The sequence below is a fragment of the Vannielia litorea genome (genome assembly GCF_900142295.1).
Taxonomy (GTDB): domain Bacteria; phylum Pseudomonadota; class Alphaproteobacteria; order Rhodobacterales; family Rhodobacteraceae; genus Vannielia; species Vannielia litorea.
Genome location: NZ_FSRL01000001.1, coordinates 3,375,386 through 3,486,848 on the forward strand (window position 1 = coordinate 3,375,386; position 111,463 = coordinate 3,486,848).

111 protein-coding genes and 1 tRNA gene (2 of these 112 cut by a window edge) are annotated in these 111,463 nt (G+C 66.2%); 44 read left to right on the forward strand and 68 right to left on the reverse strand.

The genetic code is table 11. The annotated features are described in order from the left end of the window. Positions 1–481: the 5' portion of a DUF4198 domain-containing protein gene (locus tag BUR94_RS16475; RefSeq protein WP_074257256.1), read on the reverse strand. It extends 320 nt beyond the left edge of the window; only the first 481 of its 801 coding nucleotides appear in the window; its start codon is at positions 479–481; its stop codon lies beyond the left edge, outside the window. Between BUR94_RS16475 and BUR94_RS16480 the strand changes: the two genes are divergently transcribed. Continuing rightward, the gene (locus BUR94_RS16480) at positions 480–1,619 is read left to right on the forward strand and encodes a HupE/UreJ family protein (RefSeq protein WP_074257257.1); all 1,140 of its coding nucleotides are present in this window, start codon (positions 480–482) and stop codon (positions 1,617–1,619) included. The two genes, BUR94_RS16475 and BUR94_RS16480, sit on opposite strands and share 2 nt — an antisense overlap. Before the next feature lie 4 nt (positions 1,620–1,623). Here BUR94_RS16480 and BUR94_RS16485 read toward each other — a convergent pair whose 3' ends face one another. From BUR94_RS16485 to BUR94_RS16495, 3 genes are all read right to left on the reverse strand, one after another. Beyond that, positions 1,624–2,532: a DMT family transporter gene (locus BUR94_RS16485; protein ID WP_074257258.1), complete on the reverse strand. Its 909-nt coding sequence runs from the start codon at positions 2,530–2,532 to the stop codon at positions 1,624–1,626. A gap of 58 nt (positions 2,533–2,590) precedes the next feature. Beyond that, a complete protein-coding gene (locus tag BUR94_RS16490; protein ID WP_074257259.1) occupies positions 2,591–3,007 on the reverse strand; it encodes a hypothetical protein in 417 nt (138 codons plus the stop codon). 74 nt (positions 3,008–3,081) lie between these two features. Continuing rightward, complete coding sequence (locus tag BUR94_RS16495; protein ID WP_074257260.1) at positions 3,082–3,951, reverse strand: branched-chain amino acid aminotransferase; 870 nt, start codon at positions 3,949–3,951, stop codon at positions 3,082–3,084. 161 nt (positions 3,952–4,112) lie between these two features. Here BUR94_RS16495 and BUR94_RS16500 point away from each other — a divergent pair, with 161 nt between their 5' ends. Both BUR94_RS16500 and BUR94_RS16505 read left to right on the forward strand, forming a co-directional pair. Continuing rightward, positions 4,113–4,619, forward strand: a complete 507-nt coding sequence (locus tag BUR94_RS16500; RefSeq protein WP_074257261.1) for a MarR family winged helix-turn-helix transcriptional regulator — start codon at positions 4,113–4,115, stop codon at positions 4,617–4,619. Then, positions 4,619–5,329: a response regulator gene (locus BUR94_RS16505; protein WP_074257262.1), complete on the forward strand. Its 711-nt coding sequence runs from the start codon at positions 4,619–4,621 to the stop codon at positions 5,327–5,329. Before BUR94_RS16500 ends, BUR94_RS16505 begins: the two co-directional genes overlap by 1 nt. A gap of 20 nt (positions 5,330–5,349) precedes the next feature. On the opposite strand, the gene BUR94_RS16510 is transcribed toward BUR94_RS16505, so the two are convergent. The 8 genes from BUR94_RS16510 to BUR94_RS16545 form a co-directional block, all read right to left on the reverse strand. After that, entirely contained in the window at positions 5,350–5,817 is a 468-nt protein-coding gene (locus tag BUR94_RS16510) for a hypothetical protein (protein ID WP_139301301.1), read from the reverse strand. Beyond that, a complete protein-coding gene (queG, locus tag BUR94_RS16515; protein WP_074257264.1) occupies positions 5,814–6,863 on the reverse strand; it encodes a tRNA epoxyqueuosine(34) reductase QueG in 1,050 nt (349 codons plus the stop codon). Before queG ends, BUR94_RS16510 begins: the two co-directional genes overlap by 4 nt. Positions 6,864–6,902: 39 nt before the next feature. Continuing rightward, positions 6,903–7,571, reverse strand: a complete 669-nt coding sequence (fzlA, locus tag BUR94_RS16520; RefSeq protein WP_074257265.1) for an FtsZ-binding protein FzlA — start codon at positions 7,569–7,571, stop codon at positions 6,903–6,905. A 55-nt stretch (positions 7,572–7,626) separates the two neighbouring features. After that, positions 7,627–8,373 carry a monofunctional biosynthetic peptidoglycan transglycosylase gene (gene mtgA / locus BUR94_RS16525; RefSeq protein WP_074257266.1) on the reverse strand — a complete coding sequence of 249 codons (747 nt, stop codon included), beginning with the start codon at positions 8,371–8,373 and terminating at the stop codon, positions 7,627–7,629. Positions 8,374–8,413: 40 nt separating this feature from the next. Beyond that, positions 8,414–9,322 (reverse strand): Hint domain-containing protein, encoded by a 909-nt coding sequence (locus tag BUR94_RS16530; RefSeq protein WP_074257267.1) that lies wholly within the window; start codon positions 9,320–9,322, stop codon positions 8,414–8,416. Positions 9,323–9,497: 175 nt separating this feature from the next. Then, entirely contained in the window at positions 9,498–14,039 is a 4,542-nt protein-coding gene (gltB, locus tag BUR94_RS16535; protein WP_074257775.1) for a glutamate synthase large subunit, read from the reverse strand. Between the two features lie 11 nt (positions 14,040–14,050). Next, positions 14,051–14,755, reverse strand: coding sequence for a hypothetical protein (locus BUR94_RS16540; protein WP_074257268.1), 705 nt, complete (start codon positions 14,753–14,755; stop codon positions 14,051–14,053). A 169-nt stretch (positions 14,756–14,924) separates the two neighbouring features. Beyond that, a complete protein-coding gene (locus BUR94_RS16545; protein WP_074257269.1) occupies positions 14,925–16,361 on the reverse strand; it encodes an NAD(P)-dependent oxidoreductase in 1,437 nt (478 codons plus the stop codon). Positions 16,362–16,571: 210 nt separating this feature from the next. Here BUR94_RS16545 and BUR94_RS16550 point away from each other — a divergent pair, with 210 nt between their 5' ends. Beyond that, on the forward strand, positions 16,572–17,375 hold the full coding sequence (locus BUR94_RS16550; RefSeq protein WP_074257270.1) for an undecaprenyl-diphosphate phosphatase: 804 nt from the start codon (positions 16,572–16,574) through the stop codon (positions 17,373–17,375). A 3-nt stretch (positions 17,376–17,378) separates the two neighbouring features. On the opposite strand, the gene BUR94_RS16555 is transcribed toward BUR94_RS16550, so the two are convergent. Further along, the gene (locus BUR94_RS16555) at positions 17,379–18,362 is read right to left on the reverse strand and encodes a complex I NDUFA9 subunit family protein (protein WP_074257271.1); all 984 of its coding nucleotides are present in this window, start codon (positions 18,360–18,362) and stop codon (positions 17,379–17,381) included. Positions 18,363–18,491: 129 nt separating this feature from the next. On the opposite strand from BUR94_RS16555, the gene BUR94_RS16560 reads away from it, so the two are divergent. From BUR94_RS16560 to BUR94_RS16605, 10 genes are all read left to right on the forward strand, one after another. Next, positions 18,492–18,578 (forward strand) — tRNA-Leu (locus tag BUR94_RS16560). A 120-nt stretch (positions 18,579–18,698) separates the two neighbouring features. Next, positions 18,699–19,421 carry a lysozyme family protein gene (locus BUR94_RS16565; RefSeq protein ID WP_074257272.1) on the forward strand — a complete coding sequence of 241 codons (723 nt, stop codon included), beginning with the start codon at positions 18,699–18,701 and terminating at the stop codon, positions 19,419–19,421. 82 nt (positions 19,422–19,503) lie between these two features. Next, positions 19,504–20,118 carry a ribonuclease D gene (locus BUR94_RS16570; protein ID WP_245794507.1) on the forward strand — a complete coding sequence of 205 codons (615 nt, stop codon included), beginning with the start codon at positions 19,504–19,506 and terminating at the stop codon, positions 20,116–20,118. Positions 20,119–20,127: 9 nt separating this feature from the next. After that, positions 20,128–21,105, forward strand: a complete 978-nt coding sequence (locus BUR94_RS16575) for a KpsF/GutQ family sugar-phosphate isomerase (protein ID WP_074257274.1) — start codon at positions 20,128–20,130, stop codon at positions 21,103–21,105. A 13-nt stretch (positions 21,106–21,118) separates the two neighbouring features. After that, complete coding sequence (gene lptC / locus BUR94_RS16580) at positions 21,119–21,724, forward strand: LPS export ABC transporter periplasmic protein LptC (protein ID WP_074257275.1); 606 nt, start codon at positions 21,119–21,121, stop codon at positions 21,722–21,724. 20 nt (positions 21,725–21,744) lie between these two features. Next, positions 21,745–22,245, forward strand: a complete 501-nt coding sequence (lptA, locus tag BUR94_RS16585; RefSeq protein ID WP_074257276.1) for a lipopolysaccharide transport periplasmic protein LptA — start codon at positions 21,745–21,747, stop codon at positions 22,243–22,245. After that, on the forward strand, positions 22,242–23,018 hold the full coding sequence (gene lptB / locus BUR94_RS16590; RefSeq protein WP_281249216.1) for an LPS export ABC transporter ATP-binding protein: 777 nt from the start codon (positions 22,242–22,244) through the stop codon (positions 23,016–23,018). Before lptA ends, lptB begins: the two co-directional genes overlap by 4 nt. An 11-nt stretch (positions 23,019–23,029) precedes the next feature. Then, the gene (locus BUR94_RS16595) at positions 23,030–24,340 is read left to right on the forward strand and encodes an RNA polymerase factor sigma-54 (protein WP_074257277.1); all 1,311 of its coding nucleotides are present in this window, start codon (positions 23,030–23,032) and stop codon (positions 24,338–24,340) included. A gap of 109 nt (positions 24,341–24,449) precedes the next feature. Next, positions 24,450–25,022 (forward strand): ribosome hibernation-promoting factor, HPF/YfiA family, encoded by a 573-nt coding sequence (hpf, locus tag BUR94_RS16600; RefSeq protein WP_074257278.1) that lies wholly within the window; start codon positions 24,450–24,452, stop codon positions 25,020–25,022. Between the two features lie 39 nt (positions 25,023–25,061). Then, the gene (locus BUR94_RS16605) at positions 25,062–25,526 is read left to right on the forward strand and encodes a PTS sugar transporter subunit IIA (protein WP_074257279.1); all 465 of its coding nucleotides are present in this window, start codon (positions 25,062–25,064) and stop codon (positions 25,524–25,526) included. A gap of 3 nt (positions 25,527–25,529) precedes the next feature. On the opposite strand, the gene BUR94_RS16610 is transcribed toward BUR94_RS16605, so the two are convergent. The 9 genes from BUR94_RS16610 to cysQ all read right to left on the reverse strand — a co-directional run bounded on the left by BUR94_RS16610 (position 25,530) and on the right by cysQ (position 35,844). Further along, complete coding sequence (locus tag BUR94_RS16610) at positions 25,530–26,966, reverse strand: nodulation protein NodH (RefSeq protein ID WP_074257280.1); 1,437 nt, start codon at positions 26,964–26,966, stop codon at positions 25,530–25,532. Between the two features lie 7 nt (positions 26,967–26,973). Next, on the reverse strand, positions 26,974–28,674 hold the full coding sequence (locus tag BUR94_RS16615; protein WP_074257777.1) for a DUF5927 domain-containing protein: 1,701 nt from the start codon (positions 28,672–28,674) through the stop codon (positions 26,974–26,976). Continuing rightward, positions 28,671–29,705, reverse strand: coding sequence for a glycosyltransferase family 2 protein (locus BUR94_RS16620; protein WP_175570484.1), 1,035 nt, complete (start codon positions 29,703–29,705; stop codon positions 28,671–28,673). The genes BUR94_RS16615 and BUR94_RS16620 overlap by 4 nt, the downstream gene beginning before the upstream one ends. A 15-nt stretch (positions 29,706–29,720) precedes the next feature. Continuing rightward, the gene (locus BUR94_RS16625; RefSeq protein ID WP_074257282.1) at positions 29,721–30,947 is read right to left on the reverse strand and encodes a glycosyltransferase family 4 protein; all 1,227 of its coding nucleotides are present in this window, start codon (positions 30,945–30,947) and stop codon (positions 29,721–29,723) included. Further along, positions 30,937–31,920 carry a UDP-glucose 4-epimerase GalE gene (galE, locus tag BUR94_RS16630; protein ID WP_074257283.1) on the reverse strand — a complete coding sequence of 328 codons (984 nt, stop codon included), beginning with the start codon at positions 31,918–31,920 and terminating at the stop codon, positions 30,937–30,939. The genes BUR94_RS16625 and galE overlap by 11 nt, the downstream gene beginning before the upstream one ends. 12 nt (positions 31,921–31,932) lie before the next feature. Then, entirely contained in the window at positions 31,933–32,823 is an 891-nt protein-coding gene (galU, locus tag BUR94_RS16635; RefSeq protein ID WP_074257284.1) for a UTP--glucose-1-phosphate uridylyltransferase GalU, read from the reverse strand. 178 nt (positions 32,824–33,001) lie between these two features. Next, positions 33,002–34,246: a glycosyltransferase family 2 protein gene (locus BUR94_RS16640; protein ID WP_074257285.1), complete on the reverse strand. Its 1,245-nt coding sequence runs from the start codon at positions 34,244–34,246 to the stop codon at positions 33,002–33,004. Further along, positions 34,243–35,043 carry a 3-deoxy-manno-octulosonate cytidylyltransferase gene (locus tag BUR94_RS16645; protein ID WP_074257286.1) on the reverse strand — a complete coding sequence of 267 codons (801 nt, stop codon included), beginning with the start codon at positions 35,041–35,043 and terminating at the stop codon, positions 34,243–34,245. Before BUR94_RS16645 ends, BUR94_RS16640 begins: the two co-directional genes overlap by 4 nt. 3 nt (positions 35,044–35,046) lie before the next feature. Continuing rightward, positions 35,047–35,844 (reverse strand): 3'(2'),5'-bisphosphate nucleotidase CysQ, encoded by a 798-nt coding sequence (gene cysQ / locus BUR94_RS16650; RefSeq protein ID WP_074257287.1) that lies wholly within the window; start codon positions 35,842–35,844, stop codon positions 35,047–35,049. Between the two features lie 132 nt (positions 35,845–35,976). On the opposite strand from cysQ, the gene BUR94_RS16655 reads away from it, so the two are divergent. Next, on the forward strand, positions 35,977–36,798 hold the full coding sequence (locus BUR94_RS16655; protein ID WP_074257288.1) for an ABC transporter permease: 822 nt from the start codon (positions 35,977–35,979) through the stop codon (positions 36,796–36,798). A gap of 134 nt (positions 36,799–36,932) precedes the next feature. On the opposite strand, the gene BUR94_RS16660 is transcribed toward BUR94_RS16655, so the two are convergent. After that, on the reverse strand, positions 36,933–38,102 hold the full coding sequence (locus tag BUR94_RS16660; RefSeq protein WP_074257289.1) for a mandelate racemase/muconate lactonizing enzyme family protein: 1,170 nt from the start codon (positions 38,100–38,102) through the stop codon (positions 36,933–36,935). Positions 38,103–38,222: 120 nt separating this feature from the next. Then, positions 38,223–38,831 (reverse strand): alpha-ketoglutarate-dependent dioxygenase AlkB family protein, encoded by a 609-nt coding sequence (locus BUR94_RS16665; protein ID WP_074257778.1) that lies wholly within the window; start codon positions 38,829–38,831, stop codon positions 38,223–38,225. A gap of 195 nt (positions 38,832–39,026) precedes the next feature. Here BUR94_RS16665 and dnaK point away from each other — a divergent pair, with 195 nt between their 5' ends. Further along, a complete protein-coding gene (gene dnaK, locus BUR94_RS16670; protein WP_074257290.1) occupies positions 39,027–40,940 on the forward strand; it encodes a molecular chaperone DnaK in 1,914 nt (637 codons plus the stop codon). Between the two features lie 78 nt (positions 40,941–41,018). Next, the gene (gene dnaJ / locus BUR94_RS16675) at positions 41,019–42,173 is read left to right on the forward strand and encodes a molecular chaperone DnaJ (protein WP_074257291.1); all 1,155 of its coding nucleotides are present in this window, start codon (positions 41,019–41,021) and stop codon (positions 42,171–42,173) included. Positions 42,174–42,188: 15 nt separating this feature from the next. Here dnaJ and BUR94_RS16680 read toward each other — a convergent pair whose 3' ends face one another. Together BUR94_RS16680 and BUR94_RS16685 are read right to left on the reverse strand one after the other, a co-directional pair. Then, positions 42,189–42,656 carry a hypothetical protein gene (locus BUR94_RS16680; protein WP_074257292.1) on the reverse strand — a complete coding sequence of 156 codons (468 nt, stop codon included), beginning with the start codon at positions 42,654–42,656 and terminating at the stop codon, positions 42,189–42,191. Continuing rightward, positions 42,649–43,131: a hypothetical protein gene (locus BUR94_RS16685; RefSeq protein WP_074257293.1), complete on the reverse strand. Its 483-nt coding sequence runs from the start codon at positions 43,129–43,131 to the stop codon at positions 42,649–42,651. The genes BUR94_RS16680 and BUR94_RS16685 overlap by 8 nt, the downstream gene beginning before the upstream one ends. A gap of 70 nt (positions 43,132–43,201) precedes the next feature. Between BUR94_RS16685 and radC the strand changes: the two genes are divergently transcribed. Beyond that, positions 43,202–43,957: a RadC family protein gene (gene radC, locus BUR94_RS16690; protein WP_074257294.1), complete on the forward strand. Its 756-nt coding sequence runs from the start codon at positions 43,202–43,204 to the stop codon at positions 43,955–43,957. Between the two features lie 76 nt (positions 43,958–44,033). Here radC and BUR94_RS16695 read toward each other — a convergent pair whose 3' ends face one another. Continuing rightward, positions 44,034–45,203 carry a hypothetical protein gene (locus BUR94_RS16695; RefSeq protein ID WP_074257295.1) on the reverse strand — a complete coding sequence of 390 codons (1,170 nt, stop codon included), beginning with the start codon at positions 45,201–45,203 and terminating at the stop codon, positions 44,034–44,036. A 214-nt stretch (positions 45,204–45,417) separates the two neighbouring features. Continuing rightward, on the reverse strand, positions 45,418–48,126 hold the full coding sequence (gene secA / locus BUR94_RS16700) for a preprotein translocase subunit SecA (RefSeq protein ID WP_074257296.1): 2,709 nt from the start codon (positions 48,124–48,126) through the stop codon (positions 45,418–45,420). A gap of 181 nt (positions 48,127–48,307) precedes the next feature. Here secA and BUR94_RS16705 point away from each other — a divergent pair, with 181 nt between their 5' ends. The 4 genes from BUR94_RS16705 to BUR94_RS20785 all read left to right on the forward strand — a co-directional run bounded on the left by BUR94_RS16705 (position 48,308) and on the right by BUR94_RS20785 (position 51,114). After that, positions 48,308–49,207, forward strand: a complete 900-nt coding sequence (locus BUR94_RS16705) for a peptidylprolyl isomerase (RefSeq protein ID WP_074257297.1) — start codon at positions 48,308–48,310, stop codon at positions 49,205–49,207. Then, positions 49,207–50,430, forward strand: coding sequence for a bifunctional glutamate N-acetyltransferase/amino-acid acetyltransferase ArgJ (gene argJ, locus BUR94_RS16710; RefSeq protein WP_074257298.1), 1,224 nt, complete (start codon positions 49,207–49,209; stop codon positions 50,428–50,430). The genes BUR94_RS16705 and argJ overlap by 1 nt, the downstream gene beginning before the upstream one ends. Beyond that, complete coding sequence (mutT, locus tag BUR94_RS16715; protein WP_074257299.1) at positions 50,427–50,825, forward strand: 8-oxo-dGTP diphosphatase MutT; 399 nt, start codon at positions 50,427–50,429, stop codon at positions 50,823–50,825. The genes argJ and mutT overlap by 4 nt, the downstream gene beginning before the upstream one ends. Before the next feature lie 151 nt (positions 50,826–50,976). Next, positions 50,977–51,114 (forward strand): hypothetical protein, encoded by a 138-nt coding sequence (locus BUR94_RS20785; protein WP_175570485.1) that lies wholly within the window; start codon positions 50,977–50,979, stop codon positions 51,112–51,114. Positions 51,115–51,215: 101 nt separating this feature from the next. Here the strand turns inward: BUR94_RS20785 and BUR94_RS16720 are convergent, their stop codons facing one another. The 6 genes from BUR94_RS16720 to pip all read right to left on the reverse strand — a co-directional run bounded on the left by BUR94_RS16720 (position 51,216) and on the right by pip (position 58,542). Next, a complete protein-coding gene (locus BUR94_RS16720; RefSeq protein ID WP_074257300.1) occupies positions 51,216–51,767 on the reverse strand; it encodes a pyridoxamine 5'-phosphate oxidase family protein in 552 nt (183 codons plus the stop codon). Between the two features lie 115 nt (positions 51,768–51,882). Further along, positions 51,883–54,420, reverse strand: coding sequence for a translation initiation factor IF-2 (gene infB / locus BUR94_RS16725; protein WP_074257301.1), 2,538 nt, complete (start codon positions 54,418–54,420; stop codon positions 51,883–51,885). A gap of 4 nt (positions 54,421–54,424) precedes the next feature. Further along, positions 54,425–55,048 carry an RNA-binding protein gene (locus BUR94_RS16730; protein WP_074257302.1) on the reverse strand — a complete coding sequence of 208 codons (624 nt, stop codon included), beginning with the start codon at positions 55,046–55,048 and terminating at the stop codon, positions 54,425–54,427. A 21-nt stretch (positions 55,049–55,069) separates the two neighbouring features. Beyond that, a complete protein-coding gene (gene nusA / locus BUR94_RS16735) occupies positions 55,070–56,827 on the reverse strand; it encodes a transcription termination factor NusA (RefSeq protein ID WP_074257303.1) in 1,758 nt (585 codons plus the stop codon). After that, positions 56,827–57,414, reverse strand: a complete 588-nt coding sequence (rimP, locus tag BUR94_RS16740) for a ribosome maturation factor RimP (RefSeq protein ID WP_074257304.1) — start codon at positions 57,412–57,414, stop codon at positions 56,827–56,829. Before rimP ends, nusA begins: the two co-directional genes overlap by 1 nt. Before the next feature lie 138 nt (positions 57,415–57,552). Continuing rightward, positions 57,553–58,542 carry a prolyl aminopeptidase gene (gene pip, locus BUR94_RS16745; RefSeq protein WP_074257305.1) on the reverse strand — a complete coding sequence of 330 codons (990 nt, stop codon included), beginning with the start codon at positions 58,540–58,542 and terminating at the stop codon, positions 57,553–57,555. Between the two features lie 58 nt (positions 58,543–58,600). Between pip and ubiG the strand changes: the two genes are divergently transcribed. Further along, complete coding sequence (gene ubiG, locus BUR94_RS16750) at positions 58,601–59,344, forward strand: bifunctional 2-polyprenyl-6-hydroxyphenol methylase/3-demethylubiquinol 3-O-methyltransferase UbiG (protein ID WP_074257306.1); 744 nt, start codon at positions 58,601–58,603, stop codon at positions 59,342–59,344. 41 nt (positions 59,345–59,385) lie between these two features. On the opposite strand, the gene BUR94_RS16755 is transcribed toward ubiG, so the two are convergent. Genes BUR94_RS16755 through BUR94_RS16770 form a run of 4 tightly spaced genes read right to left on the reverse strand, consistent with a single transcriptional unit; the run spans position 59,386 to position 61,693 of the window. Further along, on the reverse strand, positions 59,386–59,838 hold the full coding sequence (locus tag BUR94_RS16755) for a MarR family winged helix-turn-helix transcriptional regulator (RefSeq protein ID WP_074257307.1): 453 nt from the start codon (positions 59,836–59,838) through the stop codon (positions 59,386–59,388). Between the two features lie 13 nt (positions 59,839–59,851). Then, positions 59,852–60,682: a carbon-nitrogen hydrolase family protein gene (locus BUR94_RS16760; RefSeq protein WP_074257308.1), complete on the reverse strand. Its 831-nt coding sequence runs from the start codon at positions 60,680–60,682 to the stop codon at positions 59,852–59,854. Continuing rightward, positions 60,682–60,939: a glutaredoxin 3 gene (grxC, locus tag BUR94_RS16765; RefSeq protein WP_074257309.1), complete on the reverse strand. Its 258-nt coding sequence runs from the start codon at positions 60,937–60,939 to the stop codon at positions 60,682–60,684. The genes BUR94_RS16760 and grxC overlap by 1 nt, the downstream gene beginning before the upstream one ends. 28 nt (positions 60,940–60,967) lie before the next feature. Next, positions 60,968–61,693 carry a ComF family protein gene (locus BUR94_RS16770; RefSeq protein ID WP_074257310.1) on the reverse strand — a complete coding sequence of 242 codons (726 nt, stop codon included), beginning with the start codon at positions 61,691–61,693 and terminating at the stop codon, positions 60,968–60,970. Between the two features lie 29 nt (positions 61,694–61,722). Here BUR94_RS16770 and BUR94_RS16775 point away from each other — a divergent pair, with 29 nt between their 5' ends. Continuing rightward, entirely contained in the window at positions 61,723–62,547 is an 825-nt protein-coding gene (locus BUR94_RS16775) for an SAM-dependent methyltransferase (protein ID WP_074257311.1), read from the forward strand. Between the two features lie 45 nt (positions 62,548–62,592). Next, complete coding sequence (gene hemH / locus BUR94_RS16780; RefSeq protein WP_074257312.1) at positions 62,593–63,624, forward strand: ferrochelatase; 1,032 nt, start codon at positions 62,593–62,595, stop codon at positions 63,622–63,624. A gap of 112 nt (positions 63,625–63,736) precedes the next feature. Here the strand turns inward: hemH and BUR94_RS16785 are convergent, their stop codons facing one another. Further along, positions 63,737–64,330 (reverse strand): L,D-transpeptidase, encoded by a 594-nt coding sequence (locus tag BUR94_RS16785; RefSeq protein ID WP_074257313.1) that lies wholly within the window; start codon positions 64,328–64,330, stop codon positions 63,737–63,739. A gap of 184 nt (positions 64,331–64,514) precedes the next feature. Between BUR94_RS16785 and dalA the strand changes: the two genes are divergently transcribed. After that, positions 64,515–65,015 carry a divisome-associated lipoprotein DalA gene (gene dalA, locus BUR94_RS16790; protein ID WP_074257314.1) on the forward strand — a complete coding sequence of 167 codons (501 nt, stop codon included), beginning with the start codon at positions 64,515–64,517 and terminating at the stop codon, positions 65,013–65,015. A gap of 63 nt (positions 65,016–65,078) precedes the next feature. On the opposite strand, the gene BUR94_RS16795 is transcribed toward dalA, so the two are convergent. The 6 genes from BUR94_RS16795 to hslO form a co-directional block, all read right to left on the reverse strand. Further along, positions 65,079–65,579: a L,D-transpeptidase family protein gene (locus BUR94_RS16795; protein ID WP_084193162.1), complete on the reverse strand. Its 501-nt coding sequence runs from the start codon at positions 65,577–65,579 to the stop codon at positions 65,079–65,081. A gap of 91 nt (positions 65,580–65,670) precedes the next feature. Next, on the reverse strand, positions 65,671–66,879 hold the full coding sequence (locus BUR94_RS16800) for a class I SAM-dependent RNA methyltransferase (RefSeq protein ID WP_074257315.1): 1,209 nt from the start codon (positions 66,877–66,879) through the stop codon (positions 65,671–65,673). A gap of 10 nt (positions 66,880–66,889) precedes the next feature. Then, complete coding sequence (locus tag BUR94_RS16805) at positions 66,890–68,737, reverse strand: ABC transporter ATP-binding protein (RefSeq protein WP_074257316.1); 1,848 nt, start codon at positions 68,735–68,737, stop codon at positions 66,890–66,892. Between the two features lie 52 nt (positions 68,738–68,789). After that, positions 68,790–69,926, reverse strand: coding sequence for a CCA tRNA nucleotidyltransferase (locus tag BUR94_RS16810; protein ID WP_074257317.1), 1,137 nt, complete (start codon positions 69,924–69,926; stop codon positions 68,790–68,792). After that, positions 69,923–70,516 carry a CoA pyrophosphatase gene (locus BUR94_RS16815; RefSeq protein ID WP_074257780.1) on the reverse strand — a complete coding sequence of 198 codons (594 nt, stop codon included), beginning with the start codon at positions 70,514–70,516 and terminating at the stop codon, positions 69,923–69,925. The genes BUR94_RS16810 and BUR94_RS16815 overlap by 4 nt, the downstream gene beginning before the upstream one ends. Then, entirely contained in the window at positions 70,509–71,498 is a 990-nt protein-coding gene (gene hslO, locus BUR94_RS16820; protein ID WP_074257318.1) for an Hsp33 family molecular chaperone HslO, read from the reverse strand. The genes BUR94_RS16815 and hslO overlap by 8 nt, the downstream gene beginning before the upstream one ends. Before the next feature lie 77 nt (positions 71,499–71,575). Between hslO and BUR94_RS16825 the strand changes: the two genes are divergently transcribed. Beyond that, positions 71,576–72,022: an NUDIX hydrolase gene (locus BUR94_RS16825; RefSeq protein ID WP_074257319.1), complete on the forward strand. Its 447-nt coding sequence runs from the start codon at positions 71,576–71,578 to the stop codon at positions 72,020–72,022. Here the strand turns inward: BUR94_RS16825 and BUR94_RS16830 are convergent. Beyond that, on the reverse strand, positions 72,019–73,341 hold the full coding sequence (locus BUR94_RS16830; RefSeq protein ID WP_084193076.1) for a SpoIIE family protein phosphatase: 1,323 nt from the start codon (positions 73,339–73,341) through the stop codon (positions 72,019–72,021). The genes BUR94_RS16825 and BUR94_RS16830 overlap by 4 nt on opposite strands. A 105-nt stretch (positions 73,342–73,446) precedes the next feature. On the opposite strand from BUR94_RS16830, the gene BUR94_RS16835 reads away from it, so the two are divergent. The 3 genes from BUR94_RS16835 (at position 73,447) to BUR94_RS16845 (ending at position 75,435) form a co-directional block, all read left to right on the forward strand. After that, a complete protein-coding gene (locus tag BUR94_RS16835) occupies positions 73,447–73,764 on the forward strand; it encodes an Hpt domain-containing protein (protein ID WP_074257321.1) in 318 nt (105 codons plus the stop codon). Positions 73,765–73,836: 72 nt separating this feature from the next. Continuing rightward, positions 73,837–75,063 carry an argininosuccinate synthase gene (locus tag BUR94_RS16840; RefSeq protein ID WP_074257322.1) on the forward strand — a complete coding sequence of 409 codons (1,227 nt, stop codon included), beginning with the start codon at positions 73,837–73,839 and terminating at the stop codon, positions 75,061–75,063. Between the two features lie 78 nt (positions 75,064–75,141). Further along, the gene (locus tag BUR94_RS16845) at positions 75,142–75,435 is read left to right on the forward strand and encodes an SCP2 sterol-binding domain-containing protein (protein WP_425445241.1); all 294 of its coding nucleotides are present in this window, start codon (positions 75,142–75,144) and stop codon (positions 75,433–75,435) included. Here BUR94_RS16845 and BUR94_RS16850 read toward each other — a convergent pair. Further along, positions 75,432–76,151, reverse strand: a complete 720-nt coding sequence (locus tag BUR94_RS16850; protein WP_074257323.1) for a sulfotransferase-like domain-containing protein — start codon at positions 76,149–76,151, stop codon at positions 75,432–75,434. The genes BUR94_RS16845 and BUR94_RS16850 overlap by 4 nt on opposite strands. Further along, on the reverse strand, positions 76,148–77,047 hold the full coding sequence (locus BUR94_RS16855) for a D-amino acid aminotransferase (protein WP_074257324.1): 900 nt from the start codon (positions 77,045–77,047) through the stop codon (positions 76,148–76,150). Before BUR94_RS16855 ends, BUR94_RS16850 begins: the two co-directional genes overlap by 4 nt. Before the next feature lie 127 nt (positions 77,048–77,174). On the opposite strand from BUR94_RS16855, the gene msrA reads away from it, so the two are divergent. After that, on the forward strand, positions 77,175–77,834 hold the full coding sequence (gene msrA / locus BUR94_RS16860) for a peptide-methionine (S)-S-oxide reductase MsrA (RefSeq protein WP_425445242.1): 660 nt from the start codon (positions 77,175–77,177) through the stop codon (positions 77,832–77,834). 9 nt (positions 77,835–77,843) lie between these two features. On the opposite strand, the gene BUR94_RS16865 is transcribed toward msrA, so the two are convergent. Then, positions 77,844–78,722, reverse strand: a complete 879-nt coding sequence (locus tag BUR94_RS16865; protein WP_074257326.1) for a ribokinase — start codon at positions 78,720–78,722, stop codon at positions 77,844–77,846. A gap of 13 nt (positions 78,723–78,735) precedes the next feature. Continuing rightward, the gene (locus BUR94_RS16870; protein ID WP_074257327.1) at positions 78,736–80,991 is read right to left on the reverse strand and encodes an NADP-dependent malic enzyme; all 2,256 of its coding nucleotides are present in this window, start codon (positions 80,989–80,991) and stop codon (positions 78,736–78,738) included. A gap of 138 nt (positions 80,992–81,129) precedes the next feature. Between BUR94_RS16870 and mutS the strand changes: the two genes are divergently transcribed. Then, positions 81,130–83,745, forward strand: a complete 2,616-nt coding sequence (gene mutS / locus BUR94_RS16875; protein ID WP_074257328.1) for a DNA mismatch repair protein MutS — start codon at positions 81,130–81,132, stop codon at positions 83,743–83,745. 81 nt (positions 83,746–83,826) lie between these two features. On the opposite strand, the gene BUR94_RS16880 is transcribed toward mutS, so the two are convergent. After that, positions 83,827–84,390, reverse strand: coding sequence for a nucleotide exchange factor GrpE (locus tag BUR94_RS16880; RefSeq protein ID WP_074257329.1), 564 nt, complete (start codon positions 84,388–84,390; stop codon positions 83,827–83,829). Positions 84,391–84,393: 3 nt separating this feature from the next. Beyond that, positions 84,394–85,461 carry a heat-inducible transcriptional repressor HrcA gene (gene hrcA / locus BUR94_RS16885; protein ID WP_074257330.1) on the reverse strand — a complete coding sequence of 356 codons (1,068 nt, stop codon included), beginning with the start codon at positions 85,459–85,461 and terminating at the stop codon, positions 84,394–84,396. Between the two features lie 97 nt (positions 85,462–85,558). On the opposite strand from hrcA, the gene rph reads away from it, so the two are divergent. From rph to BUR94_RS16905, 4 genes are read left to right on the forward strand one after another with little or no spacing between them, the layout of a single operon-like run. Beyond that, positions 85,559–86,272 carry a ribonuclease PH gene (rph, locus tag BUR94_RS16890; protein ID WP_074257331.1) on the forward strand — a complete coding sequence of 238 codons (714 nt, stop codon included), beginning with the start codon at positions 85,559–85,561 and terminating at the stop codon, positions 86,270–86,272. Next, entirely contained in the window at positions 86,269–86,880 is a 612-nt protein-coding gene (rdgB, locus tag BUR94_RS16895) for an RdgB/HAM1 family non-canonical purine NTP pyrophosphatase (protein ID WP_074257332.1), read from the forward strand. Before rph ends, rdgB begins: the two co-directional genes overlap by 4 nt. Next, entirely contained in the window at positions 86,870–88,021 is a 1,152-nt protein-coding gene (gene hemW / locus BUR94_RS16900; RefSeq protein ID WP_074257333.1) for a radical SAM family heme chaperone HemW, read from the forward strand. The genes rdgB and hemW overlap by 11 nt, the downstream gene beginning before the upstream one ends. 1 nt (position 88,022) lies before the next feature. Next, positions 88,023–88,376: a YbaN family protein gene (locus BUR94_RS16905; protein ID WP_074257334.1), complete on the forward strand. Its 354-nt coding sequence runs from the start codon at positions 88,023–88,025 to the stop codon at positions 88,374–88,376. On the opposite strand, the gene BUR94_RS16910 is transcribed toward BUR94_RS16905, so the two are convergent. From BUR94_RS16910 to hemJ, 7 genes are all read right to left on the reverse strand, one after another. Then, a complete protein-coding gene (locus BUR94_RS16910; protein ID WP_074257335.1) occupies positions 88,351–89,238 on the reverse strand; it encodes a ParB/RepB/Spo0J family partition protein in 888 nt (295 codons plus the stop codon). The two genes, BUR94_RS16905 and BUR94_RS16910, sit on opposite strands and share 26 nt — an antisense overlap. 28 nt (positions 89,239–89,266) lie before the next feature. Further along, positions 89,267–90,067 carry a ParA family protein gene (locus BUR94_RS16915; RefSeq protein WP_074257336.1) on the reverse strand — a complete coding sequence of 267 codons (801 nt, stop codon included), beginning with the start codon at positions 90,065–90,067 and terminating at the stop codon, positions 89,267–89,269. Further along, complete coding sequence (rsmG, locus tag BUR94_RS16920) at positions 90,060–90,680, reverse strand: 16S rRNA (guanine(527)-N(7))-methyltransferase RsmG (RefSeq protein ID WP_074257337.1); 621 nt, start codon at positions 90,678–90,680, stop codon at positions 90,060–90,062. Before rsmG ends, BUR94_RS16915 begins: the two co-directional genes overlap by 8 nt. Next, positions 90,677–92,551, reverse strand: a complete 1,875-nt coding sequence (mnmG, locus tag BUR94_RS16925; protein ID WP_074257338.1) for a tRNA uridine-5-carboxymethylaminomethyl(34) synthesis enzyme MnmG — start codon at positions 92,549–92,551, stop codon at positions 90,677–90,679. The genes rsmG and mnmG overlap by 4 nt, the downstream gene beginning before the upstream one ends. A 2-nt stretch (positions 92,552–92,553) precedes the next feature. Then, entirely contained in the window at positions 92,554–93,834 is a 1,281-nt protein-coding gene (gene mnmE, locus BUR94_RS16930; RefSeq protein ID WP_074257339.1) for a tRNA uridine-5-carboxymethylaminomethyl(34) synthesis GTPase MnmE, read from the reverse strand. A gap of 27 nt (positions 93,835–93,861) precedes the next feature. Continuing rightward, positions 93,862–95,133, reverse strand: a complete 1,272-nt coding sequence (gene rho, locus BUR94_RS16935; protein ID WP_074257340.1) for a transcription termination factor Rho — start codon at positions 95,131–95,133, stop codon at positions 93,862–93,864. A 129-nt stretch (positions 95,134–95,262) separates the two neighbouring features. Further along, positions 95,263–95,718: a protoporphyrinogen oxidase HemJ gene (gene hemJ / locus BUR94_RS16940; protein WP_074257341.1), complete on the reverse strand. Its 456-nt coding sequence runs from the start codon at positions 95,716–95,718 to the stop codon at positions 95,263–95,265. Between the two features lie 387 nt (positions 95,719–96,105). Between hemJ and BUR94_RS16945 the strand changes: the two genes are divergently transcribed. From BUR94_RS16945 to dnaQ, 4 genes are read left to right on the forward strand one after another with little or no spacing between them, the layout of a single operon-like run. After that, positions 96,106–96,705 carry a Maf family protein gene (locus tag BUR94_RS16945; RefSeq protein ID WP_074257342.1) on the forward strand — a complete coding sequence of 200 codons (600 nt, stop codon included), beginning with the start codon at positions 96,106–96,108 and terminating at the stop codon, positions 96,703–96,705. Continuing rightward, the gene (locus BUR94_RS16950) at positions 96,702–97,535 is read left to right on the forward strand and encodes a shikimate dehydrogenase (RefSeq protein ID WP_074257343.1); all 834 of its coding nucleotides are present in this window, start codon (positions 96,702–96,704) and stop codon (positions 97,533–97,535) included. Before BUR94_RS16945 ends, BUR94_RS16950 begins: the two co-directional genes overlap by 4 nt. Beyond that, positions 97,532–98,128 carry a dephospho-CoA kinase gene (coaE, locus tag BUR94_RS16955; protein ID WP_074257344.1) on the forward strand — a complete coding sequence of 199 codons (597 nt, stop codon included), beginning with the start codon at positions 97,532–97,534 and terminating at the stop codon, positions 98,126–98,128. The genes BUR94_RS16950 and coaE overlap by 4 nt, the downstream gene beginning before the upstream one ends. Beyond that, a complete protein-coding gene (gene dnaQ, locus BUR94_RS16960; RefSeq protein WP_074257345.1) occupies positions 98,121–98,813 on the forward strand; it encodes a DNA polymerase III subunit epsilon in 693 nt (230 codons plus the stop codon). Before coaE ends, dnaQ begins: the two co-directional genes overlap by 8 nt. Here the strand turns inward: dnaQ and secB are convergent. Both secB and BUR94_RS16970 read right to left on the reverse strand, forming a co-directional pair. Next, complete coding sequence (gene secB / locus BUR94_RS16965) at positions 98,810–99,316, reverse strand: protein-export chaperone SecB (RefSeq protein WP_074257346.1); 507 nt, start codon at positions 99,314–99,316, stop codon at positions 98,810–98,812. The genes dnaQ and secB overlap by 4 nt on opposite strands. 58 nt (positions 99,317–99,374) lie before the next feature. Next, positions 99,375–99,848 (reverse strand): FxsA family protein, encoded by a 474-nt coding sequence (locus BUR94_RS16970; RefSeq protein WP_074257347.1) that lies wholly within the window; start codon positions 99,846–99,848, stop codon positions 99,375–99,377. 103 nt (positions 99,849–99,951) lie between these two features. Here BUR94_RS16970 and BUR94_RS16975 point away from each other — a divergent pair, with 103 nt between their 5' ends. From BUR94_RS16975 to BUR94_RS16985, 3 genes are read left to right on the forward strand one after another with little or no spacing between them, the layout of a single operon-like run. Continuing rightward, the gene (locus BUR94_RS16975) at positions 99,952–100,614 is read left to right on the forward strand and encodes a Tim44/TimA family putative adaptor protein (RefSeq protein WP_074257348.1); all 663 of its coding nucleotides are present in this window, start codon (positions 99,952–99,954) and stop codon (positions 100,612–100,614) included. A gap of 6 nt (positions 100,615–100,620) precedes the next feature. Beyond that, positions 100,621–101,523 carry a murein transglycosylase A gene (gene mltA / locus BUR94_RS16980; protein ID WP_074257349.1) on the forward strand — a complete coding sequence of 301 codons (903 nt, stop codon included), beginning with the start codon at positions 100,621–100,623 and terminating at the stop codon, positions 101,521–101,523. Next, positions 101,520–102,104, forward strand: a complete 585-nt coding sequence (locus tag BUR94_RS16985; protein WP_074257350.1) for a Smr/MutS family protein — start codon at positions 101,520–101,522, stop codon at positions 102,102–102,104. The genes mltA and BUR94_RS16985 overlap by 4 nt, the downstream gene beginning before the upstream one ends. Here BUR94_RS16985 and BUR94_RS16990 read toward each other — a convergent pair. From BUR94_RS16990 to hslV, 5 genes are read right to left on the reverse strand one after another with little or no spacing between them, the layout of a single operon-like run. Next, on the reverse strand, positions 102,087–103,310 hold the full coding sequence (locus tag BUR94_RS16990) for an MFS transporter (RefSeq protein ID WP_074257351.1): 1,224 nt from the start codon (positions 103,308–103,310) through the stop codon (positions 102,087–102,089). The two genes, BUR94_RS16985 and BUR94_RS16990, sit on opposite strands and share 18 nt — an antisense overlap. Before the next feature lie 39 nt (positions 103,311–103,349). Continuing rightward, on the reverse strand, positions 103,350–104,465 hold the full coding sequence (locus tag BUR94_RS16995; RefSeq protein WP_074257352.1) for an alpha/beta hydrolase: 1,116 nt from the start codon (positions 104,463–104,465) through the stop codon (positions 103,350–103,352). A gap of 39 nt (positions 104,466–104,504) precedes the next feature. Beyond that, positions 104,505–105,815, reverse strand: a complete 1,311-nt coding sequence (hslU, locus tag BUR94_RS17000) for an ATP-dependent protease ATPase subunit HslU (RefSeq protein ID WP_074257353.1) — start codon at positions 105,813–105,815, stop codon at positions 104,505–104,507. Next, a complete protein-coding gene (locus BUR94_RS17005) occupies positions 105,812–106,882 on the reverse strand; it encodes a hypothetical protein (protein WP_074257354.1) in 1,071 nt (356 codons plus the stop codon). The genes hslU and BUR94_RS17005 overlap by 4 nt, the downstream gene beginning before the upstream one ends. Next, the gene (gene hslV / locus BUR94_RS17010; protein WP_074257355.1) at positions 106,879–107,436 is read right to left on the reverse strand and encodes an ATP-dependent protease subunit HslV; all 558 of its coding nucleotides are present in this window, start codon (positions 107,434–107,436) and stop codon (positions 106,879–106,881) included. The genes BUR94_RS17005 and hslV overlap by 4 nt, the downstream gene beginning before the upstream one ends. Before the next feature lie 86 nt (positions 107,437–107,522). Here hslV and BUR94_RS17015 point away from each other — a divergent pair, with 86 nt between their 5' ends. Beyond that, positions 107,523–108,428, forward strand: a complete 906-nt coding sequence (locus BUR94_RS17015) for a hypothetical protein (RefSeq protein WP_074257356.1) — start codon at positions 107,523–107,525, stop codon at positions 108,426–108,428. A 47-nt stretch (positions 108,429–108,475) separates the two neighbouring features. Here the strand turns inward: BUR94_RS17015 and trxA are convergent, their stop codons facing one another. Both trxA and addA read right to left on the reverse strand, forming a co-directional pair. Beyond that, the gene (gene trxA / locus BUR94_RS17020; RefSeq protein ID WP_074257357.1) at positions 108,476–108,796 is read right to left on the reverse strand and encodes a thioredoxin; all 321 of its coding nucleotides are present in this window, start codon (positions 108,794–108,796) and stop codon (positions 108,476–108,478) included. Positions 108,797–108,857: 61 nt separating this feature from the next. After that, positions 108,858–111,463, reverse strand: partial view of a double-strand break repair helicase AddA gene (gene addA, locus BUR94_RS17025; protein ID WP_074257358.1) — the 3' portion only. 748 nt of this gene lie beyond the right edge of the window; 2,606 of the gene's 3,354 nt are visible here — the last part of the coding sequence; its start codon lies off the right edge, out of view; the stop codon is at positions 108,858–108,860.

Sequence of the window (111,463 nt, forward strand, 5' to 3'; positions counted from 1 at the left end):
CGAACCGGTCTCTCCCCGCGCCGCTGCCGGCCGACATCAGGCTCTTGGCATAGCGCACATAGGTTTCGGTGAAGACCTCGGCAGGCAGGCCCCTCTGCGCATGGACGGCTTCGAGGTCGTCCCAGTCCTTGTGGTCAAGAAACCGCCGGAAGGCGTCCATGTCGGTGTAGGTCACCTTCAGCGGCGTGGTCTGGTGCACCGCCACGTTCAGCCCTTCTGCCGGGCTCGGCACGTTGAGCGCGGGCCGGTCGCCCACCCGGGGAGAAAGCTCCACCACCCCCTCCGGCGTGACCAGCTCGAACCGCTCCGACCGCCCCGGCACAAACACGTAGCCCGCGCCCGCAAACTCTTGCCCTACCCTGAACTCCGCCGTTAGCGTGCCGCCGGGTGGCACCTGATAGGCGTCGGGCGATATCCAGAACTCATGCGCCACGGCCGGAAGCGCGGGCAGAAGAGCAAGAACAAGAGGCAGCAGACGCATGGCACGAACCCTTTGGCAGACATTGAGAACACTGGCCGCCGCGTTGCTGCTGTCAACCCACGGCTCCGCGAGCATGGCCCACGAGCTCAACCCCGCGGTGGCCGATGTGACTGTGGCGCCCGACGCCGTGCAACTGGTAGTGACCCTCACCGCCGAGGCCATGCTGGCCGGCATCGACCGCACCCAGGAGCTCGACACCGACGACCTGCCCGAGGGCGATCTCTACACTCAGATCCGCCGGTTGCCCTCCGAGGAGATGATTGCCCGCTTCCGCGCCGAATGGCCGGCGCTGCGGGAGGATTTCAACGTGCTGGCCGGGGATACGCCGGTGGAGCTGGAGATCACCGACATCCGGGTCATGGCGGAGATGCCGCTCAGCGTGCCGCGCGACACCCGGGTGACCCTGATCGGCCGCCTGCCGGAGGGCGACTCCCCGGTGAGAGTGGGCTGGAAGGCCGGCTTCGGCCCGCTGATTCTGCGCCAGGTCGGCGGCGGCGAGGATGCCTACAGCGATTTCCTCAATGCCGGTGCGCAGAGCCAGCCTCTGCCCCGCACCGGCGAGGTCATCACCGAGGGCTGGCTGCCCTTCTTCGGCCGCTACATCGTGGTGGGATTCGAACACATCGTGCCCAAGGGGCTCGATCACATCCTCTTCGTGCTGGGCCTGTTCTTCTTCTCGCTGCACCTGCGCCCGCTGTTGCTTCAGGTCACCGCCTTCACCCTCGCCCATACCGTCACCCTCGCGCTGGCGAGCCTGAGAATCGTCACTGTTCCGGCTGCGATCGTCGAGCCGCTCATCGCCGCCTCCATCGTCTACGTCGCGGTCGAGAACATCCTCGGCGGCAGGCTGGGCTGGTGGCGCATCGTCATCGTCGGCTGCTTCGGGCTCCTCCACGGGCTCGGCTTTGCCTCGGTGCTGGGCGAGATCGGGCTGGAGCCCGGGCGCTTTGTGACCGGTCTGATCGGCTTCAACATCGGGGTCGAGCTTGGCCAGCTCGCGGTGATCGCCGTGGCCTTCCTGACCCTCGGGTACTGGTTTGGCGCAAAGCCCTGGTATCGCGCGGCCATCGCCATCCCGGCCTCGCTGGGGATCGCCGCCATCGGCGCCTACTGGGTGGTCGAGCGCACGCTGCTTTGAGCCGTCACCGCATTGTCGCGTTGATCTTGCCTTCAGCCGCGTTGGTCTTGCCCAGTTTGCGCTCGCGCCAGACGATGAAGATGCCTGCGCAGATCACCAGCGCGGCCCCGGCCAGCATCTGCACCGTGGGCACCTCGGCGAAAACGAAGTAGCCCAGCACCAGCGCCCAGATCATCGAACTGTAGGTATAGGGCGCCAGCAACGAGGCATCGGCGTAGCGGTATGAGGAAGTGACAAGGATCTGCCCCGCCCCGCCCGTGAGCCCCGCGCCCACCAGAAGCACCCATTCCAGCGGCGTCGGCCAGACCCAGCCCCAGGGAATTGTCAGCAGCGAGAGCACAGTCGCCGTGCCCGAGAAGTAGAACACGATCGCCGCCGTCGACTCCTTGGCGGCCATCGCCTTGACGAAGATCTGTGCCAGCGAGGCCATGAGGGCCGAGGTTAGGATCATCGCCGTACCGATGAGCTCGCGCTCGCCGCCCTCCAGGTTGAGGCGCGGCCACATGATGATGAGCACGCCCACGAGCCCGACCGAGACGGCGCTGATCCGGAGCAGCCGCACCCGCTCCTTGAGCAGCAGCGCCGCGAAGATCACGATCAGGATCGGGGTGATGAAGCGGAGCGCCGTCACCTCGGGCAGGGGCAGGTAGCGCAGGCCCAGAAAGCCGAGGCCCATGGCCGCCGAGCCCACGATGGCGCGCACCGCGTGGCTCTTGACACTCAGCACCTTGAGCCCACCCGGCATGTCGCCCCTCATCCAAAGCCAGATCACGATCACCGGCAGGGCGCATCCCGCCCGGAAAAACACGGTTTCGCCTACGGGGATCCGGTCCGCCGCCTTTACCAGGGCGCCCATGATGGAGAAGAAGAAGATGGCGCTCAAAGTGAGCGAAATGCCGAGTAAGGGTCTCATTGCGCGGTCTGTCCGGGTCTTGCGCCGTTAGAGCATGGCTCTACGGCAGACGCGACCGTTAAATGCCCCGGGCCATGCGGTAAGCCGAGACGGCGGCATTGATCCCCTCCGAGGCGCGCGACAGCGGCAGCGGCCCGATCCGGTTGCGCGCAACCACGAAGGCCACGCTCGCCGGCTCGTCGAGGGGCACGTCGTAGATCACCACCTGAGCGTCGATCCCCTTGGCCGACAGGGTCCGCTGCAACTGTCGCGCCATGTTCAGCCCCTGCTCCCGCGTCGGGGCATGGAGGCGGAGCTGCACCTGCATGTCGCTCTGCTCGTCCTGCGCTGGGCCAAAGATGACCGGCGCGATCGTCTGCGCCAATGGCCGCAGCGAAGGGTCGCCTGTGATCCGGTGGTATGCCAGCATCACCACCGAGGGCATCGCCAGCAGCGACGCGATGAAAAGCCCGTAGAGCAGCTGCCTGGCCCACATGATCCGCCCTCCCAAACGAAAAAGGCAGCGCCAGTCTCCCCGCGCTGCCTTTCGATCCGGTTAAGAGCTGGGGGTCAGGCCCGAACCAGCTTCTCGTAGCTGTCGCTCATGTCGCGGGTCAGCGCGCCCACCTCGAACCGCCAGTCTCCGATTTCGCCCACCGGGGTCACCTCGGCGGCGGTGCCGGTCAGCCAGCACTGCTCGAAGCCTTCCAGCTCCTCGGGCATGATGTGCCGCTCGTGCACCTTGATCTGGCGGTCATTGAGCATGCCGATCACGGTCTGCCGGGTGATCCCGTTGAGGAAGCAGTCGGGCTTAGGCGTGTGCACCTCGCCATCCTTCACGAAGAAGATGTTGGCGCCGGTCGCCTCGGCCACATAGCCTCGATAGTCCATGAACAGCGCGTCCGAGCAGCCCTTCGACTCGGCAACGTGCTTGCTCATGGTGCAGATCATGTAAAGCCCGGCCGCCTTGGCATGCACCGGAATGGTTTCGGGCGAGGGGCGCTTCCACTTGGCCACGTCGAGCCTGGCTCCCTTCATCTTGGCGTCGCCGTAGTAGTTGCCCCACTCCCAGCCGGCGATTCCCACGCGCACCGGGTTGCGCCGTGCCGAAACGCCCATGTCTTCGCCGGAGGCGCGCCAGGCCACCGCCCGCACGTAGGCGTCGGTCCAGCCGTTGGCCTTGAGCATTTCGTATTTCGCGGCTTCGAGTTCGTCGACCGTGTAGGGGATTTCAAAGTCGAGCCACTTGGCGCTGGCGATCAGGCGCTCGCTGTGGCGGCGGCTCTCGAAGATCTTGCCGTTGTAGCAGCGCTCGCCCTCGAACACGCTCGAGGCATAGTGCAGGCCGTGGGTCAGCAGGTGAACATTGGCGTCGCGCCACTCCACCAGCTTGCCGTCCATCCAGATCTTGCCGTCGCGGTCGTCATAGGCTCCAGCCATCGGACCCTCCTCCCAATTTTTCAAATGTTGCGCGCGTTAGGTCCACTTCGGACACAATCTTGCGCAAAACCCTGCGACTCGCTACCAATCCAGCCTTGGAAAGTCAACAAGGCTGACATAATATTCCGGACCAAGAGGAGAAATCCAGCAAGGACAACATCATGGCCGACGGCCCCGGAAACCCGGCTACCAGCGAGAGCCTGCTGTTTCTCACCGACGAGCAGCTGCGCAAGGGAATCGAGGCGATGTTCTTTGCCTATCGCGGCTTCACCGCCGACCCCGACCGCATCCTCGGCGAGCTGGGCTATGGCCGGGCGCATCACCGCGCGGTGCATTTCATCCACCGCAGCCCCGGCACCACCGTCAACAACCTGCTCTCCATTCTCGGCGTCACCAAGCAATCGCTCAACCGCGTGCTGCGCACCCTCATCGAGGATGGCCTCGTGGAGAGCCGCGTCGGTCGGCAGGACCGCCGCGAACGCCACCTCTTCCTCACCGAGGCCGGCACCAAGCTCGAGCGGCGGCTCTCCGACGCCCAGCGCGACCGCATGCGCCACGCCTTCCGCCAGGCCGGTCCCGATGCCGTGATTGGCTTTCGCACCGTTCTCGAGGCCATGATGGACCCGGAACTGCGGCACCGGTATACCGCGCTCAAGGAGGGGAGCTGATGAACCCGGTCGACCAGTGCGACGCACACCTGCTCATCGTCGATGACGACGAGCGCATCCGCGGGCTTCTGCAGAAGTTTCTGCTGCGCCACGGCTTCATCACAACCTCGGCCCGCGACGCCGCCCATGCCCGCCGCCTTCTGTCCGGGCTGGAGTTCGACCTGATCGTGATGGACGTGATGATGCCCGGCGAAACCGGTGTCGAGCTGACCCGCGCGCTGCGCGAAAAGCTGACGACCCCGATCCTGCTGCTCACCGCCAAGGGCGAAACCGAGGATCGCATCGCCGGTCTGGAGGCCGGGGCCGACGACTACCTGCCCAAGCCCTTCGAGCCCAAGGAGCTGCTGCTGCGCATCAATGCCATCCTCCGCCGCGTGCCCAACGAGGTCGCGGTCGATACCGGCCCCAAGGTGCTCTCGCTCGGCCCGGTCCGCTACGATATCGCCCGCGGCGAAATGTGGAAGGGCGAGGAGATGGTGCGCCTGACCGCCACCGAGTCTGCCCTCATGCGGATCTTCTCCGCCCAGCCCGGCGCCGCCGTCACCCGCAACAAGCTGGTCGAGGATCTCGGCCGCGACGGCGGCCAGGCCCAGGAACGCGCGGTGGACGTGCAGATCACCCGGTTGCGGCGCAAGATCGAGGCCGACCCCAAGCAGCCCCGTTACCTGCAAACCGTGCGCGGCGAAGGCTACATGCTGGCGCCGGATTGAAGGCCAGGCACACCCCCGCCCTAGCGCAAAATGGTGTAGCCGATGAAGCCTGCAACGACGCCCGGGATCATGATGACGGCAAAATCGGTGCTGAAGCCTTCACCGATACCGAGGAACGACCGTCCCACCATCATCCCGACGCCGATCAGCACCAACAGAGTGTACTCATTGCTTCCGGAGCCGTGAGGCCGCGCGACCCGCAAGGCCAGCCAAGTGATGAGCGCGATGACGAGGCCCTCCGCGAGTGGAAGAAGACGTATGAACAGCGCGACCCTGTCCACGGACTCGTCGCTCACCTTGCCCGTGGCAAGCGCACTCAAGCCGGGGTTCAGCAAGGCAAATAGACGATCCATCGCGCCCACCCCAAGCAGGCTGATGACAAGCGCCAAACCCGTCTTCGACAAGAAGCCGCTGTCCCTCCGCGTCACCCTGCTCATGGTCCCTTCACCAGCCAGACTTGGCATCGCCACCCCGTCCACATCCGTCACCCCAACCGCGCCATCGCCCAGCGCGCCGCATCCGCCACCACCGGATCTTCGTCCTCGCACAACTCCTGCGCCACCGCCCTCAGCCGCCCCGCCCCGCTGTTTCCAATCGCATAGAGCACATTGCGCACAAACCGCGCCCGCCCGATCCGCTTGATCGGCGAGCCCGAAAACCGCGCACGAAACGCGGCATCATCGAGCCCCGCCAGCTCCTCCAAGGCGGGCAAATCCGTCTCTGTTCCACCCCGATACCGCATGTCCGCCGCCGCCACGGCGAACTTGTTCCAGGGGCACACCGCAAGGCAGTCGTCGCAGCCATAGATCCGGTTGCCCAGCTTGCTCCGCAGATCCTCGGGCACCGGCCCCGCGTGTTCGATGGTCAGGTAGGAAATGCACCGCCGCGCATCGAGCTGATAGGGCGCCGGAAAGGCCTCGGTCGGGCACACGTCAAGGCACCGCCTGCACCCGCCGCAATGGTCGGATTCCGCCGGATCAGGCTCTATGTCCAGCGTCGTGAAGATGCTCCCGATAAAGAACCACGAGCCCATCTCGCGGCTGACGAGGTTGGTGTGCTTGCCCTGCCAGCCCAGCCCCGCCGCCTGCGCCAAAGGCTTCTCCGCCACCGGCGCGGTATCGACAAAAACCTTGATTTCGCCGCCGAACTCCTCGATCAGCCAGCGCCCCAGCCGCTTCAGCCGCTTCTTGACGATGTCGTGGTAATCCCGCCCCCGCGCATAGGCCGAGATCAGCCCGCGCTCGCGCGCCTCCAGCCCGGCGAGCGGGTCATACTCCGGCCCGTAGCTCTCTCCGAGCACGATCACGCTCCGCGCCTCGGGCCAGAGCGCCGACGGATCCTCGCGCCACTCCAGGCGCTTTTCCATCCAATCCATCTCCCCGTGCCGTCCCTCGGCCAGGAACGCCCGCAGCCCCTCCGGCACGCCGGGCAAGGGCCCTGCCCGCGCCACCCGGCACAGCGAGAATCCCTCCTCCAGCGCGCGCGCCACGACCGCGTCCTTCACACGCCTGCCCCATTTTCTTGCTGCAAACATCCCGAGGGATGTGGGGGGCTGGCCCCCCACCGGCCGATCTCAGAAATCGAGGTCGGCATAATGCGGCGGCGGCGGAAAACCCGGCACCTGGTCGGCCAGCAGGCCACGGAACGCGGGCCGCGACTTGATCTTGGCGTACCAGTCCTTCACGTTCTCGCTCCGGTTCCAGTCCACGTCGGAGATGTAATCGAGCGACGACAGATGCGCCGCGGCGGCAAAGTCGGCCATCGTCATCGCGTCGCCCGCGAGCCAGCGCCGCTGATCGAGCAGCCAGGCCATGTAATCGAGGTGATACTTGATCGCCTTGGCCCCGGCCTTGACGTTGCGGCTCTCCGGGTAGCCCTGCCCCATCACCTTCTTGTTCACCCGCTCGTAGAGCAGGTTGGCGGTGACCTCGTGGTGGAACTTGTCGTCGAACCACGCGCAGATCCGCCGCACCTCGTAGCGCCCCTCGGGGTCGCGCGGCAGCAGCGGCGGCTCCGGGTGCTTCTCCTCGAGGTATTCGCAGATCGGCTGGCTCTCGGCCATCATCACGCCGTTCATCCGCAGCACCGGCACCTTGCCGGCCGGGTTGCGGCGCAAGAAGTCGGGCTCCTGGTCCCAGTAACGCTCCTCCACCAGCTCCACCTCCAGCCGCTTCTCGGCCATGACAAGGCGCACCTTGCGGCAGAAGGGTGACAGCGGCACGTGGTAAAGGCGGTGGCTCATGGGGCTCCCCGATCTTGGTCAGTGCCCCCGTGATAACGCGGGCCAGCCCCGACCTTCAATCCTCGAAACAGGCAGCGCGCCCGTCGGCGGCGATGGTCGCGGCGCCATCGGCGATCCGCGCGGCGCGTTTGCGCTGGGTGCCGCTGGGCCGCGACGCCGAGCGTTCCTTGGGGTTGGGCAGCACCCCTGCGAGCAGCGCGCCCTGCATCGGCGTGAGCTTGCCGGGCGGCACCCCGAAGTAGTGGTGCGAGGCCGCCTCGATGCCAAAGACCCCCTCGTCGAACTCGGCGATGTTGAGATAGATTTCCAGCATCCGCCGCTTGGTCCAGACCGCCTCGGCGGCCGGGGTGATGAGCGCCTCCAGCGCCTTGCGCAGCCAGCTTCGGCCCTGCCAGAGAAACACGTTCTTCACTGTCTGCTGGCTGATCGTCGAGGCGCCCCGGGTGCCGCCGTCTTCCAGCGCATCGCGGATCGCGTCCACGTCGAAACCCCAATGCAGGCAGTAGTTGGCATCCTCGGCGGCCACCACGGCCCGCACCGCGGCGGGGGAGACCTCCTCGATCCCGATCCACTGGTGATCCACCGCGCCCAGCCGGCGCTTCTCGGACCAGATCGTGTGGGTCGTCGGCGGATCGACGAAGCTGTAGAGCAGCACCAGAAGCAGGAGCAGCACCACCGGAACGGCGCAGACCAGGGCCAGACGGCGCAGGAACCAGCGCCACGCCCGGCGCACCGCAGGCGGTTGCGCCTTCGCCTTCCGGCCCTTGCCGGTGCCCTTCTTCGCTGTGCTCGCCCGCGCCATCGTTTCTGCTATACGCCGCTGCCGCGGGTTGGAAAACCCGTCAGGCAAAAAGCGCAGCCGCGTCGCGCGCCCGCATCACCGGGCGGCTCACAGGCCCGGCGGGCTGGCCCATCATCTCGGGAAAGAGCGCCTCGAGCTCGGCCCTTGTCTCGCAATCCTCGCGGGCAAAGGCCCCGCAGGGGTCAAAGCTCTCGGTCGGCACGCCCTCGGCCTCCAGAATCTCGTGGTGGTCGAGCAGAATGTGCCAGTAGCTCACCTCGCGGCAGGGCGCGAGATGCACGCCGTCATGGCCCAGCAGGCTCTTGGCCGGCACCAGCACCTCGGTCTCGCCAAAATACATCTCGGCGCGCCAGCCCTCGACCAGAATGCGGTGCTGCTGCGACACCACGAGATCGCGGGCATTGCCCAGCGTCCCGGCGCCGATCCGCACCGGCGCGAAGTTGCGCACCCCCGGCACCCGGCGCTCCCCGATCCAGCGGATCGGCTGGTGGCCGCGATCCCGGGTCTTGACCCAGTCGCCCGGCTCGAGGCTCTCGACCCGGCGCAACCCGCCCAGGCAGGCAATCTGCGTGCCGGTCACAAAACAGGGCGGGCCAAGGTCCTCCACCTCCAGCGGGCCCTGCCCGTTCACGAAGGAGCTGCCCACGAACACGCCATCCTGGAGCGTCTGCCCATCGGTGGGCGTAAACACCCGCCCGCCGTTCTGCAGGTAGAAGGTGATGCCCGTGTAGGTCACGTTGCCCACGCCGGTCACGTAGATCGTCACCGTGTCGCCCGGATAGGAGGCGGTCACATCGCTGCCGTTCACACTGTCGCCGTTGAAGCGGTCCACGTCGCCGTCGTCGTTGTTGTCGACCAGGTCCATGACCGAGAAGTTCACGAAGGTGCCCGGTGACGGCGGGTTCGCCGGGTCGAAGGTGTAAAACTGGTCTGTATATGTCGTCGGCATCGCGGACTCGCATAACTGCCCGCCCCCACGGCGGTTACAGATTGTTTCTCGCAAGGAAACAGGACCTCCCAACGGCCGAATGTGGGCATTTTCGCCGCAATTCGGCACCTGGCCGGAAAAGCAGAAGGGGCGACCCGAAGGCCGCCCCTGCGTTTTCCTGGCGTCGAAACCGGCTCTATTCTGCCGGAACCGCGCCTTTTTCGAGCGTGAGCGGATGCGGCAGTTTGTTCAGCATCTCCTTGGGACAGACCTGCACGAAGTTCGGCAGCTCGCTCTCCCAGTGCTGAAGGATCGTTTCCGCCCGGCGGCTCCGGGTCTCCTCGAAGTGGTTGGTCACGAGGCGGTGCAGCTGCTCGATCCAGTGGTCCACCGTCACCGGGTTGGTGACCAGGGTTTCCATGTTCATCATGTCAGCCGCCTTGCCCTCCGGGTCGTAGAGATAGGCCATGCCGCCGGTCATGCCCGCCCCGAAGTTGGCGCCGATGGACCCGAGGATCACCGCCACACCGCCGGTCATGTACTCGCAGCCGTTCGAGCCGCAGCCCTCGATCACCGTCGTGGCGCCCGAGTTCCGCACGGCAAAGCGCTCTCCCGCACGGCCGGCGGCATAGAGGTAGCCGTCGGTTGCGCCATAGAGCACCGTGTTGCCGATGATGGTGTTGGCCGAGGCCTCCAGCGGGCTCGACATGGTCGGGCGCACCACGATGGTGCCCCCGCTCAGGCCCTTGCCGACGTAGTCGTTGGCGTCGCCCGCCACTTCGAGCTTCAGGCCCGGCGCGGCAAAGGCACCCAGCGACTGACCGGCGGAGCCCGAGAGCTTTACCGTCAGGTGGTCGGGCAGGAAGGCGTTGCGCATGCCGAAGTTCTGCACGATGTGGCTCGACGTGCGCGTGCCCACCGTCCGGTGCGTATTCTGCACCGCGTATTGCAGCTGCATCTTCTCGCCGTCCTTCAGGAACCGACGGGCATCCCGCACGATCTGGGCATCCAGCGTGTCGGGCACCGGGTTGCGCGGGCGCTCCTGCGTGTAATCCACCTTGTCGGCACCATCCACGCAGATCAGCAGCGGGTTCAGGTCCAGGTCATCGAGATGGGCGGACCCGCGCGAGACCTGGCCCAGCAGGTCGGCCCGGCCGATCACCTCGGCCAGCGAGCGCGCACCGATCGACGCGAGTATCTCCCGCACCTCCTGCGCATAGAAGGTGATGAGGTTCACCACCTTGTCGGCATTGCCGGTGAACTTGGCACGCAGGCGCTCGTCCTGCGTGCACACGCCCACCGGGCAGGTGTTGGACTGGCACTGGCGCACCATGATGCAGCCCATGGCGATCAGCGCCGCGGTGCCGATGCCATATTCCTCCGCGCCCATCATCGCGGCCATCACGATGTCACGGCCGGTGCGCAGCCCGCCATCCGTGCGCAGCGTGATCCGCGAGCGCAGGTTGTTGAGCGAGAGCACCTGGTGCGCCTCGGTCAGCCCCATCTCCCACGGCAGGCCAGCATACTTGATCGAGGTCGCCGGAGAGGCCCCCGTGCCGCCGTTGTGGCCCGAGATCAGGATGTTGTCGGCCTTGGCCTTCGCCACGCCGGCGGCAATCGTGCCGACGCCGGAGGAGGCCACGAGCTTCACCGTCACCTTCACCGTCGGGTTGATCTGCTTCAGGTCGTAGATCAGCTGGGCCAGATCCTCGATCGAGTAGATGTCATGGTGCGGCGGCGGGCTGATCAGCGTCACGCCCTTGGTCGAGTGCCGCAGCCGGGCAATCAGGTCTGTCACCTTCATGCCGGGCAGCTGGCCGCCCTCGCCGGGCTTGGCGCCCTGCGCCACCTTGATCTCCAGCTCTTCGCAGTGGTTCAGGTACTCGGCGGTCACGCCAAAACGCCCCGAGGCCACCTGCTTGATCTTGGCCGACGGGTTGTCGCCGTTCGGCTCGGGCACGAAATGCGCCGGATCCTCGCCGCCCTCGCCCGAGTCGGACTTCGCGCCGATCCGGTTCATGGCCACGTTCAGCGTCTTGTGCGCCTCCGGGCTGAGCGCCCCGAGCGACATGCCCGGCGTCACGAACCGCTTGCGGATGGCCGTCACGCTCTCGACCTGCTCCACCGGGATCGGCGCGCCAAGCGGCTTGATCGCCAGCAGGTCGCGCAGATGAATCGGCGGGTTGGCCTGCATCTTGGCCGAGTACTGCTTCCAGATCTCGAACGAGCCCCGGTCGCAGGCACTCTGCAACAGGTGCATCGAGGAGGCCTCCCAGGCATGGGTCTCACCCGAGCGCCGCGCCTTGTAGAACCCGCCCACCGGCAGCACCGGGGTCGCGCCCTTGAGCCAGCCGTGGGCGTGAATCTCCTCCGCCTTCTTCTGGATGCCGGGCACGCCGATGCCGCTGATGCGGCTGGTCATGCCGGGGAAATACTCGGCCACCATGGCGCGGCTCAGCCCCACGGCCTCGAAGTTCAGCCCGCCGCGATAGGAGGAGATCACCGAGATCCCCATCTTCGACATGATCTTGAGCAGGCCCTGGTCCACCGCCTCGCGGTATTTCTTCACCGCGTCGTTGAGGCTCATGTCGAGCAGGCCGCGCTCGATCCGGTCGGCCAGGCTGTCCTCGGCGAGATAGGCGTTCACGATGGTCGCACCGCAGCCGATGAGCACCGCAAAGTAATGCGGGTCAAGGCACTCCGCCGAGCGCACGCCGAGCGAGCAGAAGGTCCGCAGGCCCTTTGCCGTCAGCCCGCTGTGCACGGCGCTGGTGGCAAGGATCATCGGCATCGCGATCCTGTTCTCGTCCGAATGCTGGTCGGTCAGCACGATATGCCCCGACCCCGAGCGCACCGCGTCCTGCGCCTCGGCCCTGATCCGCTCCAGGCCTTCCTGCAACGCATGGGGCCCACCGTCGCGCGGGAAGGTGCAGTCGATCTCGCACATCTCGACGTTGAAATGCCCAATCAGCTCCTCGAACTGCGCGTTGGCCACAAAGGGGCTCTCCAGCACGATGATCTCGGTCTGGCTGCTGTCTTCGTCCAGCACGTTCTTCAGGTTGCCGAACCGGGTCTTGAGGCTCATCACCCGGTATTCGCGCAAGGAGTCGATCGGCGGGTTGGTCACCTGGCTGAAGTTCTGCCGGAAGAAGTGGCTCAGCGGCCGATACTTCTTGGAGAGCACCGCGGAGGGCGTGTCGTCGCCCATGCTCGCCACCATCTCCTTGCCGTCCTCGGCCATCGGCGCCAGAACCTGCTCGAGATCCTCGATGGAGTAGCCCGCCGCGATCTGCCGCTTGCGCAGCTGGTCGCCGGTGAACAGCGGCTTTTCCTTGATCCCGTTCAGCGCCTCGTCGAGGTCGTTGATCTTGCCGACCCACTCGCCGAAGGGCAGCGCCTTTGCGAGCTTGTCCTTGATCTCGGTGTCGTGAAACAGCAGGCCCTTCTTGGTGTCGACGGCAATCATCTGCCCCGGCCCGAGGGCGCCCTTCTCGCGCACCACCGACTCGTCGATCGTCACCATCCCGGCCTCGGAACCGGCAATCAGCAGCCCGTCGCCGGTGACCACGTAGCGCATCGGGCGCAACCCGTTGCGGTCGAGCCCGCCGCACACCCAGCGCCCGTCGGTCATGGCCAGGGCGGCGGGGCCGTCCCACGGCTCCATCACCGAGTTGCAGTAGGAGTACATGTCGCGCCAGGCCTCGGGCAGCTCCACCGCCTGCTTGCTCCAGCTTTCGGGCACCAGCATGGTCTTGGCCATCGGGGCCGACCGACCGGCCCGCACCAGCACCTCGAACACCGCGTCCAGCGCCGCCGAGTCGCTCGCGCCCTGCGGCACGATCGGCTTGATGTCCTCGGCCAGCTCTCCGAAAGTGCTCGATGCCATCCGGATCTCGTGGCTCTTCATCCAGTTCAGGTTGCCCTTCAGCGTGTTGATCTCGCCGTTGTGGGCCAGCATGCGGAACGGCTGCGCCAGCCACCACTGCGGGAAGGTGTTGGTCGAGTAGCGCTGGTGATAGATCGCAAAGGTGCTCTCGAAGCGTTCGTCCATCAGGTCGGGGTAGAACTCGGCCACCTGCTCGGCCAGCATCATGCCCTTGTAGATGATGCTGCGGCAGCTCAGCGAACACACGTAGAAGGCCGGCAGATGCGCCGCCGCGGCGGCCTTCTCGATCCGCCGCCGGATCACGTAGAGCTCGCGCTCGAAGGTCTCTTCGTCCACGTCCTTGATGTTGGAGATCAGGATCTGCTCGATCTCGGGCCGGGTCGCGTTGGCCTTTTCGCCGAGGCAGGTGATGTCCACCGGAACGTGGCGCCAGCCATAGATGTAATAGCCCATCCGAAGCACCTCGGCCTCGACGATGGTCCGCGCGCGCTCCTGCGCCCCGAAATCGGTGCGCGGCAAAAAGATCTGGCCCACGGCGATGAGCTTGTTCTTGTCGGGCAGGTGGCCGGTGCGCTCGATCTGGTCGTAGAAGAAGCTCACGGGGATCTGCACGTGGATGCCCGCGCCATCGCCGGTCTTGCCGTCGGCGTCCACCGCGCCCCGGTGCCAGATCGCCTTCAGCGCCTGGATCCCGCTCTCCACCACCTTGCGGCTCGGCTTGCCGTCGATCGACACCACCAGCCCCACGCCGCAGGAGGATTTTTCCTCGCTCTCGTGGTACATGCCGTTCTCGCTGAGCCACTTGCGCTGCTGTTCGTGCTCGGCAGCCCAGGCCTCGTCATACTTGGTCATGGTGGTCTCCATCACTGGCTCGCAGGCGGCTCGAAGCTCGCCTGTAGCGCGTTGCATCCGTAACGGGGCTTGAAGTCCTCGAACCCCTTTTCGCCAGGGAAGATGAACTCCCTTGGCGTGTTGTCTTCCTGCCATTCCTCGGTGCCGTCGAAGTAGCTCTCCTGCCCGAGCATGAAGAGCCGTTCCTCGCGGTAGACGTATTGCTTGCCGCTGGCCGAGAACACGAGATCGCCGTTCTCGTCGCGCGTCTCCGAGTTGACGGTGTAGGTGTGCAGCGTCACCCCGTCGATCACCTCGGTCTTGCCGGTGGCCTCGTCACGGCCTCGAGTGTTGAGCTTGACCACCTCTTCGCCGGTCTGCTCGATGGTGGTGAAGTCGTAGGTATCGACGCCGGTCTCCAGCAGCTCGGTCATGCTCACCGGGTCCGGGCCGGGCTCGTAGAGCCGCTCGCTGGTGCCGGTCTGAAAGTAGAAGGCATCGACCCACTGGAACTCGCGGTCATAGACATGCTGGCTCACCGGCCCGTCGATGTCATGGCTGACCTCCCAGGTGGTGCCCTCCGGTGCAGCCTCGCAGCGCCAGTAGTGCGACACGGTGCAGGCCCGCGTCTGGACGGTCAGAAACCCCGCACAGCCCGCCGGCGGGCTGGTGGTCTGTGCCACGGCCCCGCCGGCGGCGGCGAGGGCGAGGGCGAGAGAGAGGAGCGCGGTCTTCACGGGTCGTTATCTCTTTCAGCTCGTCAGGTCAGCCGGGCTGACCCATTGGGGGGCGGCAGGCCTGTCAAGGTGTTGCGTCACCAAGGCTGACCTTTAACGTTTCGCGTATGCATGGGTTGTGCATGGGTTGTGCATCACTTGTGCCTGCGACGTTTTGCCTTTTTCGTCCTTATTCTGCAGCCACCGCACGGGCGGCGTCGAACTTGTTCAGAATGGCCTCTGCGGCCTCCCGCCCGTCGCGGATCGCCCAGACGACAAGGCTCGCGCCCCGCTGGATGTCACCCACCGCGTAGACGTCTTCCATCGGGGTTTCATGGGTCAGGAAATCGGCCTTCACCGTACCCCAGCGCGTCACCTGAAGCTCCGGCTGGCCCCACAGCTTCGGCAGGTCCTCCGGCTCGAAGCCGAGCGCCTGAATCACCAGGTCGGCCTTTTCGATGTAATCCGCACCTTCAATGATTTCAGGGCTTTGGCGGCCGCTGGCATCGGGGGCACCGAGCCGCATCTTCTGCACCATCACACCCTCGACGGCCTTCTCGCCGACAAACCCCTTGGGCGCGGAGAGCCAGACGAACTCCACACCTTCCTCCTCGGCATTGGCCACCTCGCGCTGGGACCCCGGCATGTTGGCCCGGTCCCGGCGATACAGGCATTTCACGCTCTTCGCGCCCTGCCGGATCGAGGTGCGCACGCAGTCCATCGCGGTGTCGCCGCCGCCGATGACCACCACGTTCTTGCCTTCCGCATTCAGCGTTCCGTCCTCGAACTCCGGCACCGTGTCGCCAAAGCTCTTTCTGTTGGAAGCGGTAAGGAAATCAATGGCTTTCACGATCCCCTTGGCGCCCACGCCGGGCGCCTGAAGCTCGCGGGTCTTGTAGACGCCGGTGGCGATGATGACCGCCCCATGGGCCTGCCGGATCTCCTCGAAAGAGATGTGCTCGCCCACGTTGCAATCGAGCCTGAAGGTCACGCCGCCGTCTTCCAGCTGCTTGTTGCGGCGCATCACCACGTCCTTCTCCAGCTTGAAGCCGGGGATGCCGTAGGTCATCAGCCCGCCCGCGCGGTCGTAGCGGTCATAGACCGTCACCTGCACGCCCGCCCGACGCAGCATGTCGGCCGCCGCAAGGCCACCGGGGCCAGCGCCGATGATGCCCACGCTCTCGGGCCGCTCCTCGAGCGGTTTCGGCGGCTCGACCCAGCCGTTTTCCCAGGCGGTATCCGTGATGTATTTCTCCACCGAGCCGATCGTCACCGTGCCGTGGCCGGACTGCTCGATCACGCAGTTGCCCTCGCAGAGCCTGTCCTGCGGGCAGATGCGACCGCAGATCTCGGGAAAGGTGTTGGTCGCCTGGCTCAGCTCGTAGGCCTCCCGCAGACGGCCCGTGGCGGTCAGGTTCAGCCAGTCGGGGATGTTGTTGTGGAGGGGGCAGTGGCTCTGGCAATAGGGCACGCCGCACTGGCTGCAGCGGCTGGATTGTTCCGCCGCGCGCTCTGCCGCAAACTCCGCGTAAATCTCTTTGAAATCATTCGAGCGTACCTTGGCCTCCCGCTTCTCGGGCATCTGGCGTTCTAGCTCGACGAATTTCAGCATGGGCTGCTTGGCCATGACGTCTCCTTGTCTGTCCCCGCATCCGTACACGCAACGCGGATCGAATAAAAGTCAACTGAGCTGACCTATTTTCGCCTTCAGAGATAGCTGGTGAACCCTTGGCGCGTCAATTCCCCAGATTTTGTGTCAGTATAGCTTACCTATTTTCCGGCTTCCCTCCGCTTGCCTCTTCTGTAGGCTGCAAAAAAACCAGCCGGGCAGGGCACCATGGAACTTTGGCAACTTCTGATTATCGCCATAATTCAAGGCATTACCGAGTTTCTGCCGATCTCGTCCTCCGGCCACCTCATTCTTCTGCCGGGCCTCACCGGCATGAAGGACCAGGGGCAGGTCATTGATGTCGCAGTTCACGTCGGCACCCTTTTTGCCGTCGTGCTCTACTTCCGGCGCGATGTCGCCGCCGCCGCGGTCGGCTCGCTCCGCCTCATGCGCGGCAAGGCCGACACGCCCGGCGCCCGCCTCGCAGGACTGCTGATCCTGGCAACGATTCCCGTCATCCTTTTCGGCCTCGTGCTCAAGCTCACCGGCCTTGATGACCACCTCCGCTCGATCGCGGTCATCGGATGGACCATGCTGATCTTCGGACTTGTGCTCTACTGGGCCGACCAGAACGGCCCCGAGGTGAAGGAAGACAAGGACTGGAACCTGAAGGACGCACTCGTCATGGGGTTCTGGCAGGCCGTCGCGCTGATCCCCGGCACCTCCCGCTCCGGCATCACCATCACCGCGGCCCGACAGCTTGGCTACAAGCGCGAGGACGGGGCGAAGCTGGCCATGCTGATGTCGATCCCCACCATCGCCGCCTCGGGCATCCTGCTCGGAGCCGAGGTGATCGCCACCGCCGATGCACAGGCTGCGCGCGATGCCGGCATCGCCGCGCTCTTCGCCTTTCTATCGGCACTGCTTGCCCTGACGCTGATGATGCGCCTGCTCAGATCCGTCAGCTTCACGCCCTACGTGATCTACCGCGTCGTGCTTGGCGTCTTCCTGCTGTGGTGGGCCTACACCTGAGCGTCAGGTCTTCAGCTTTGCCGCCGATTCCTTGATCGCGTCATACTGGCCTGAGGGGCGGAACTTCCACATGTAGTCCGGCAGCTCGGCTTCCATCGGGGTCGGCTCGATGCCCAGGGCCTCCAGACCCTTGGCGCCCTTGCTCACCACGTTGTCGACAGCGAGGCTTTTCAGCTGGTCGCGGTTGATCAGGCTGTTGGTGAAGAGCCCGCCCGTGACCGTTTGCGCGAGATCCAGACTGCCCGCCAGCAGGCGCGAAACGAAGGCCGGTTGCGGCAGGATGATCTTCTTGCGGCGGATGATCCGGAGGATCTTTTCCACCAGCGCCCGAATGGTCAGCACCTCCGGCCCACCAAGCTCGTAAACGCCTGCAGCGGCCTGCCCCAGCGCGGCCTTTTCGGCGGCCGCGGCCACATCGTCCACGAAGACCGGCTGCACGCGGGTGCCCGCGCCGATCACCGGCATGACCGGTCCGAAGCGCGACATCGAAGCGAAGAGGTTGATGAACCCGTCCTCGGGGCCGAACATCAGCGAGGGCCGCAGGATCACCGCCCCCGGAAAGGCCTCCGTCACGGCCGCTTCGCCCTTGCCCTTGGTCCGGTAGTAGGCGCTCGGCCCGTCCACGTCGGCGCCGATGGCCGACACATGCACCAGTCCGCCGACGCCCTGCTCGGCGGCCATCCGGGCAATCCGGCCCGCGCCATCGACATGCACGGCGTCCATGTTGTTCTTGCCGTAGGTGCCACCCACGCCGACGCAGTTGATCACCAGGTCCGCGCCCTGCATCGCCTGCGCAACCGAGGCGTCATCGCGGATGTTGCAGAAGATCGGCTCGACCTGCCCCACCACGCCATAGGGGCGCAGGAACCCGGCCTCGTTGGGCCGCCGCACTGCCGCGCGCACGCGCCACCCCTGCTTGGCCAGCCTGCGGGCGATATACCGCCCCAGAAAGCCGGAACCGCCGTAGATGGTAACGAGCTTGGACATGTCGGATGTCTCCCTTGCTGGTTGCTTTGCTGATAGCCCCACCCGCCCCGTGCGGCAAGGCGCGAATGGCCGCAGAACTGTGGTTGACAGCCCCGGGCGGCGCATATATCTGCCCCTCTCACGACACCTGCCCAGGTGGCGGAATTGGTAGACGCGCCAGCTTCAGGTGCTGGTGTTCGCAAGGACGTGGAGGTTCGAGTCCTCTCCTGGGCACCACCGTCGAAAGGCCCCCGGAAGCACCGCTTTCCGGGGGCCTTCGTTTTCGGGCGGGTAACCGAACTTCAAGACATTGCCGGTTTAAGGGTGCGCGACGGACCGCACTCAGAACGAGGCCACATGCTCTTCCGCACGCCCCTGCTTGTTCTCGGGATCCTTGCCCTTCTTCCTGCCGAGGGGCTGGCCGCCGGGCCGCTCCTGGGCGGCGCACGTCCGCTCGGCACGCAACAGGGGGCCCGCGCGAGCGATGGGCCGAGCCTCTTTGCCGGGCTCGAGCAAGGCGGGCTCTTCGCGCCACTGCCTCCGCGCCGGGAGCGGGGGGGCCAAGTCCAGCTTGCCCCCCGGCGCGACCTCACCACCGAGGCTGTCTACTCGGAATGGATTCGGGGGTTGATCGCCAGGGCCGAGGCGGGGGCCGCCGGTTACGATGCCGTGGTGCTCAGCGCCACGGTCAAGCCCGCGCGCCGACCCACCGAGCTGACGCTGGCCGAGATCTACACCTGGATCGACGACACCCCCGGCCAGAACCACGCGATCGGGCGCTACCAGTTCATTCCCGTCACGCTGCGCCGCCTCGTCGAGCAGATCGGAGCGCCGCTCGATGCGCAGTTCTCTCCCGAGGTGCAGGATGCGCTGGCCGACCAGCTCCTGCGGGAGGCCGGCCTGGCCGAGCTGCTCGCCGGCACCATGCCGCGAAGGACTTTCATGAATCGCCTCGCAGCCATTTGGGCCGGGTTGCCCACCTCCTCCGGCAAGTCGCACTACCACGGGCACGCGGGCAACAAGGCAACGATGAGTTGGGCGCACTTCGAGGCCGAGATGGCAAAGTTCTTTCCTGAATGATCCCGTTAGCCAACTGCGCAACATTTGCTTTCGTCCCGCCAAGAGCCTATCTCGGCGCAAACGGAACATGAGGCACAGGCGCGTGGCAAAGACCCATCTCTACAAGAACGACCTTCCCGACGGGCTCGAGCTTGGCCCGGTCGTGGCCATCGACTGCGAAACCATGGGCCTGAACCCGCACCGCGACCGTCTCTGCCTCGTCCAGATGTCGGGCGGCGACGGCAACGCGCATCTGGTCCAGATCGACAAGGGCCAGACCGAGGCTCCCAACCTGGCCGCCATGCTGGAAAACCCCGAGGCGCTGAAACTCTTCCACTTCGGTCGTTTCGACATCGCCGCCATGTATCACGCCTTCGGCGCGCTCGCGGCGCCTGTCTACTGCACCAAGATCGCCTCCAAGCTGGTGCGCACCTTCACCGACCGCCACGGGCTCAAGTACCTCTGCCAAGAGCTGATCGGCGTAGACATTTCCAAGCAGCAGCAGACCTCCGACTGGGGTGCAGCCGAGCTGTCCCAAGCGCAGCAGAGCTATGCCGCCTCCGATGTGCTTCACCTGCACCAGCTGCGCGAGGTGCTGAACGGCATGCTCGAGCGCGAGGGCCGCACCGACCTGGCCCAGGCCTGCTTCGATTTCCTGCCGACCCGCGCTCGTCTCGACCTCGCGGGCTGGCCCGAAATCGACATATTCGCCCACTAGGCCGCCGCGATGAACAGCCATGAGCCCATCAACCCCGCCGCGCTCATCGAGGCCGGAAAACGGGTGATCGCCCTCGAGACCGAGGGGCTGAGCCGCCTTGCCGATGGTCTCGGGCCGGGCTTTGCCGAGGCTTGCGAGATGATTCTCACGGCACCGGGCCGGGTGATCGTGTCGGGTATGGGCAAGTCGGGCCACATCGCCCGCAAGCTCGCCGCCACCTTTGCCTCGACCGGCACGCCCGCGCACTTCGTGCACCCTGCCGAGGCCAGCCACGGCGACCTGGGCATGATGAGCGAGGGCGACGTGGCTCTGCTGCTCTCCAACTCCGGCGAGACCCCGGAACTGGCCGACATGATCGCACATACCCGCCGCTTCGGAATTCCGCTGATCGGCGTGGCCTCGAACCCCGAAAGCACCCTGCTCAAGCGGGCCGATTGCGCGATCGTTCTGCCTCGCGCCGAGGAGGCGTGCGACGAAGGCATCGTGCCGACCACCTCCACCACCATGACCCTCGCTCTGGGCGATGCATTGGCCGTGGCCCTGATGAAGCACCGCCGTTTCACGCCCGAGAAGTTTCGGGATTTCCACCCCGGCGGCAAGCTGGGCGCCCGGCTGGCCAAGGTCCGTGATCTCATGCATGGCCCGGATGCGCTGCCTCTTGCCGGTCCGGGTACACCCATGAGCGAGGCCCTGCTGACCATGAGCCAGCGTGGGTTTGGCGTGGTGGGCGTGGCCGGCGAGGATGGTAGGCTTCACGGCATCGTCACCGACGGTGACTTGCGCCGGCACATGGCCGGGCTTCTGGATCATACCGTGGATGAAGTCATGACCGAGAACCCCCTCACGATCAGCCCCGACGCGCTTGCCGGAGAGGCCCTCGCGCTGATGAACGGTCGAAAGATCACCTGCCTCTTCGTGCTGTCATCCGAAGCCCGGGTCGAGGGGCTGGTGCATATCCACGATTGCCTCCGGGCCGGGGTCGCCTGAGGCGGTCGGGGCGATGTCGGTCTACGACAACAGCTACTCCCGCTTCGTCTCGCTGGCCAAGATCGTGCTGCCGCTGGCCGCGCTCGCGCTCCTGTCCACCCTCTTCCTCGTTGCCCGCACCGTCGACCCGTCGCGCTCGATCCCGTTCGCCGATGTCGACGTGAACGAACTGGCGCGCGAGCAGCGCATCTCGGCGCCCAACTACTCCGGCGTCACCCGCGATGGCGCGGCCATCTCGATCAAGGCATCGAGCGCGCGGCCGGACCCCGCCAACCGAAGTCGCGTTTCGGCGACCGACTTGCGTGGGCATCTCGAAACCCCCGATGGCGGCACCTACGAGTTGTCGTCGCTCTCCGGCGAGATCGACACCAAGGCCGGCCTGGCCGTGCTCGACGGCGGCGTCATCATCACCACCCCCACCGGCTACCAGGTTACATCGGACCAGATCACCACTGCCCTGGAACAGACCGACATCGAGTCGCCCGGCCCCGTCAAGGCCGTCGGCCCCGCCGGAACGCTCGACGCCGGAAGCATGAAGCTCACCCCGTCCGATGACGGTAACTACCTTCTGGTTTTCAACAACGGGGTGAAACTGGTATACACCCCGCCAAGCGAATAGGATTTTTTCCCGTGACTTTCATGCGCCGCATTCTCGCAGGGCTTTTCTTGCTGCTTTCGGGCCTGTCCGGGCCGGCACTGGCACAGGGGGCCAACGTTGCCTTCGGCGCACTCAAGCACGACAGCTCCCTGCCCGTGGAGATCGCCGCCGACCAGCTGCAGATCAACCAGGAGACCGGCAAGGCCGTGTTCAGCGGCAACGTCGAAGTCGGGCAAGGCGAGATGCGTCTGGCCGCCGCGCGGGTCGAAGTGGAATACGAAGGCGGAGAAAGCTCGACCGGCAAGGTTCAGCGCCTGCACGCGACCGGCGGGGTGACGCTCGTGAGCGGAGCCGAGGCAGCCGAGGCGCGCGAGGCCGTATATACCATCGGCTCCAGCGAGATCGTCATGACCGGCGACGTGCTGCTGACCCAGGGACAGAACGCGCTATCGGGCCAGAAACTCGTGGTTGACCTCGACAAGGGCACCGGCGTGATGGAAGGGCGCGTGCGCACCATCTTCAGGTCGGACAGCGGAAATTGAGCGACACGGACACAGAAGCCAAGCCGGCGTTGCGCATCGCCGGCGGTGACGCCGGGCTGCGCGTGGTGAACATGCGCAAGAGCTACCGCAAGCGGCTCGTCATCCGCGATGTGAGCATGGACCTCGGGCGCGGCGAGGTGGTGGCCCTGCTTGGCCCAAACGGCTCGGGAAAGACCACCTGCTTCTATGCCATCGCGGGGCTGATCATCCCGGAGAGCGGCCAGATCGTGATCGACGGGCGCGAGGTGACGAGCCTGCCGATGTACCGGCGCGCCAAGCTGGGGATCGGCTACCTGCCCCAGGAGATGTCTATCTTTCGCGGGCTGAACGTCGAAGACAACATCATGGCGATTCTCGAGATCGCCGAGCCCGACCGCCACAAGCGCCGGGAGAGGCTGGAAGAGCTGCTCTCGGAGTTCGCCATAGAGCACCTGCGCCGCGCGCCCGCGCTGGCGCTCTCGGGTGGCGAGCGGCGGCGGGTTGAAATTGCGCGCTGCCTTGCCGCCGACCCGAAGTACCTGTTGCTTGACGAGCCCTTCGCAGGGGTCGATCCGATATCCGTGGGCGAAATCCGGCACCTCGTGACCGATCTGAAGACCCGCGGCATCGGCGTGCTCATCACCGACCATAACGTTCGTGAAACCCTCGAGATCGTGGACAGGGCCTACATTCTGCATGATGGCAAGGTCCTGATGAGCGGCACTGCCGAGGAGGTGGTCAAGGACGAGAACGTGCGCCGTGTCTACCTCGGCGACAGCTTCCGCATCTTGTAGGGCGGGCCCCGATGAGCGGCCCCGGACCTCGCCTCCAGCTGCGCCAGTCCCAGCGCCTCGCCCTGTCTCCCGCGATGCAGCAATCCGTCGGCCTCCTCGCCCTGTCGGGCGCCTCGCTGGAGGAGATGATCGCCGAAGCCGCCGACGAAAACCCCTTTCTCGTCTACACCCCCGTCGAATCGGCCTCTTCCGACAGCGGCGCGTTGCTCAGCCCTTACGATGTGGCGCTCCAGACGGTTGCGGCCCGCCCGAGCCTTGGCGAGCATCTTTGCGGCCAGATCGCGTTGATGGACCTTCAGGCCGACGTTGCCGAAGCGGCGATGCGGCTCGCCTACGATCTCGACGAGAGTGGCTTCTTCACCCAGGCGGACCCTCGTGCCGTAGCTCTGGAGCACGGCCTGCGGGAGCCCTTGGCGTTGAAGGCGATCCGCGCCGTCCAGGCCTGCGACCCCGTTGGCGTTGGCGCCTTCAACCTGACCGAGTGCATCCGGCTGCAACTGGTCGAGGCGGGCCTCTCTACCGCACGCATCCAGTTGGTGCTGAGCGGCCTGGCCTATTTCACCAAGGGTCAGACAAACCTGATCGGCCCGGCGTTGGGGCTGACGCAGGCAGAAACCGAGGAGATCACCGCCTTGGTCCGGTCTCTCGATCCGGCCCCGGGCCGCGCCTTCGACGTGGCCGACCCGATCATACGGGTGCCCGAGCTGCTCGTGACGGAAACCGCAGCCGGGCAGGTCAACGTGGAACTGGTCAACGACCATGCTCCAAGGCTCGCGATCGACAGCGCGCTTGCGGCGGCGCGGGATGGCATGGGGTCAAGCGCACTTGCGGAAGCCAAGTCGCTGATCGCGGCGGTCAGGTACCGCGGCAAGACCCTGTTGCAGGTGGCGCGCGCCGTGATCGCCGTGCAATCCGCCTATTTCGCCGGGAAGAGCACGGCCTTCGTGCCACTGACACGGAGCGCGATCGCCGATCAGTTGGGATTGCACAAGTCCACGGTGGGGCGCACGATCTCGGACAAGACCCTCCTGTGGCGCGGACAGATCGTGGAGTTCGACAGCCTGTTTCCGGCCGCGCTGGAAGGGACCGGCGGCCGAGCCGTTTCCAGCCATGCCGCACAGCTCGCCATCGCGCGTGTGGTAGCGTCCGAAACCGCCGAAGCCGTGCTCTCCGACGACCAGATCTGCACCAGGTTGAGAGAGGATGGAGTTGACATGTCGCGGCGAACTGTCGCCAAATACCGAAAATGCCTGAACATACCGTCCTCCAGCAAAAGACGCCGCCTGCTGACCAGATCAGCGGAGCCAAGCCGATCTCGCTGAAATCCGAACAGAGCCGACTTACATAGTGACTGCCCACCGGCAGGCATGGCGCAGTGCCGTGCCATTGGCGGTTGGGATGAAGACCCAAAAGAAGACCTCAGGAGGTGCCATGCGCTACCAAATCAGCGGAAAACAGATCGACATCGGGGAAGCCCTGCAAACCCATGTGCAGTCCGGCCTCGGTGCCGTGGTCGACAAATACGCCCAGCGCCCGACCGACGCGAACGTGATCTTCTCCAAGAGCGCGCACGAATACGTTTGCGAATCCACCATTCACCTCTCCACGGGGCTGACGGCCTCGGCAAAGGCCCATGCGGCCGAGATCTACTCCGCTTTCGAACTGTGCTGCGACAAGATGGAAAAGCAGCTTCGGCGCTACAAACGGCGCCTGAAAGACCATCACAAGGAGCGTACGCAGCCGGTTGAATTCATCGGCGCGTCTTCGTATATCCTCGCCGCATCGGAAGATACCGAGGCAGAGGAGCCCGATAGCCTCCAGCCCATGATCATCGCCGAGATGGAGGCCCGCGTGCCTGCCCTTTCTGTCGGTGAGGCTGTGATGCAGATGGAGCTTCAGGGTGCCCCGGTTCTGGTCTTCCGCAACGAAGGGCATAACGGTGTCAACGTGGTGTACCGTCGGGAAGACGGAAACATCGGCTGGATCGACACCAAGCAGCAATGAGTGGCGCCCCGCTGGAGGGGCGGGAAGGCCGGGCAGAATATGGGACTGCAAGAAATCCTCAAGCCTGAGGCCGTAAAGGTCTTGCAGGGTGTGAGCAGCAAGAAGCGGCTGTTCCAGCAGCTCGCCGAACTGGCGCACGCCGTCTATGGGCTTGAGCCGCAGCGGTCCCTCGATGCGCTGATGGAACGCGAGAGCCTCGGCCCCACCGGAGTGGGCCGGGGCGTTGCCCTTCCGCACGCGCGGCTGGAGGGGCTGAGCTCTGTCGTGGGCGTGTTTGTCCGGATCGAGAAGGCGGTAGATTTCGACTCGGTCGATCGCCAGCCGGTCGACCTGGTCTTTGCGCTCTTCGCGCCGCATGATTCCGGCGTGGATCACCTCAAGGCCCTCGCTCTCGTGTCGCGCACGCTGCGCGACGGGAGCGTGTGCAGCAAGCTGCGCGCCAACGATGCGCCGGCGACCCTGCACACCATCCTGACCGAAGCTCCGGGCCAGCAGGCCGCCTGAGGCTCAGCTGTTCTTCAGCCGTTTGAACCCGAAAGCCAGGTAGTCGCGCTGATAGGCATCCAGTGCGGCCTGTTCGATCTCGTCGTCGATGATGGCGTCGAGCAGGATCGCGCCCTCGTCCTCCACATCGGGGAGTCTTGGGGTCGATTCTATCCCGCATTGGGCCAGCAGCTGTGACAGGCCAAGCTCGAGCTGGTCTTCGCGGAGGACCATGTCGGGCTGGCCCAGCTCGGCGAACCCCTGAAGCACCGCGGCCTGGCTGGCCCAGGCGGCGTCGATCCGAACACCCGTCTGCCCGGCGAGATTTGCCTTGAGGAACTTCAGGTAGGCGAGAAAGGCCGCGTGATGGGCGGCGGTGTCGTAATCCTCTCCCGGTTCGCCCTCGGGCAGGGGCACCTTGTAGCCTTCGCGCAGTGTTTGCCGAATCTTGGTAAAAGCCCCTTCGCCCTCGGCCCGCAGAATGTGGTGGCAGAACACACGATGCGCGCGTTGGAGGGGGTGCGATACCACGCTGAAGCTGCGTGCACCCTTGTTCTGTCGCCGCCATTGGCGGAGGGTCTTCTGGTTGAAACCACGTTGCAGGGCCTCGGGCGCAACCCCGTCGAGCGCGGCCATCCATTGCTCCACCGGCCCGAGCACGGCCCCCTTGACCGGCATGTGCAGGATCGGGCTTTGGGCACAAGCAAGATAGGTCGGCACAACGCCGCCGCGCCGGGGCTCGAAATTGGGTGTGCGGGTCAGGTCGAACCTGTCCAGCCTGGCAAGCGCGCCCTGCATTTCCTCGAAGTTCACGACCTTGTCTTCCAGCCCGCCCGGGTTTTGTTTTTTCAGCTTCTTCGAGAGCTCTTCGAGTTGCGTCTTGCAGCCGAGAAAGCGGGCAAGCCCGTTCATCACGGCAAGGTCGTTGATGTCTTCATAGTCAATGTAGAACCCGGCCTGCCCGGTGACCTGCATCTCGTGCAGGAGCAGAAGCTGGAAGGCCTGGAGATCGGCCACCAACTCCTCGAACTCGGCGGCATCAAAGCGGATGCGGGCATCCCGGCGGTGCTTTGCGTCGGTCAGCCGCCACTGCCCCGTTTCGGCGGCGATCTTGCGGCTGACGTAGCTCTCAAGTGGGTTGCGGGTGAGGATCACCTTGGCGCAGCGCGGATCGGGCAGGCAGGCCTCGAGCACGCGGGGGTCGTGATCGTGAAAGAAACGGAAACCGGGCAGACCTTCGGTGTTCTTCTTCATCCGTTCGATCAGGCGGAGCGGATCGGCCTCGCGCGCGGCGAGGGTCATGCCAAACAGCTCCCTGGTGTTGTGGTGCCCCACGAAATGCGGGTTGAAGGCCTCGCCGTAGCAGTGCAGCCCCTTGAAACGATTGATGTTTTCCTCGAGGTAATTGGAGCCGGTGCGCATCTCCCCGAAAATCACGAAATAATCGAAACGGTCGTTCATCGACGGGTCACTTCTTTACCAGGTAGGGGCGCTGGGGATCGGCGGAGGTTGGCACGAGCTCCGGATCAACCGGAAAATCGCCTGCGAGATAGGGATTCATACCCTGGTTCTTCAGGGTCTGGAGGAACCGGCCGAAGCCGGTGAGATCGTGCATCAGGGGCGCGGCCGTGATGCGGCGGCGGGCACCCGGCATTATGTCATCCATGATGGTTTGCAGGTTGTTCATCGGATCCTCGATGAACTCCGCCAGCGACCAGATGCGCACCCGTGCCTTGGCGTGGGGCGAACGGAGCGTTCTGAGGTGTTCGGCCTCGATGGCTTGCAGGCGCGCAGCTTCCTTGCGGACCACCGACGAGTTTATGCCGAGCTTGAACAGGCCGATCGCCCAGGCACCGGTGATCACCGAGATCTGGGCCTTGGGGTCGGTGGCGATCAGCCACTCGATCTTCTGGCTGTCGGCCGGGCCGAACTGGAACATCTGGCGCTCGCCCCGGGTGTTCCAGATCAGGCTGGTCAGGAAGGCCTCGGGGTTGTGGTCACGCAGCAAGGCGCTGTCGGAGAGACCGCCGTTGTAGACGGTTTCGCCCCCGGCAAACTCCACCCGATCGGCCGAAAACAGGTGCCCGTGGACCCGCCCACCGGCCGCCTTGCCCAGCCAGGTCTCGAAGTTGGAGAAAAGCTCGGAGAAGCCCTCGAACACCGAATAGGGCTCGGATGTCTTGCCGTTCTCCCAGTCACGGTTGGGGAACCGGCTTTGCATGTAGAGCCCCGTGCGTCCGCGGGTGCGCCTGTCGACTGCCTTGGCGAAGAGCCGGTCGATCTTGGAGGGGTTCGGCTCGGCGTTCTTGGTCACCTTCGGGTCGTTGGACAGGAAGGAGGCATAGAGACGGTTCGCCTGCGGCCAGATCTTGCGCGCGACAAAGCAGTCTGACCGGCGCAGGAGCTGCAGGTGATCGTCGTAGAAAATGTGTGGCTTGCCCTGGAAGTCGAACTTGGAGAGCGTGAGCGACCGGCTTTCGACATCGCTCGAGTAGACCCGGACAATGGACTGGAAGTAGCTCTCGTCAGGGATCCAGACCCGCTTGAAGTAACGGTCATAGAGCGGGCGGTCGGGGTCGGTCAGGATGGCCTCGAGCGTGCGCCGAGACAGGCACCACCATTGCGAGCCCAGATGCGGAACGAGACCCTTGGGAATCTTCCGCTTGAAGCGGACCAGGCGTTGCAGGGCGACGTAGCGATCGAAGAGAAAGCGCTGTTTCTTCCAGGAGAAGGGAAAACGCAGCGTGAAGCGCTCGCTGTCGAAGCCACCCTTTGTCCAGGTCACGTCTTCGATGGTCACGCTCTCGATGAAATCGGTGCGGGGGCGGGCCTTGAGGTAGGCCTTGAGCTCCTGCACCGGGCGCAGCGGCAGGCAGGAGCCGGAGGCCAGGTAGACGTGGCTGACCTCGGGGTGTTTTTCGAGCATCATCTCGGCTGCACGCTGGGTTGCGGCGACGATGTTCCAGGTGCCCCATTCGCAGTGGTAGCGCGGGGCGAAGCTGACGTTGTCGAGATCTTTCAGAGAGTCGGTGAGGCGGATGTAGGTCTTGCGGTCGACGTTCTTGTCGCAATGGATGACGACGGGGCAGCCGCTGCTGGCCCAATGTCGTGCGGTCTGGCTTGCGCGGTCCAGCGCGGTGTGCACGAGCATCACGAAGCCGACCATCAGGCCCAGTTCCCCTTGGACATCAGCCCGAGGATCTCGAGCTGCCGCCAGTTGATGTAGCGCTCGCTCCACTTGGTCCAGAAATCGGGATTCTCGCGGAGGACGCGGGCATAGGCCTTGTATTCGTGGCTCGCCGCGTAGTGCTGCCCGCGCTCCAGCTCCTCCTCCGACTTGGCGGTGAAGGTATCGAGAAACTTGGCGTGCAGGAGGATGCCGCTGGCCTTCTCTCCGCCCCACTCGTCATAGACGAGGTTCAGCCCGCGCGGCAGAAGCATGTGGGTCGAGCTGACGTAGGTATAGCTCCTGTCCCACTTCACCAGCGGGATCTTGTTAAGCGCCGGCGCGCGCTCGGGGGCATCGCCGAAGAAGGCGCGCGCCCGTGGGCCGCCCTGGATCCAGAGGTTGCCATAGAGGCGGTTGCGGGTGATCTGGTAGTTGCCGCTGTCGAAGTAGCTGGCGATCTCGAGCGGGTTCTGCCCCTCGCTGTAGGGCAGCGCGTCGATCGGCCCTTTCGGATACATGTCGAGCAGCATGGCCGAGAACGACTTGATAGACGAGGCATCGAGCCAGTCTGTCAGCGCGCGGATCGGCCGCGTATCGCAGAACGGGTAGACGAAGAACTCGTCGACATCGACAACCAGCGTCCAATGACCGTGGGCGTATTTGCGTTGCAGCCAGTTGAGCCAATCCACCCCGAAGCGGGCACGCTTGTAGCTGTGTTCGGTATGCCAGAGCGATACATCGGCCTGGTCTTGCAGATACTCGCGCGAGCCATCGTCGGAGCCGTTGTCCACCACGAAGAAATGGGCCGCGCCGAGCTTGCGGTAATACTCCAGGAAATAGGGCAGGCGGATACGTTCGTTGCGCAGGGTCACGAACACCAGCACGTCCCCCGAGCGGACGGCGGAACTGCGGTCGGCAATGACAGAAAGCTCGCGCCGCTTGCGCAAGGCACGGATGCGCCAGCGCTTCCGCTGGAGCCGCAAGCGGTATGATCTCAAAGCGCCCAACTCTATCCTTCGCCTCAAGGGCATGGCGGCAATGCGGTATCAGGTCTTGCTTAAGACTTTATTGAAATGCGCCTCCCATGTGGGGAGTTGCAACCGCTCCAGCTCGACCCTCGGCACCGCCCGACCCACTGTTGCCATTTCATGAATGGTCTTGGCCCATAGATAACTATCGTTGCCAGCTAGGTAAACTGGCAAATCCCCGAGGAACTCGCGGTAAACCGGCAGGTCGTTCACGAGGGCGGGTGTGCCCAGCGCGAGCGCCTCTGCAGGCGGCAGGCCGAAGCCTTCCGCGCGCGACGGAAACAGGGCGGCCCTTGCCCCTGCGGTCAGCGAGGCGACGGCCCCATCGGCCAGGCCGGTGAGCTCGAAGATGTCGCGCCCGCGCCGGGGCGAGGCATCGAGCCGGGCGAAAAGCGCCTCATTCTTCCAGCCACGGGTCCCGATGATGAAGAGCGCGGGCGTTTCGCCGGACATCTCGGCGAGGTGATCCCAGGCATCGAGCAGGAGCGCATGGTTCTTGCGCGGCTCGATGGTGCCGGTGGTCACGAAATAGGGCCGGTCGGTGGGCAGGTCATGCGGCACTCCGGACGGATCGGGGTGGGCCTCGTCGATCCCGAGCAGGGCGACGACCCCATCCGGCACCCGACCGAACTGTGCAAACCAGTGCGCGCCGCGGTCCCGTGAATGGCGTGAATTGTAGATGATCCGGGTGGCAAAGCGGCTGACCCGGCGCATCGCGGCTTCGAAGGCATCGGGCTGCCCGTCGCGCTGGTACTGAGGAAAATCCAGCGGGATCATGTCGTGGACCAGCACGGTGATCTCGGCACCACGGGCGGACATGGCGGAGAGCATACGTGCGCCGAGGTTGGCGTGGCCGACGTTGAGATAGCAGGTGCCGTCGGGCAGGTGACGGTCGAGCATGGCGGGCAGGCGCGCACGCAGGCAGGTGGCGCGGGAGATGCGGCGAATATCGGCATGAACCCTGCGCTGGAGCGGTGTGAGCCTACGGTTGAGAAGGCCCTGAAGGTCGGCGCTGCCCCAAGGCGCATGGCCCGCCAGGCGGGCCGCAAGGGCCACCACCCCCTGCTGGTCGAGCAGGGCGAAGGAGAGCGGCAGGCGGATGAGCCCGAAAAGGGGCGCGGGCTCTGCGATGAGCCGATCGAGATAGGCACGTTCGACCCGGTCCACGCCGGTCAGCGGGCCGCGCCCGACCCGTGACACGAGGCGTGTCAGATCGAGGCAGCGCGCGCGGACATCACCTTTCATAGGGCTCCGACTGGTGCCAGCGCCAGGCGTCGGCGATCATCGTGGAGATGTCCGACCGCTTCGGCTCCCAGCCCAGTTCCTCCACCGCGCGCCGGCTGCCGGAGACCAGCACCGCGGCATCCCCTGCCCGCCGGCCACCCTCGACCACGGGCACCGGGCGGTTGGTCACGGCGCGGCTGGCCTCGACCACCTCGCGCACCGAGAAACCATCGCCCGAACCGAGGCAGAACACCCGGCTCGCCTTGCCGTCCTTCAGCCACTTCAGGCCCTTCACATGGGCATCCACCAAGTCGGAGACATGCACGTAGTCACGAACGCAGGTGCCGTCGGGCGTGTTGTAATCGGTGCCATAGATGGTCAGCGCATCGCGCTTGCCGGCGATGGCATCGAGCATCAGCGGGATCAGGTGGGTCTCGGGCACATGCTGCTCGCCCACCTCGGCCTCGGGGTCCGACCCGGCCACATTGAAGTAGCGGAAGATCACCGAGCGCAGCCCGTGGGCGGCTTCGAAATCGGCCAGCAACTGCTCGATCGCCAGCTTCGAGCTGCCGTAGGCATTGATCGGCAGCTGCGCCGTGTCTTCATCGAGCACCACGCCATCCTGGTCGCCATAGGTGGCGCAGGTGGAGGAAAAGACGAAATCGAGGCAACCGGCGGCCACGGCGGCATCGGCGAGGTTGGCGGCGCCCGTCACGTTTTCGCGCCAGTACTTGCCCGGGTCCTTCATGCTCTCACCCACCAGAGACAGCGCGGCGAAGTGCATCACGGCGACCGGCTTGTAGGCGGCAAAGGCAGCATCAAGGCTGGCACGGTCGAGCAGGTTGCCCTCGTGCAGCGGGCCGAACTTGACCGCGTCCCGCCAACCGGTGGACAGGTTGTCGAAGGCGACCGGAACGTACCCGGCGGCCTTCAGGGCCTTGCAGGCGTGAGCCCCGATGTAGCCGGCTCCGCCGGTGACAAGAACATGCTCCATCGGATCAACCGCTTACTGCGCCGCCTTTTCGCTGGCGACAAGCTCGCGGAGGTAGCCCCAGAGCTCGTCGCGCAGCTCGTCACGACTGAGGCCGAAGGAGACGGTGGCCTGGAGAAAGCCCGCCTTGGAGCCGCAGTCGAAACGCTCGCCGTTGAAGCGGTAGCCGTAGACGCCGGCCTTGCCGCCGATCTCCTCGGCGATGGCATCGGTGAGCTGGATCTCGCCGCCGGTGCCTTTCTGCTTCTTGTTGAGGTTGTTCAGCACCTTGGGCGTGAGGATGTAACGGCCGATGACCGCGAGGTTGGAAGGCGCATCTTCGGGCTTGGGCTTTTCGACCATGCCCGACACCTTGACCAGGCTTCCGTGATCCTCCTCTACCGCCAGCAGGCCATAGGCGGAGGCTTTGGAGGGCGGAACCTCCATTGCGGCAACCATGCAGCCGCCGGTCTCCTCGTGGGCCTCGACCATCTGCTGAAGGCAGGGCTTCTCGGCGGCGATCACGTCGTCGGGCAGGATCACGGCAAAGGGTTCGTTGCCGATCAGGCGGCGCGCGCACCAGACCGCGTGGCCGAGGCCCAGCGCCTTGTGCTGGCGGATGTAGGCAATGGCACCCGATTCCATGTTGGTGTTCTTGAGCACCTCCATGAGCTGCTCCTTGCCCTTCTTGCGCAACTCCTGCTCGAGCACGGGGGCGTGGTCGAAATAGTCTTCGAGCGCGCCCTTGCCGCGGGAGGTGACGAAGATGAACTCCTTGATCCCGGCCGCGCGGGCCTCGTCGATGGCATATTGGATCAGTGGGCGGTCGACCAGGGTCATGATCTCCTTGGGAATGGACTTGGTCGCCGGAAGGAATCGCGTTCCGAGCCCCGCCACCGGGAAGATCGCCTTGGTCACTTTTTTCATGTCAGTCTCGTCAATCAAAGTTGCACACGCGGGCAGGCCGCCAGAGCGCCGGGGGGCGCCGTATGCGGGTGACGATAGGGGCAAAGCCGGCTCGAAGAAACAGGGATGACCGACGATTCTGTTGCGCTGCGGCAAATACCGGCAACGATCGGCCTGTTGGGTGGGAATTGGGCACCTGTCAGCTTGCAGGGTCGCGGAAGCGGGCCAGTCTGGCGGATTCGCGCGCAACGCGGCTTGCCCGGCGCCAGAAACGGAACAGCGGATCGGTGCGGAGCGAGCGGCCGAAGAGACCCCCGCGCTGGACCCAGAAGCCCTCAGGATCGAAGCGGCAGGCGTGGTAGCGGGTGGTGCGGGAGAGCCGCAGGAGCGTGATGACGACCTCGCCGGAGGCAGCATCGGCGCGGGCCCTGGCGCGGGCGCCGGGATAGCCCAGCAGGGTGCAGCCGCGAACCTCGTGCCGAGCCGGACCCGGCCCCTTTGCAAAGGGGCGGAACGGGGATTTGGAGGGAGAGAGGGGGGCCGGGTCAGCCAGGTCGGCGGCCTGACCCTCGGCGATTCCGGCCTCGAGGCTGTCCAGCAGCCGTGCAGAGTCCGTGGCGGACAGGCGGCGGGCGGCCCGGTGCAGGGCGAGGCGATGCTGCTGGCCGTCACGGATGGCATCGAGGGCGGCCGGCTGGCGTTCGGGCGGGCAGTGGCGACGGAGGAAGAGCACGGCGGAGCGGCCGATGGGCGCGAGGTCGGTGGGCGCGCGGTTGGCGCGGCGGGTGGCGTTTGCGGCAAAGCCGTGATGGACCTGCGCGAGAGGGACGATGGCGGTGAGCCCGCCCTGGGGTGCGAGGCGGTGGGTAACGTCGGTTTCATCGAGATAGAAGCGGAACGCCGGATCGAACCCGCCGATTCGGGCGAGGGCCGACAGGCGGAAGGCGCAATTGGTTCCGTGAGTCTTGACGCAACGCGCGGACGGAAGCAGCGTGGTTTCGGTTTGGTTAACGTCGAGCGCGATATCCGCCCCGGTCTCGTCTGCTGCAACCCCTTGCCATTGCAGGGAAATTCCGTTTCTTCCCCGCACGAACCCGGTGCTTGCCACCACCTCCGCCTCGGAAAACGGTGCGAGAAGGCGGGAGAGCCAGGGCGGCTCGGGCGTGGCGTCATCATCGATGAAGGCGACGAGGGGCGCTGCGGCCTCTGCCAGACCCAGATTGCGGGCCAGCGAGATGTTCGGCTCGTCGCACTCTACCAGCTTCATCCGCTCGGAAAGGTTAAGCTCCCGCGCCACCGCGAGCCCCGCAGGGTCGGCCACGAGTATCAGTTCGAAGTTGCGGTGGGTCTGAAAGCGGAAGGCGGGAAGGTTGCGGCGCAGCTCGTCGGGACGGCCCCGGCTCACGATGATGACGCTGGCGCGCCCCTCCCCGCTCTCGCTCATTCGACGCCCATCTGGGCCAGCATGCGCTCGATGCGGGGAATGTCCTCGGGGTTGTTCAGCTCCCAGAAGGCGCGGCCCCTGCCCTCGACCTCGACGCAGAGCACCCGGCGACCCTGCTCGAGAAAGCGGAGCTGCTCCAGCCCCTCGAGCGTTTCCAGCGGCCCGACGGGCCAGGCCGGGTAGGCGGCCAGGGCATCGGGGCGATAGGCATAGACGCCGACGTGGTGAAAGACCGGCGTGGCACTCTCGGCGGCATAGGCCTGCGAGGTGAAGGGGATCACCTCCTTGGAGAAGTAGAGCGCCGATCGGTCGTGCCCGAAGACCGCCGTGGTGCCGCCCACCCGGCCTGCCTTGCGGTCGGCCAGAAAGGCGTTGAGCGCGGCGCCGTCGCAGCGCAGCACGGGCGTGGCGATCTCGGCGGAGGGTTCGGCGCGCATGGCCTCGACCAGCTCGGAGACGAACCACGCCGGCGTGAGAGGCGCATCGCCTTGAAGGTTCACCACCACGTCGAAGCCACCGCCCAGCCTTTTCACGGCCTCGGCACAGCGCTCGGTTCCGTTGCGGGCCTCGGAGGAGGTCATCACCACTTCGGCCCCGAAGCCTTCGGCGGCCGCGCGGATGCGGTCGTCATCGGTGGCGACAACGACGCGCGGGCTGCCGGGCACCGCCTGCGCGGCCTCCCAGCTGCGCCGGATCAGCGACTTCTCCGCGCCGGACGCCCCGCGCAGCATGGCCAGCGGCTTGCCGGGATAGCGCTGCGAGGCGTAGCGCGCCGGGATCACGATGAGAAAGCTCACGGTTCAGCCCTGCTTCAGCGCGACATCGGGGGCGCAGGCAATGAAGAAGGGGTTCTCGTAGCCCGGCTTGCCATAGGTGAAGGGGGTGTGGTCGTCGAACCGGACCATCCTGCCGCCGGCACCGCGGAGCACGGCGTCGCCGGCGGCCGTATCCCACTCCATGGTGCGGCCGAGGCGCGGGTAGATATCGGCCTCGCCGGTGGCCACCAGGCAGAACTTGAGCGAGCTGCCCGCGCTCTTCATGTCGGCCACGTCATAGAGGCCGATGTAGGCGTCTGTGGCGGCATCGCGGTGCGACTTGGACGCCACGACCATGAGCGCCGTATTGTCGGGCTCGGAGACATGCAGCGGCACTTGCTCGCCCGGCTCGCCAAAGCCGAGTGTGCCCTTCTCCTCGACCGACTGGCCGGAGGCGAGGGTGTAGAACAGGCGCTGCTTGGCGGGGGCGTAGACCACACCGCGCAGGGGCACGCCGTTTTCGACATAGGCGATGTTCACGGTGAAGTCGCCGCGACGGTTGATGAATTCCTTGGTGCCGTCGAGCGGGTCGACGATGAGGAAGGCCTCGGCGGATTCGGTATGCGTGCCAGCCTGCTCCTCGGTCACCACCAGCACATCGGGGAAGGCCTCGCGCAGGCCTGCACCGATGAGGGCATCGGCGGCTTCGTCGGCCTCGGTCACCGGGCTGGCATCGGATTTCGACTTCACCTCGAAATCGTCGGCCTCGTAGATCTCCATGATCTTCGCGCCGGCCTCCAGGGCGAGGTGGCGCATCACTGTGACCAAACGGTCGAAATCCATATGCTTCTCCTGTCGCTCGCGGCACCGTCAATTGACTGGCAGCCGCGGCCCCTTATGGTTTGGCGTCAAAGTTTGGGCAAGTTTTCCGTGCAAGATGGACGGAAGCGCAGCACCAAGAGGCCGCACAGGCAGATGTACGAGAAGCAGACCCCCAGAACGCCCTACGGCTCCGTGATGGCGCTGCTGGAGCTGATCTATCACGCCACGGTGCGCGAGGTGCGCAAGTCGCATGGCAACGCCGTGTGGGGCCTCGTGATGAACATGATCCAGACCGTCATCCTGGTGACGATCTTCTATTTCATGTTCACCATCCTGGGCATGAAGCGCAATGCCGTGCGCGGGGATTTCGTGCTCTACATCATGAGCGGGATCTTCCTGTTCATGACGCATATCAAGGCGATGGGGGCGGTGGTAGGCTCGGAAGGCCCGGCTTCGGCGATGATGAAGCATGCGCCGATGAACACCCTGGTCGCGATCTGCTCCGCCGCGCTGGCCAGCCTGTATACCCAGGTGCTTTCGATGGCGGTGGTGCTCTTCATCTACCACGTGGCGATCAACCCGATCGAGATCCACGACCCCGTCGGAACCTTCGGGATGATGCTGCTGGCCTGGTACTCCGGGGTGGCGGTGGGGATGTTGCTGTTGTCGATCAAGCCCTGGGCGCCGGATGCGGTTTCGATCATTACCAGCATCTATTCGCGGGCCAACATGGTGGCCTCGGGCAAGATGTTCCTGGCCAACAACCTGCCGGCCTACATGCTGCCCTTCTTCTCCTGGAATCCGCTGTTTCACACCATCGACCAGGCCCGGGGATTTGCCTTTATCAACTATAATCCTCATTACAGTTCAATTGCTTACCCGATGTATGTGTCGCTGACGCTGATCATGCTGGGCTTGCTGGGCGAGTTCTTCACGCGCAAGCGCGTGTCGATGAGCTGGAGCGCGAAACGCTGACCGCGCGGTGCGGTAGGGTCTGCACGATTTCTGGCGTTAACCGCGAAAAGAACACAGGCACAACCGATACACATCCCATGCACAACCCATGCATACGTGGTTTTTGCGCCCATGGTTAAGTTAACGCGCCGCGCTCACCGGTCCACGGCATAGGCGGCGATGAAATCGCGGTCGGGCGAGACGCCGAGGCCCGGCCCTTCGGGCACCGAGGCGAAGCCGCCCGAACGGGCGACCTGGCCCTGGATGTCGAGCGGCTCCTCGAGCAGGTCGTCGCGGAACTTGTTGTCGGTCGTGTCGAATTCCAGCATCGGCTCCCAGGGGTGCAGGCCACCCGGCAGCGGCGGCATGGCGGCGAGCAGGTGCAGGTTGCAGGCCACGGCCACGGCCGAGCCCCAGACGTGATTTACCACCGGGGTGAAATGGGCGTGGCAGAGGGCGAGCACCCGGAGATACTCGGTAATCCCGCCCAGCGCGCAGACCTCGGGCTGAGCGATATCGAGGGCGCGGGCCTCCAGCAGCGCACGCCAGCCCCAGCGGTTGAACTCGATCTCGCCGCCCGAGATGTTGGTGGTGAGCCCGGTGCGCAGCTCGCGGTAGCCGTCGTGGTCTTCCGGCGCGACGGGCTCCTCGAACCAGTAGGGTGCGAACTCCTCCATCGCGCGGCCGACATGGAAGGCGTCGGCGGTGGTGTAGCAGTGGTTGGCATCGACCATGAATCGGAAGTCGTCGCCCACGCCACGGCGGACGGCCTCGATCAGGCGGATGTCGTCGCGCGGGCCGAGGCCGACTTTCATTTTTGTGGCGACAAAGCCCATGCCCTTGATCGCGGCGGCCTCGTCGGGGAAACGGGCGACAAGCTCGTCGGCGGGTTCGGGGCGCAGCATCATCCCGTAGCCGTAGACCGGCAGGCGGCTGCGGTGGCGGCCGCCGACCATCTGGCAGAGCGGCAGGCCCGCCACCTTGCCGGCGATATCCCACAGCGCGATGTCGACGCCGGAGAGCGACTGGATGGGCATGCCCTTCTGCCCGTGGTCCCGCAGCAGGTTGTAGACCCTGTGCCAGACCACGTCGCGGTCGAGCGGGTTCATCCCGAGCACCATGGGCTGGATCACCTGCTCGACGATGGCGCGGTTGGCCAGCGCCACGTTGCCCGCGCCGAAGCACTCGCCCCAGCCGGTGATGCCCTCGTCGGTCTCGACCTCGACGAGATGGGCGGTGCGCTGGTGGTAATATTGCTGCGAGTAGCCGAGCGGTTCAGGCAGGTCGTAGCGCAGCACGTGGCTGGTGACTTTGGTGATCTTCATGGTGGCCTCCCTCGGGCCGGAGGATGGCCGGGTCGGCGGGGGATTGGAAGGGGCGGGCTCTTTGCGGGTTTCGCCCGGTCATCGCCCCCGTGAAGACGCCTCGAAGGGCGGATGAGCGGGTCAGGTCACGACGCGGAGGGTGACGTTGAGGCGGCCGCCCTGGGGGAGGAGGGTGGAGGTGCCGGGCTTGAGGCGGTCGATGCCGTGGAAGGCGCGGCGGGCCTCGCCTGCCAGAACGCAGACATCGCCGGAGCGAAGCCAGGTGGAGGCGGTGGGATCGGACCGCTCGAGCCCGCCGACGCGGAAGAGCGCGTCATCCCCGAGCGAGATGGAGACGACCGGCATGGCAAAGTCCGATTCGTCGATATCCTGGTGCAGGCCCATGCGGGCGGTCTCTGAATAGTAGTTCACCAGGCAGCACTCGGGTGCGCGCTCCACGCCGCTCACGGCCTGCCAGACCGCCAGCACCTCGGCGGGAATCGGGGGCCAGGCGACGCCGGAGGGGTGGCGGCGCTCGTAGCGGTAGCCGCGCCGGTCGGAAACCCATCCGAAGGCGCCGGCCGAGGTCATCTTGACCGACATGCGCTTGCCGAAGCGGGATTCGGGGTGAAACATCGGCGCGGCCTCGGCCACCCGGCGCAGCGCGGCCACCATCGCCTCCTGTGCCGGACGGTCGAGCAGACCGGGGTAGAGCGCCACACCGCGAAATTCGAGCTTCTCCGGCGTCATGGCCTGCGATCCCTCCAATCCCGGCGATTTTCCCACAGATTCATGCATCACCATATGTTGCAGCCGCGCAACCGCCTCCTTATATACCCTTCGAAGCTCGGTCGGGGGCCCAACTCCGACCATTGGGATCGGGCGTCAGGGGCCTCCCAGAGGACCTGGAGCCCACAACATCGCCGAAAGAAGAGGTAGAGTATAATGGCTAAAGTCATCGGTATCGACCTTGGGACCACGAACAGCTGTGTCGCCATCATGGACGGCTCGCAGCCCAAGGTGATCGAAAACTCCGAGGGTGCGCGCACGACGCCCTCGATCGTGGCCTTCACCGATGGTGAACGCCTTGTCGGCCAGCCCGCCAAGCGGCAGGCCGTGACCAACCCCGACGCAACCGTCTTTGCCGTGAAGCGCCTGATCGGCCGCCGGGTGACGGATGCCGAAGTGACAAAGGACAAGGGAATCGTTCCCTACGACATCGTGGACGGCGGCAATGGCGACGCCTGGGTGAGCGCCAAGGGCGAGAAATACTCGCCCAGCCAGATCTCCGCGTTCATCCTCGGCAAGATGAAGGAAACCGCCGAGAGCTATCTCGGCGAGGACGTGACCCAGGCGGTCATCACCGTGCCTGCCTACTTCAACGATGCCCAGCGCCAGGCGACCAAGGATGCCGGCAAGATCGCGGGCCTCGAAGTGCTGCGGATCATCAACGAGCCGACCGCTGCCGCGCTGGCCTATGGCCTCGACAAGAAGGACAGCAAGACCATTGCCGTCTATGACCTTGGCGGCGGCACCTTCGACGTGACGATCCTGGAAATCGACGATGGCCTCTTTGAAGTGAAATCCACCAACGGGGACACCTTCCTCGGTGGTGAAGACTTCGACATGCGGATCGTCAATTACCTCGCCGACGAGTTCAAGAAAGAGAACGGCGTCGACCTGACCAAAGACAAGATGGCGCTCCAGCGCCTGAAGGAAGCCTCGGAAAAGGCCAAGATCGAGCTGTCGAGCGCCAGCCAGACCGAGATCAACCAGCCGTTCATCTCGATGGGCAAGGACGGCCAGCCGCTGCACATGGTGATGAAGCTGACCCGTGCCAAGCTGGAGAGCCTGGTGGGCGATCTCATCAAGGCCTCGATCAAGCCGTGCCAGGCGGCCCTCAAGGATGCCGGCCTCTCGACCGGCGACATCGACGAGGTGGTTCTGGTCGGCGGCATGACCCGGATGCCGAAGGTGATCGAAGAGGTCACCAAGTTCTTCGGCAAGGAGCCGCACAAGGGGGTGAACCCCGATGAGGTTGTGGCCATGGGTGCCGCGATCCAGGCCGGCGTGCTGCAGGGTGACGTGAAGGACGTTGTGCTGCTCGACGTGACCCCGCTGAGCCTCGGCATCGAGACGCTGGGCGGCGTGTTCACCCGGCTGATCGACCGCAACACCACGATCCCGACCAAGAAGAGCCAGATCTTCTCGACCGCCGAGGACAACCAGAACGCGGTGACGCTGAGGGTGTTCCAGGGTGAGCGGGAGATGGCAGCGGACAACAAGATGCTCGGCCAGTTCAACCTGGAAGACATTCCGCCCGCGCCGCGCGGCATGCCGCAGATCGAGGTGACCTTCGACATCGACGCCAACGGCATCGTGACCGTGGGCGCCAAGGACAAGGGCACCGGCAAGGAGCAGAACATCACCATCCAGGCGAGCGGTGGCCTCAGCGACGAGGACATCGAGAAGATGGTGAAGGACGCGGAAGCCAACGCCGACGCCGACAAGGCCCGCAAGGAGCTGGTGGAGACCAAGAACCAGGGCGAGAGCCTGCTGCACTCCACCAAGAAATCGCTCGAGGAGCACGGCGACAAGGTCGACGCCTCGACGGTGGAAGCCATCGAGCTGGCCATGGGTCCGCTGGAAGAGGCGCTGGGGGCCGACGATGCCGGCAAGATCAAGGCGGGCATCCAGAACCTGACCGAAGCCGCCATGAAGCTGGGCGAGGCCATCTACAAGGCCGAGCAGGCGAAGGCTGGCGAGGCGGAGCCCGACGACGAGGAAGGCCCGCGCGGTGTGGATGACGACATCGTGGACGCCGATTTCGAAGACCTCGATGACGACAAGCGTGCCTGATCGCACGTGACGTAACCCGGGATGGACCGGTCCGGGAAACCGGGCCGGTCTTCGCCGTTCAAGGGAAAGGGCGATCAGATGGCAAAACGTGATTTCTACGAGGTGCTGGGCGTCGCGCGCGGTGCGTCGGCGGATGAGATCAAGAAGGCCTATCGCACGAAGGCCAAGGAGCTGCATCCCGACCGCAACGCCGACAACCCCAAGGCCGAAGACCAGTTCAAGGAAGTGAACGAGGCCTATGACGCGCTGAAGGACCCCGAGCGCAAGGCAGCCTACGACAGGTTCGGCCATGCTGCCTTCGAGGGGGGCGGGCCGCGTCCGGGCGGGCCGGGCGGATTCAACCAGCAGGGCGACTTCGCCAGCGCCTTCAGCGATGTGTTCGACGACCTCTTCGGCGACTTCATGGGGGGGCGTGGCCGCCCCGGTGGCGGTGGTGGCCGGCGTGCGGCGCGCGGCAGCGACCTGCGCTACAACCTGCGGATCAAGCTGGAGCAGGCCTACAAGGGCACCCAGAAAACCATCAACGTTCCGACCTCGGTGCTCTGCGACGTTTGCGAGGGCAGCGGCTCGGAGGGTGGCTCGGAGCCTGCCACCTGCCCCACCTGCTCGGGCATGGGCAAGGTGCGCGCGCAGCAGGGCTTCTTCACGGTGGAGCGCACCTGCCCCACCTGTGGCGGCATCGGCCAGATCATCAAGAACCCCTGCAAGGCCTGCGGTGGCCAGGGCCGTGTGGAAAAGGACCGCTCGCTGAGCGTGAACATCCCCGCCGGCGTGGAAACCGGCACCCGGATCCGCCTCGCCGGCGAGGGAGAGGCCGGCCTGCGCGGCGGGCCTGCGGGCGACCTCTACATCTTCATCGAGGTGGAGCAGCATCCGCTCTTCGAGCGCGAGGGCGCGGACCTGTTCTGCCGGGTGCCGGTGAGCATGACCTCGGCGGCGCTGGGCGGCGACATCGAGGTGCCCACCATCGACGGCGGACGCAGCCGGGTTAAGATTCCGGCGGGCGCGCAGAGCGGCAAGCAGATGCGGCTGCGCGGCAAGGGGATGCCGCCGCTCCGGGGGGCGGGGCACGGTGACATGTTCATCGAGCTCTCGGTGGAGACGCCGGTGAACCTGACCAGCCGTCAGAAGGAGATCCTGCGCGAGTTCGAAGGGCTGGCGAAGGACAACAACCCCGAATCGAGCAGCTTTTTCAGCAAGGTGAAGAGCTTCTGGGACGGGATGAAGGGGTGAGCGCAGCGGCGGGTGTTATCCGCCCTGCGACCTCTCGCAGACCGTTTGGACCGCCTCGGCGGTATCTCGCAGCACCAGCTCCTCGGCGGTGAGGGTCTCGACCCGGTAGGCCGCCGATTGACGGGCCAATGCGCCCTCGATCTCGCCCAGGACCCCGGCGGGCAGCTCGGCCAGCGGCACGTTCGTGCCGGCCCGGGCAAAGCGCATGAGGCGGTGGGTCTCGATCCGTTCGGCCAGCAGGCCGTCGGCCAGCTCCCAGGTGCCCGAGAAGGCGAAGTGCATGTCGAGCGCGGTTTCGGCATCGGTGGTCTGCACCTCGGTGCGGCCGGAGAGCCGACCATCGGGCGCGAAAGTGACCTGGCGTTCCAGCGCGTAATCGGGCGGCTCGGAGGCGCAGAACCAGGCGCCCTCCAGCAGCGCGGCCTGAGGATCGTCGCGGCAGGCGGCGAGGGCCAGCAGCGCGAGCGGCGCAAGCCTAGCCATCGGTGCGGCGGCAGGTCATGGAGAGGTTGTCGGCCTTGTCGCCGGTGGGCGAGACATATTCCATCACCAGCCGCGTGTCGGTGAGGCGGCGGATCAGGTAGCGCACGTGGTGCGGCTGATCCACCTGCCGCCGGGCGCGATCGGCCTCGGGGCCGCGCAGGCGGGTGGCCTTGCCCTCGGTGGTGACGGTCACCGTGGGGCTGTGGGTGCGGTCGATCCGCTCGGCCAGAACCCGGCCCTCCACCACGAAACGGCCCACGGCGGAAAAGGCGATCTTGGCGCTGCCGGTCTGGCCCTTGTAGCGCACGTCGATCTGGAAGGCCTGCCGGCTGGTGAAGCTGCCATCGGGGGCATAGGTCACTGTGCGGCCCAGCGCGGCATCGCCCTCGCGCACCTGGCAGTTCCAGGAGCCGGTGAGGCTGGCGGCGGAGAGCGGAAAGGCGGCGAGAAGCAGCGCGGCGACGAGGAGTTTCATGGCGCGAGACTAGGCGGGGGACGGGGCGGTGTTAACCGTTGATTCACCAAGTGCGTGTCACAGTCGCGGCATGACACGCGCCTTTCATGAAGCCCCCCTGCCCCTCTTCGACCCGGACGAGGCCGAGGCGGTGGCGCTGCCGGGTGGCCCGCTGCCGAGCTACATCAAGGATCACCGCAAACGGCTGCGCGAAAGGTTCATGCTGGGCGGGGCGGCGGCACTGCCGGATTACGAGATGCTGGAGCTGGTGCTGTTTCGGGCGATCCCGCGCCGAGACGTGAAGCCGCTGGCCCACGCCCTGCTGGAGAGGTTCACGGATTTCAACGGCGTGCTCTCCGCCCCCATCGCCCGGCTGCGCGACGTGCCGGAGGTGGGCGAGGCGGTGATTGCCGAGCTGAAGATCGTGGAAGCCGCCGCGCACCGGCTGGCGCGCTCCAGGGTGCTGCAGAAGCAGGTGATCTCGAGCTGGGCGCAGCTGCTCGACTATTGCCGCGCCAGCATGGGGCACCGGGAGACCGAGCAGTTTCGGGTGCTGTACCTCGACCGGCGCAACGTGCTGATCGCCGACGAGGAGCAGGCACGGGGCACGGTGGATCATGTGCCTGTCTATCCCCGCGAGGTGGTGAAGCGGGCGCTGGAGCTGAACGCCTCGGCGCTGATCCTCGTGCACAACCACCCGAGCGGCGACCCGACGCCGAGCGGGGCGGACATCGAGATGACCGAGAAGATCCGCGAGGCCGCCGATGCGCTGGGGATCACCCTGCACGATCACCTGATCGTCGGCCGGGCCAGCGAGACGAGCTTCAGGGCGGAGGGTTACCTCTAGATTCCCCCACCGTGAAACAGGCGAAGGGCGCCGCCCATCCCCTGGCAGCGACCTCCACGACCCTTGGAAGGGGACGTTACTCAGCCGCTGCGAGGCGGATGTCGGGCAGGATGTTGGAGAACACAAGATACTCGCCCACGGTGTCGCAGCCGGGCATGGTCACGCTGAGGGACTGGGCGGCGAAGCCCTTGGTGCCCTCGGTCAGCACCTTGGCGCTCAGTTCGCGGCCGCAGTTGTCGGCAGTGACCTCGGCCTCGACGTTGATGTGGACAGAGCCTCCGGCGGCCTTGGGATAGCTGTAGACCTCGGCCATCCTTGCGCCGGGCACATCGGCCGCGCCGAGCAGGGTGAGATAGCCACCCTCGCCGGCGAGCGCACGCGCGGGGGCCGCAGGTGCCTTGGCGTCGACATGGCCCTCGGTGTCGTAATCGGCGCCGTTCTCGAAGGCATGAAGTGCGATGCCGCCGGTGCCCTCCCAGGAGAGCGCGGTGCGCCGGTAGGCGTCGAAGCCCGGCACGAGGGTCAGGGCCATGGCGCGTTCGCCGGTGTCGAGACGGGCCTCGAAGGCGGCCTTGGCGGCGAGCGCGGGCACGTCGACGGCGAGCATGCCCTCGTTGTCGGTCACCTCGGTGAAGGTGAGCGGGCCGTGCTTGAAGGTGATGGGTTCACCGGGGTTGCAGGGCGCAGAGAGGCTCAGGCGGACCATCGCGGCCTCGCCGGACCTGGCGTCGAGCTTGAGCGCGCATTCGCCGGCGGCCTCCTCGGTGGCGGGTGCGGGGGCGCTGCGCGGGGCCGGGGCGGCCTCGGCCTCGGTGGCCAGCGCGGCAGCTTGCACCGGGGCCTCCTCGGCCTCGGCGCGTGCCGGAAGGGCCGGGATCGGCAGGAGCGAGGCGGAGCGGGTCACGCCGACGGCAGGCGCCTCGCGCGGCATCGCCGGCGCGGCGGAGGCCTCGGGCACATCTTCGGTCGCGGGCCCCATCACGGGTTCGGACGCGGTCTCGGAGGCGTCCTGCGGCACGGTCACGGCCCTGGCGACCTCGGCGGGGCGCTCGTGCGGCGCGGAGGAGAGCGGCTGGATCGCCTCGGTGGGGTTTTCGGGGGCGGCGGCCACGACCTCGCCTTCGTCTCCGCCGAAGTGCTCGGCCATGGGGCCGACCTTCTGCATGATGAAACCGGTGCCCAACGCAATGGCAAACACCGAGCCGGCCGTCAGCAGCCGCTTCTTCAGCTTCGCGTCGATCTTCATCGTTCCCTCCGTCACCCATCAGGGGATCATCACGGAAACATTAACCAAGCACTTTGGCGGGGTCGGGGCGGGAATTGGCCATTTGTGGCAAGGCCCTGCGCGCGGCTGTGCAGGATGTTGTGGGAGGTGGGAGGGGGTGCCTCAAGATAGGGCGAAAACGAAGAGGGGCGGCCTTATCGCCGCCCCATTTGTCGTTTCGCAATCGCCAACACTGTCAGGTCAGCTTGCCGTGGCAGTGCTTGAACTTCTTGCCCGATCCGCAGGGACAGGGATCGTTCCGGCCCGGATTGCCCCAGGTGGTGGGGTCGTCCTCGACGAAGCCCGGCACGGCGGCTCCGGCGGCGGGTTCGGGGGCGGCCTCGGGCTCCTGCTCGGGGGCGGGCGCGGCGCGGCCGGCGTTCTGCGCCGCGATCTGGCGCATCAGTTGCTGCTGCTCCTCCTCGGAGAGCGGACGGATCTGGCCCAGCTTCTGGCTCACCTCGGCGCGGAGGCTGTCGAGCATGGACTCGAAGAGCTGGAAGGCCTCTGTCTTGTACTCGTTCAGCGGGTCGCGCTGGGCGTAGCCGCGGAACCCGATGACCGAACGCAGGTGCTCGAGGGTCAACAGGTGCTCGCGCCACTTGCCGTCGATGGTTTGCAGGAGCACCTGCTTTTCGATGCTGCGCATGGTGTCGGGGCCGAACTGGGCGGCCTTGGCGGCCATCGCCTCGTCGGAGGCCTTCTCGATGCGCTCGGCGATCTCGTCCTGGTCGACGCCCTCTTCCTGCGCCCAGTCGATCACAGGCACGTCGATGTTGAGCTTTTCGAGGCAGGCGGCATGGAGCTTTTCGGCCTCCCACTGGTCGGCGTAGGTCTTGGGCGGCATGAACTCGTCCACCAGGTCATCGACGACCTCGTGGCGCATGTCGGCGACGATCTCGGAGAGATCCTTGCTCTCCATGATCTCGCGGCGCTGCTTGAAGATCACCTTGCGCTGGTCGTTCATCACGTCGTCGAACTTGAGCAGCTGCTTGCGGATATCGAAGTTGCGGCCCTCGACCTTGGCCTGGGCGCGCTCGAGCGACTTGTTGACCCAGGGGTGGATGATGGCCTCGCCCTCTTTCATCCCGAGGCGCGACAGCACGGCGTCGAGCCGCTCGGAGCCGAAGATGCGCATCAGGTCGTCTTCGAGCGACAGGAAGAAGGAGGTGCGGCCCGGATCGCCCTGACGGCCGGAGCGACCACGCAGCTGGTTGTCGATCCGGCGGCTCTCGTGGCGCTCGGAGGCCAGCACGAAGAGGCCGCCCGCCGCCTTCACCGCCTCTTCGTCGGCCTTGTGGTCCTCTTCGATGCGGGCGCGGATGGCCTCGGGGTCGCCCTCGGGATCGGCGGCGATGGCCTCCATCACCTTGAACTCGACGTTGCCGCCCAGTTTGATGTCGGTCCCGCGACCGGCCATGTTGGTGGCAATGGTCACGGCGCCGAGCTTGCCCGCGTCGGCGACGATCTGGGCTTCCTGCTCGTGCTGGCGGGCGTTCAGCACGTTGTGGGTGATGCCGGCCTCCGTGAGAAGCTGCGAGAGGGTCTCGGACTTTTCGATCGAGGTCGTGCCGAGCAGCACCGGCTGGCCCTTGGCGTTGGCCTCGCGGACGCGCTCCACGATGGCGTCGTATTTTTCCTTGGTGGTGCGGTAGACGGCATCGTGATCGTCCTTCCGGGCGATCGGCTTGTTGGTGGGCACCTCGACCACGCCGAGCTTGTAGATCTCGGCAAATTCGTCGGCCTCGGTCAGCGCCGTGCCGGTCATGCCGCCCAGCTTGTTGTAGAGGCGGAAGTAGTTCTGGAAGGTCACCGAGGCCAGCGTCACGTTCTCGGGCTGGATATCGACGCCTTCCTTGGCCTCGATGGCCTGGTGCAACCCGTCGCTGAGGCGGCGCCCGGCCATCATCCGGCCGGTGAACTCGTCGATCAGCATGACCTCGCCGTTGCGGACGATGTAATCCTTGTCCTTCTGGAAGATCTTGTGGGCCTTCAGCGCCTGGGTCGTGTGGTGCACGATCGAGGTGCTCTCGGGATCGTAGAGCGACTGGCCTTCGGGCAGGATGCCCTCGCGGCCGAACTCGCCCTCGAGAAACTCGTTGCCCTCGTCGGTCAGGGTGGCGTTGCGGGTCTTTTCATCAATCGAGTAATGCGCCTCGGTCAGGCGGGGGATGATCGCGTCAATGGTCTTGTAGAGCTCGGAGCGGTCCTGGGAGGGACCGGAGATGATGAGCGGGGTCCGGGCCTCGTCGATCAGGATGGAGTCCACCTCGTCGACGATGGCGAAGTTGTGCTCGCGCTGGAACATCTGGCTCAGCTCGGACTTCATGTTGTCGCGCAGATAGTCGAAGCCCAGCTCGTTGTTGGTGGCATAGGTGATGTCGCAGCCGTAGGCCGCCTTTTTCTCGTCATCGGGCTGCTGCGGGTAGATCACGCCGGTGGTGAGGCCCAACGCGCTGTAGACCTTGCTCATCCATTCGGCGTCGCGCTTGGCGAGGTAGTCGTTGACCGTGACCACATGCACGCCCTTGCCGGTCAGGGCGTTGAGGTAGGCAGGGAAGGTCGCCACCAGCGTCTTGCCCTCGCCGGTCTTCATTTCGGCGATGTTGCCCTGATGCAGGAAGATCCCGCCCATCAGCTGCACGTCGAAGGCGCGCAGGCCGAGCGCCCGTTTGGCCGCCTCGCGGCAGTTGGCGAAGGCCTCGGGCAGCAGGGCGTCGAGGCTTTCGCCGCCCATGGCCCGCCTGGCCAGCTCTTCTGTCTTGTCCTTCAGCCCGTCGTCGGAGAGCTTTTCGAACTCCGGCTCCAGTGCGTTGATCTTTTCGACCAGCGGACGGGTGGACTTGATCTTGCGGTCATTGGCGGTGCCAAAGACCTTCCGTGCGACGGTACCCAAACCCAGCATAATCTCTCCGCTCGCCCTGCCTTGACGGTTTTGTGTGGCTGATCGCGCTTGCCGCCCCTCCCTGCCCCACCTAGAAACGCGGGCAGAGAAACGGGCTTGCGCCTTGGAACACAAGGCGATGTAAGACCCGTGACCTAGAGTGTCAACGCCGCCGCAGGGGCGGCCGAGCAGGAGTAGATGCATGACCTTCCCCAAGACGATCACCCTCGCCGCCCTTCTGGCCGCAGGTCTGGGTGCCGGGGCGACGGCACAGGAGGCCGCCGCGACCGAGGAAGCCGCGCCCGAGACCGCGCCCGAGACCGCCGCTGCCGATGTGACCGCCGAGACCGTTGTGGCCACCGTTGGCGGGATCGACATTACCGTGGGCCACATGATCGTGGCGCGGAAGACCCTGCCCGAGCAGTATGCCCAGCTGCCCCCGGAGGTGCTCTGGGAGGGAATCCTCGAGCAGCTCGTTCAGCAGAACGCGCTGGCGCTGGAGGCCGGTGAGCCGAGCAAGGAGACCGTTCTGATGCTGGAGAACCAGCGCACCGGCTACCTCGCCGGTGACGTTCTGGAGGCCGCCGCGCTGGCCTCGGTCACCGAGGAGGCGCTGGAGGCGAAATACGAGGAGATCTACGCCGAGGCCGAGCCGCAGCGTGAGTGGAACGCTGCGCATATTCTCGTGGAAACCGAGGAAGAGGCACAGGCGGTGAAGGAAGAGGTCGAGGGCGGCGCCGATTTTGCCGAGGTGGCCAAGGTCAAGTCCACCGGCCCGTCGGGCCCCAATGGCGGCGCGCTGGGCTGGTTCGGCGCGGGCATGATGGTGCCCGAGTTCGAGACCGCCGTGATGGCGATGAAGGCCGGCGAGGTGAGCGCCCCGGTGAAGACACAGTTCGGCTGGCACGTGATCAAGCTCAACGAGACCCGGCTGAAGGACAAGCCCGACATGGCCGCCGTGCGTGACCAGCTCGCCGAAGAGGTGCAGCGCGCCGCGGTGGACGAAGCCATTGCCTCGGCGGTAGAGAAGGCAGGTGTGGAAAAGGCCGAGGCGGAGATCCCCGCGTCGGTGCTCAACGATTTCGACCTCCTGGAGGACTGATGGGCAAATACCCCGTATCGCCGCTGGCGCCCGAGAAGTTTCCTGACCTGCCGGTCATCAAGGGCGTGCGCTTTGCCGCCGTCGAGGCGGGGGTGCGCTATGCCGACCGACTCGACGTGATGCTGGCGGTGCTGGACCCGGGCTCGGTGGTGGCCGGGGTATTCACCCGATCCTCGACCCGTTCGGCCCCGGTGCGGGACTGCGAGGCCAAGCTGCGCAAGGTCAGCGAGGCGGGTGCCGCCATCCTGGTGAACTCGGGCAACTCCAACGCCTTTACCGGCAGTGCCGGGCAGGAGAGCGTGGAGGCGATCTGCGCCGCGGTGGCCGAGGCTGCCGATGTGCCGAAGGGCCGCGTGTTTACCTCCTCCACCGGGGTGATCGGCGAGCGGCTGCCGCATGACCGGATCACCGCCAAGGTGGGCGAGCTGGTGGAGGCGCTGGACGAGGGCGGGATCGCGCGGGCGGCGCAGGCGATCATGACGACCGACACCTTTGCCAAGGGCGCGACCCGCGAGATCGAGCTGAAGGGCGGCGTGGTGAAGATCGCCGGAATCGCAAAGGGCTCGGGCATGATCGCGCCCGACATGGCGACGATGCTGGTGTACATCTTTACCGACGCCAAGGTCAGCCGCGACGCGCTTCAGGCGATGGTGAGCTGCCACAACGAGACCACCTTCAACGCCATCACCGTGGATGGCGACACCTCGACCTCGGACACGCTTATCTGTGCCGCGACGGGCGCCTCGGGCGTGGACTGCGACGACTCCGAGGAGTTTGAAGCGGCGCTGAAGGCGGTAATGAAGGACCTGGCGCATCAGGTGGTGAAGGATGGCGAGGGCGCGACCAAGTTCGTCGCCGTCAAGGTCACCGGCGCGGCGCATGACGCCGATGCCAAGCGGGTTGCGATGAGCATTGCCAATTCGCCGCTGGTGAAGACCGCGATCGCCGGCGAAGACCCGAACTGGGGCCGGATCGTGGCCGCCGTGGGCAAGAGCGGGGCCGAGGCCGACCGCGACAAGCTGACCATCCGCTTCGGCGAGGTGCTGGTGGCGGAGCGGGGCTGGGTGGCGCCGGGCTACTCCGAAGAGCAGGCCGCCGGTTACATGAAGCTGCCGGAGCTGGTGATCGGGGTCGACCTGGGCCTCGGCAAGGGCCGGTTCACCGCCTGGACCTGCGACCTGACGCATCAATACATTTCGATCAACGCCGATTACCGGTCGTGAAGACGGTTCTTGTTGCCGCCGTTGCGCTGATCGACGTGGACGGGCGGGTGCTGCTGGCGCAGCGCCCGGAGGGCAAGAGCCTGGCCGGGCTCTGGGAGTTTCCGGGCGGCAAGGTGGAACCGGGCGAAACGCCCGAAGCCGCGCTGATCCGGGAGCTGCATGAGGAGCTGGGGATCGAGACCTGGGCGAGCTGCCTCGCGCCGCTCACCTTTGCCTCGCACAGCTACGAGGATTTTCACCTTCTGATGCCGCTCTTCGCCTGCCGCAAATGGCAGGGCACACCGCAGGGCCAGGAGGGGCAGGCGCTGAAGTGGGCACGGGCGAACGAGCTGCGCGACTACCCCATGCCGCCCGCCGATCTGCCGCTGATACCGATTCTCCGCGACTGGCTCTGACCGGGCCTCCTGCCCGGTTTCGGAGCGCTCCGCTTCGCCAGATGCCCCAAATTTGTTCAAGAAATCCCATGTCGGGATCACATTGTATATGAATTGTGAACCAATCTGGGGTATTCTCTCCCAAGGTTAACCGACCTGTGGGGAAGAACTGATGCTGCGTACGATCGTATTGGGAAGCTGTGTTTCGGTTCAGGGCACCTTCGTGAAGGCGCTTGCGGACGGTCGCGTTGTGGTGCGCGTGGGAGGCCGGGATTTTGTTGGCCCTCCGGTGGAGGCTGTCGCCGCCTGAGCCACGGGATTTGCCCCGGTCCGGGAGGATCGGCACGGGAGTCGGGAATTTGGCCCGCGCCTGAGGGTGCGGGCTTTTGCTTTGGCGGCGGGTGAAACCGCTCACGCCCCGAGGTGAATGATTTCATCCTCGGTGAACCGGGGCGTGATGTGCTGGGAGCAGTTCCAGTCGAAGGCCTCGACCCGCATCAGGAAGGCCCGCTCGGGGTGGGCGCGGTAGCCCGGCAGGGCCAGCGCCTCGGCCAATTCTGGCTCGCCCTCGAGCGAGACGGCGCGGACGTGGCAGAGCAGCTTGAGCCGGGCGCGCGCGGGATAGTCGACGAAGAACAGGCTGGCGCGGTCGTCGGTATCGAGATTGCCCAGGGTGATGAACTGCCGATTGCCGCGGAAGTCGGCGAAGGCCAGCGTGCTCTCGTCGATCACGCGGACAAAGCCCTTGGGCCCGCCGCGATGCTGGAGATGGGGCCACCCGTCGGCCCCGTTGGTGGCCATGTAGAAGCTGTCGCGCGCCATGATGAAGCGGATCTCGGCGCCGGTCAGCCTGTCTGGCCCCGGAGCGGGTGCATCGCGGGCATAGGCGGCGCGGCTGCCGTTCTGCTCCTGCCGGGTGAGCACGGCAGGGGTGAACATGAGATCGTGATAACGCTGGGTCATGGGGCGGCTCCGGGTTGCAGGTGCAGGGTGCCGTGGCGCGGAGGCGGGCACAACAGCGCATGCAAAAGGGCCGCCCCGGATGGAGCGGCCCTCTTGTATCGTTGACCCGGCCGGATCAGTCGAGCGTGCGCTCGACCTCCTTGCGGGTGAAGATCTCGATGACATCGCCTTCGCGGATGTCGTCGTAGTTTTCGAAGGCCATGCCGCACTCCTGGCCGGAGATGACCTCGGCCACCTCGTCCTTGAAGCGCTTCAGGGTCTTCAGCGTGCCTTCGTGGATCACCACGTCGTCGCGCAGCAGGCGGACGCCGGCAGAGCGGCGGGCCACGCCCTCGGTCACGAGACAGCCGGCAACCTTGCCGACGCCGGTGACCTTGAAGACTTCGCGGATCTGCGCGTAGCCGATGAAATCCTCCTGGATCTCGGCGGAGAGCAGGCCGGAGGCCGCGGCTTTCACGTCGTCCACGAGGTCGTAGATCACCGAGTAGTAGCGGATCTCGACGCCCTTCTGGTTTGCAGCCTGGCGCGCAGGCGCGTTGGCCCGGACGTTGAAGCCGATCACGGGGGCGCCGGAGGCCTCGGCCAGGCCGATGTCGCTCTCGGTGATGGCGCCCACGCCGTAGTGCAGCACGCGCACGCGGACCTCGTCGTTGCCGATTTTCTCCATCGCCTGAACGATGGCCTCGGCGGAGCCCTGCACGTCGGCCTTGACCACGATCGGAAGCTCCGAAACGTCCTTGTCGTCCTTGGCCTTCTGCATCAGCTGCTCGAGAGTCGTCGCGGCACCGGCGGCGGCGCGCTTCTCCTTGGCGGCGTTCTCGCGGTATTCGGCGATCTCGCGGGCCTGGGCCTCGGAGGAGACCACGTTGAGCACGTCGCCGGCTTCGGGCGTGCCGTTCAGGCCGAGCACCTCGACGGGCACGGACGGCCCGGCCTCTGCCACGCGCTCGCCCTTGTCGTTGACCAGCGCGCGGACCTTGCCCCACTGCTCGCCGACGACGAAGATATCGCCCTGCTTGAGCGTGCCGTTCTGGACCAGAACGGTGGCGACGGGGCCGCGGCCCACGTCGAGCTGGGCCTCGATCACGGCACCCTGGGCGGCGCGATCGGGGTTGGCCTTGAGCTCGAGCACCTCGGCCTGAAGCGCGATGGCCTCCAGCAGCTCTTCGAGCCCCTGCCCGGTGTGGGCCGAAACCTCGACGTCCTGTACGTCGCCCGACATCTTCTCGACGACGACTTCGTGCTGAAGCAGGTCGGTGCGAACCTTCTGCGGGTTGGCGGCAGGCAGGTCGACCTTGTTGATCGCCACGATCATCGGCACGCCGGCAGCCTTGGCGTGGTTGATGGCCTCGATGGTCTGCGGCATCACCGCGTCATCGGCGGCCACGACGAGCACCACGATATCGGTCACCTGCGCCCCACGGGCCCGCATGGAGGTAAAGGCGGCGTGGCCGGGCGTATCGAGGAACGACAGGGTCGCGCCGCTCTCGGTGGTCACCTGGTAGGCGCCGATGTGCTGGGTGATGCCACCGGCCTCGCCGGCGACGACCTTTGCATCGCGGATGGCATCGAGGAGCGAGGTCTTGCCGTGGTCGACGTGGCCCATGATGGTGATCACGGGGGCGCGCGGCTTGAGATCTTCTTCCTTGTCCTCGGCGGTTGCGATGACCTGCTCGACGTCGGAGTCGGACACGCGCACGACGCGATGGCCGAATTCCTCGACGATCAGCTCGGCGGTGTCGGCGTCGATCACCTGGTTCTGGGTGACCATCATGCCGTTGTTCATCAGCGACTTGACGACGAGAGCCACGCGCTCGGCCATACGGTTGGCCAGCTCGGAGACCACGATCGTTTCGGGCAGCTGCACGTCGCGCACGACCTTTTCGCGGTTGTCACCGCCGCCCAGCGCCTTCTGCCGGGCACGCTCCTGCTTGCGCTTCATCGCGGCGAGCGAACGCTGACGCCCGCCCTCGCCGCCCGAGAGCGCCTGGTTCAGGGTCAGCTTGCCGGCACGGCGGCCGCCATCGTCGTTGCGGGCGCCCTTGCCGCGGTTGTCGCGGTTGTTGTCGCGGTCGTCACGCTCGTCGCGGCGGGGCGCGGCGCGGCCACCGCCACGGGCACCATCCTCGGCGGGCGCGGGGCCGGCATCGGCAGCGGCCGGAGCGGCGGCGGCGGGCGGCGCGTTGCGCTCGGCCTTCTCGCGGGCCTTGGCCTCTTCGGCCTCGCGGGCGCGGCGGGCGTCTTCCTCTTCCTTGGCCTTGAGGGCCTCCTGGCGCTCGCGTTCCTCGCGCTCCTTCTGCTCCGCCTCTTCGCGGCGGCGCTGGCGGTCGGCCTCGCGCTCCTTCTCTTCTTCCTCGCGGCGCTTGGCCTCTTCGGCCTCGGTCGCCTTGGCGGCGGCGAGGGCCTTCAGGCGGCGCTCCATCTCTGCGTCGGAGATCCCGGCGGGACGTTTGGACGGATCGGAGGCGGCAGCCGCTGCGGCACCGGCATTGGCACCAGCCGTCGGCGCGCCGGGCTTGGGCACCACGACACGCTTGCGCTTGGTCTCCACCACAACGTTCTTGGTGCGCCCGTGAGAGAAGCTTTGCTTCACCTGTCCGGAACGCGGGCCGCTGCGGAGGCCCAGGGTCTTTTTGCCGTCGCTATCGCTCATGCGATCAATGTCCTTTCCGGGGCGTATCCCCGATGTGCTCGCGCAAAGCGCCAAGCTTTGCGGCGTCTTCTACAACACGCTTCGTGAGTCCACCAGCCGCAAGAGCGGCGTGTATCACATGTTCCCTGCCGAAAGCCAAACCGATTTCGTTGGCCGTCAGGCAGCCTATGAATGTGCCCTTTCCGGGCGGCGAGCTGAGCTTCGACTTGCCCCGCTCGGAGCCGTCGCTGGCCTGGATCAGAAGCCGGGCTTCCTCGATCAGCAGCCAGCCCTTGACCTTTTCGTAGCCCGCCACCGCCAGCCCGGCCTTTCGGGCGAGCGCGATGCCGTCGGTGACCCGCTTGACCAACAGCCGCTCCACGGTATCGACCAAGCCCTCGGGCACTTCGACGGGCGCCTTTGCGGCGCGGGCAAAGAGCTTTTTCTTCACCGCCTTGTCGAGCGCCGCGCGCGTGGGAGTGACCCAGATGCCGCGGCCCGGAAGTTTGCCGGAAATGTCGGGGACAATCTCGCCGGACGGGCCCACGACGAAACGGACGAGGTGAGATATAGGGCGCACCTCGCCCGTTGCAATGCACTTGCGTTCGGGCATTTCACCCTTGGTGGTATCGCGTCCGCCGCGGCTCAGGCCGGTGTCCGGAGCCTGCGATCAGGCTCCGGCCTCCTCTTCGGCGGGCTCGCCGTCTTCGTCCGTCTCGGCCAGCTCGGCCGGATCGACCCAGCCCAGCGCGATGCGGGCGGACATGACCATGTCCTGGGCCTCTTCGAGCGAGAGATCGAACTTTTCGAGGATGCCGTCGTCCTTGACGCGCTCGCCATCCACGGTGGTCCAGCCGCCGGCCAGCTCCCAGTCGGCGCAGGTGGCGAAGTCCTCGAGGGTCTTCACGCCATCTTCGGCCAGGGCCTCGATCATCTGGGGCGTCAGGCCTTCGAAGCTCACCAGGCTGTCTTCGACGCCGAGTTCGCGGGCGCGCTCGAGGGCCTTGCGGTTCTGCTCGTCGAGGTAGTCGCGGGCACGGGCCTGCAACTCGCCAGCCGTGCCTTCATCGACGCCGTCGATCACCAGAAGCTCATCAAGCTCGACGTAGGCGACTTCTTCCAGCGAGGTGAAACCCTCGGAGACAAGCAGCTGGGCGAAGAACTCGTCGAGGTCCAGCGTGTCCATGAAGAGCTTGGTACGCTCCTCGAACTCGGCCTGGCGACGGGCGCTCTCTTCTTCCTCGGTCAGGATGTCGATGTCGAGCCCGGTGAGCTGCGACGCGAGCCGGACGTTCTGGCCGCGGCGGCCGATGGCGAGCGACAGCTGCTCGTCGGGCACCACCACCTCGATCTTGCCGGCCTCCTCGTCGAGCACCACCTTGCTGACCTCGGCGGGCTGCAGGGCGTTGACGAGGAAGGTGGGCTGATCGTCGTTCCACGGAATGATGTCGATCTTCTCGCCCTGAAGCTCGTTGACCACGGCCTGCACGCGCGAACCGCGCATACCGACGCAGGCGCCGACCGGGTCGATCGAGTTGTCGTAAGAGATGACGGCGATCTTGGCGCGGGAGCCGGGATCACGGGCGACGGCCTTGATCTCGATGATGCCGTCGTAGATCTCGGGGACTTCCATCTTGAAGAGCTCGGCCATGAACTCGGGCGCGGTGCGGCTGAGGAAGATCTGCGGGCCGCGCTGCTCGCGGCGCACGTCCTTGATGTACACGCGGATGCGGTCTCCGGGGCGATAGCTCTCGCGGCCGATCTTCTCGTTGCGGCGCAGCACCGCCTCGCCCGCGCCGATATCGACGATGACGTTGCCATACTCTTCGCGCTTGACCTGGCCGTTGATGATGGTGCCGGCGCGGTCCTTGAACTCTTCGTACTGGCGGTCGCGCTCGGCCTCGCGGACCTTTTGCAGGATCACCTGCTTGGCCGACTGGGCGGCGATCCGGCCCATCTCGACGGGCGGAACCTCATCCACCAGCTCGTCGCCCTCGGCGGGCGGGGCGGACTGGTCGACGCCCTCGGCGAGCGCGCGGTCGAGCTCGGTGGGCTTGCGCAACAGGAAGCGGCGGATCGGGCGCGGGGCCTCATCCTCGCCCTCGGGTTGCGACATGCCGCCGATCACGACGTAATCCTTGCCCTTCACGCCCAGGGTCTGCTGGGCCTGGGTCGGGGTCATCTCGGCCTGGTAGTTCTCGAGCTCGGGCTCGCCCTTCACGGTGCGGATGCGGGTGAAGGTGGCGCGGCCGGTCTTGCGGTCGATCTTGACCCGGATATCCATCTCGGCGCCGTAGCGCGACTTGGCGGCACGGGCGAGGGACTCTTCCATCGCCTCGATGACGAGACCCGGGTCGATCATCTTTTCCCGGGCCACAGCCTCGGCGGTTTGCAACAGCTCGAGCTGGTTTGCGGAAGTAATGGCCATCAGTTGTCCTCCTGACCGTCCATGAGGGTTTGCACCTCGTCAAATTGGGTTTCGTCGACCTGGCCTGCGTCCTTGCGGTGGCGCAGCACGTCGCGGATGAGTTCGTCGGTGAGCACGAGCTTGGCGTCGGAGAGCCAGTCGAACTGCAGGCCGATGGTGACGGGCCCGCCCTTTTCCTCGAGCTCGATGAGCACTTCGCTGCCCTCGGTGCCGGCGAGCACGCCCTTGAAGCGGCGGCGGCCGTCGATCAGCTCGGTGGTCTCGATGCGGGCCTCGTAGCCCTCCCAGCGGTCAAAGTCCTTGAGCCGGGTCAAGGGACGGTCGATGCCGGGGCTGGAGACTTCCAGCGTGTATTCTTCCTCGATCGGGTCCTCGACATCGAGCACGGCGGAGACGGCGGTGGAGATCCTGGCGCAGTCATCCACCTCGATGCCACCCTCGGGCTTTTCGGCCATGATCTGGAGGTTCGGCGTGCGGCCGCCCATCAGCCGCAGGCGCACCAGCTCGAAGCCCATGCCTTCGAGCACGGGCTGCACGATCTCGGCCATGCGCTGATCCATTCCGGTCTTGGCGATGAGGTCGGTCATGAGTGGCGGGGGCCTTTCGGGCACAAAAAAACGGGCGCTGCGGCCCGTCGGAATTTCCGGTGGAGGGTCGGGGGTGGAGGCCGATCCTGCCGCTGTCGAGGGCGATATAGGCCCATGACGCGCGAATCGCAAGGGGGTTCAGAACCCGTAGAGCTCCGGTGCCTTGGCAATGCCGCGGGTGGTGCGCACCAGTTCGGCGGAAATGCCGGGCTCCGAGAGGGCGTGGCCGGCACTCGGGATCATCCTCAGGGTGCCGCGGGGCCAGCGGTCGACGAGAGCCTGCGCGGCCTCGGGAGGGCAGATCATATCGTACCGGCCCTGGACGACGGTGCCGGGGATATGGGCGATCTCGGGCATGTCGGCGAGGATCTGGCCATCTTCGCGCAAGAATCCCGCGTGGGTGAAATAATGGTTCTCGATCCGGGCGAAGGCGCGGGCGTAGCTGCCGCTGCCCTCGCCCATGTTGCCGTGGCTGTCCATCGAGGCGAGCGCGTTCTCCCAGCCGGCCCAGCGCTGGGCCAGGCGGGTCTCTTCCATCAGGTCGCCGCAGAAGAGGCGCTTGTGGTAGGCGGCGATCAGATCGTCATGCTCGGACTCCGGGATCAGCTCGGTGAAGCGTTTCCAGACATCGGGGAAGAACCGCGCTGCGCCGCCGCCGTAGAACCACTGCAGCTCGCGGGCGGTCATCAGGAACACCCCGCGCAGCACGAGGTAGGCGGCCCGGGTGGGGTGGGCCTGGGCGTAGAGCAGCGAGAGGGTGGCGCCCCAGCTGCCGCCGAACACGACCCAGCGGTCGATGGCGAGGATCTCGCGGATGCGCTCGATGTCGGCGACCAGATCCTGGGTGGTGTTGTTCTCGACCGAGGCGAAGGGCCGGGACCGGCCGCAGCCGCGCTGGTCGAACAGCACGATGCGGTAGACATCGGGATCGAAGTAGCGGCGCATCGCCGGCGAGCAACCGCCGCCGGGGCCGCCGTGCAGCACCACCACCGGTATGCCGTTCGGGTTTCCGCACTGCTCGACATAGATCGAGTGGCCGCCCGGCATGTCGATCATCCGCTGGTCGAACGGGCTGATCGCCGGGTAGAGGTGGCGGTATGCGCTGTTATGACCCGCGTTCCTGTCCATGCCTGAGCTATATAGGCTGGCGTGGCCCGGTTCCATGGGTTTGAGAAGGAGATTTGCGATGGCAGTCGATACGGCGGACCCGGCGGAGCTGGCCAAGTTCGAGGCGATGGCGGCGGAGTGGTGGGACCCGGAGGGCAAGTTCAAGCCGCTGCACATGCTCAACCCCTGCCGGCTCGACTACATCTGCGACCAGATCGCCGCCGAGTTCGAGCGGGATCGGGCCGGAACAGAGCCTTTTTCGGGGCTGCGTATCCTGGACATCGGCTGTGGCGGCGGGCTGCTCTCCGAGCCGATGGCACGGATGGGGGCCGAGGTGGTGGGCGCGGATGCCGCCGCCGGCAACATCCCGGTGGCGCGGGTTCACGCGGAGCAATCGGGGCTGGAGATCGACTATCGACACACCACCGCCGAGGCACTCGCGGAGGCCGGCGAGCAGTTTGACGTGGTGCTGAACATGGAGGTGGTGGAGCATGTCGCCTCGCCGCCCGATTACATCGAGGCCTGTCAGCGGCTGCTGAAGCCGGGGGGGCTGATGATCTGCTCCACCATCAACCGCAATCCCAAGAGCTTTGCCATGGCGATCGTGGGCGCGGAGTGGGTCATGCGGTGGCTGCCCAAGGGCACCCACGACTGGCGGAAGTTCATCACGCCGGACGAGCTTTACGGGTTGCTGCGCGGAGCCGGGCTGGACCCGGTGGACCGCAAGGGCTTTGTCTTCAATCCGCTCGGCTGGAGCTGGAGCCTGAGCGACCGCGACCTCAGCGTCAACTACGTGACGGCGAGCGTGAAGCCTGCAGGGTGAGGGCGGGTTTTGCCCGGCCGGGCCACCTGCGGAAACGGGGCTCAGGGCTCTTCGCTGGAGCCGAGCTTCTGACGCAACTCGCGCATGACCGGGAGCATGGCGCGCACGCGCTCCGATCCGATTTCGGCGACAATGGCGGCGATGACCGGGCTCACGGAGGCGATGGCGGCATCGCGGGCGGCGCGGCCGGAGGGGCTGATGGAAACCATCTTGCGCCGGGCGTCGTCCCAATCGGGGCGGATGTGCACGTAGCCGGCCCATTCCAGCTTGTTCAGCGTGTTGGTCATGGCGCCGCGGGTCAGGTGAAACGCCTGGGCCAGCTGGGCCGGGCTGCGCTCTTCATTGATGTGGGCGAGATGGTTCAGCACCGAAAAATGACTGATCTCCATGCCCTTGGGCAGCGCCTTCGACATACGGTTGCGCGCGAGCTGCTCGGCGGTGAGAAGCTCGGAAAACAGCGCAACGGCCAGGGTATCTGAGGTTTCAACGGTCATCGGGGCAGACGGGTCAGGGGCCTTCGAAGGGGCGGTCGTGGGTGAGTGCCGGGATCTTGTGGCGCGCATCGTCCACGTCCGAGAGGCTCAGGTCAACTGTGATCACACCGGGGGAGGTGCCGCCGTCGGCCAGGATCTCGCCCCAGGGCGAGATCACCAGGCTATGCCCGTGGCTGCTGCGGGTGCGCCCTTCGGTGGTGGCATGGGTGCCGCATTGGGCGGGCGCGAGCACGAAGCAGCCGGTCTCGATGGCGCGGGCCTGGAGGAGCGGCTGCCAGTGCGCCGGGCCGGTGCCGGGGGAGAAGGCGGCAGGAACGGTGATGATCTGCGCCCCGGCCTTGGCCAGCGCCCTGTGCAGCTGCGGAAACCTGACATCGTAGCAGATGGTCATCCCGATCCGGGCAAGCGGTGTTTCGGCCAGAACAGAGAGGTTTCCGGGCCGGTAGCCCGCGCTTTCCCGGTAGGTTTCGGTTTCCGAGACCTGCACGTCGAACATGTGGATCTTGTCGTAGCGCGCGATGATCTCGCCGCTCGGGCCGATCATGTAGCACCGGTTGGCGAAGCGGCCGTCGGGGTCGTCGGTCTTGATGCCGATGGACCCGAGGAGAAGGTGACGGCCATGCCGGGCGGCGGCCTCGCGGAAACCGGCGAGGGTGGGGTCGTGCTCCTCGGGCTGCAGCACCGCAAGCTGACGGGATCGGCTGGCGGAGACGCAGTTGGTGACCTCGGGCGTGCAGATCAGCTCGGCGCCTTCGGCCACGGCCTGATCGACCATCCCCAGAGTCACCGGCAGGTTGGCGAGCGGGTCGTCGGAGCTGGTGAGCTGGAGCAGGGCGGCGCGCATCAGGCGAGCATCGCGTCGAGCTTGCCTGCGCTTTCGAGGGCGAAGAGATCATCGCTGCCGCCCACGTGGGTCTCGCCGATGAAGATTTGCGGGACGGTGTGGCGGCCCCCGGCACGATCCATCATCTCGGAACGGCGGCCCGGCTCCTCGAAGAGGTCTATCTCGGTGAATTCGGCGCCCTTGGAGGCGAGCAGGCGCTTGGCCCGGGCGCAATAGCCGCAGATGGGAGTGGTGTAGATCTCGATGCGGGCGGACATGGCAGAACTCCTGACGTTCTGCCCATACTTAGGTGTCCTTCACCGTTCGCGCCAGTGTGACGACGCGGACATCGGCAGCGCCGGCAGAGAGGCACGCCTCGGCACAGGCGGCGAGGGTGGCGCCGGAGGTCATCACGTCATCGACCAGCAGCACCTTGCGGCCGATCATGCGATGGCGCCGCTTGGGATGCGGGCGGATGGCCTCGGCCATGTTGGCAAAGCGCGCGGCGGCCCCGAGACCCTCCTGCCGGGGCGTGGCGCGGGCGCGGATCAGGAGATCGGGGCAGAGCGGCGCATCGAGCCGCCGGGCGAGGGCGCGGGCGAGCAGGGCGGATTGGTTGTAGCGCCGACGGAACAGGCGGAACCAGTGTAGCGGCACGGGCGCGATGAGCATGCCGGGCTCATGGACGCGGGCCGCGGCGCGGGCAAGCCAGGGTGCGACGGCCTCGGCCAGGTCGGCGCGGTCGTGACCCTTGAGGGCGAGCACGAGGCGGCGGCCCTTGCCGCGATAGAGCAGCGCCGATGCCCCGCGCGACCAGGGGCGGGCGATGGTGAGGCAATCGTCGCAGGTGAGGTCCGGCGCGGTCTCCGGGTCGTCCTCGCCGGGGAGGGGCGCACCGCAGAGGTGACAGGTGAGGCCGGCGATGAAGGCGGTGTCGCGCCAGCAGTCGGGGCAAAGGCCGGCGTCGGAGCCGGTGACCTCGCCGCAGGTGAGGCACTGGTTGGGGTAGATCACGTGCAGAAGCCGTTGCATCGGCCTGCGCCCTCCCTGATAAGCCGCCCATGGCCCAGCCGCCCAAACTGACCGACCGCAAGGCCCTCGCCCGCAACCGCGCCCGAGCGGACCGCGATGCGCTGTTCCTGCACGTGCAGGCCATCGACGAGATCAAGGAAAGACTCAACGAGGTTAACAGAACCTTTACGCGGCCCTGCGTGGTAACCGGTTTTCCGGATCTCTGGGGTGCGGCCTTTCCCGATGCGCGGGTGATCGCGGACGAGGAGGTGCTGGGCATCGAAGAGGGCGCGCATGACCTGGTGATCCACGGCATGGCGCTGCACTGGGCGAGCGATCCGGTGGGGCAGCTGGTGCAGGCGCGGCGGGGGTTGGTGCCTGACGGGCTGTTCATTGGCGCAATGCTGGGTGGCGAGACCCTGGCCGGGCTCCGGGCCGCGCTGGCGGAGGCGGAGGTGGCCGAGACCGGCGGCCTTGGACCCCGCGTGCTGCCGATGGGCGAGATCAGGGACCTCGGCGCCTTGCTGCAACGGGCGGGGTTTGCCCTGCCGGTGGCCGATGCCCTGCCGCTGGAGGTCAGCTATTCGTGCGCGCTGGCGCTGATGCGCGACCTGCGCGCCATGGGTGAGGCCAACGCGATGGAAGCCCGGCGGCGGGGGCCAACGCGGCGCGGAGTGATCCTGCGGGCGGCCGCCACGCTGGACGCCGCGGCCGGGGCGGATGGGCGTATTCGGGCCATGTTCGAGACTGTCTTTCTCACCGGATGGTCGCCCGGCCCGGACCAGCCGCAACCGCTCAGGCCCGGATCCGCCCTGACCCGGCTGGCCGACGCGCTGGGCACGGAAGAACATGGCGAGGACGGTGGGAAGACGTGACGCATTGACCCCTGCGCCGCCGGCACTATCCCTAGCGGCAGACAAATGCGAGGACAGCCCGTGAGCCATCTGCCACCCGACCATCCCCCCGTGAAGCCGCGCAAGATTGGCGTGCTGATCGCCAACCTCGGCACACCGGATTCGCCCGGCTACTGGGACATGCGGCGCTATCTCAACGAGTTTCTGAGCGACAAGCGGGTGATCGACTACCCGGCCTGGAAATGGCAGCCGATCCTGCAGGGGATCATCCTGACCAAGCGGCCCTTCTCCAGCGGCAAGAACTACGCGCTGATCTGGGACAAGGCGAAGGACATGTCGCCGCTGATGGTGATCACCATGGCCCAGACCGAGGCGCTGAGGGCCCGGCTGGCCCAGGACTACGGCGAGCAGGTGATGGTGGATTTCTGCATGCGCTACGGCAACCCCTCGACGGAGTCGAAGGTTGCCGAGATGGTGGCGGCGGGCTGTGACCGGATCGTGTTCTTTCCCCTCTACCCGCAATACGCCGGGGCGACCACGGGGACGGCGAATGACCAGTTCTTCCGGGCGCTGATGAAGGAGAAGTGGCAGCCGGCAGTGCGGACGGTGCCGGCCTATTTCGACCGGCCGAGCTACATCGAGGCGCTGGCCGCCTCGGTGGAGGAAAAGATGGGCGATGCGGAGCTGCTGGTGTGCAGCTACCACGGGATGCCGAAGCGCTACCTGATGGAGGGCGACCCCTACCACTGCCAGTGCCAGAAGACGACGCGGCTGCTGCGCGAGCGGCTCGGCCTGCCGGAAGAGAAGATCATCACCACCTTCCAGAGCCAGTTCGGGCCGGAAGACTGGCTGCGGCCCTACACGGTGGAGGAGGTCGCCGCGCGGGCGCAGGCCGGAGTGAAGAGGATCGCCGTGGTGGCCCCCGCCTTCAGCGCAGATTGCATCGAGACGCTGGAGGAGATCGAGGGGGAGATCCGCGAGAGCTTCGAGCACGCCGGGGGCGAGAGTTTTACCTACATCCCCTGCCTGAACGAACGGCCCGACCATATCGAGGCGCTGGCGGATGCGGTGAAGGAAAACCTGGCGGGGTGGATCTAGGCCGCGGCCTTGGAGTGGGGCCAGCCCTCACACCTCCGGGATACTTGGAGCAAGAAAGTGAACAGGGCGGCCCAATCCGGTGCCGCCCTGACGCGTTTGGGGTGCGCCCGGCTCAGATCAACAGCACCTGCGCACCGACGTTGACCATGCGAAACAGCTCGGCGATGTGCTCGTTGTAGAGGCCGATGCAGCCGTTGGACGAGCGGCGGCCGATCTTGCGCGTGTCGTGGGTGCCGTGGATGCGGTAGTAGGTCCAGCCGAGGTAGAGCGCGTGGGTGCCGAGCGGATTGTCGGGACCGGGCGGGATGTAATCGGGCCACTCGGGGTTGCGCTTTTTCATCGCCGGGGTCGGCGACCAGGACGGCCCCTCGACCTTGCGGGCCACGGTGGTGCGGCCGCGGCGGGTGAGATCCTCTGTGATCGGCACCGAGCTGGGATAGAGCCTGTAGACCGACTGGTCGGAGGACCAGTAGTGCAGCGCACGCGATGTGGTATCGACCAGGATCGCCCCGCCCCGTGTGGAGCTGAAATAGGGACGCCAGTCGAGCGCACGGAAGCTGGAGATGTTGCGCTGGACCGCCTCCTGGGTGCCCAGCGCCTCCGGATCGAGCTGCTCGGCCCAGCCGGCGGCGGGCAGGGCGGCGGCGGCGGCGGTGGCGCCAAGAAAGGCACGGCGGTTCAACTTGGTGTGAAACTGATCGGACATTCTGGCCTCGAACGGTTGGCGTCGGGCGGCAGATCCCTGACGGAATGCATTTATATTGCGGGAAAGCCTCAGTCGCAAATCAAACAGGTGACAAATCGGACGCGGGGCGCCGGTGCAATTGCAGAACCCGGAGCGAGTCGGTAAGGCTGACGCCCGATACTCAGCAAGGGGGCTGCCTTTCATCATGCTGCGGATGATTTCCTTGATTGCCGTGATGGCACTTGGCCTTTCGGCCTGTTCGCCCGCGGTGACCACCGGCGTGGACGGTGGCGTGCGCGTCTACAACATCAGTGCCCGCGATGCGAACGAGATCCCCTATCGCGTGCTCGACAACGTGAACCAGCTGCGGGCCGCGCGGGGCGTGGGCCAGCTTGCGCTCAGCTCGGAGCTGAACGCCGCTGCCGCGACCCACGCGCGCGACATGTCGGTGCAGAACCGGCCCTGGCACTTTGGCTCCGACGGCTCCAGCCCGCTCGATCGCGTGCGGCGCACCGGCTACGCGGGCCAGTTCCTGGGCGAGAACATCAGCGAGACCTTCGAGTCGGAGCTCGAGACGGTTGCCGCCTGGATGGAGCAGCCCGACACGCGCGACGTGATCCTGGCCCCCGGCGCGCGGAACCTGGGCTTTGCCTGGTTTCAGGAGCCGAATGGCAAGATCTGGTGGACGTTGATCACCGGCAGCTGACAGCGGCAGGACAGGACATGCACGCCCGGCCCTCGCGCCGGGCGTTTGCGTTTGGGGCCGGCCTCAGGGGTGAATGTCGATCACCGTGCCGTCGCGGACCATGGCATAGATGTTCTCCATCTCGCGGTTCTTCACCCAGATGCAGCCCGCCGTCCAATCGCTGCCCTTCCTGTCGCGTTTGCTTTCGCGGGCGCCGTGGATGAAGATGTCGCCGCCCGGCTTTTTGCCCTGCGACTTGGCAAACGCGCGGTCGGCCTCGTTGGGGTAGGAAATCCCAAGCGACAAGTGGAAGCTGGAGTTCGGGTTGCGCCGGTCGATGAAGTAACGGCCCTCCGGGGTCTTGCCGTCGCCCTCGAACTGCTTGTGCCCGCGCGGCGCGAAGCCGAGGCCGATCTTGTATTCGCGCAGCACTTCCTGATGATGCAGCAGATACATGCGCCGCCGGTCCTTGTAGACGACGATGCGGGTGACCTCCGGTCCGTTGTAACTCTTGAATTTGCTCGAACAGCCCGAGAGGGCCAATGCCGTAGCGCCGAAGAGCGCGGCGCGCCGTGTCAGCTTGATCACCGTGAGTTCTCCAGCAAGTTGCCTGTGTCTTGTTTTGCGCCGCACTATAAGGATTCTGGCCAATCAGGAAAGGCGGCGCAGCCGCTGCTCACGCCCGCGTGAACTGCGCGGCCAACTCCACATGGGCCGACCAGCGGAACTGATCGACGGGCTGCACCCAGTCGAGCGCATAGCCGGCCTCGACAAGGATGCGGGCGTCGCGGGCAAAGCTGACCGGGTTGCAGGAGACGGCGGCGATGCGGGGCACGGTGGTGGCGGCAAGTTCGCGGTGCTGCGCCTCGGCTCCCGCCCGGGGCGGGTCGATGACCACGGCGGAATAGCGGGCAAGCTCATCGGGCAGCAGGGGTTGGCGAAAGAGGTCGCGGGTCCGGGCGGTGGTCCGGCGCAGCGTGCCGCCGGTGGAGCGCCAGCCGGCATCGAGCGCGGCGGTCAGTGCCGCGTCGCCCTCGAAGGCCTCCACCTCGGCGCGCGCCGCGAGCGGCAGGGAGAAGGTACCGCAGCCGGCGAAGAGGTCGGCAATCAGGCTCTGATCCGGCCCGAGAGCCTCTTGGATGGCGGCCAGCAGGGTTGCCTCGCCATGCGCCGTGGCCTGAAGGAAGGCACCAGGCGGCGGCACCACGCGGGCGGGTCCGAAGCGCTGGACGGGCGGCTCGCGGGTGGCAATGGGCTCGTCGCCATAGGTGAGCCTTGCAAGACCCTGCTGGCCGGCGAGCTGCGCCAGCTCGGCCAGCAGCGCACGGGCGGCGGGGCGACCGTTGGTGATGCGCAGGTCGAGGCCGGACTCCGAAACGGTGACGGCAAGATCCACGCCGCTGGTGCGGGTGGCGGTGGCGCGGGTCAGGGCCTGGAGCGCGGGCAGGGCCGCGAGAATCGCCGGGTGGAGCACCTGACAATCGGGCACCTCGATCAGCAGGTCGGAGGCGCGGGCCATGAAGCCGACCATCGCGCCCTTCTTGCTGCGCCGCCCGTGCAGTGTGGCGCGGCGGCGGGAGGCCGGGGGAGAGGTGAGGGTGGGGCGGATCTCTGTGGAGAGGCCCTGGGCGGCGAGACCCTGAGCGATGACAGAGCTCTTCCACCCGGCCACGAAGGCATCGGAGGCGTGCTGCATGGCGCAGGCGCCGCAGGCCTTGTAGTGGCGGCAGGGTGGCGAGACACGATGTTCCGAGGGGGTGCCGATTTGAACCTTTTCGGCGAAAACAGAGACTTTTTCACCCGGCAGCACGCGCGGAATGGGCGGCACGCCCTCGGCCACGCCCTCGCCACGCACGTTCAGCCGTTCGATCACAACCTCTGTCATGCCAGAGCCGTTACTCGGCAGCCTCGGTCAGGTCAAGGAAGCCGCCCGACTGGCGGTGCCAGAAGCCCGCGTACCGCCCGCCCAGCGCCACCAGCTCCTCGTGGGTGCCCTCCTCGACGATGCGGCCGTCGTCGAGCACGACGATCCTGTCCATCCGGGCGATGGTGGAGAGGCGGTGGGCGATGGCGAGCACGGTCTTGCCCTCCATCACCTCGTCGAGCGCCCCCTGGATCTGGGCCTCGACCTCGGAATCCAGCGCCGAGGTAGCCTCGTCGAGCACAAGGATGGGGGCGTTCTTGAGGATGGCGCGGGCCAGCGCCACGCGCTGACGCTGCCCGCCGGAGAGGCGCACGCCGCGCTCGCCCAGGTGGGCATCATAGCCGGTGCGGTTGTTGAAATCCTCGAGCCCGGTCACGAACTCATGCGCCTCGGCACGGCGGGCGGCCTCTTCCATCGCGTCGTCGGGCGCGTCGGGCAGGCCATACTTGAGGTTGTCACGGGCGGAGCGGTTGAACATGGCCGTATCTTGCGTGACCATCGAGATGGCACGGCGGAGGCTCTCCTGAGTGACCTTGGAGATATCCTGACCGTCGATCAGGATTTGCCCCTTTTCGGTGTCGTAGAGACGCAACAGCAGCGAAACCAGCGTGCTCTTGCCCGCGCCGGAGGCCCCGACGATGCCGAGCCGCTCGCCGGGCGCGATGCGGAGCGAGACACCCTGAACCCCGTCGCGCGCGCGGCCGTAGGTGAACTCGACGTCGCGGAACTCGATGGCGCCCTCGGGCACTTCGAGGGCGCGCGCATCGGGCGCGTCCGTCACAGAATGGCGCGGGGTCAGCGTGCGCATGCCGTCTTCGATCTCGCCTATGCTGGCGTAGATGCCAAGCAGCGTGTGGCTGACCCAGCCGGTCATCTGGGCGATGCGGATGGCGATGGTGCCGGCGGCAGCGATGTCGCCCGCCGTGGCGCTGCCCGATTGCCAGAGCAGAAGGGTGCCGCCGATGAGCATGGCGGGCAGGAGCCCGGCGAGCAGCATGAGCGCGCCGCGAAAACCGGCGGCCAGGGTGCCGACATGGATCACCGCGTCGCGGAACTTGCTCATCGCGCCCAGCGCGGCGCGGTCCTCGTGGGCGTCGTGAGCGAAGAGCTTGACCGTCTTGATGTTGGTGATCGTGTCGACGACCTGGCCGGTGACCATGGCTCGCGTGGAGGCGCGCACCTTGGAGCGCACGCGGATGCGCGGCATGTACCAGGCAATCAGCCAGAAATAGGCCACCAGCCAGAGGGCGAGGGTGAGCGCGATGCGCCAGTCGATGCCGATGAGCAGCAGCACGGCACCGACGAGCGAGGCCAGGGCGAAACAGACGGTATTGGCCATCTCCGAGATCACATCGGTGATGGCACGGGCGGTCTGCATCTGCTTTTGCGCGATGCGGCCGGCGAAGTCGTTGTCGAAGAACTGCACCGCCTGGCCCATCGTCCAGCGGTGCAGGCGCGAGAGCACCAGCGGCATGACGTTGGGCTGGATGACCAGGGTATTGGCGGCGGCGGAGGCCAGAAAGCAGGCCGGGCGGAGGATGATGAAGAAGGCCAGCGTGCCGAGGATCAGCCACAGATGGGTGGTGAAGAAGGCGTCGGGCCCGGCGGCGAGGGCGGCGTCGATGATCGCGCCGAGGAGCAGGGCGGTGACGACCTCGAGGGTGCCGGTGATGGTAAAGAGCAGGCCGGAGGCGATGAGCGGGGTCTCGGCACCGCGCACCGACCAGCGCATGAAGGGCATCAGGCGATCGGGCGGCGCGCCTTCGGCGGGGCGGAAGGCGTCGATCAGGTCGGGGATTCGGCGGGCGAGGCGTTGCATGGCGGTCCTTGAGCGTCCGCTGGCAACTTAGCTCGGCCAGCGGCGAAGGAAACTAGCCGTTGAGCAACTCTTCGCGGGTGAGGCTCAGGCCGGAGGCGATCCAGCGAGACTGGAGCGTATCGAGCCGGGCACCCAGCGCGGCGCCGGTGAACTCGGGCATCAGGTCTTGCGCCGTGACGGGGAACTGGCGGGAGGCTCCGGCGCGGGCCTCTTCGGGTGCGTCTTGCGGTGGAACAGTCTCTGTTTGGGCGGCTCGCAGCAGGGTGGCGGCGAGCCCGTCATCGGCGCCAAGGCGATATCCGAGGATCAGCGGCGGCTCGCCGGAAGCAGCGGCGGTGAGCAGGGTCTCGATGCGCTTTGCCTCGTTCCGCGAGAGGCGCAGCCGGTCGCGGGTGCCGCCCAGAGCGGCCAGACGTGCCGGAGCATCGGGGCGCGGATCGACATGCAGGAAGCGGGCTAGGGTGGGGGCATCGGCGCCGGGGAGGACATGATGCAGCACGCCCGAGGCGGCCATGGCGGCGACGGCGGGGGCAGGGTCGGGCGCGGCGAGGAGCTTGAGCAGCTCTGCCGTGATGCGCTCGGCGGAGACACGGGCGAGGCCATCGACCCCGGCGGCGCAGGCGGCGAGGCCTTCGGCGTCGATCCCGTGGGCGGGGTCGGCATACCAGGCGGTGAAGCGGAAGAACCGGAGGATGCGGAGGTAATCCTCGGCGATCCTCTCGCCGGGTTCGCCAATGAAACGGAGGCGTCGGGCCTCGAGATCCGGCAGGCCGTTCAGCGGATCCACCAGGGCACCGCGCGCGTCGCAGTAGAGCGCGTTCATGGTGAAGTCGCGGCGGGCGGCATCCTCGGCCACATCGTTGGCAAAGGCGACGGTGGCGCGGCGGCCGTCGGTGGACACATCGTGCCGAAAGGTCGTGACCTCGATCGGCTCGTCGCCATCCAGCACGGTGACGGTGCCGTGGTCGATGCCTGTGGGGATCACGCGGAAACCGGCGCTCTTGGCAATGTCAGAGACGATTTCAGGGCGCGCGTCGGTGGCGAGGTCGAGATCGGCGACCGGCGCGCCAAGCAGGGTGTTGCGCACGCAGCCGCCGACGAAGAGGGCGGAATGGCCCGCCGACTCGAGCGCCGCACAAAGCCGCTGGGGGCCGGGGGCGGAGAGCCAGGGGGCGGCGATGCGGGTCATGCGGGCATCCGGTCGGCCAGGGCGCGGAGCATCCGGGCCGTGGCACCCCAGATGTAATAGGGACCCCAGGGCACGGTGAAATAGCGCCGGTCGTAGCCCTGCCAGTAGCGGCTCTGCACGATGTATCGGGCCGGGTCGAGCACATGGGCGAGGGGAACGGTGAAGACCTCCTCGACCTCGCCAGCCTCGGGCACCGGGGTGAAATCACCGTCGATCAGGGCGACGACGGGCGTGGCGGAGAAACCGGTGACTGTTTCATGCGGCGGCAGGGTGCCCAGAACACGGGGGCGGGTCCGGGGCAGGCCGATTTCTTCCTCGGCCTCCCGAAGCGCAGCGGCCACGGCATCGGCATCGCCCGGATCGACCTTGCCGCCCGGAAAGGCGATCTGGCCCGGGTGGTGCTTGAGCCGGGAGCTGCGCTTGGTGAGGATCAGCCGGGGCTCGGGGCCGGTCATCCAGACTGGCACCAGCACCCCGGCCTCGCGGGTCTTGACCCGGACCGAAGGGTGGCTCGGGTTGAGGTCGTAGTCCGAGGACGGGCGGCCGGGCGCGGCGATGGCCGCGAGGAGCCGCGCCTCGATGTCAGTCATCGCCATCCTTTGCCTCGAACCCCAGTGTTGCCGGGTCGAGATCGTAATGCGCGCCGCAGAACTGGCAATCGGCGGTGACCCGGCCCTCCTCGGTGGTCATGGTGGCGATTTCCCTCGCCGAGTAGATCGAGAGCGACGCACGCACGCGATCCTCGGAGCAGGTGCAGCCGAACTTGATCGACTGCGGATCGAACACGCGGGGGCCTTCCTCGTGGAAGAGCCGCACCAGCAGGTCGGTCGGCTGCACGGTGGGGCCGACCAGCTCCAGCTCCTCGACTGTGTCGAGCAGGATGTTGGCACGGTTCCAGTCTTCCTCGTCATCGCCGTCGAGCATGTCGGAAGGCTGGAGCAGGCGCGGGGCCTCGCCATCTGCGGGCTTCAGAAGCGGCGAGACCTCGGGCATGAGCTGAAGCATCATGCCGCCCGCGCGCCAGGCGCCAGCGGTGCCATCGGCATCGAGCGAGCGGCCGTAACGCAGGTGGAAGCGCGTCGGAAGCTGCTCGGATTGGGCAAAATAGGTTTCTGCGCAGGCTGAAAGGGAGCCGCCGTCGATGGGCGTGATGCCCTGGTACGGCGTGGTGCCCTCGCCTTGGTCGATCAGGATGGCGAAGTAGCCCGACCCGATCAGCTCGAACGGCTTGCCCTCGAGCGGACGATCGCGATCGAAGCTGGCGTAGGCCCGGATCCGGGCAGGGCCGCCCTCCTCTTCGGGGGCGTAGTAGTCGGTTGCGATGAGGCGGGCGGGGCCGTCGCCGCGAACTTGCAGCGACAGTTTCCAGCGGAGCTTGACGGTATGGCCGATCATCGCGGTCAGCAGGGCCATTTCGGCCACCAGCTGCTCGATGGGGTCGGGGTAGTCGTGCTGGGCGAGGATCTCATCCAGGACGCCGTCAAGCCGGGCGACCCGACCGCGGACATCCGAACGGTCGAGTTGGAAGGGCAGAACGGTGTCGTCCCAGGCGATCTGTGCACCGAGGGTCATGGGCTTTCCTTGACGATGGAGGCTTGGCATGTCGGTGCCATATAAGGGCGGGAGCTGGCAAGGCAAAGGGGCAGACGGTGATCAGGCGATTCGGCGAACCGGTGGAGTCGGGGCGGCGCTACGTGCGGCGGCCCGGAATTTATGCGCTGTTGGTGCAGGGCGACGCGGTGCTGCTGACGTTTCAGGAGGAGCCGAAGCCGGAGTTCCAGCTGCCGGGCGGCGGAATCGACCCGGGCGAGCAGCCGATGGCCGCGCTGCACCGGGAGGTGCTGGAAGAGACCGGGTGGCGCATTGCGCCGCTGCGGCGACTCGGGGCCTTCAGGCGGTTTACCTACATGCCGGAATACGACCTTTGGGCCGAAAAGCTGTGCACCGTCGTGCTGGCCCGGCCGGTGCGACGCCTCGGGCCGCCAAGCGAGCCGGGACATTCGGCGGTGTGGCTGGGGGCCGAGGAGGCGCCGGGCCTGCTTGGCAACCAGGGTGACCGGCATTTTGCCGCACGGCACCTGTTGGGCGCCACCTAACTCATCGCCTTGGGGCCATCGAACTCGAAAAGCACGGCTGACACATCGTCGGCGAAGTCGGACGCGCCGGTGAACTCGGCCAGATCCCATGTGAGCGCCTCGAGAAGGCCGGGGCCGCGCGCCTCTGCGTTGCGGCGCAGGAGAGCGGCCAGGCCATCCTCGCCCAGCATGTCGCCCGTGCTGTCCATCGCCTCGGTCAGGCCATCGGACATGATGAAGAGCCGGTCTCCGGGGCGGAGCTGGCCGGTGACCTGCTCGAAACGGGCCTCCTCGACGAGGCCGATGGGCATGCCGCCCTCGCCGATCTGCTCGATTGCGCCGGAGGCTCGCAGGACCATGGGGTGCGGATGGCCTGCCTGCACCAGCGCGAAGGCCCCGGTGGTGAGGTCGAGATCAGCGTAGGCGAGGGTGAAGTAATGCTCGGTGTCGAGCTCGGTGAAGGCGACGCGATTCAACGTGGCGGCCAGCTCTGCGGGAGGAATCGCATCGTAGAGGCCGAAATCATCCTCGGTCATGGCGAGGTTCTGGTCGGGCGAGGTGGGGGAGAGAAAGCCGGCGAGGCGGGCCGTCATCAGGGCCGACGAGACGCCGTGACCGGATACGTCTATGGCAAAGAGACCGACACGGTCGGCATTGATGGAGAAGAAGCCCACCAGGTCGCCGCCGACGTGGCCGGAGGGGCGCAGGAGCAGAGAGACCTGCGAGGCGCCGAAACTGCGGTGGCGCTCCTTGATGAGCGATTGCTGGAGCTTGCGGGCGCCCTGCAGGTCACGGTCGAGCGAATCGTAGAGCGCCGAGATCTGGCCGAGGGTCTCGGTGACAAGGCGGTTCTTTTCGACCAGTTCGGCGTGGATGCCGAGGATTCGCTCGCCCGCCGCGAGCCGGGCGCGCAGCTCGTCGGGCGAGATCGGCTTGGCCAGGTAGTCATCGGCCCCGGCATCGAGCCCGGCGGCGATTTCCTTGGTGCTGGTCTTGGAGGTGAGCAGGATGAAGTAGCCATAGCTCTCGCGCGGGATGGCGCGGAACAGCTGGCAGAACTCGATCCCGTTCATGCCGGGCATCATCCAGTCGGACAACACGACATCGGGCGGATCGGTCACGCAGATGTCGAGCGCCTCGCGGGCGCCCTCGGCCTCCTGCACGGCATAGCCCCACCGGGTGAGCAGGGTGGAAAGGATGCGCCGCTGCATCCGGCTGTCATCGACAACCAGGACGCGCCGCTGCGACGCGAACGCAAGATGCGCCGGGGGCGCGGGCTGGACAGTGCCGGAGTGCAAGGGTGTGTCGGCTCTTTGTCTGTTGCCGTGCCGGTGTGCCATTCAGCCGTTAAGGTTGAATGAATTCCCGCGGTCACGCGCCGGGTAATCGTTCTTAAACCGGGGGGTACTAACCTTGCCCGGCGGGGCAGCACCGAGGATCGGGTGATGATTGACTGGGATCGTGTGACGAGATTGCGTGACGACGTGGGTGAAGATGCCTTTGCCGAGGTGAAGGACATGTTCGTCGTCGAGACAGAAAGGGTGCTGAGCCAGTTCGCGGCGGGTGGCTCCGGCCAGTGGGAGGAGGACTTTCACTCTCTCAAGAGTTCGGCGCTGAACATGGGGTTTGAAGAGGTTGCACGCCTGTGCCAGGACGCGGAGTTGCGCGCCCGCACCGGCGCAGCCGGGCCGGCGGATGCTGCCGCCGTCACCGCCAGCTTCAAAGCCTCGATGGCCGCCTTCGAACAGGGGCTTGCGCCCTGAGAGGGCCTTGGATTCGGCGAGAAATGCGCATAGACCGCCGCCTTGAACCCAAGACGACGGAGCGCCCGGCACATGACTGCCCCCAAGAAAGTGGTGCTCGCCTACAGCGGCGGGCTTGATACCTCGGTCATCCTCAAGTGGCTTGAGGTCGAATATGGCTGCGAGGTCGTGACCTTCACCGCCGATCTCGGCCAGGGCGAGGAGCTGGAGCCGGCCCGCAAGAAGGCAGAGATGCTGGGGGTCAAACCCGAGAACATCTTTATCGAGGATGTCCGCGAAGAGTTCGTGCGGGATTTCGTCTTTCCGATGTTCCGCGCCAATGCGGTCTATGAAGGGCTCTACCTGCTGGGCACCTCGATTGCCCGCCCGCTCATCAGCAAGCGGCTGGTGGAGATCGCGGCGGAAACCGGCGCCGACGCGGTGGCCCACGGGGCAACCGGCAAGGGCAACGACCAGGTGCGGTTCGAATTGAGCGCCTATGCGCTGAACCCCGAGATCAAGGTGATCGCGCCCTGGCGGGAGTGGGACCTCAGCAGCCGGACCAGGCTGATCGAGTTTGCCGAGGCGCATCAGATCCCGATTGCCAAGGACAAGCGCGGCGAAGCACCGTTCAGCGTGGATGCGAACCTTCTGCACACCTCGAGCGAGGGCAAGGTGCTGGAGGATCCGGGCAAGATGGCGCCGGATTACGTGTATCAGCGCACCGAAGACCCGCTGGGCGGGCCGGACGAGCCGGAATACATCGAGATCGGATTTGAGAAGGGCGATGCCGTCAGCATCAACGGCGAGGCCATGAGCCCGGCCACGGTGCTGACCCGGCTGAACGAACACGGCAAGCGCCACGGGATCGGGCGGCTCGACTTTGTCGAAAACCGGTTCGTGGGCATGAAGTCGCGCGGGATCTACGAGACGCCGGGCGGCACGATCCTGCTGGAGGCCCATCGCGGCATCGAGCAGATCACGCTCGACAGCGGCGCCGGCCACCTGAAGGACAGCCTGATGCCGCGCTATGCCGAGCTGATCTACAACGGCTTCTGGTTCAGCCCGGAGCGCGAGATGCTTCAGGCCGCGATCGACAAGAGCCAGGAGCATGTGACCGGCACGGTGAAGCTGATGCTCTACAAGGGCTTCTGCCGGACCGTGGCACGCTGGTCGGATCATTCGCTTTACTCCGAGGCTCATGTGACCTTCGAGGAAGATGCGGGCGCCTATGACCAGAAGGATGCCGAGGGCTTCATCCGCCTGAACGCCCTGCGCCTGAAACTGATCGCGACGCGGAATCAACGCGTTAAGGGCTGACCGGACGCCGCGTTACGCTTGATCTGGCCCGCTTCGGCGGGCCATTTCTTTGCCGCCAGTGACAGCCGGAGCGCCAGAGTGACGACCCCCCTGCAAGAGATCGCCGACAAGATCGCCCCTCATCTTGCCGCCAGCAAGAATGAGCGAAGCCTCAAGTTCGACTGCGGCAGCGACGGGATCATGGTGCTGGATGGCCGCGAGGTCGTGGTGGATGACCGGCTCGCGGATTGCACGATCAAACTGTCGCTCGAGAACCTCAAGAAGCTGCTCAAGGGAGAGCTCAACCCGATGACCGCCGTGGTCATGGGCAAGCTCAGGGTGTCCGGCAATCCCGCCGCCGCGATGGAGCTGGCAAAGTTTCTGAAAGCCTAAGGTTTCAGGGCAACGGCATTCAATCTGTTGTAGTGCGGCATCGCCCCTTCCACGAGGTGTTGCAGTTCGGACCGAACCGCCGGCAGAGGCCCTTCCGGCCCCGCAAAGCCGGTGCTTTCATGCACCGAGGCATACCAGTGCGCGGCCCAGACGCCATCGGAGGCGTGGCCGCCCTTGGGCCAGCTCAGCATTGCCGGATCCCAATCCAGCCCGATCGCGGCACAGAGTTTTTTCAGCATTCCCTCGGGGTCCTGCCGGATATCGGCGCTGTCCACGACGATCGGGGTCTGGCCGAGCGACAAGACGTGATCATAAAGCTCCGCCTGCTGGCGAAAGCCGATATCGTCGGCGGTAACGCCCTCATATTTATGGGAGAAACTTGCCAGAACGCGGGCAGGATGGCGGAGCAGAAAGACGTTTGCGCAAGACCCCATGAACCCCCGCGGCACGCCCGGAATCATGTGCTGGGTCATGTGCTTGTGATAGGCGTGGGGCCTGCCGCCGGGGATGGGGCCCAGAAGCTGCGCCGCGACCTCTTCGGCGTTTTTGGGGCGGCTTGCGAGGATTTCGTTTCGCATCGGATGGTTCAGGCCTGTCTGCCGCAAATAGGGGCCATAGAAGGGCTCGTCCACCACATGGAAATCGGCCCGGTTGCCGAAGGCATACATCATCGCGGTCGAGAGGTTGCGCGGGCCGGACCACATGGCGATTATCATGGGGCGACGAGGGCCTTGTAGAGGGCACGGAGGCGGGTGGTGACGGGGCCCATCTCGCCGGTGCCGATGGTGCGGCCGTCGATCTGGCCCACGGGAGTTTGCGCGCCGAAGGTGCCGGTGAGAAAGGCCTCGTCGGCGGAGTAGGTCTCGACCAGAGAGAAGTTCTTCTCGCGGCAGGGGATGCCATTGGCGTGGCAAAGGTCGATCACCTTTTGCCGGGTGATGCCGTTCATGCAGTGATCGCCCGTGGAGGTCCAAACCTCGCCCTTGCGCACGATGAAGAAGTTGCAGGCATTGGTGGTGTTCACGAAGCCATGCACATCGAGCATGAGCGCCTCGTCAGCGCCGGCCTTCTCGGCGGCGATGCAGGCGAGGATGCAGTTGAGCTTGCTGTGGGAGTTGAGCTTGGGGTCCTGCGTCATCGGGAGGCCGCGCAGGTGAGGCACGGTGGCAAGGCGGATCGGGCGGGGAATGGAGGGCCTGGAGTGCTCCATGATGATCGCCACGGTCGGACCCTGGCGCGAGAGCGACGGGTGCTGGAAGGGGCGGGTCTTGATGCCGCGGGTGACCATGAGCCGCGCATGGGCGTCGGTGGTCATTCCGTTGGCCTCTTGCGTCTCTGTTATTGCCGAAATCAGCTCATCGCGGGTCATGCCGATCTCGAGGTCGATCGCCTTGGCGGCTTCGAACAGACGGTTCATGTGTTCGTCGATGAAGGTCCAGCGGCCATCGTAGAGACGCAGACCCTCCCAGACGCCGTCCCCCAGCATGAAGCCGGAGTCATAGACGCTGACCAGCGCCTCGGCGCGGGGCTTCAGGGTGCCGTTCAGCCAGATGAGGATTGTCTCGTTGCGCGGGTCGTCCTCGGCGGTGTGGGTGGTGACTTCGGTGTTCATGGCGCCACGCTAGGCAGGGCAGGAGATGTTTCCAAGGGTAAAGACGATGTGAGGTCACGGCCCGGTGATTGGACCGTGCGGCACGCTGGCGGCAAGGCTCGGAGCAACAGGAGGATTGCCGATGTTGATGAAGCTGAAACGCGGGCGGCCGGTGGTGCTGGCTATCTTGATGGCTCTGGGCGTGCTGGTGAACTGCACCCCGGCGAAAGCCGCCGCAACGGAGACGGCGGTGCTGGCAGGCGGGTGCTTCTGGTGTGTCGAGGCGGACTTCGAGAAGCTCAAGGGCGTGCAGGAGGTTGTCTCGGGGTTTACCGGCGGAACCGTGTCAAACCCGAGCTACAAGCAGGTGGTGCGCGGGGGGACCGGGCACTACGAGGCGGTCCAGGTGAAATACGATCCGGCGGTGGTGACCTACGAGCAGATCCTGCATGCCTTCCTGCGGAGTGTGGACCCGACCGATGCGGGCGGGCAGTTTTGCGACCGGGGAGAGACCTACCGGACCGCCATTTTCGTCTCTGATCCGGCGGAGAAGGCCTCTGCCAAGGCGGCAGTACGCGAGGCCGAGGCGGCGCTGGGCAAGGCGGTGGTGACACCGGTTCTGGATGCCGCGCCGTTCTACGCGGCAGAGGCCTATCACCAGGACTATTACAAGCAGGGCGAGATCATCCTGACCCGCTTCGGGCCGAGGTCGAAGGCGAGCGCCTACAAGCTCTACCGCGAAGGCTGCGGCCGCGATGCGAGGGTGCGGGAGCTGTGGGGATCGGCCGCGCCGTTTGCCGGCGGTTGACGGAGGGGTTCACCCATCCTGTAGGGCCGCGTCGATCTCGTCGCGCGTTGGCATGGCGGGCGCCGCGCCGGGTCGGGTGACCTGAATCGCGGCGGCAGCGCTGGCCATTTCGAGCGCCTGCTTGCGGTTCTTTCCCTCCGACAGGGCGGCAGCAAGGACGCCGGTGAAACAATCGCCCGCGCCGGTGGTATCGACGGCATCGACCTTGCGGGCGGCCACATGGGTCACGCTGCCGTCGGACTGGTCGCGCCAGATGGCGCCGTCGGCCCCGAGGGTGACGAGCACATGGGGCACAGGGATGTCGGCCAGCGGCATCTTGTTGCGGCGCTCGAGCTCTTCGCACTCGCCCCGGTTCATCACCAGGAGGTCGATGTAGGGCAGCATGGCGCTGACGGCGTCCGGCTCGAAGGGGGCGGCGGAATAGATGACGAAAAGGTCTCTGTTCCGGCCCAGTTTGGCGGTTTCTTCGGTGAAGGGGGTCTCGTTTTGCAGGAGCAGGATGTCACCCGAGTTGGCCTTGGCAAGCACCGCTTCGACCGCCTCCAGCGATTGCTCGGCATTGGCCCCATGCTGGATGACGATGGAGTTCTCGCCGGTCGGATCGACGTAGATCACCGCATGGCCGGTTTCGGCCTCGACTCGGCGGATCTGGCTGACATCGACGCCGAAACCCTCGAGCTGAGCGAGGGACCAGGTATCTTGCTGGCCGACGGCGCCGATGTGCACCGTCTTTGCCCCGGCTCGTGCGCAGGCGACGGATTGGTTGGCACCCTTGCCACCGAGCCCGACCGAGTAACGCTTGGCGGCCAGGGTCTCGCCCGGGGCGGGCATGTGCGGAACCTCGTGGATGAGGTCGCGGTTGATCGAGCCGAAGTTGTAGACGGTCACGGTATCCCCTGCCCTATCCGATCTTGGCCGCAGCAAGGACGGCCATGTTGAGAATGTCGCTCGCGGTCGAGGTTGTCGAACAAATCTGGATCGACTTGTCGATGCCGGTGAGGATCGGGCCGATCACGGTGGCACCGGCCATCTCCTGCAGCAGCTTGGTTGAAATCGAGGCAGAATGGCGCGCCGGCACCACCAGCACGTTGGCCGGGCCGGTGAGTCGGCAGAAGGGGTAGTTGGCCATCTGGTCGCGGTTCATCGCCACGTCGACCGTCATCTCGCCGTCGTACTCGAAATCCACCCCGCGACGGTCGAGGACCTGGGGCGCGAGGTGCATCTTTTGCGCCCGCTCCGAGACCGGATAGCCGAAGGTGGAGAAGCTGAGGAAGGCGACGCGCGGCTCGAGCCCGAGCGAGCGGGCCACGGCGGCGCCACGCTCGGCGATGGTGGCGAGATCTTCCTCATCGGGCCATTCGTGCACCAGCGTGTCGCCGATGAGCACGATGCGGCCCTTGTGCAGCAGAGCGGTGACGGCCACGGCACCGGACTCGGGCGTGACATCGAAGACATTGCCGACGAGCTGCAGCGCATGGGCCGACTTGCGGGTGGCGCCGGTGACCAGCCCGTCGCCATGGCCATGGGCGAGCATCAGCGCGCCGAAGACGTGACGGTCGCGGGCGGCGAGGCGGTGCACATCCTGCCGGTCGATCCCGCGGCGTTGCAGGCGGGAATAGAGAAAATCCTTGTAGTGATCGAGATGCACGGTGTTGGCGGCATTCACCACCTCCAGCTCGCGCACGGCATCGCCCAGCCCGGCACCTTCGAGCCGGTCTTTCACATCATCGGCACGGCCGACGATGAGCGCCTTGCCGCAGCCCTGGCGCTGATAGGCGACGGCAGCGCGGAGCACGCGCACGTCATCGCCCTCGGCAAAGATCATCCGGGCCTGAGCGTTGCGGGCGCGGGCGTGGATGGAGCGGAGGATCGAGGCGGTCGGGTCCATCCGGGCCCTCAGGGTGGCCTCATAGGCATCCATGTCGACGATCGGGCGGCGGGCGACGCCGGTATCCATGCCCGCACGCGCGACGGCGGGCGGAACGATGTGAATGAGCCGGGGGTCGAAGGGCGTGGGGATGATGTAGTCGCGCCCGAAGCTGAGCTTGCGGCCATAGGCCATGGCAACCTCGTCGGGCACGTCGGCGCGGGCCAGCTCGGCCAGGGCCTCGGCGCAGGCGATCTTCATCTCGTCGTTGATGGCGCGGGCGTGAATGTCGAGCGCTCCGCGAAAGAGATAGGGAAAACCGAGAACGTTGTTGACCTGGTTGGGGTAGTCACTGCGGCCGGTGGCGACGATGGCATCGGGGCGCACCTCGTGAGCCTCTTCGGGCGTGATCTCGGGGTCGGGGTTGGCCATGGCGAAGATGACCGGGTTCTCGGCCATGCTCAGGACCATCTCCTGCGTCACCGCGCCCTTGGCGGAGACGCCGAGAAACACGTCTGCCCCCTTCATCGCCTCCTTCAGCTCGCGCAGGTCGGTCTTGACCGCATGGGCCGACTTCCACTGGTTCATGCCCTCGGTGCGGCCCTGGTAGATGACGCCCTTGGTATCGCACATGATGCAGTTTTCGTGGCGGGCACCCATCGACTTGAGCAGCTCGAGGCAGGCGATGCCCGCCGCGCCGGCGCCGTTGAGCACGATGCGGACATCCTCGATCTTCTTGCCGGAGATGTGCAGCGCGTTGATGAGGCCGGCGGCGCAGATCACGGCGGTGCCGTGCTGGTCGTCGTGAAACACCGGAATATCCATCATCTCCTTGAGCTGCTGCTCGATGATGAAGCACTCCGGTGCCTTGATATCCTCCAGGTTGATGCCACCGAAGGAGGGGCCCATCAGCTTGACCGCGTTGATGAACTCCTGGGCATCCTCGGTATCCAGTTCGAGGTCGATCGAATCGATATCGGCGAAGCGCTTGAAGAGCACGGCCTTGCCCTCCATCACCGGCTTGGAGGCCAGCGCACCGAGGTTGCCGAGGCCGAGGATGGCGGTGCCGTTGGAGATGACGGCGACGAGGTTGCCCTTGGAGGTGTAGTCGTAGGCGGCGGCCGGGTTCTCGGCGATGGCCTCCACCGGCACGGCAACGCCCGGCGAATAGGCCAGCGACAGGTCGCGCTGGGTGGTCATGGCCACGGTGGCGTTGATCTCGAGCTTGCCGGGGCGCGGCTCGAGGTGGAAGCTCAGCGCCTCTTCGGGCGTGATGCGGGATCTGGCCATGTCTTTCCTCCTTGCGCAGCGCGTCTTAATCCGGTGGTGACGTTACGTCCACCGGGGGTTTTTCCTCCCATGCGCTGGGGCTATGGTCCGCCAAATGAGCGGGCGGGGGCAAGTGTGAGTTCTGTAACAGTCACACCGATGATGGCGCAGTACCTGGAGATCAAGGCGGATCATCCGGGCGCGCTGCTGTTCTACCGGATGGGCGATTTCTACGAGATGTTCTTTGACGACGCGGTGGCGGCGGCAGAGGCGCTCGATATCGCGCTGACCAAGCGGGGCAAGCACGACGGCGACGACATTCCGATGTGCGGGGTGCCGGTGCATGCGGCCGAGAGCTACCTGCTGACGCTGATCCGCAAGGGCTTTCGGGTGGCGGTCTGCGAGCAGATGGAGAGCCCGGAAGAGGCCAAGAAGCGCGGCTACAAGGCGGTTGTGCGGCGCGAGGTCGTGCGGCTGGTCACGCCGGGCACGCTCACCGAGGAGAGCCTGCTGGAGCCGCGGCGGCACAACTACCTGGCGGCCTATGCGCAGGTGCGCGACGAGGGTGCACTGGCGTGGGTGGATATCTCGACCGGGGCCTTTCGCGTGGTCGGATGCGGGCCCGAGATGCTGGGGCCGCAGCTGGCCCGACTCGCACCGCGCGAAGTGCTGCTGAGCGAGCGTGCAGAGCCGTTTCAGGCTGAAACAGTCTCTGATCTGGGGGCCTCGGCCACCTTTGCCTCACCTGAGAGCTTTGACAGCGAGAGCGGCAGGGCGCGGCTTTGTGCGGCGCTGGGCGTGAAGACGCTGGATGCCTTTGGCACCTTCGGGCGCGCCGAGCTTTCGGCCCTTGGGGCGATCGTTGCGTATCTGGAGCTGACCCAGAAGGGGCAGTTGCCGCTGTTGCGCCCGCCTGTGGCGGAGGACCTGGGCGGCGTGATGCAGATCGACGCGGCCACCCGGCGGAACCTCGAGCTGACGCGCAGCCTGAGCGGCGGGCGCGAGGGAAGCCTGATTGCCGCGATCGACCGGACGCTGACCGCCGGGGGCGGGCGGCTGCTGGAACGGCGTATCTCGGCGCCTTCGCGGAAGCTCGCGGAGGTGCAAAGGCGGCTCGATACGGTGGAATGGGCACTGGATGCGGCGCTGCGGGAGCGGCTGCGCGATGCACTGCGGCGGGTGCCCGACATGGACCGGGCGCTCTCGCGGCTGGCGCTCGACCGGGGCGGCCCGCGCGACCTGGCCGCCGTGCGCAACGGGTTGGCACAGGCGGAAGTGCTGGCGGAGACGCTCAGGGGCGAGGTGCCAGAGCTGGTGGCCGAGGCGGCGGAGGCCTTGCGCGGCCACGGAGAGCTCGCCGATCTGCTGGATGCTGCGTTGGTCGCGGAGCCGCCGCTGCTGGCGCGGGATGGCGGGTTTATCGCTGCGGGATATGAGGCGGAGCTCGACGACGCGCGGACCCTGCGCGACGAAGGCCGGGGCGTGATTGCGCGGATGCAGGCCGGGTTCATCGAGCAGACCGGGATCGCGGCGCTGAAGATCAAGCACAACAACGTGTTGGGTTACTTCATCGAGACCACGGCGACCCATGCCGACAAGATGATGAAGCCGCCGCTCTCGGAAGTTTTCATCCACCGGCAGACCACGGCCAATGCGATCCGCTTTACCACGGTGGAGCTGAGCGAGCTGGAAACGCGAATCCTGAATGCGGCCGGGCGCTCGTTGGAAATCGAGAAACGTCTCTATTCTAGCCTGAGGCAGGCGGTTCTTGATGCCTCTGCCGGGGTAGGCGGGGCGGCGCGTGCCTTGGCGGAACTGGACCTCGCCTGTGCGCTGGCCGACCTTGCCAGCGGCGAGGGCTGGGTGCGCCCGGTGGTGGACGAGGGCCGGGCCTTCGAGGTGGAGGCCGGACGGCATCCGGTGGTGGAGGCCGCACTGCGGCGCGAGGGCGGGCAAACCTTTGTGGCCAACGACTGCGGGCTGAGCGACGGCGGCGACGGCGCTCATATCTGGCTTCTGACCGGCCCGAACATGGCGGGCAAGTCGACCTTTCTGCGTCAGAACGCACTGATCGCGCTGCTGGCACAGGCCGGAAGTTTTGTGCCGGCGAAACGGGCGCATGTGGGCCTCGTTTCGAGCCTTTTCTCGCGCGTCGGCGCGGCGGACGACCTGGCGCGGGGGCGATCGACCTTCATGGTCGAGATGGTGGAAACGGCGGCGATCTTGAACCAGGCCGACGACCGGAGCCTGGTGATTCTCGACGAGATCGGTCGCGGGACCGCTACCTATGACGGGCTTTCGATCGCTTGGGCGGTGATGGAACACCTGCACGACGTGAACCGGGCGCGGGCGCTCTTTGCCACCCATTACCACGAGATGACCGCGCTGAGCGCCAAGCTGAACGGTGCGGAGAACGCGACAGTGGCAGTGAAGGAATGGGGCGGCGACGTGATCTTTCTGCATGAGGTGCGGATGGGGGCGGCCGAAGCGAGCTATGGCGTTCAGGTCGCCAAGCTGGCGGGGTTGCCCGACGCGGTGGTGGCGCGTGCCCGGATGGTGCTGGAACAACTGGAGAAGGGTGAGCGCGAGGGAGGAGACAAGGCGCGGCTGATCGACGATCTGCCACTCTTCGCGGCCATGCCCAAGCAGGCGCCGGCGCCGTTGAAGCCCGAAGCGGACGCGCTCAAGGAAAGGCTCGCCGGGGTGCTGCCCGACGAGCTGACGCCCCGCGAGGCGCTTGAGATCATTTATGAATTGAAGCGGCTGGCGGAGTAGCCGGGCGTCATTCTCTGGCTTGACCAGAGAATCTCGTGGTGGGAGATCCTCGGGTCGAGCCCGAGGATGACGCGCGCCGTGTCAGCCCGGATTGCTCGACACGCCGACCTGCGCCGGGCGCAGGAGCCGGTCGTGCAGCATGAAGCCCTCGCCGGCGACCTGGATGATGTCGCCCTGCTTGGTGTCGGGCAGCGGGGCCTCGAACATCGCCTGGTGCATCTGGGGGTCGAACCTGTCGCCAACGGCGGGGGAGATCCGGGTGATTCCATGCTTCTCGAAGATGTTCAGCAACTCGCGCATGGTCAGCTCGACGCCTTCCATCAGCGCCGACATGCTCTCGCTCCGGCCTTCGTGATCGCCGGCGGCGTCGAGGGCGCGCTTGAGGTTGTCGTAAACCGGCAGCATGTCGCGGGCCAGCTTGGAGCCGCCATACTGCTCGGCCTCGCGCCGGTCACGCTCGCCGCGCTTGCGGGCGTTTTCCGCATCGGCCAGCGCGCGCATGAAACGGTCTCGCATCTCGTCGCGCTCGGCGCGCAGAATCTCGACCTCGTCCATCTCGGCTGCCTCTTCGGCAGGTGCCTCGGCCTGCTCGGCCAGCGCGTCGATGTCGATCAGCTCTTCCGGTTCCTGCTTGGGATCCGCCATGTCTTACCCTTTGCCTCGATCCGCGATCAGCTTGCCGACAAGCTGCGCGGTGTAATCAACGATTGGAACGATCCGGCCGTAGTTGAGCCGCGTGGGCCCGATGACCCCCACGGCGCCGATGATCTTCCGGTCGGCATTCATATAAGGACTCACGACCAAAGATGAACCCGAAAGTGAAAAGAGCTTGTTCTCGGAACCTATAAAAATGCGCACACCCTCGCCGGCATCGGTGAGTTCAAGGAATTCGGCGATGTCGCGCTTGCGCTCGAGATCGTCGAAGAGGGTGCGGATGCGGTCGAGTTCTTCGGGCTCGGAATCGGCCAGAAGGTTGGCGCGGCCGCGCACGACGAGGCGCTCGTGCGGTTCGCCCTGGGCCTCCCAGATCGCGGTGCCCTCGGCGACAAGCTCGGCGGCCAGCGCGTCGATCTCCTGACGGCGGGCGCCGATCTCCTGGGCGATGAGGCCGCGCATCTCGCTGAGGGAGTGGCCTTCTGCGAAGGAATTCAGGAAGTTGGCGGCTTCGCGCATGGAAGAGGGCGTTTGCCCGGCGGGCGGCGTGAAGACGCGGTTCTCGACATGGCCATCCGAGAAGACAAGCACCACGAGGGCGCGGTCGGGGCCGAGTTGGACGAACTCGATGTGCTTGATCGCCGCTTCATGCTTGGGCGCCAGGACGAGGCTGGCCACCTGGGTCGTGCCGGAGAGCGCGGCACCGACACGGGAGAGCAGGCTGGACACGTCGCTGGTGTTGCTGCCGAGGGTGGCGTCGATCTTCTCGCGGTCTTCGGGGCCGAGATCGCGGACTTCGAGCAACCCGTCGACGAACATGCGGAGGCCCTGCTGCGTGGGGATTCGGCCGGCGGAGACGTGCGGGCTGTTCAGGAGGCCGAGATACTCGAGATCCTGCATCACATTGCGGATCGTCGCGGCAGAGACCTTCTCTTCCAGCACGCGGGTGAGCGTGCGGGAGCCGACGGGCTCGCCCGTGGCAAGGTAGCTCTCGACCACCCGGCGAAAAACCTCGCGGGAGCGGTCGTTCATCTCTTCCAGCAATTTCGCGGCGTTGCTCATGGGGTTTAGATAGGGACGCGGCGGCGGGAAGGTCAATCTTGCTTGCGTCTGAGAGCCATGGAGGCCAAGAGGGGGCAACCCATCAGGAGGACCAAGAATGCGCCCTTCCGGCCGTGCCCTGAACGCCATGCGCCCGATCATCATCGAAACCCAAGTCACCCGCTATGCGGAGGGCTCCTGTCTGATCAAGTGCGGGGAGACCCAGGTGATCTGCACCGCGACGGTGGAAGAGCGTGTTCCGCCTTTTCTCAAGAACAGCGGCAAGGGCTGGGTGACGGCGGAATACGGGATGCTGCCGCGGGCGACGCACAGCCGGATGCGCCGCGAGGCGAAGAACGGTCAGTCTGGAAGGACACAGGAAATTCAACGTCTTATCGGCCGTTCTCTGCGGGCCGGAGTGGACTTTCAGGCGCTCGGGGAGCGGCAGATCCAGATCGACTGCGATGTGATTCAGGCCGATGGCGGCACCCGCTGTGCCTCGATCACCGGAGGCTGGGTGGCGCTGAAGCTCGCCGTCCAGAAGTTGATGGCCGCCGGGCTGGTGAAGACCGATCCGATCCTCGATCACGTGGCGGCAGTGAGCTGCGGCATCTATGCCGGGCAGGCCGTGGTGGACCTCGACTATGCCGAGGACAGCGAGGCCGGGACCGATGGCAACTTTGTGATGACCGGCAGGGGCAAGCTGATTGAGGTTCAGGCCAGCGCCGAGGGGGCGACCTTTGCGCGCAGCGAGCTCGACGCGCTGATGGACCTCGCCGAGGCCGGTGTGTCCGAGCTGGTGGAGGCACAGAAGGCAGCGGTGTCGGCGTGAGACGGTTCGACGGCGACAAGCTGGTGATCGCGACCCATAACGCGGGCAAGCTGCGGGAGATCTCTGCCCTGCTTGCGCCGTTCGAGGTGTCTGTCACGAGTGCCGGCGAACTGGGGCTCGAGGAGCCTGAGGAGACGGAATCCACCTTCATCGGCAATGCCCGGATCAAGGCCCACTTTGCCGCCAAGGCCAGTGGCCTGCCCGCACTGGCCGATGACAGCGGCATCGAGGTGGATGCGCTGGGCGGGCGGCCGGGTGTGTATACCGCCGATTGGGCCGAAACGCCGAATGGCCGGGATTTCGTGCTGGCGATGACGCGCGTCTGGGAAGAATGCGAGGGCATTGCCGCACCCGAACCGAGGACGGCGCGGTTTGTGGCGACGCTCTGCCTGGCCTGGCCAGACGGGCATGACGAGATCTTCGAGGGAACAACCGAGGGAAGCCTGGTGTGGCCGATGCGGGGCGGCAACGGGTTTGGGTTTGACCCCATGTTCCTGCCCGAGGGCGAGCGGCTGACCTTTGGCGAGATGGCCCCGGAGCAGAAGGCCGAGATCGCCCACCGCACGCGCGCCTTCCAGAAGCTCGTTGCAGGCTGCTTTGCGCGCTGACTGGCAGCACGGCGGCTTCGGCCTCTACATTCACTGGCCGTTCTGCGCGGCAAAGTGCCCCTATTGCGACTTCAATTCCCATGTCTCCGCCCGGATCGACCAATCGGCCTGGCGCGAGGCCTACCTGCGCGAGATCGGGCGGGTGGGGCGCGAAACCGAGGGGCGGGTGCTGAACTCGGTTTATTTCGGCGGGGGCACGCCCTCGTTGATGGAGCCCGAGACTGTGGCCGCGATCCTTGCAGAGATCGGCCGATTCTGGCCGCGGGCCAATGACATCGAGATTACGCTGGAGGCTAACCCCTCCTCGGTTGAGGCGCGCCGTTTTGCCGGCTATGCCGAAGCGGGAGTAAACCGGGTGTCGCTTGGCGTGCAATCGTTACGGGACGCGGATTTGAAAGCCCTCGGGCGCCTGCATGACGTGGCCCAGGCGAAAGCGGCGCTCGCGGTGGCAAAGGCGCACTTTGGCCGGGTGAGTTTTGACCTGATCTATGCGCGGCAACATCAGGGCCTGGAGGCCTGGCGCGACGAGCTGACCGAGGCGCTCGATCTCGCCGCCGATCACCTTTCGCTCTACCAGCTCACCATCGAACCCGGCACCGCCTTTGGCGACCGCTACGCGATCGGCAAGTTGCGCGGTCTGCCGGATGACGACCTTGGCGCGGATATGTTTGAGCTGACCCAGGAGATGACCTCGGAAGCCGGATTTGGCGCCTATGAAGTCTCTAACCATGCTCAAGAAGGCTCCGCGTCGCGGCACAACCATGTGTATTGGCGGTATGGGGATTACGCCGGGATCGGGCCCGGTGCACATGGTCGCCTGACCTTGGGTGGCCAGAGATACGCCACGGTCGCCAGCTCGGCACCGTCGAAATGGCTGGAGCAGGTAGGCGGCGCGAGGGCGGAGGCCCGGGAAGCGCTCGATGGTTCCGACCAGGCGGCCGAATACCTGATGATGGGGCTGCGCATCACCGAGGGTGTGTCATTCTCGCGCTTTGCGGCCTTGGGGGGTGCCGATCTGAACGGCGCTGTCATCAATGACCTGCGGGAGTCCGGCCTCGTTAAGACTGACGGCGACAGGCTCAGCGCCACGCGTCGCGGCCGAATGGTCTTGAACGCGGTGATTCGGGAGTTGATGGTTTGAGATGAGGGCGCTTTGGGGAGCAGCGGGCGGCGTGAGCCTGGCCCTGGGGGCCATCGGCATCGTGCTGCCCTTGCTGCCGACTGTGCCCTTTGTGCTCTTGGCGGCCTTCTGCTTTGCCAGATCGTCCGGGCGGCTGCACGACTGGCTGCTCGCCCATCGCACCTTCGGGCCGATGATCACGGACTGGCGCCGCAACGGGGCCATACACCGGCGGGCGAAATGGGCTGCAACAGTCTCTGTTCTCGCGGTTTTCAGTCTCTCTGTGGTGCTTACGCTCCCCGGTCACGTGCTGATGATTCAAGCCGTGACACTGGGATGCGTGATGCTGTTCATCTGGACACGTCCAGAGGCGTAGCTGTCAGCACGCGGCAGAGCGCATCGAGATCGTCGAGGTCCCTGTAGGAGATCGACATCCGCCCGCTGCCGGAGACGTCATGGTCGATGACGACCTTGAGCCCGAGGTTGGCAGTTAGGTCGTTCTCCAATGCGCGGGTGTCGGCATCCTTGGAGGGCGCAGGTTTTTGCGACGGCGCGCTCCTCTTCTCGCCCTTGGCAAGCTGCTCGGTCTGCCGCACCGATAGGCCTTTCTGAACCACCTGCCGGGCAAGCTCTGAGGGGTTGTCGGCGGTGATGAGGGCGCGGGCGTGGCCCGAAGACAGGCGGCCATCGCGAAGCAGACGCTGCACATCGTCCGGCAGCTGGAGAAGGCGCATGAGGTTGGCGACATGGCTGCGGCTCTTGCCGAGCGCCTGTGCCAGGTGCTCCTGGGTGTGACCAAAGCGATCGATGAGCTGTCGATAGCCGTGTGCCTCGTCGATCGGGTTGAGATCCTCTCGCTGCACGTTCTCGATGATCGCGACCTTGAGCACCTCTTCATCGGTGAACTCGCGGACAATGACCGGCACATCGTGGAGCTGCGCCATTTGCGCGGCCCGCCAGCGGCGCTCACCGGCAACGATCTGGTAAATATTTGACTTAGCTGGATCTTTGCGGACGATGAGCGGCTGGATGATGCCGCGCTCACGGATCGAATTGGCCAGCTCCTGAAGCGGCTCCATCTCGAAGTCGCGGCGCGGCTGGTCGGGATTGGGCTCGATACGCTCGATGGGCAACCGCCTCTCGGCCGGCGCAGGGGCGCTGCTGTTCTCTTCCCGCGGGGCAACATCGGCCATCAGCGCCGAAAGCCCGCGGCCCAAGCCTCTTTTCTTCTCCGCCATCACCGGTCTCCTTGTTGTTGTGCCGCTCTCACTGGGCGGGTCGGCCCAGCAGCTCTTTTGCCAGGTCGCGGTAGGCGATGCTGCCCTTGGACGAGGGGTCGTAATCCAGCACCGGCATGGCAAAACTCGGCGCTTCGCTGACACGCACGTTGCGGGGAATACGTGTTTGGAATACGAGGTCGCCCAATGCCTCGCGCGCGTCGTCATCTACCTGTTGCGACAGGTTGTTGCGCGTGTCGTACATGGTGAGCACCACGCCCTCGATCCGCAGCTTCGGGTTTGCCGTTTCGCGCACCTCGCGCAGGGTCAGCATCAGCTGCGACAGGCCCTCGAGCGCGTAGAACTCCGATTGCAGCGGCACCAGCACGGAATCGGCGGCGATCATTGCGTTGACTGTCAGAAGGTTCAGCGAGGGCGGACAATCGATGAGGATGTAATCGAGCGAATACCTGTCGATCTCGGGCTGGCGGAGGGCATCATGCAGCAAGTGGCTGCGGCGCTCGTTGGCGACGAGTTCGATGTCGGCCGAGCTGAGATCGGTAGTGGAGGGAGCGATCAGCAGGTTATCTACATCGGTGGCAAGGACCACGTCGCGAAGGGGCGCATCATCGAGCAGCAGGTCGTATGTTGTTTTCTTCCGGTCCGCGGCTTCGACCCCGAGGCCGGTGGAGGCGTTGCCTTGAGGGTCGAGATCGACGATCAGCACGGCCTTGCCTTCGGCGGCAAGGGCAGCCCCGAGGTTGATGGCCGTGGTCGTCTTGCCCACGCCGCCTTTCTGGTTGGCGACAGCGATGATCTTGGGCGCCTTGGGACGGGTCGGGTCAGACACGGGTTATGTTTCCTATAGTGAGAAGGGCGCCGGTTGGGTCGGTTTCGCTGGGGTGTTTTTGAACGTCGAAGGCCCATTTTTCAAGCGCCTTCGCGAGCTCTGCGTCATGTTGCGCGCCCTTCAGGAAAAGGGCAATGCCGCCGCGGGCGAGGTGCCTCTCGGCGTGGTCCAGAAGGGCGGTGAGCGGGGCGAGGGCCCGGGCGGAAAGGGCCTGGGCGCGGCGCGGCTCGAGAGCCTCGACCCGGGCGGAGTGGATGCTGGCCGTGATGCCGGTTTCCCGGAGGACGGTTGCGAGAAACGTGCATTTACGCTGGTCGGATTCTACGAATTCGAAGGTCAGCTCCGGGCGGGAGTCGGCAGCCAGGATCGCGCAGACGAGGCCCGGAAAGCCGCCGCCGGTTCCGATATCGAGCCAGAGGCCGGAGGTTGGGCCGTGCTGGAGCACTTGGGCGGAGTCGAGGAAGTGGCGCCGCCAGAGGTCGGGCAGGGTGGCAGGTGCGACAAGGTTTATCGCCTTGTTCCACTTGGCCAGCAGCGCGGCGTAGGTGTCGAGCCTTTGGCATGTTTCACGTGAAACGTCGAGGCGGACGAGCACCTCTTCGCGGGCGGTCATGAGGCTTTTCGCTGTTGATCGCGCCGGAGGCGGGCGAGGATGAGGCCCAGTGCTGCAGGGGTCATGCCGCCGATACGGGAGGCTTGGCCGATGGAGTGCGGTCGGGCTGCGGTGAGCTTCATCCGAAGTTCGTTGGAAAGGCCCTGCAGGTCGGAATAATCGAAATCCTCAGGGATCTTGCGGTTCTCGTCCCGCTCCATCGCCGCGACGTCCTTTTCTTGCCGCGCGATGTAGTTGTGATAGAGCGCGTCACGCTCGACCTGAGTGGCAATGGCCGGGGCGATGTGAGCCAGGTCGGGCGCCAACGGTGCGAGCTTTTGCAGGCTTGCATCCGGCAGGCCTAGGGCCTCGATGCCGTCACGTCTCGGGCCATCTGCGTTGACCCGGAATCCGGCAGAGGAAAGCTCGCGGGAGGAGAAACTGAGCGCGGCCAGGGATCTGCGCGCGGACTCGAGGGACTCCATCTTAGCAGTGAAGGCCTCCTTGCGGGCATCACCAACGCAACCGAATTCGATGCCGCGCGGGGTAAGGCGCTGGTCGGCATTGTCGGCTCGGAGCGAGAGGCGGAACTCGGCGCGGGAGGTGAACATACGGTAGGGCTCGGCAACCCCCTGGGTGATGAGATCGTCGATCATGACGCCAATGTAGGAATCGGCCCGGCTGAAGGTGATTGCATCGCCATCACCGGCCCGACGTGCGGCGTTGAGGCCGGCAACCAGCCCCTGTGCCGCGGCCTCCTCATAGCCCGTAGTGCCATTGATCTGGCCAGCGAGATAGAGATTGGGCAGGGCGCGCAGCTCCAGTGACGCGGTGAGTGCGCGGGGGTCGATGTAATCATACTCGATGGCATAGCCCGGCTGGAGGATGTTGACCTGTTCGAGCCCGGCGATGGAGCGGACATAGGCCTCCTGCACATCCTCCGGGAGCGAAGTGGAGATACCGTTCGGGTAGATCGTCGGGTCGTCCAACCCCTCCGGCTCAAGGAAGATCTGGTGCGAGTCCTTCGTGGCGAAGCGCACCACCTTGTCTTCGATCGACGGGCAGTAGCGGGGGCCGACACCCTCGATATGCCCGCCATACATGGCGCTGCGATGGAGGTTTTCAGTGATGATTTCGTGGGTGCGCGTGTTGGTATAGGTGATGCCGCAGGAGACCTGCCGGGCCAAAGGCACTGTGGAGAGGAAGGAAAACAGCGTGGGCTCATCATCACCGGGTTGCTCCTCCAGGCCCTCCCAGTTGATGGAGCGGCCGTCGAGGCGCGGGGGTGTGCCGGTCTTTAGACGGCCAAGGGGAAGATTGAGAGTGGAGAGCTGGTCGGCCAGCAGCTGGGACCGATCCGCGCCCATACGGCCGCCGGGATAGGATTTGTCGCCGATATGAATGGTGCCGCGCAGGAAGGTGCCGGTGGTCAGCACGACGGCGGCTGAGCGCAGGGAGGTGCCGTCGCCCAACAGTACACCGCTGACCGATCCGTGCTCGATGACGAGGCCCGACACCTCTGCCTCAACGACGGAGAGGTTTTTGGTGGCAGTGAGGGCGGCGCCCATGGCCTGACGATAGAGCTTTCGGTCAGCCTGGGCGCGGGGGCCCTGGACGGCAGGGCCCTTCTTGCGATTCAGTAAGCGGAACTGGATTCCCGCGGCGTCCGCCACGCGACCCATCAGCCCATCCAGCGCGTCGATCTCGCGAACCAGGTGACCCTTGCCGAGGCCGCCGATGGCCGGGTTGCAGGACATCACCCCAAGGTCGGACGCGCGCAGCGTGACCAGGGCGGTGCGAGCGCCCATCCGGGCGGCGGCATGTGCGGCGTCGGCACCGGCGTGACCGCCGCCAACCACGATGACGTCGAAGTCATGTTTCACGTGAAACACCCCTACTTTCCGATGCAGAAGCTGGAGAAGATCTCGCCCAGCAGGTCTTCTACCCCGATGCGTCCGGTCAGGGCCTCGATCCGGCGCAGGGCGGTGCGCAGTTCTTCCGCCGCAAGTTCCGCCCGCTCGGGCCCCGCTTCTACCTCGATTCGAGCGTCCCGCAAAGCGGAGGAGGCGGTTTGCAGCGCGGCGCGATGGCGGGCGTGGGTCGCGGTGGTTTGCGCAGGAAGCCGGCCCGAAAGCTCGCGCTGGATATGCGAAAAGAGGGCGTCGAGGCCCTGACCGGTGAGGCCGGAGAGGGCGAGGGCAGTCGAGGGCGCTTTGGAGAGGTCGGCCTTGGGGTGGGCGAGAACGTCGCCGGGTTGGAGAGTCACACCGGAAGGCGGGCCAAGGAAGATGCGGAGATCGGCAGATTGCGCCCTGGCCTTGGCCCGTTCGACGCCGATCGCTTCGATCGTGTCCTCGGTGTCACGCAGGCCGGCGGTGTCGAGCAGGGTGACCGGGAGGCCGCCGATATCCATGCGGACCTCGATGACATCACGGGTGGTGCCGGCAATCTCGGAGGTAATGGCAGCCTCGCGCCCGGCGAGGCGGTTGAGCAGCGTGGATTTGCCGGCATTGGGCGCGCCCACAATGGCCACCTCGAAACCTTCCCGGATCCGCTCGGCGGCAGCCACACCCTGCGCCTCGGCCTCGAACTCGCCGATCAGCCGGTCGATCAGATCGAGCACCTCTGCAGTGGTATCCTCCGGCACCTCCTCATCGGCGAAGTCGATCATGGCTTCGAGCAGGGCTGCCGCTCGGATGAGGAGGCTGCGCCAGGCTTCGACCTTGGCACCGAGTGCGCCGGAGAAGGTGGCCTGGGCAAGACGGCGCTGTGCTTCGGTCTCGGCTTCGATCAGGTCGGCGAGACCTTCGACCTGGGCGAGGTCGAGCTGATCGTTCTCGAGCGCACGCCGGGTGAACTCACCGGCCTCTGCCAGGCGAACTCCGGGGAGGGAAGTCAGTTGAGACAGGAGGGCGCGGACCACGGCAATGGAGCCGTGGGTCTGAAGCTCGACCACCTCTTCCCCGGTGAAGCTGGCACCGGGCTCGAACACCAGCACGAGGGCAGTATCGAGGAGCCCGTCGGCGCCTCGCAGGGGCATAAGCGTGGCACGGCGCGGCTCTGGAACGCGACCCGCAAGCCGGAGGAGCGCGGCCTTGGCAGAGGGGCCCGAGATACGGATCACCGCAACCCCCGCGCGGCCGGGCGCGGTGGCTTGGGCGACAATCGTGTCCATCTTTAACTCCTTGATAAACCTGAATTATCAGGTGTTCATGGAGTCGAAGAACTCGGCGTTGTTCTTGGTCTGCTTCAACTTGCCGATCAGGAACTCGATGGCGTCGGTCGTGCCCATCGGGTTCAGGATGCGGCGCAGGACGAAGGTCTTTTGCAGATCCTTCTGATCGACAAGGAGATCCTCTTTCCGGGTGCCGGACTTGAGGATGTCCATCGCGGGGAACACGCGCTTGTCAGCCACCTTCCGGTCGAGCACGATTTCGGAGTTGCCGGTGCCCTTGAACTCTTCGAAGATCACCTCGTCCATCCGCGAGCCGGTGTCGATGAGCGCGGTGGCGATGATGGTGAGCGAGCCGCCTTCCTCGATGTTCCGGGCGGCGCCAAAGAAACGCTTGGGGCGCTGAAGCGCGTTGGCGTCCACACCGCCGGTCAGCACCTTGCCGGAGGAGGGCACAACGGTGTTGAAGGCGCGGCCGAGGCGGGTGATGGAGTCGAGCAGGATGACGACATCGCGTTTGTGCTCGACGAGGCGCTTGGCCTTTTCGATCACCATGTCGGAGACGGCGACGTGGCGGGTGGCGGGCTCGTCGAAGGTGGAGGAAACCACCTCGCCCTTCACCGAGCGCTGCATGTCGGTCACCTCTTCGGGGCGTTCGTCGATCAGCAGGACGATGAGGTAGCACTCGGGGTGATTGCGCTCGATCGAATGGGCGATGTTTTGCAGCAGGACAGTCTTACCCGTCCGCGGCGGCGCCACGATGAGCGACCGCTGGCCTTTGCCGATGGGCGCCACCAGGTCGATGATGCGGGCCGAACGGTCCTTGATGGTGGGATCGTCGATTTCCATGATCAGGCGCTCGTCGGGATAGAGCGGCGTCAGGTTGTCGAAGTTGATCTTGTGGCGGGCCTTCTCCGGCTCCTCGAAGTTGATCTGCGTGACCTTTATCATGCAGAAGTAGTTCTCGTTGTCGCCGGGCGCCTTGATGAAGCCTTCCACGGTGTCGCCGGTGCGCAGACCGTGCTGGCGGATCATCTCGGGCGACAGGTAGATGTCATCGGGACCGGGCAGGTAGTTGGCCTCGGGGGAGCGCAGAAATCCGAAGCCGTCCTGCAACACGTCGAGCACGCCGTCACCGACGATATCCCAGCCCTCCTCGGCGCGCTCCTTGAGGATGGCGAACATCATGTCGCCCTTGCGCATCGTGGAGGCGTTGTCGATCTCCAGCTCCTCGGCCATCGACAAAAGGTCGGCGGGCGTCTTGGACTTGAGATCGTAAAGGGAGAGCTGTGGCTGGGTCATGAAACGGGCCTTCGCTGCGTCTGCCGCCGGTGGGGCGGTGCGCGGAATGTCATAGCGGGAAGATCCACGGCCGGACGGCCGCTTGCGCTGGGGAGATAAGGGTCGGGGCCTTGCGAGTCAAGAAGCCGGTCAGAACGGGCGCACGACGATGGAGATGACGATGACGACGAGAAGCAGCGTGGGCAGCTCGTTCATCATCCGGTAGGTGCGGCCGGAGACGGTGTTGGTGCCGGCGGCAAACGCCTTGCGGCGCTTTCCGAGCCAGTGATGAAACCAGGTGAGCCCGAGGATGGCGGCGAGCTTGGTGTAGGGCCAGGCCGCAGACCAATCGACAACGCCGGGCGTGAAGGCCAGCATCAGCCCGAAGATCCAGGTGGCGATCATGGCCGGGTTCATGATGAGGCGCAGAAGCTTCATCTCCATCATGCGGAGCATCTCGTCGGAGTGGGCGTTCTCGATCCCTTTCTCTGCATGATGCACGAACAGTCGGGGCAGGTAGAAGATCCCGGCCATCCAGGAGATGACCGCGAGGATATGGAGTGTCTTTGTCCAGGGATAGAACCAGGCGAGAAAGTCTGAGAGCACGGGTCACCTCCTGGCCCCCTTCAATAATAAAATAGAATCTTAAGAAAGGTTGTTTTTGTAGTAGGGGCTGGGGATATGGGGATTACCGGATTGTCCACAGTTCTGCACACAGAAGAGACGTATGCGAACGGTTCCATCCAGGTTTCATTTTTTACCGTATAATCAGATAGTTACAGAATTTGCCTGTGGATAACCCTTGGGATATCTCATGGATCGGCTGTGAGTGGCACAAAATTTCCAACGCCCGGCTGAACGCTTCTCCTCATGGGGAGGAAACCGGCGAGCCTGGGGAGAAGCGCTGGGTTTGGCGACGGGTTGCAGCCTGTGGAGAATACGGTCACATCACTTGCACAGCCTGCACCCAGAGTCCTCCACGAGGTTATCCACATGACACAGCCTTTGCTCTTGGCATCCGGGTCCGAGACCAGGGCCACGCTGCTGCAGAATGCCGGCGTGCCCTTCGAGGTGGAGCTGCCACGGGTGGACGAGGCGGCGCTGCGGGCGTCGCTGGAGGCCGAAGGCGCCAAGCCGCGCGACGTGGCCGATGCGCTGGCGGAGATGAAGGCGGCCAAGATCGGCGGCAAGCGACCGGAGCGCATGGTTCTGGGCTGCGACCAGGTGCTGGATTTCGGTGGCCGGATCCTCGCCAAGCCGGAAAGCCCCGAAGAGGCGGTTTCGCAGATCACGGAGATGGCCGGGCAGAAGCACATGCTGCTCTCTGCCGCCGTGATCTACGAGGGTGGCGAGCCCGTGTGGCGGCATGTGGGTGTGACGCGGCTCTACATGCGGCAGCTGAGCCGTGGCTATGTAGAGGACTACGTGGACCGGAACTGGGAGAGCATCCGCTGGTGTGTCGGCGGCTACAAGCTCGAGGAAGAAGGTGCGCGGCTCTTTGCCCGCGTGGAGGGCGACTATTTCAATGTGCTGGGATTGCCGCTATTGGAACTGCTGAACTATCTGGCGATCAAGGGTGTGATCCCGACATGACGGAAAAGATACCGCTGGCCGGAGTGATCGGGTCACCGATCGCACATTCCCGGTCTCCGGCGTTGCACCGGCACTGGCTCGAAAGCCTCGGGTTGCAGGGGCACTACATCCCCATGGATGTCAGCCACGAGAACCTCGCGGAGGTCTTGCGTGTGCTGCCGAAGATGGGGTTCGTGGGCTGCAACATCACCATTCCACACAAGGTGGCGGCCCTGAACCTTGCCGATGCGGTGAGTGACCGGGCAGCGCTGATCGGCTCGGCCAATACGCTGATCTTTCGGGATGATGGCAGTATTTACGCTGATAATACCGATGGTTACGGCTTCATTGCCAACCTCAGGGCCGGGGCGCCGGACTGGAGCCCGCAGGATGGGCCGGTGGTTATCTTCGGGGCCGGCGGCGCGTGCCGTGCCGTGCTGGCCTCGCTGATCGAGGCGGGATGCACCGACATCCGCCTGGCCAATCGCTCGCGGCCAAGAGCCGAGGCGCTGCGCACCGAGTTCGGCCCCAAGATCACCGTTTATGACTGGGTGCTGGCGGGCAGCATGATCGAAGGGGCGGCGCTGATCGTGAACACCACCTCTCTCGGGATGGTGGGCAAGGCCGAGTTCAAGGTGCCGCTCGATGCGCTCGCCCCCGACATGGTGGTGACCGATATCGTCTACACGCCGCTGGACACGGAGCTGCTGAAGACCGCTGCCGCCAAGGGCTGCACCACGGTGGACGGGTTGGGCATGCTGATTCACCAGGGTGCGCCAGGTTTTGAACGGTGGTTCGGGCAGCGCCCGCCGGTGACGGACCAGACCCGCGCGGCGGTGATGGGCTGGTGACACGGCCCACCCGGATAGGGCTGACCGGCGGGATAGGCATGGGCAAGTCGACGACAGCGGCCATGTTTGCCGACGAGGGCGTGGCGGTGTGGGACGCGGATGCGGCGGTGCACCGGCTCTATGCCGAGGGAGGCGCGGCGGTGCCGGCGATTGCCGGGTTGCGTCCCGAGGCCGTGGTGGCTGGGGCGGTATCCCGCCCGGCCTTGCGGGACTGGATCGCCGAGGATGCAACGGCACTGAAGCAGATCGAGGCAGTGGTGCATCCGCTGGTCCAGCAGGACAGGGCCAGGTTTGCGATGGAGGCGGCGGGGGATATCCTGCTCTTCGACATTCCGCTCCTCTTCGAGACCGGCGGCGATGCCGAGATGGATCTGACCGTGACTGTCTCTTGCAGCGCGGAGGAGCAGAGGCGCCGGGTGCTGGAAAGGGGCAGCATGGACGAGGCGAGCTTTCGGCGGATCCTGGCGGCGCAGATGCCGGATGCCGAAAAGCGCAAGCGCGCCGACAGGGTGATCGAAACCGAAACGCTCGAGGGCGCGCGGGCGCAGGTGCGGGCCATCGTGGCGGAGATCAGGGAAAAGACCGATGCGTGAAATCGTTCTGGATACCGAGACCACGGGGTTCGACCCCTTTGACGGCGACCGGATCGTGGAGATCGGGGCGGTGGAGCTGGTGGGCCACATGCCGACCGGCAATCACTATCACCAGTATATCAATCCGCAGCGCGATATGCCGACAGAGGCCTTCCAGGTGCACGGGATCAGCGCGGAGTTCCTGGCCGACAAGCCGGTGTTTGCTGCCGTGGCACAGGATTTTCTGGACTTCATCGGCGACGCCAAGCTGGTGATCCACAATGCCGCCTTCGACATGAAGTTCCTGAACTACGAGCTGAAGCAGGTCGGCAAGCCGCTCATCGCCGATGCGCGGGCGATCGACACGGTGGCGATGGCACGCAAGAAATTTCCGGGCTCGCCGGCCTCGCTCGATGCTTTGTGCCGCAGGTTCGGGATCACCGCGGAGCGCGAGCTGCACGGGGCCTTGCTCGACAGCCAGATCCTTGCGGATGTCTACCTGGAGCTGATCGGCGGGCGGCAGCCCGGGCTGGTGCTTTCGGAAACCGCGAACCGGACCGAGACCGGCGCGACGGACTCCAATTGGCGGCCGAAGCCGCGGCCCGAGGCGCTGGCGGCGCGGATCACCGAAAAGGAAGAGGCCGCGCACCGGGCCTTCGTGGAAAAGCTCGGTGACGCGGCGCTCTGGAGGCGGTTCGGCGCCTAGGCGTCGGCCTTGGGAGCGGTCTCGGCGCGTTTGGCCAGCTCCTGGCGATACAGCGCGACGAAGTCGATGTTCTGCAGGTTGACCGGCGGGAAGTTTCCGTCGCGGGTGATGTCGGACACGATGCGGCGGACGAAGGGGAAGATCTGGCGCGGGCACTCGATCAGCAGGAACGGGTGCAGCTGGTCGTCCGGAACGCCGTCGATATGGAAGACGGCGCCATAGTCGAGCTCGAGCAGGAAGAGCGTGGACCCGTCCGGCTTGTTCTTGCTCTCGACCTTGCACTTGATCGAGACCTCATACTGGTTGGGCGTGGTGCGCTTGCGGGCGTCGACGGCCACCGCCACCTGCATCTCGGGCTGAACCTCGCCCTGCACGCCCTTTTGCACGACGATGTTCTCGAAAGACATGTCGCGGATGAACTGGGCGAGGATCTGCAGCTGCACCTGGGGTGCCTGCTGCGGCTGCTCCGGCGCGGCTGCGCCGTTCTCAGGGGTGTCGGCCATGGGGCTCTGTCTCCGGTTTTTCAGGTCGGGCCTGCTTTATCAGGACCGGAGGCCAGCCTCAATGGCGCGTCCAGCCCGAGTTGCCGGGGATACCGGGCTTGTCGGGGGTGACCTCGTGGTACGTGCCCTCGACCACGTCATCGCGGGGCGGGCGCTGGGCGGTGGTGCCCATGGTGAAGCTCTGCACCTTCACCCGCTTGCGCAGCCAGGCGAAGGCCTTGGTGCGGAAGGCGGGGACCAGCAGCAAAAAGCCCACCGCGTCGGTGAAGAAGCCGGGGGTGAGCAGGAGCGCGCCGGAAAACAGGATCATCGCGCCGTGGGCCAGGGGCTCGGTCGGGTCGCGCAACTCGTTGAACCGGCCCTGAAGCTCGGCCAGCACCTGCCGACCCTGGCTCTTGACCAGCCAGGTGCCGAGGATCGCGGTGAGAACGACGATCCCGAGGGTGGGCCAGAGCCCGATCAGGCCGCCGACCTGGATGAACAGGGCGATCTCGATGATCGGAACAGCGATGAAAAGCGCGAGTAGGGGCATCAAACCTCCGTAAGTGTCGCAGGGCGGCTGGTGGACTCGTCCCCTGCGACGCCCTACATATGATCGGAACGCTCCAATTGCCACTTTTGTGCCCGAGGACCTTATGAATCTTGCTGTGATCCAGCTTCTTGTGCTTGCCGGCGTCGCGATCTTCCTGATCCTGCGTCTGCGCTCCGTGCTGGGCACCCGGGAAGGGTTTGAAAAGCCGCAGGCGCCGCTGCCCGGCCCGAGCCGGAGCCAGGACAAGGGGCGCTCCTTCGAGGTCATCGAGGGCGGGGTCGATCGTGATATCGCCGACCACGTGCCCGAGGGCGATGCCGCCGATGCGCTGGCGCGGATGAAGGGTGTTGAGCCCGGCTTCTCGGTGGGCGAGTTTCTTCAGGGCGCGCGTGGTGCCTACGAGATGATCCTGATGGCTTTCGAGCGCGGCGACCTAGACAGTGTCGCGCCGTTTCTCGACGACGAGGTGCTGGAGAGCTTCTCCGAAGTGGTGAAGATGCGCGCCGAGAATGGCGTGACGGTCGACGCCAGCTTCATCGGTGTGCGCGAGACGACTCTGAAACAGGCCACCTTCGACCAGGAAAGCGGCGAGGCCGAGATTACCGTGCGGTTTGTCGGCGAGCTGACGAGCGTGGTGCGCGATGCCGGCGGCGATATTGTGGAGGGCGACCCGAACGCGATCAAGCGGCAGCGCGATGTCTGGACCTTTGCCCGCCGGATGGGCACGGGCGACCCGAACTGGATACTGGTCGCCACCGGCGAGTGAGGTTTCGTGGAGCGGATCGCCCTGACCGCCCTGCCCGGCTGGGCGGAGGACGATCCCGATGCGGCCTTTGCGGCCTATCTCCTGACAGCTGACCCTGACGATCCGGCGCATGGTGTTGCGCAGGGCGGGGCGCGGGCCTTTCTGGAAAAGCATTTCGAGGCCGAACTGGTGAGCGCCGAGGCGGAGCTGACCGGGTATTTCGAGCCGGTCTATGAGGGCGCGCGCGCGCGCGGCGGACGGTATGGCGTGCCGGTCCACGGGTTGCCCGAGGGTTGGGAACCCGGGGAGGGGTTTGCGGCGCGGGCGGAGATTGAAGCCGGCGACCTGCTGGCCGGGCAGGAACTGGCCTGGCTGACATCGCCGCTCGATGCCTTTCTGTTGCAGGTTCAGGGCTCCGGCCGGGTCCGGTTGCCGGATGGCACCGAGATGCGGCTGGGCTATGCGGGCAAGAACGGCCACCGATACGTGTCGCTCGGCAAGCTGCTGCTGGAGCGGGGCGTGTTGCAGGCGAGCGATGTTTCGATGCAGGCGATCCAGGCATGGTTTGCCGACAATCCCGAGGCCGGTCGCGCGGCCCTGCTGGAGAACCCGAGTTACGTGTTCTTCCGCCTGCTCGATGAAGTACCGCCCGAACTCGGACCGATCGGCACCTCGGGCGTGCCGCTCACGGCGCAGCGCAGCGTTGCGGTGGACCCGGAGAACATACCGCTCGGGAGCCTCGTGTATCTCGACACGTCGCCGACCGAGACGCCGCCGCGGCTTTGCGTGGCGCAGGATACCGGCGGGGCGATCAAGGGGCCGGGGCGGACCGATCTCTACTGCGGAACCGGCGAAGAGGCCGGGGCACAGGCGGGCCGCTTGCATGCGACATTTCGGGCCTATCGGCTTGTGCGGAAGGCCGCGCCGTGAGCCGCAAGACGCCAAGACGGCTATCGGCCGAGGACGAGGAGCTTTGGCGGAAGGTCGTGGCGAAGGCGACGCCGATGGCGCGAAGCAGGCCCAAGCCGAAGGTGAAGGAAGAGGCGACACAGAAGAGCGTGCATGAGCCGGAGCCGCGCCCGGTGTTCGTGCCCCAGCCTTTCACGCTGGGGGCCACCGCGCAGCCGCGACCCGCGGCGGAACCGGCGGCCAAACCCGCCCCCGCGATGGATCGCAAGGCATTCAACCGGATGAGGCGGGGCAAGCTCAAGCCCGAGGCGCGGATCGACCTGCACGGGATGACCCTGGCGGAGGCGCACCCGCGGTTGATGAAGTTCATCCATGGCGTGCATGCCGACGGCAAGCGGCTGGTGTTGGTCATCACCGGCAAGGGCCGGACGCGCCCGGAGGACGAGGGGCCCATTCCTTCACGACCCGGCGTGCTGCGGCGACAGGTGCCCGACTGGCTCTCGCGGCCGCCGCTCTCGGCCCTGGTGCTCGAGGTTACGCCCGCCAGCCTGAAGCATGGCGGCGACGGGGCCTATTACGTGTATCTACGCCGGACGCGGTAGGCGGGCGCGGGCCGAGAGAACGCCGAGCGTGATGCAGCCCGCTGCGGCGATGAAATAGGCGGAAATCCAGGGAAGCTGATCTTCGAAGGTCAGTCCGGCGTCGATCAGCCAGCCCGAGATGCCGGGGCCGATGGCGGAGCCGAACACCATGATCGCCCCGGCCATCGCCTTGATCGAGCCGATGTGGCGCGTTCCGAAGAACTCCGCCCAATAGGAACCGGGCAAGGTGGCCTGTGCGCCGGTGCCGATGCCGAAGATGGCGAGGCCGAGTGCGGCCATCACGAGGCTTTCGGCCTGCCAGAGCACGAGGAAGGCCAGGGCGAAGGGCAGCATGTAGAGCATCATCAGCCGCGCGGTGCCGAAGCGGTCGATCAGTGCGCCGGTGACGAAGGTGGCTGCGATGGAGACGGCGGTGAACACCGGCATGAGGGCGAGATAATCGACCAGCGTCCAGCCTTTCTCGCCAGCGAAGTGAACCTGCTGGAAGAAGAGCGAAGTGCCCCAGGCGGCCGGGCCCAGCAGGAGCGGGATGGAGAACCAGAAGAGCGGGTGCCGGATCACCTGGGCGCGGGTCCAGTGCACGCCGTCCATCCCGGCGGAAGGCGTGGCATCGGCCACCGATTGCGGCGTTCGTTCGGCCCGGAGCAGGACGGCAAGTATCGGGAGCGCGGCGAGGCAGAGGGCCGCGGCCAGGACCCAGAGCCAGCGCCAGTGCACCAATGTCATCGCGGCGGCGAAGGCGACGGGGAGCATTGCCTGTCCGAGGGCAAAGCCCATCGAGGAAATCGAAAGCGCCGTGCCGCGCCGACCCACGAACCAGCGGGCCATTGCGACGATCGCGAGATGGGAAAAGAGACCCTGGCCGAAGAGACGGAGGGCGAAGATGACGAAGACGAGCAGCACGGGGCCGGGGACGGCGGCCATGGCGAGGCAGGCCAGGGCGAGGCCGGGACCGACGAGGTTGGCCAAGGCACGCACGCGGTAGCGGTCGGTCAGGGTGCCGGCCCAGACCATCGTGATCGCCGAAAGCGTGGTGCCGAGGGTGTAGATCAGGCCCCATTGCCCATCGGACAGGGCGAAGCCCTCCATGATCTCGCCGGCGAAGATCGAGATGAAGAAGGTCTGACCATAGGAGGAGGTGAAGGAGAGCAGGGCCCCGGCCAACAGGAACGGGGCGTTGCCGCGCAGGAAGCCGATGAAACCCATGCCGCCCTTATCGCGCCCTGCCGCAGGGATGGAAAGTGATCAGTTTCTGCCGGAGAGGACGGTGACCGGCGAGAGGATGATGGAGGTTGCGCTCTGCACCGTAAGGATTGTGCCGGGCACGAGGCCGGTGCGGCCGGAATTGTCTCTGCCGAAGGCGGCATCGACCTCGGAGACCTGACCCAGGATCTTCAGCAGCGCCGGGTTTTCGGCGGCGGTGAAGTGATCGAGGCCGCCACCCTGGAAATTCGATACGTCGATCAGGGTCACGTCGAGATCGGCGACTTCCTTGACGTCCGCGAGGTTTCCGAGCCGGGCGGGCAGCCCGGTGAGTCGGGCGGAGAGGCGCAGTGCCTTGTCGCGGCTGGAGACGAAGATGAGGAACGGTTGCGGCAGCGTGCCAATGCGCTTGGCCTGGGAGCGGAACAGGTCGACGTCGAGATCGGGCGACATGAGCACGACGCCGCCGAGCTTGGGCAGCACCTCCCGGTCATTGCGGATCGCCATCTGGCGGAGGGTTTCCATGACCACGAGCGAGCCCATCGAGTGACCGACGATGGTGATCGAATCCGCGCCGGACCGGGATACCTCTGTCAGGAAGCTCTCGAAGCCGTCTCGGGCGAAGAGCGCGGAGTCGCGGTCGTAGGCGTAGGCCAGCGGGTTCTCGGCGGAGGGCCAGGTGTAGCTGACCGGCAGATCGTCGATCTTGAGATCATGGGTCAGCTGGGCGAGGCGAAAGACCGAATCCGCGATGGTGTTGTTGTAGCCGTGGACGTAGACGACCACGTTGCCGCCGGCCTTGGGCCGTTCGCGGAGGCCGCGCTGGATGGCGGAGCGGAAGCTGGCGGGCGAGGCATAGCGGTTGGCGGCGGTGGCGACGAAGTCGCGGCTGACGTCAGCCCCTCTGCGACGGGCCGTGCGCACCTCGCCGGGCTTGCGGTTGGGCGGCACCGACACGTCGTAGGAGAGAAAGCCGAGTGGCGCCCGCTCGGTGTAGCGCAGGCCCTTCAGGGTTGGGTCGCGCTCCCGCGTACTGCCCACAAAAACGGTATAGGGCGTGCCGATCCCAACCCCGCCCGGCACGATCACCAGAGTGGAGCGCGGCGCGCAGGCGGCGAGCAGGAGAATCAGAACCGAAAGACGCAAAAAACCCTTCATGGTCCGGAAACTAGCTCGCGGCGCGAGCGGTGACCATTCCTATAGGACGTAGCGCGACAAATCGGTCGAACGGGCGAGTTCGCCGAGGTTCTTCTCGACGTAATCGGCGTTAATTTCGACCGCTTCGCCGGACTTGTCGGGGGCGAGGAAGGAGAGCTCCTCGAAGACCCGCTCGATCACGGTGTAGAGCCGGCGTGCGCCGATGTTCTCGACCGACTGGTTGACCTCGGCGGCGATGCGGGCGAGCGCGGCGATGCCGTTGTCGGTGAAGCTTACATCCACGCCCTCGGTCTTCATCAGGGCGGTGTACTGCCGGGTAAGCGCATTGTCGGTTTCGGTGAGGATGCGCACGAAATCCTCCTCGGTGAGCGCCCGGAGTTCCACCCGGATCGGCAGACGCCCCTGAAGTTCGGGCAGCAGGTCGGAGGGTTTGGCGATGTGGAAGGCGCCGGAGGCGATGAAGAGGATATGATCGGTCTTCACCGGGCCGTGCTTGGTGGAGACGGTTGTGCCCTCGATCAGCGGCAACAGGTCGCGCTGCACGCCCTCGCGGCTCACGTCGCCGCCGCGGGTTTCGGCGCGGGCACAGACCTTGTCGATCTCGTCGATGAAGACGATGCCGTTTTCCTGCACCGAGTCCAACGCGGCCGCCTTCACCTGCTCGTCGTCGAGCAGCTTGTCGGCCTCTTCGCCGATCAGGATCTCGTAGCTTTCGGCCACGGTCATCTTGCGGCGCTGGGTGCGGCCGCCGAAGGCCTTGCCGAAGAGATCCTGGAGATGGCCCATGCCCTGCATCCCGCCGCCGGGTTGGCCGGGGATCTCGAGCATCGGAAAGCTGGGCGCGGGCTCGGCGATATCGAGCTCGATCACGGTGTCATCGAGCTCGCCACGGCGGAGCTTTTCGCGGAACATCTCCAGCGTCCTGCCGCGCGCGTCCTCGCCGGCGATGGCGCGCAGCACGCGCTCCTCGGCGCTCTCACGGGCCTTGGCAGTGACTTCCTCGCGCATCAGCTCGCGGGTCTGGGCGATGGCGGCATCGACCAGGTCACGCACGATCTGCTCCACGTCGCGGCCAACGTAGCCGACCTCGGTGAACTTGGTGGCCTCGACCTTGATGAAGGGCGCTTTCGCCAGCTTGGCGAGGCGACGGCTGATCTCGGTCTTGCCGACGCCGGTGGGGCCGATCATCAGGATGTTCTTGGGGTAGACCTCGTCGCGGATGTCGTCGCTGAGCTGCTTGCGCCGCCAGCGGTTGCGCAGGGCCACGGCCACGGCGCGCTTGGCGTCCTTCTGGCCGATGATGAAACGGTCGAGCTCGGAGACGATCTCGCGGGGGGTCAGGTCGGTCATGCGGAAAACTCTCTGGGCCGCGTCCAGGGCGGCAGGTTGTCTTTTCCGGGGAAGCGGGGGAGGGCTGCCATGATCGCGCCGCGGATGCTCTCCCAGAAGGCGCCAAGGGCGACGAGGAAGACACCGAGCAGCAGGATGAAGGCCCAGGTGTTGCCTTCGGCCACGATGGCGACGAGGGCGACGACGTAGCCGATGCCGGAAATGAGGAAGGAGCGGCGGTCGATCACGATGGCGAAGAGGGCCATGAGGAGAAGGAAGCCGCTGAGGATGATATAGGCCGCGGCACCACCTTGCTGGAACAGGGTGAAGGCCACGGTGTTCACGATGGCGGGCGCCGAGATGACGTGCAGCCAGAAGGCCTGCGCTGTGCGGCGGGTCACGCGGTGCGGATCGGACATGTCGAAGCGCAGGGCGAGGACAAGACCGAGGAGACCCATGGCCAGCGTGACCCATGCAAAGGCCGCGTTGTCGGAGAGCAGGAAGGCATCCTGCCAGCGCCGAAACTCGACCCCGGCCAGCGAGGTTGCGGAGAAGGCTGTGACATAGGCGCCGAGTGCGACCAGCAGCAGTGCGAAGGGGATGCGAAACAGCCCCCACCAACCGAGCAGGCAGAGCGTCGTCACGGCAGCGGCCAGGATGATGATGCCTTCTTCCTGGGCGAACCACGAGCCAAGCACCCAGCCGGCCTGCAAGGCGGAAATGGCGAACATGATCGAAAGGGCGATGGAGGGGGCGACCATTCTGCGCCGCTTGGTGAAGTAGCCGGCAAGCGCCGCGAGCACCGCCATGCCGATGACGGCGAACACCAGAAGCGGCATTTCCGGTGCGCCCGAGAGCCAGGCGGACACACCGGTGAGACCACACCAGCCGACGAACAGGATGGTCAGCCCGACCACGATGAAGATCTCGTTGAAGCCCTTGAAGAGCTCAAAGGGCTCATCGAGCCCATCGAGATTTTCGCGGGCGCCGCGGCGGGCATCTGCCAGGGCCACGATGGCGGTGGCCTGGGCCTCGCTGATCTTTCCGGCGCCTACGGCGGCACGGATATCGTCGCCGGTGATGCTCATGCGGTGATCTTTTCAACGGTCAGGTTGCCGTTGGTGTAGACGCAGATGTCGGCGGCGATTTCCATGGCCCGGCGGGCGATGGCCTCGGCGTCGAGATCCTGGTCGATCAGGCCGCGTGCGGCGGCGAGTGCGTAGTTGCCGCCGGAGCCGATGGCGGCAATGCCGTGCTCGGGCTCCAGTACGTCGCCCGCGCCGGTGATGACGAGGAGCTCCTTGCCGTCGGTCACGATGAGCATGGCTTCGAGCTTCTGCAGGTACTTGTCGGTGCGCCAGTCCTTGGCCAGCTCCACGCTGGCGCGGGCCAGCTGGCCGGGTGTGGCCTCGAGCTTCTTTTCCAGGCGCTCCAGCAGGGTGAAGGCATCGGCGGTGGAGCCCGCGAAGCCGCAGACCACCTCGTGCCCGCCGGGCGCAATGCGGCGCACCTTGCGGGCGGTCCCCTTGATCACTGTCTGGCCGAGGCTCACCTGCCCGTCGCCGGCCACCACGACCTCGCCGCCCTTGCGGACCCCGATGATCGTGGTGCCGTGCCAGCCTGGAAATTTGTCGTCCGCCATGGCGTCCTCCGTTTTGAGGGAGATATTGGCGGGCAGCCGTGGGTGCAACCCTTGCGGGGAGGATAGACGCGGCCTAGCCTCTGCCCATGGGACGGGAAACGCTGCGGATCTTGCTGGATGACCCCAGCCTTCAACGGGTGCGCGCGGGCAGTTTCAACTTTTTCAACCGATTGATCGGGATCGTCGAAAAGCGCGGCTGGGCGGTGGAGGTGATGGGCAATTCGCTGGCCGACCGCGACGCGGCCGTGCGGCAGGGTGGCCCCACGCTGGTGCACATGGATGCGCCGCCCCATGACGGCGCCTTGTGCTGCCGCCGCGCCTATCTGGGCGCCTTCTGGCGGATCGAGCGGAGCCATGAGCGCTGGGCCTGGCCAGTGGCAAAGGCGGAGTTCGACCCGATGGCGGTGGATGGCGAGGCGGCGGAGCGCTTTTTCGGCAACTGGCGCAACTGGAATTTCGACAGGGGCCGGGACGTGGGGGACGACGGCTTTGTGCTGGTGCCCTTGCAGGGGCGGTTGCAGGAGCATCGCTCGTTTCAGGCGATGAGCCCGCTGGAGATGCTGGACTGCCTGCTGGAGCGCACCGACCGGCCGGTGGTGGCAACGCTGCACCCGCGCGAGAGTTACAGCGAGGCGGAACTGGCCGCATTGGCTGCGCTGGCAGAGCGGCACGCCCGGCTGGAGGTGGCGCAGGGCGTTTCGGACATGCTGCTGCGGCGGTGCAGTTACGTTGCGACCCAGAACAGCTCGCTGGCATTTCAGGGCTATTTCCTGGAGAAGGCGGCTATTCTCTTCGGGGAGATCGACTTTCACCACATTGCCGGGTCGCTGCCGCGCGACGGCGTGGAGGCGGCCTTTGCCCGGTTGGAGCAGAGGCCCGAGTTTGCCCGGTACCTGCATTGGTTCCTGACCGGCGACACGGTGAACGCCGGGCAGGACGAGTTTGACGAGCAATTGCCGGCCAGGCTGCGGACGTTCGGCTGGAACCTGTGAAAATGGCGCCCGGGGGCGCCATCTTGCAGGTCAGCTCTTTCGCGGGATCAGATCGACTCTTCGATCCAGCCCTTCAGCGAGGCCTTGGGAGCGGCGCCGGTCTTGTTGGACACCACCTGACCGTCCTTGAAGAGAAACAGCGCCGGGATGCCGCGCACGCCCATCTGGGCCGGGGAGTTCGGGTTCTCGTCGACGTTGACCTTGACGATCTTCACCTTGCCGTCGAACTCTTCGCTGAGCTCTTCGAGCGCCGGGCCGATCTGCTTGCAGGGGCCGCACCACTCGGCCCAGAAATCCACCACGACGGGGATATCGGATTCCTTCACCTCGGTGGTGAAGGTGTCATCGGTCACGGCAACGGTCGCCATTTCGGCACTCCTGATGATTTTGCGGTTCGGGTGGGGAAGGTAGGAGCGGTGTGGGGGTAGGTCAAGCAGATGCGGTGGCCTTGAGTGCATTCGTCACAAGGTCGTGTGGCAGCAGGTCGAGCCTGGGCAGGCTTGTCCAGAGCAGGGCAGTTTGCACGCCATGCTGCGGATAGACCTGCGAGAGCGCGGAGGCATAGGCGCCCATCTGGGCCAGAAGGCCGGTTGGCGTGTCTTCGATCCGGACGGGCACGATGACGTTGGATTTGTAGTCGATCGCCAGCACGGTGGTTTCGGTCACGATGAGGCGGTCGATGATGCCCTGCATCGGCTGGCCGTTCAGCTCGGGCAGCTGCGCTGAGATCGAGACTTCGACCAGCGCCTCGCCGGAGAACCAGGGCGCAAGATCGGGCGCGTCGAGCACGGCAAGCGCCTCGTCGATGACCTCGGGATCGGAAGCAGGGGCATGGGAGGCGAGCAGTTGCGCGGCGCGGCTGGCGCGATGCTCGGGCGCGACGGCGGGAAGATGCTCGAGCAAGAGGTGCAGGGCCGAGCCGCGGGCCATGGCATCGGGGTTGCCCGCCCCCTCGGCCGGCAGGGTCTTGGGGCCGGGAAGCGCGGAAGGTGACAGGATCTGCGCGGGGCGGGCCGGGCTGGGCACCGGTGCGAGGGCGAAGGCGGGCAGGGTGATGCCGGTGTCGGACATTGCCCGGGTCTCAAGCTTGTCCGCACCCTCGGGCCGCGCATTCTGGTAGCGCTTGCCGGCGCCGAAGGGAAACAGGTGGGTGACGGCGCCCACACGCTCAAGCGCCGACTCGGTCCGGCGATACCAGTTTTCCTTGTCTTCCTTGGCCTCGCCCGCGCCGCAGACGATGAGCCATTGCTCGGCGCGGGTCATGGCAACGTATTGCAAGCGCAGGCGCTCCTCCTCCTGCCGGGCCTTCAGCGCCTCGAGGTGGGGGAGGATATCGGCCGGGGTGTCGGGCTTGGAGGGCTTCCAGAGCGGTGACATGCCCTCCAGCAGTACCGCGCCATCCTCGCGTGGCGGAACCCGGTCACCGCTCTCGGCGAGGATCACGATGGGAGCCTCGAGCCCCTTGGCACCGTGCACGGTCATCACCCGGATCGCGCGGCCTCCGCTCTCCTGCCCGCGCTTGATGTCGATCTCGCTCGCCTCCATCCAGGCGAGAAAGCCGGTGAGGCTGGGCGTTTCGGCCTGTTCGTAGCCGAGCGCGGTGGACAGGAGCAGGTCGATGGACTCCTCGGCTTCGACCCCGAGCCTGGCCAGAAGGCGCGGTCGGCCCTCGTGGTGGGTCAGGATCCGCTCGAGCAACTCGTAGGGGCGCAGAAAGCCCGCGTGGTTGCGCAGGTCGGTCAGGATGGAAAGCGCGGGCTCACCCGCCGCGCCGGAGTGGCGCAGGGCCTCCCATAGCTTGCCGTCGCGCGGTTGGGCGAGGCGGTAGAGCGCATCTTCGCTCCAGTCGAAGAGCGGCGAGCGCAGGGCGGCGGCGAGGGAAAGATCGTCATCGGGCGTGTCGAGAAACGAAAGGAGCGCGAGCAGGTCCTTGACGGCCATGGCCTCGGCCAGCTTGACCCGGTCGGCGCCCGCAACCTCCAGCCCCGCCGCCTTGCAGGCGCGGATCACCTCGTGAAAGATCAAGGCCCTGCGCTGGACCAGGATCAGGATGTCGCCATCGGTGATGCGCCGCGGCGTGTAGGCGCCATCGACATGGTCGAACAGTCTCTCTTCCGCCTGCATGCGCACGATCTCGGAGGCGATCCGCTGGGCGAGTTGCACCTGCGGATCGTCGGCTGCGACCATGTCCACCGGGTTGAACCACGGCGTGTCATCCTCCGTCTTGGGCGGCTTGGGGATGAAGGGCCAGAGATCGACCCGCCCCGGCATGGCCTCGTGAAAGGCAATATGGGTGAGGGCGCCGCCCATGGCGCGGGGGTCGTGGGGAAAGGCCTCGTCGACCACGCGCAGGATGGGCGCGGCGGAGCGAAAGGAATACAGCAGCTCCCGCCGTTGCGGCGGGGCCCCGAACTGGGCGAGGCGCTCGGTGAAGATGTTTGCCATGCGCTCGAACCCGTCAGGGTCGGCGCCCTGGAAGCCGTAGATGGATTGCTTCTTGTCACCGACCACGAAGATGGTGCGCTCGCCCGCCTCGCGGCGGCCGCTGCCGGAGGAGATCTCGCGGGAAATCAGCTCGATCACCTGCCATTGGGCGGGGCCGGTATCCTGGGCCTCGTCCACGAGTATGTGGTCGATCCCTCCGTCGAGCCGGAAGAGCACCCAGTCGGCCACGCCCTCGTTGGTCAGCAGGTCGCGGGTCTTGAAGATGAGGTCGTCGAAGTCGAGGTCGCCGCGGGCGGCCTTGGCGGCCTCGTAGGCGGGCAGGAAGGCCTGAGCAAAGCGATTGAGCGTGTGGGAGCGCTGGGCAAGGCGCAGCTGCTTGGCGCGATCGTGCACGTCGGCGACGCGGAGCATGAGGGATTCGAGCCGTGCGAGCAGATCGGGCGGCAGCTTCTCGCGGGTGGCCTTGGTGGGAAAACTGCCGATCCGGGCGGCGCCGGCGGACTGGCCGGACTGGCCGACCAGTCGCTTGTCGAGCACCGCAAGGGCGGCGAGACGGTCGGGCGGAAGATCGGCCAGTTCGGCACCGGCCT

Coding starts and splice junctions, on each gene's coding strand:
- BUR94_RS16480 (WP_074257257.1), top strand. CDS start 480: ATGGCACGAACCCTTTGGCAGACATTGAGAACACTGGCCGCCGCGTTG.
- BUR94_RS16485 (WP_074257258.1), bottom strand. CDS start 2,532: ATGAGACCCTTACTCGGCATTTCGCTCACTTTGAGCGCCATCTTCTTC.
- BUR94_RS16490 (WP_074257259.1), bottom strand. CDS start 3,007: ATGTGGGCCAGGCAGCTGCTCTACGGGCTTTTCATCGCGTCGCTGCTG.
- BUR94_RS16495 (WP_074257260.1), bottom strand. CDS start 3,951: ATGGCTGGAGCCTATGACGACCGCGACGGCAAGATCTGGATGGACGGC.
- BUR94_RS16500 (WP_074257261.1), top strand. CDS start 4,113: ATGGCCGACGGCCCCGGAAACCCGGCTACCAGCGAGAGCCTGCTGTTT.
- BUR94_RS16505 (WP_074257262.1), top strand. CDS start 4,619: ATGAACCCGGTCGACCAGTGCGACGCACACCTGCTCATCGTCGATGAC.
- queG (WP_074257264.1), bottom strand. CDS start 6,863: ATGTTTGCAGCAAGAAAATGGGGCAGGCGTGTGAAGGACGCGGTCGTG.
- fzlA (WP_074257265.1), bottom strand. CDS start 7,571: ATGAGCCACCGCCTTTACCACGTGCCGCTGTCACCCTTCTGCCGCAAG.
- mtgA (WP_074257266.1), bottom strand. CDS start 8,373: ATGGCGCGGGCGAGCACAGCGAAGAAGGGCACCGGCAAGGGCCGGAAG.
- BUR94_RS16530 (WP_074257267.1), bottom strand. CDS start 9,322: ATGCCGACGACATATACAGACCAGTTTTACACCTTCGACCCGGCGAAC.
- gltB (WP_074257775.1), bottom strand. CDS start 14,039: ATGACCAAGTATGACGAGGCCTGGGCTGCCGAGCACGAACAGCAGCGC.
- BUR94_RS16545 (WP_074257269.1), bottom strand. CDS start 16,361: ATGGCCAAGCAGCCCATGCTGAAATTCGTCGAGCTAGAACGCCAGATG.
- BUR94_RS16550 (WP_074257270.1), top strand. CDS start 16,572: ATGGAACTTTGGCAACTTCTGATTATCGCCATAATTCAAGGCATTACC.
- BUR94_RS16555 (WP_074257271.1), bottom strand. CDS start 18,362: ATGTCCAAGCTCGTTACCATCTACGGCGGTTCCGGCTTTCTGGGGCGG.
- BUR94_RS16565 (WP_074257272.1), top strand. CDS start 18,699: ATGCTCTTCCGCACGCCCCTGCTTGTTCTCGGGATCCTTGCCCTTCTT.
- BUR94_RS16575 (WP_074257274.1), top strand. CDS start 20,128: ATGAACAGCCATGAGCCCATCAACCCCGCCGCGCTCATCGAGGCCGGA.
- lptC (WP_074257275.1), top strand. CDS start 21,119: ATGTCGGTCTACGACAACAGCTACTCCCGCTTCGTCTCGCTGGCCAAG.
- lptA (WP_074257276.1), top strand. CDS start 21,745: ATGCGCCGCATTCTCGCAGGGCTTTTCTTGCTGCTTTCGGGCCTGTCC.
- BUR94_RS16595 (WP_074257277.1), top strand. CDS start 23,030: ATGAGCGGCCCCGGACCTCGCCTCCAGCTGCGCCAGTCCCAGCGCCTC.
- hpf (WP_074257278.1), top strand. CDS start 24,450: ATGCGCTACCAAATCAGCGGAAAACAGATCGACATCGGGGAAGCCCTG.
- BUR94_RS16605 (WP_074257279.1), top strand. CDS start 25,062: ATGGGACTGCAAGAAATCCTCAAGCCTGAGGCCGTAAAGGTCTTGCAG.
- BUR94_RS16610 (WP_074257280.1), bottom strand. CDS start 26,966: ATGAACGACCGTTTCGATTATTTCGTGATTTTCGGGGAGATGCGCACC.
- BUR94_RS16620 (WP_175570484.1), bottom strand. CDS start 29,705: ATGCCCTTGAGGCGAAGGATAGAGTTGGGCGCTTTGAGATCATACCGC.
- BUR94_RS16625 (WP_074257282.1), bottom strand. CDS start 30,947: ATGAAAGGTGATGTCCGCGCGCGCTGCCTCGATCTGACACGCCTCGTG.
- galE (WP_074257283.1), bottom strand. CDS start 31,920: ATGGAGCATGTTCTTGTCACCGGCGGAGCCGGCTACATCGGGGCTCAC.
- galU (WP_074257284.1), bottom strand. CDS start 32,823: ATGAAAAAAGTGACCAAGGCGATCTTCCCGGTGGCGGGGCTCGGAACG.
- BUR94_RS16640 (WP_074257285.1), bottom strand. CDS start 34,246: ATGAGCGAGAGCGGGGAGGGGCGCGCCAGCGTCATCATCGTGAGCCGG.
- cysQ (WP_074257287.1), bottom strand. CDS start 35,844: ATGGATTTCGACCGTTTGGTCACAGTGATGCGCCACCTCGCCCTGGAG.
- BUR94_RS16655 (WP_074257288.1), top strand. CDS start 35,977: ATGTACGAGAAGCAGACCCCCAGAACGCCCTACGGCTCCGTGATGGCG.
- BUR94_RS16660 (WP_074257289.1), bottom strand. CDS start 38,102: ATGAAGATCACCAAAGTCACCAGCCACGTGCTGCGCTACGACCTGCCT.
- BUR94_RS16665 (WP_074257778.1), bottom strand. CDS start 38,831: ATGACGCCGGAGAAGCTCGAATTTCGCGGTGTGGCGCTCTACCCCGGT.
- dnaK (WP_074257290.1), top strand. CDS start 39,027: ATGGCTAAAGTCATCGGTATCGACCTTGGGACCACGAACAGCTGTGTC.
- dnaJ (WP_074257291.1), top strand. CDS start 41,019: ATGGCAAAACGTGATTTCTACGAGGTGCTGGGCGTCGCGCGCGGTGCG.
- BUR94_RS16680 (WP_074257292.1), bottom strand. CDS start 42,656: ATGGCTAGGCTTGCGCCGCTCGCGCTGCTGGCCCTCGCCGCCTGCCGC.
- BUR94_RS16685 (WP_074257293.1), bottom strand. CDS start 43,131: ATGAAACTCCTCGTCGCCGCGCTGCTTCTCGCCGCCTTTCCGCTCTCC.
- radC (WP_074257294.1), top strand. CDS start 43,202: ATGACACGCGCCTTTCATGAAGCCCCCCTGCCCCTCTTCGACCCGGAC.
- BUR94_RS16695 (WP_074257295.1), bottom strand. CDS start 45,203: ATGAAGATCGACGCGAAGCTGAAGAAGCGGCTGCTGACGGCCGGCTCG.
- secA (WP_074257296.1), bottom strand. CDS start 48,126: ATGCTGGGTTTGGGTACCGTCGCACGGAAGGTCTTTGGCACCGCCAAT.
- BUR94_RS16705 (WP_074257297.1), top strand. CDS start 48,308: ATGACCTTCCCCAAGACGATCACCCTCGCCGCCCTTCTGGCCGCAGGT.
- argJ (WP_074257298.1), top strand. CDS start 49,207: ATGGGCAAATACCCCGTATCGCCGCTGGCGCCCGAGAAGTTTCCTGAC.
- BUR94_RS20785 (WP_175570485.1), top strand. CDS start 50,977: ATGCTGCGTACGATCGTATTGGGAAGCTGTGTTTCGGTTCAGGGCACC.
- BUR94_RS16720 (WP_074257300.1), bottom strand. CDS start 51,767: ATGACCCAGCGTTATCACGATCTCATGTTCACCCCTGCCGTGCTCACC.
- infB (WP_074257301.1), bottom strand. CDS start 54,420: ATGAGCGATAGCGACGGCAAAAAGACCCTGGGCCTCCGCAGCGGCCCG.
- nusA (WP_074257303.1), bottom strand. CDS start 56,827: ATGGCCATTACTTCCGCAAACCAGCTCGAGCTGTTGCAAACCGCCGAG.
- rimP (WP_074257304.1), bottom strand. CDS start 57,414: ATGACCGACCTCATCGCCAAGACCGGAATGGATCAGCGCATGGCCGAG.
- pip (WP_074257305.1), bottom strand. CDS start 58,542: ATGGACAGGAACGCGGGTCATAACAGCGCATACCGCCACCTCTACCCG.
- ubiG (WP_074257306.1), top strand. CDS start 58,601: ATGGCAGTCGATACGGCGGACCCGGCGGAGCTGGCCAAGTTCGAGGCG.
- BUR94_RS16755 (WP_074257307.1), bottom strand. CDS start 59,838: ATGACCGTTGAAACCTCAGATACCCTGGCCGTTGCGCTGTTTTCCGAG.
- BUR94_RS16760 (WP_074257308.1), bottom strand. CDS start 60,682: ATGCGCGCCGCCCTGCTCCAGCTCACCAGCTCCGACGACCCGCTCGCC.
- grxC (WP_074257309.1), bottom strand. CDS start 60,939: ATGTCCGCCCGCATCGAGATCTACACCACTCCCATCTGCGGCTATTGC.
- BUR94_RS16770 (WP_074257310.1), bottom strand. CDS start 61,693: ATGCAACGGCTTCTGCACGTGATCTACCCCAACCAGTGCCTCACCTGC.
- BUR94_RS16775 (WP_074257311.1), top strand. CDS start 61,723: ATGGCCCAGCCGCCCAAACTGACCGACCGCAAGGCCCTCGCCCGCAAC.
- hemH (WP_074257312.1), top strand. CDS start 62,593: ATGCGAGGACAGCCCGTGAGCCATCTGCCACCCGACCATCCCCCCGTG.
- BUR94_RS16785 (WP_074257313.1), bottom strand. CDS start 64,330: ATGTCCGATCAGTTTCACACCAAGTTGAACCGCCGTGCCTTTCTTGGC.
- dalA (WP_074257314.1), top strand. CDS start 64,515: ATGCTGCGGATGATTTCCTTGATTGCCGTGATGGCACTTGGCCTTTCG.
- BUR94_RS16800 (WP_074257315.1), bottom strand. CDS start 66,879: ATGACAGAGGTTGTGATCGAACGGCTGAACGTGCGTGGCGAGGGCGTG.
- BUR94_RS16805 (WP_074257316.1), bottom strand. CDS start 68,737: ATGCAACGCCTCGCCCGCCGAATCCCCGACCTGATCGACGCCTTCCGC.
- BUR94_RS16810 (WP_074257317.1), bottom strand. CDS start 69,926: ATGACCCGCATCGCCGCCCCCTGGCTCTCCGCCCCCGGCCCCCAGCGG.
- BUR94_RS16815 (WP_074257780.1), bottom strand. CDS start 70,516: ATGACTGACATCGAGGCGCGGCTCCTCGCGGCCATCGCCGCGCCCGGC.
- hslO (WP_074257318.1), bottom strand. CDS start 71,498: ATGACCCTCGGTGCACAGATCGCCTGGGACGACACCGTTCTGCCCTTC.
- BUR94_RS16830 (WP_084193076.1), bottom strand. CDS start 73,341: ATGGCACACCGGCACGGCAACAGACAAAGAGCCGACACACCCTTGCAC.
- BUR94_RS16835 (WP_074257321.1), top strand. CDS start 73,447: ATGATTGACTGGGATCGTGTGACGAGATTGCGTGACGACGTGGGTGAA.
- BUR94_RS16840 (WP_074257322.1), top strand. CDS start 73,837: ATGACTGCCCCCAAGAAAGTGGTGCTCGCCTACAGCGGCGGGCTTGAT.
- BUR94_RS16850 (WP_074257323.1), bottom strand. CDS start 76,151: ATGATAATCGCCATGTGGTCCGGCCCGCGCAACCTCTCGACCGCGATG.
- BUR94_RS16855 (WP_074257324.1), bottom strand. CDS start 77,047: ATGAACACCGAAGTCACCACCCACACCGCCGAGGACGACCCGCGCAAC.
- msrA (WP_425445242.1), top strand. CDS start 77,175: ATGAAGCTGAAACGCGGGCGGCCGGTGGTGCTGGCTATCTTGATGGCT.
- BUR94_RS16870 (WP_074257327.1), bottom strand. CDS start 80,991: ATGGCCAGATCCCGCATCACGCCCGAAGAGGCGCTGAGCTTCCACCTC.
- mutS (WP_074257328.1), top strand. CDS start 81,130: ATGATGGCGCAGTACCTGGAGATCAAGGCGGATCATCCGGGCGCGCTG.
- BUR94_RS16880 (WP_074257329.1), bottom strand. CDS start 84,390: ATGGCGGATCCCAAGCAGGAACCGGAAGAGCTGATCGACATCGACGCG.
- hrcA (WP_074257330.1), bottom strand. CDS start 85,461: ATGAGCAACGCCGCGAAATTGCTGGAAGAGATGAACGACCGCTCCCGC.
- rph (WP_074257331.1), top strand. CDS start 85,559: ATGCGCCCTTCCGGCCGTGCCCTGAACGCCATGCGCCCGATCATCATC.
- BUR94_RS16905 (WP_074257334.1), top strand. CDS start 88,023: ATGAGGGCGCTTTGGGGAGCAGCGGGCGGCGTGAGCCTGGCCCTGGGG.
- BUR94_RS16910 (WP_074257335.1), bottom strand. CDS start 89,238: ATGGCGGAGAAGAAAAGAGGCTTGGGCCGCGGGCTTTCGGCGCTGATG.
- rsmG (WP_074257337.1), bottom strand. CDS start 90,680: ATGACCGCCCGCGAAGAGGTGCTCGTCCGCCTCGACGTTTCACGTGAA.
- mnmE (WP_074257339.1), bottom strand. CDS start 93,834: ATGGACACGATTGTCGCCCAAGCCACCGCGCCCGGCCGCGCGGGGGTT.
- rho (WP_074257340.1), bottom strand. CDS start 95,133: ATGACCCAGCCACAGCTCTCCCTTTACGATCTCAAGTCCAAGACGCCC.
- BUR94_RS16945 (WP_074257342.1), top strand. CDS start 96,106: ATGACACAGCCTTTGCTCTTGGCATCCGGGTCCGAGACCAGGGCCACG.
- BUR94_RS16950 (WP_074257343.1), top strand. CDS start 96,702: ATGACGGAAAAGATACCGCTGGCCGGAGTGATCGGGTCACCGATCGCA.
- dnaQ (WP_074257345.1), top strand. CDS start 98,121: ATGCGTGAAATCGTTCTGGATACCGAGACCACGGGGTTCGACCCCTTT.
- secB (WP_074257346.1), bottom strand. CDS start 99,316: ATGGCCGACACCCCTGAGAACGGCGCAGCCGCGCCGGAGCAGCCGCAG.
- BUR94_RS16970 (WP_074257347.1), bottom strand. CDS start 99,848: ATGCCCCTACTCGCGCTTTTCATCGCTGTTCCGATCATCGAGATCGCC.
- BUR94_RS16975 (WP_074257348.1), top strand. CDS start 99,952: ATGAATCTTGCTGTGATCCAGCTTCTTGTGCTTGCCGGCGTCGCGATC.
- BUR94_RS16990 (WP_074257351.1), bottom strand. CDS start 103,310: ATGGGTTTCATCGGCTTCCTGCGCGGCAACGCCCCGTTCCTGTTGGCC.
- BUR94_RS16995 (WP_074257352.1), bottom strand. CDS start 104,465: ATGAAGGGTTTTTTGCGTCTTTCGGTTCTGATTCTCCTGCTCGCCGCC.
- hslU (WP_074257353.1), bottom strand. CDS start 105,815: ATGACCGACCTGACCCCCCGCGAGATCGTCTCCGAGCTCGACCGTTTC.
- BUR94_RS17005 (WP_074257354.1), bottom strand. CDS start 106,882: ATGAGCATCACCGGCGACGATATCCGTGCCGCCGTAGGCGCCGGAAAG.
- hslV (WP_074257355.1), bottom strand. CDS start 107,436: ATGGCGGACGACAAATTTCCAGGCTGGCACGGCACCACGATCATCGGG.
- BUR94_RS17015 (WP_074257356.1), top strand. CDS start 107,523: ATGGGACGGGAAACGCTGCGGATCTTGCTGGATGACCCCAGCCTTCAA.
- trxA (WP_074257357.1), bottom strand. CDS start 108,796: ATGGCGACCGTTGCCGTGACCGATGACACCTTCACCACCGAGGTGAAG.